105 protein-coding genes (2 of these 105 running past the window's edge) are annotated in these 115,343 nt (G+C 31.0%); 16 read left to right on the top strand and 89 right to left on the bottom strand.

Going from position 1 to position 115,343, the window contains the following annotated elements; genetic code table 11:
• The 7 genes from ACN0WB_RS00980 to ACN0WB_RS00950 form a co-directional block, all read right to left on the bottom strand.
• Positions 1-252: the beginning of a hypothetical protein gene (locus ACN0WB_RS00980; RefSeq protein WP_417427939.1), read on the bottom strand. It extends 915 nt beyond the left edge of the window; 252 of the gene's 1,167 nt are visible here — the first part of the coding sequence; it begins with the start codon at positions 250-252; the stop codon falls past the left edge of the window.
• Positions 253-361: 109 nt separating this feature from the next.
• Positions 362-1,693, bottom strand: coding sequence for a quinol:cytochrome C oxidoreductase (locus ACN0WB_RS00975; protein ID WP_417427937.1), 1,332 nt, complete (start codon positions 1,691-1,693; stop codon positions 362-364).
• An 11-nt stretch (positions 1,694-1,704) separates the two neighbouring features.
• Positions 1,705-2,406, bottom strand: coding sequence for a c-type cytochrome (locus ACN0WB_RS00970; RefSeq protein WP_417427935.1), 702 nt, complete (start codon positions 2,404-2,406; stop codon positions 1,705-1,707).
• Positions 2,407-2,457: 51 nt separating this feature from the next.
• A complete protein-coding gene (locus ACN0WB_RS00965; RefSeq protein WP_417427933.1) occupies positions 2,458-2,979 on the bottom strand; it encodes a DUF3341 domain-containing protein in 522 nt (173 codons plus the stop codon).
• On the bottom strand, positions 2,966-4,363 hold the full coding sequence (gene nrfD / locus ACN0WB_RS00960) for an NrfD/PsrC family molybdoenzyme membrane anchor subunit (RefSeq protein ID WP_417427932.1): 1,398 nt from the start codon (positions 4,361-4,363) through the stop codon (positions 2,966-2,968). Before nrfD ends, ACN0WB_RS00965 begins: the two co-directional genes overlap by 14 nt.
• A 19-nt stretch (positions 4,364-4,382) precedes the next feature.
• Positions 4,383-7,454: a TAT-variant-translocated molybdopterin oxidoreductase gene (locus ACN0WB_RS00955; protein WP_417427930.1), complete on the bottom strand. Its 3,072-nt coding sequence runs from the start codon at positions 7,452-7,454 to the stop codon at positions 4,383-4,385.
• 22 nt (positions 7,455-7,476) lie between these two features.
• Positions 7,477-8,853, bottom strand: a complete 1,377-nt coding sequence (locus ACN0WB_RS00950; RefSeq protein WP_417427928.1) for a c-type cytochrome — start codon at positions 8,851-8,853, stop codon at positions 7,477-7,479.
• Between the two features lie 187 nt (positions 8,854-9,040).
• On the opposite strand from ACN0WB_RS00950, the gene ACN0WB_RS00945 reads away from it, so the two are divergent.
• Positions 9,041-9,565 carry an SPOR domain-containing protein gene (locus ACN0WB_RS00945; RefSeq protein ID WP_417427926.1) on the top strand — a complete coding sequence of 175 codons (525 nt, stop codon included), beginning with the start codon at positions 9,041-9,043 and terminating at the stop codon, positions 9,563-9,565.
• 62 nt (positions 9,566-9,627) lie between these two features.
• Here ACN0WB_RS00945 and ACN0WB_RS00940 read toward each other — a convergent pair whose 3' ends face one another.
• The 24 genes from ACN0WB_RS00940 to mraZ form a co-directional block, all read right to left on the bottom strand.
• Entirely contained in the window at positions 9,628-10,317 is a 690-nt protein-coding gene (locus ACN0WB_RS00940; protein ID WP_417427924.1) for a response regulator transcription factor, read from the bottom strand.
• Between the two features lie 62 nt (positions 10,318-10,379).
• Complete coding sequence (locus ACN0WB_RS00935; RefSeq protein WP_417427922.1) at positions 10,380-11,924, bottom strand: sensor histidine kinase; 1,545 nt, start codon at positions 11,922-11,924, stop codon at positions 10,380-10,382.
• Positions 11,925-12,080: 156 nt separating this feature from the next.
• Positions 12,081-12,428: a hypothetical protein gene (locus ACN0WB_RS00930; RefSeq protein WP_417427920.1), complete on the bottom strand. Its 348-nt coding sequence runs from the start codon at positions 12,426-12,428 to the stop codon at positions 12,081-12,083.
• A 144-nt stretch (positions 12,429-12,572) separates the two neighbouring features.
• On the bottom strand, positions 12,573-14,633 hold the full coding sequence (locus ACN0WB_RS00925) for a S9 family peptidase (protein ID WP_417427919.1): 2,061 nt from the start codon (positions 14,631-14,633) through the stop codon (positions 12,573-12,575).
• Positions 14,634-14,710: 77 nt separating this feature from the next.
• A complete protein-coding gene (locus ACN0WB_RS00920) occupies positions 14,711-15,451 on the bottom strand; it encodes a uroporphyrinogen-III synthase (protein ID WP_417427917.1) in 741 nt (246 codons plus the stop codon).
• 20 nt (positions 15,452-15,471) lie between these two features.
• Positions 15,472-16,041, bottom strand: coding sequence for a DUF4271 domain-containing protein (locus ACN0WB_RS00915; RefSeq protein WP_417428740.1), 570 nt, complete (start codon positions 16,039-16,041; stop codon positions 15,472-15,474).
• Positions 16,042-16,229: 188 nt separating this feature from the next.
• Positions 16,230-16,640, bottom strand: a complete 411-nt coding sequence (locus tag ACN0WB_RS00910; RefSeq protein WP_417427915.1) for a BrxA/BrxB family bacilliredoxin — start codon at positions 16,638-16,640, stop codon at positions 16,230-16,232.
• Positions 16,641-16,739: 99 nt separating this feature from the next.
• A complete protein-coding gene (locus tag ACN0WB_RS00905) occupies positions 16,740-17,993 on the bottom strand; it encodes a cation:proton antiporter (protein ID WP_417427913.1) in 1,254 nt (417 codons plus the stop codon).
• Between the two features lie 94 nt (positions 17,994-18,087).
• The gene (locus ACN0WB_RS00900; RefSeq protein ID WP_417427911.1) at positions 18,088-20,253 is read right to left on the bottom strand and encodes a S9 family peptidase; all 2,166 of its coding nucleotides are present in this window, start codon (positions 20,251-20,253) and stop codon (positions 18,088-18,090) included.
• Positions 20,254-20,376: 123 nt separating this feature from the next.
• Positions 20,377-20,823: a GatB/YqeY domain-containing protein gene (locus tag ACN0WB_RS00895; protein ID WP_417427909.1), complete on the bottom strand. Its 447-nt coding sequence runs from the start codon at positions 20,821-20,823 to the stop codon at positions 20,377-20,379.
• A 65-nt stretch (positions 20,824-20,888) separates the two neighbouring features.
• Positions 20,889-22,715, bottom strand: coding sequence for a cell division protein FtsZ (gene ftsZ / locus ACN0WB_RS00890; protein ID WP_417427907.1), 1,827 nt, complete (start codon positions 22,713-22,715; stop codon positions 20,889-20,891).
• 92 nt (positions 22,716-22,807) lie between these two features.
• Positions 22,808-24,160 carry a cell division protein FtsA gene (gene ftsA / locus ACN0WB_RS00885; protein ID WP_417427905.1) on the bottom strand — a complete coding sequence of 451 codons (1,353 nt, stop codon included), beginning with the start codon at positions 24,158-24,160 and terminating at the stop codon, positions 22,808-22,810.
• Positions 24,161-24,177: 17 nt separating this feature from the next.
• On the bottom strand, positions 24,178-25,008 hold the full coding sequence (locus tag ACN0WB_RS00880; RefSeq protein WP_417427903.1) for a cell division protein FtsQ/DivIB: 831 nt from the start codon (positions 25,006-25,008) through the stop codon (positions 24,178-24,180).
• 118 nt (positions 25,009-25,126) lie between these two features.
• A complete protein-coding gene (gene murC, locus ACN0WB_RS00875; protein ID WP_417427902.1) occupies positions 25,127-26,485 on the bottom strand; it encodes a UDP-N-acetylmuramate--L-alanine ligase in 1,359 nt (452 codons plus the stop codon).
• A gap of 3 nt (positions 26,486-26,488) precedes the next feature.
• Complete coding sequence (locus ACN0WB_RS00870) at positions 26,489-26,965, bottom strand: hypothetical protein (protein ID WP_417427900.1); 477 nt, start codon at positions 26,963-26,965, stop codon at positions 26,489-26,491.
• A gap of 10 nt (positions 26,966-26,975) precedes the next feature.
• Positions 26,976-28,076: an undecaprenyldiphospho-muramoylpentapeptide beta-N-acetylglucosaminyltransferase gene (gene murG, locus ACN0WB_RS00865; protein WP_417427898.1), complete on the bottom strand. Its 1,101-nt coding sequence runs from the start codon at positions 28,074-28,076 to the stop codon at positions 26,976-26,978.
• 31 nt (positions 28,077-28,107) lie between these two features.
• On the bottom strand, positions 28,108-29,343 hold the full coding sequence (locus tag ACN0WB_RS00860) for an FtsW/RodA/SpoVE family cell cycle protein (protein WP_417427896.1): 1,236 nt from the start codon (positions 29,341-29,343) through the stop codon (positions 28,108-28,110).
• Positions 29,344-29,348: 5 nt separating this feature from the next.
• Entirely contained in the window at positions 29,349-30,683 is a 1,335-nt protein-coding gene (murD, locus tag ACN0WB_RS00855; protein ID WP_417427894.1) for a UDP-N-acetylmuramoyl-L-alanine--D-glutamate ligase, read from the bottom strand.
• 19 nt (positions 30,684-30,702) lie between these two features.
• The gene (gene mraY, locus ACN0WB_RS00850; protein WP_417427892.1) at positions 30,703-31,944 is read right to left on the bottom strand and encodes a phospho-N-acetylmuramoyl-pentapeptide-transferase; all 1,242 of its coding nucleotides are present in this window, start codon (positions 31,942-31,944) and stop codon (positions 30,703-30,705) included.
• Between the two features lie 15 nt (positions 31,945-31,959).
• Positions 31,960-33,420: a UDP-N-acetylmuramoyl-L-alanyl-D-glutamate--2,6-diaminopimelate ligase gene (locus ACN0WB_RS00845; protein ID WP_417427890.1), complete on the bottom strand. Its 1,461-nt coding sequence runs from the start codon at positions 33,418-33,420 to the stop codon at positions 31,960-31,962.
• Positions 33,421-33,424: 4 nt separating this feature from the next.
• Positions 33,425-35,404 carry a penicillin-binding transpeptidase domain-containing protein gene (locus ACN0WB_RS00840; protein ID WP_417427888.1) on the bottom strand — a complete coding sequence of 660 codons (1,980 nt, stop codon included), beginning with the start codon at positions 35,402-35,404 and terminating at the stop codon, positions 33,425-33,427.
• Positions 35,394-35,756 (bottom strand): FtsL-like putative cell division protein, encoded by a 363-nt coding sequence (locus tag ACN0WB_RS00835; protein WP_417427886.1) that lies wholly within the window; start codon positions 35,754-35,756, stop codon positions 35,394-35,396. Before ACN0WB_RS00835 ends, ACN0WB_RS00840 begins: the two co-directional genes overlap by 11 nt.
• 4 nt (positions 35,757-35,760) lie before the next feature.
• The gene (gene rsmH, locus ACN0WB_RS00830; RefSeq protein WP_417427884.1) at positions 35,761-36,654 is read right to left on the bottom strand and encodes a 16S rRNA (cytosine(1402)-N(4))-methyltransferase RsmH; all 894 of its coding nucleotides are present in this window, start codon (positions 36,652-36,654) and stop codon (positions 35,761-35,763) included.
• Positions 36,644-37,114, bottom strand: a complete 471-nt coding sequence (gene mraZ / locus ACN0WB_RS00825; protein WP_417427882.1) for a division/cell wall cluster transcriptional repressor MraZ — start codon at positions 37,112-37,114, stop codon at positions 36,644-36,646. The genes rsmH and mraZ overlap by 11 nt, the downstream gene beginning before the upstream one ends.
• Positions 37,115-37,372: 258 nt before the next feature.
• On the opposite strand from mraZ, the gene ACN0WB_RS00820 reads away from it, so the two are divergent.
• The 4 genes from ACN0WB_RS00820 to ACN0WB_RS00805 all read left to right on the top strand — a co-directional run bounded on the left by ACN0WB_RS00820 (position 37,373) and on the right by ACN0WB_RS00805 (position 41,493).
• Positions 37,373-38,131 (top strand): alpha/beta fold hydrolase, encoded by a 759-nt coding sequence (locus ACN0WB_RS00820; protein ID WP_417427880.1) that lies wholly within the window; start codon positions 37,373-37,375, stop codon positions 38,129-38,131.
• A 35-nt stretch (positions 38,132-38,166) separates the two neighbouring features.
• A complete protein-coding gene (gene yihA, locus ACN0WB_RS00815) occupies positions 38,167-38,787 on the top strand; it encodes a ribosome biogenesis GTP-binding protein YihA/YsxC (protein WP_417428739.1) in 621 nt (206 codons plus the stop codon).
• On the top strand, positions 38,784-39,236 hold the full coding sequence (locus ACN0WB_RS00810; protein ID WP_417427878.1) for a GNAT family N-acetyltransferase: 453 nt from the start codon (positions 38,784-38,786) through the stop codon (positions 39,234-39,236). Before yihA ends, ACN0WB_RS00810 begins: the two co-directional genes overlap by 4 nt.
• A 124-nt stretch (positions 39,237-39,360) precedes the next feature.
• Positions 39,361-41,493 (top strand): S46 family peptidase, encoded by a 2,133-nt coding sequence (locus ACN0WB_RS00805; protein ID WP_417427876.1) that lies wholly within the window; start codon positions 39,361-39,363, stop codon positions 41,491-41,493.
• 57 nt (positions 41,494-41,550) lie between these two features.
• Here the strand turns inward: ACN0WB_RS00805 and ACN0WB_RS00800 are convergent, their stop codons facing one another.
• From ACN0WB_RS00800 to ACN0WB_RS00770, 7 genes are all read right to left on the bottom strand, one after another.
• Entirely contained in the window at positions 41,551-44,205 is a 2,655-nt protein-coding gene (locus ACN0WB_RS00800; RefSeq protein WP_417427874.1) for a hypothetical protein, read from the bottom strand.
• A 111-nt stretch (positions 44,206-44,316) separates the two neighbouring features.
• Positions 44,317-44,829: a hypothetical protein gene (locus tag ACN0WB_RS00795; RefSeq protein WP_417427872.1), complete on the bottom strand. Its 513-nt coding sequence runs from the start codon at positions 44,827-44,829 to the stop codon at positions 44,317-44,319.
• 49 nt (positions 44,830-44,878) lie between these two features.
• Entirely contained in the window at positions 44,879-45,400 is a 522-nt protein-coding gene (locus tag ACN0WB_RS00790) for a hypothetical protein (protein ID WP_417427870.1), read from the bottom strand.
• 69 nt (positions 45,401-45,469) lie between these two features.
• Positions 45,470-46,237, bottom strand: coding sequence for an enoyl-CoA hydratase/isomerase family protein (locus ACN0WB_RS00785; protein WP_417427868.1), 768 nt, complete (start codon positions 46,235-46,237; stop codon positions 45,470-45,472).
• A gap of 64 nt (positions 46,238-46,301) precedes the next feature.
• Complete coding sequence (locus ACN0WB_RS00780; RefSeq protein ID WP_417427866.1) at positions 46,302-46,997, bottom strand: SMUG2 DNA glycosylase family protein; 696 nt, start codon at positions 46,995-46,997, stop codon at positions 46,302-46,304.
• Between the two features lie 219 nt (positions 46,998-47,216).
• Positions 47,217-49,706 carry a phenylacetic acid degradation bifunctional protein PaaZ gene (gene paaZ, locus ACN0WB_RS00775; protein WP_417427864.1) on the bottom strand — a complete coding sequence of 830 codons (2,490 nt, stop codon included), beginning with the start codon at positions 49,704-49,706 and terminating at the stop codon, positions 47,217-47,219.
• A gap of 157 nt (positions 49,707-49,863) precedes the next feature.
• A complete protein-coding gene (locus ACN0WB_RS00770; RefSeq protein WP_417427862.1) occupies positions 49,864-50,688 on the bottom strand; it encodes an alpha/beta fold hydrolase in 825 nt (274 codons plus the stop codon).
• A gap of 142 nt (positions 50,689-50,830) precedes the next feature.
• On the opposite strand from ACN0WB_RS00770, the gene ACN0WB_RS00765 reads away from it, so the two are divergent.
• Both ACN0WB_RS00765 and coaE read left to right on the top strand, forming a co-directional pair.
• Positions 50,831-51,697: an MBL fold metallo-hydrolase gene (locus tag ACN0WB_RS00765; RefSeq protein ID WP_417427861.1), complete on the top strand. Its 867-nt coding sequence runs from the start codon at positions 50,831-50,833 to the stop codon at positions 51,695-51,697.
• 4 nt (positions 51,698-51,701) lie between these two features.
• Positions 51,702-52,316 carry a dephospho-CoA kinase gene (gene coaE / locus ACN0WB_RS00760; RefSeq protein WP_417427859.1) on the top strand — a complete coding sequence of 205 codons (615 nt, stop codon included), beginning with the start codon at positions 51,702-51,704 and terminating at the stop codon, positions 52,314-52,316.
• Positions 52,317-52,323: 7 nt separating this feature from the next.
• On the opposite strand, the gene ACN0WB_RS00755 is transcribed toward coaE, so the two are convergent.
• From ACN0WB_RS00755 to lpxB, 10 genes are all read right to left on the bottom strand, one after another.
• Positions 52,324-52,983 (bottom strand): DUF6048 family protein, encoded by a 660-nt coding sequence (locus ACN0WB_RS00755; RefSeq protein WP_417427857.1) that lies wholly within the window; start codon positions 52,981-52,983, stop codon positions 52,324-52,326.
• Positions 52,949-53,425 carry a DUF6452 family protein gene (locus tag ACN0WB_RS00750; protein WP_417427855.1) on the bottom strand — a complete coding sequence of 159 codons (477 nt, stop codon included), beginning with the start codon at positions 53,423-53,425 and terminating at the stop codon, positions 52,949-52,951. The genes ACN0WB_RS00755 and ACN0WB_RS00750 overlap by 35 nt, the downstream gene beginning before the upstream one ends.
• Before the next feature lie 16 nt (positions 53,426-53,441).
• Positions 53,442-55,916, bottom strand: coding sequence for a zinc-dependent metalloprotease (locus tag ACN0WB_RS00745; RefSeq protein WP_417427853.1), 2,475 nt, complete (start codon positions 55,914-55,916; stop codon positions 53,442-53,444).
• 34 nt (positions 55,917-55,950) lie between these two features.
• Positions 55,951-57,357, bottom strand: coding sequence for a 23S rRNA (uracil(1939)-C(5))-methyltransferase RlmD (gene rlmD, locus ACN0WB_RS00740; protein WP_417427851.1), 1,407 nt, complete (start codon positions 57,355-57,357; stop codon positions 55,951-55,953).
• 191 nt (positions 57,358-57,548) lie between these two features.
• Positions 57,549-59,036 carry a TlpA family protein disulfide reductase gene (locus ACN0WB_RS00735; protein ID WP_417427849.1) on the bottom strand — a complete coding sequence of 496 codons (1,488 nt, stop codon included), beginning with the start codon at positions 59,034-59,036 and terminating at the stop codon, positions 57,549-57,551.
• 217 nt (positions 59,037-59,253) lie between these two features.
• Positions 59,254-60,015 (bottom strand): succinate dehydrogenase/fumarate reductase iron-sulfur subunit, encoded by a 762-nt coding sequence (locus ACN0WB_RS00730; RefSeq protein WP_417427847.1) that lies wholly within the window; start codon positions 60,013-60,015, stop codon positions 59,254-59,256.
• 23 nt (positions 60,016-60,038) lie between these two features.
• Positions 60,039-62,051 carry a fumarate reductase/succinate dehydrogenase flavoprotein subunit gene (locus ACN0WB_RS00725; protein ID WP_417427845.1) on the bottom strand — a complete coding sequence of 671 codons (2,013 nt, stop codon included), beginning with the start codon at positions 62,049-62,051 and terminating at the stop codon, positions 60,039-60,041.
• Positions 62,052-62,064: 13 nt separating this feature from the next.
• Entirely contained in the window at positions 62,065-62,727 is a 663-nt protein-coding gene (locus ACN0WB_RS00720; RefSeq protein WP_417427843.1) for a succinate dehydrogenase cytochrome b subunit, read from the bottom strand.
• 98 nt (positions 62,728-62,825) lie between these two features.
• A complete protein-coding gene (locus ACN0WB_RS00715; protein WP_417428738.1) occupies positions 62,826-64,553 on the bottom strand; it encodes a ComEC/Rec2 family competence protein in 1,728 nt (575 codons plus the stop codon).
• A 45-nt stretch (positions 64,554-64,598) separates the two neighbouring features.
• The gene (lpxB, locus tag ACN0WB_RS00710; RefSeq protein ID WP_417427841.1) at positions 64,599-65,711 is read right to left on the bottom strand and encodes a lipid-A-disaccharide synthase; all 1,113 of its coding nucleotides are present in this window, start codon (positions 65,709-65,711) and stop codon (positions 64,599-64,601) included.
• 81 nt (positions 65,712-65,792) lie between these two features.
• Here lpxB and ACN0WB_RS00705 point away from each other — a divergent pair, with 81 nt between their 5' ends.
• Positions 65,793-66,302 carry a DUF2480 family protein gene (locus tag ACN0WB_RS00705; protein ID WP_417427839.1) on the top strand — a complete coding sequence of 170 codons (510 nt, stop codon included), beginning with the start codon at positions 65,793-65,795 and terminating at the stop codon, positions 66,300-66,302.
• 44 nt (positions 66,303-66,346) lie between these two features.
• Entirely contained in the window at positions 66,347-66,622 is a 276-nt protein-coding gene (locus tag ACN0WB_RS00700) for a 30S ribosomal protein THX (protein ID WP_417427837.1), read from the top strand.
• 29 nt (positions 66,623-66,651) lie between these two features.
• Here ACN0WB_RS00700 and ACN0WB_RS00695 read toward each other — a convergent pair whose 3' ends face one another.
• A complete protein-coding gene (locus ACN0WB_RS00695) occupies positions 66,652-67,320 on the bottom strand; it encodes a DUF937 domain-containing protein (protein ID WP_417427835.1) in 669 nt (222 codons plus the stop codon).
• Between the two features lie 230 nt (positions 67,321-67,550).
• On the opposite strand from ACN0WB_RS00695, the gene aspS reads away from it, so the two are divergent.
• Together aspS and ACN0WB_RS00685 are read left to right on the top strand one after the other, a co-directional pair.
• Complete coding sequence (gene aspS / locus ACN0WB_RS00690) at positions 67,551-69,299, top strand: aspartate--tRNA ligase (RefSeq protein WP_417427833.1); 1,749 nt, start codon at positions 67,551-67,553, stop codon at positions 69,297-69,299.
• A gap of 62 nt (positions 69,300-69,361) precedes the next feature.
• Complete coding sequence (locus ACN0WB_RS00685; protein WP_417427831.1) at positions 69,362-70,300, top strand: dihydroorotate oxidase; 939 nt, start codon at positions 69,362-69,364, stop codon at positions 70,298-70,300.
• Positions 70,301-70,306: 6 nt separating this feature from the next.
• On the opposite strand, the gene ACN0WB_RS00680 is transcribed toward ACN0WB_RS00685, so the two are convergent.
• The 5 genes from ACN0WB_RS00680 to rsfS all read right to left on the bottom strand — a co-directional run bounded on the left by ACN0WB_RS00680 (position 70,307) and on the right by rsfS (position 74,943).
• Positions 70,307-70,960 carry a phosphatidylserine decarboxylase family protein gene (locus ACN0WB_RS00680; RefSeq protein ID WP_417427829.1) on the bottom strand — a complete coding sequence of 218 codons (654 nt, stop codon included), beginning with the start codon at positions 70,958-70,960 and terminating at the stop codon, positions 70,307-70,309.
• Between the two features lie 23 nt (positions 70,961-70,983).
• Positions 70,984-71,859, bottom strand: coding sequence for a phosphatidate cytidylyltransferase (locus ACN0WB_RS00675; RefSeq protein ID WP_417427827.1), 876 nt, complete (start codon positions 71,857-71,859; stop codon positions 70,984-70,986).
• 32 nt (positions 71,860-71,891) lie between these two features.
• Positions 71,892-72,473: an LUD domain-containing protein gene (locus ACN0WB_RS00670; protein ID WP_417427825.1), complete on the bottom strand. Its 582-nt coding sequence runs from the start codon at positions 72,471-72,473 to the stop codon at positions 71,892-71,894.
• 86 nt (positions 72,474-72,559) lie between these two features.
• Positions 72,560-74,536, bottom strand: a complete 1,977-nt coding sequence (ftsH, locus tag ACN0WB_RS00665; protein WP_417427823.1) for an ATP-dependent zinc metalloprotease FtsH — start codon at positions 74,534-74,536, stop codon at positions 72,560-72,562.
• A gap of 44 nt (positions 74,537-74,580) precedes the next feature.
• Positions 74,581-74,943, bottom strand: coding sequence for a ribosome silencing factor (gene rsfS / locus ACN0WB_RS00660; protein WP_417427821.1), 363 nt, complete (start codon positions 74,941-74,943; stop codon positions 74,581-74,583).
• A gap of 87 nt (positions 74,944-75,030) precedes the next feature.
• On the opposite strand from rsfS, the gene ACN0WB_RS00655 reads away from it, so the two are divergent.
• Complete coding sequence (locus ACN0WB_RS00655) at positions 75,031-75,735, top strand: biotin--[acetyl-CoA-carboxylase] ligase (RefSeq protein WP_417427819.1); 705 nt, start codon at positions 75,031-75,033, stop codon at positions 75,733-75,735.
• On the opposite strand, the gene ACN0WB_RS00650 is transcribed toward ACN0WB_RS00655, so the two are convergent.
• From ACN0WB_RS00650 to ACN0WB_RS00635, 4 genes are read right to left on the bottom strand one after another with little or no spacing between them, the layout of a single operon-like run.
• On the bottom strand, positions 75,729-76,823 hold the full coding sequence (locus ACN0WB_RS00650; protein ID WP_417427817.1) for an LptF/LptG family permease: 1,095 nt from the start codon (positions 76,821-76,823) through the stop codon (positions 75,729-75,731). The two genes, ACN0WB_RS00655 and ACN0WB_RS00650, sit on opposite strands and share 7 nt — an antisense overlap.
• A gap of 15 nt (positions 76,824-76,838) precedes the next feature.
• Positions 76,839-77,972 carry a tRNA guanosine(34) transglycosylase Tgt gene (gene tgt, locus ACN0WB_RS00645; protein WP_417427815.1) on the bottom strand — a complete coding sequence of 378 codons (1,134 nt, stop codon included), beginning with the start codon at positions 77,970-77,972 and terminating at the stop codon, positions 76,839-76,841.
• 7 nt (positions 77,973-77,979) lie between these two features.
• Positions 77,980-78,345, bottom strand: coding sequence for a DUF4296 domain-containing protein (locus tag ACN0WB_RS00640; RefSeq protein ID WP_417427813.1), 366 nt, complete (start codon positions 78,343-78,345; stop codon positions 77,980-77,982).
• Positions 78,342-79,055, bottom strand: a complete 714-nt coding sequence (locus tag ACN0WB_RS00635) for a polyprenol monophosphomannose synthase (protein WP_417427811.1) — start codon at positions 79,053-79,055, stop codon at positions 78,342-78,344. The genes ACN0WB_RS00640 and ACN0WB_RS00635 overlap by 4 nt, the downstream gene beginning before the upstream one ends.
• A gap of 115 nt (positions 79,056-79,170) precedes the next feature.
• On the opposite strand from ACN0WB_RS00635, the gene ACN0WB_RS00630 reads away from it, so the two are divergent.
• Entirely contained in the window at positions 79,171-80,691 is a 1,521-nt protein-coding gene (locus ACN0WB_RS00630) for a GH3 auxin-responsive promoter family protein (protein WP_417427809.1), read from the top strand.
• A gap of 192 nt (positions 80,692-80,883) precedes the next feature.
• Here ACN0WB_RS00630 and ACN0WB_RS00625 read toward each other — a convergent pair whose 3' ends face one another.
• From ACN0WB_RS00625 to ACN0WB_RS00600, 6 genes are all read right to left on the bottom strand, one after another.
• Complete coding sequence (locus ACN0WB_RS00625; RefSeq protein WP_417427807.1) at positions 80,884-81,867, bottom strand: endonuclease/exonuclease/phosphatase family protein; 984 nt, start codon at positions 81,865-81,867, stop codon at positions 80,884-80,886.
• Between the two features lie 9 nt (positions 81,868-81,876).
• Entirely contained in the window at positions 81,877-82,632 is a 756-nt protein-coding gene (locus ACN0WB_RS00620; protein ID WP_417427805.1) for a rhomboid family intramembrane serine protease, read from the bottom strand.
• Between the two features lie 6 nt (positions 82,633-82,638).
• Complete coding sequence (gene mutL / locus ACN0WB_RS00615; protein ID WP_417427803.1) at positions 82,639-84,399, bottom strand: DNA mismatch repair endonuclease MutL; 1,761 nt, start codon at positions 84,397-84,399, stop codon at positions 82,639-82,641.
• A 95-nt stretch (positions 84,400-84,494) separates the two neighbouring features.
• Positions 84,495-85,502: an SDR family NAD(P)-dependent oxidoreductase gene (locus ACN0WB_RS00610; RefSeq protein WP_417427801.1), complete on the bottom strand. Its 1,008-nt coding sequence runs from the start codon at positions 85,500-85,502 to the stop codon at positions 84,495-84,497.
• 94 nt (positions 85,503-85,596) lie between these two features.
• Entirely contained in the window at positions 85,597-87,102 is a 1,506-nt protein-coding gene (locus tag ACN0WB_RS00605; RefSeq protein WP_417427799.1) for a GH3 auxin-responsive promoter family protein, read from the bottom strand.
• A gap of 104 nt (positions 87,103-87,206) precedes the next feature.
• Positions 87,207-87,446 (bottom strand): hypothetical protein, encoded by a 240-nt coding sequence (locus ACN0WB_RS00600; RefSeq protein ID WP_417427797.1) that lies wholly within the window; start codon positions 87,444-87,446, stop codon positions 87,207-87,209.
• A gap of 202 nt (positions 87,447-87,648) precedes the next feature.
• Between ACN0WB_RS00600 and mfd the strand changes: the two genes are divergently transcribed.
• Positions 87,649-91,023 carry a transcription-repair coupling factor gene (mfd, locus tag ACN0WB_RS00595; protein ID WP_417427795.1) on the top strand — a complete coding sequence of 1,125 codons (3,375 nt, stop codon included), beginning with the start codon at positions 87,649-87,651 and terminating at the stop codon, positions 91,021-91,023.
• Between the two features lie 14 nt (positions 91,024-91,037).
• Positions 91,038-91,601 carry an aminoacyl-tRNA hydrolase gene (gene pth / locus ACN0WB_RS00590; protein WP_417427793.1) on the top strand — a complete coding sequence of 188 codons (564 nt, stop codon included), beginning with the start codon at positions 91,038-91,040 and terminating at the stop codon, positions 91,599-91,601.
• A 3-nt stretch (positions 91,602-91,604) separates the two neighbouring features.
• Here the strand turns inward: pth and ACN0WB_RS00585 are convergent, their stop codons facing one another.
• The 9 genes from ACN0WB_RS00585 to ACN0WB_RS00545 all read right to left on the bottom strand — a co-directional run bounded on the left by ACN0WB_RS00585 (position 91,605) and on the right by ACN0WB_RS00545 (position 99,633).
• Positions 91,605-92,273: a carbonic anhydrase gene (locus ACN0WB_RS00585; RefSeq protein ID WP_417427791.1), complete on the bottom strand. Its 669-nt coding sequence runs from the start codon at positions 92,271-92,273 to the stop codon at positions 91,605-91,607.
• Positions 92,274-92,378: 105 nt separating this feature from the next.
• Positions 92,379-92,933, bottom strand: a complete 555-nt coding sequence (locus tag ACN0WB_RS00580) for a serine acetyltransferase (RefSeq protein ID WP_417427789.1) — start codon at positions 92,931-92,933, stop codon at positions 92,379-92,381.
• Between the two features lie 105 nt (positions 92,934-93,038).
• Entirely contained in the window at positions 93,039-94,220 is a 1,182-nt protein-coding gene (locus ACN0WB_RS00575) for a glycosyltransferase (RefSeq protein WP_417427788.1), read from the bottom strand.
• Complete coding sequence (locus ACN0WB_RS00570; RefSeq protein WP_417427786.1) at positions 94,220-94,783, bottom strand: acyltransferase; 564 nt, start codon at positions 94,781-94,783, stop codon at positions 94,220-94,222. The genes ACN0WB_RS00575 and ACN0WB_RS00570 overlap by 1 nt, the downstream gene beginning before the upstream one ends.
• Positions 94,780-95,940 (bottom strand): glycosyltransferase, encoded by a 1,161-nt coding sequence (locus tag ACN0WB_RS00565; RefSeq protein WP_417427784.1) that lies wholly within the window; start codon positions 95,938-95,940, stop codon positions 94,780-94,782. Before ACN0WB_RS00565 ends, ACN0WB_RS00570 begins: the two co-directional genes overlap by 4 nt.
• A complete protein-coding gene (locus ACN0WB_RS00560) occupies positions 95,930-96,949 on the bottom strand; it encodes a glycosyltransferase family 2 protein (protein ID WP_417427782.1) in 1,020 nt (339 codons plus the stop codon). The genes ACN0WB_RS00565 and ACN0WB_RS00560 overlap by 11 nt, the downstream gene beginning before the upstream one ends.
• Positions 96,942-97,811 carry a glycosyltransferase family 2 protein gene (locus ACN0WB_RS00555; protein ID WP_417427781.1) on the bottom strand — a complete coding sequence of 290 codons (870 nt, stop codon included), beginning with the start codon at positions 97,809-97,811 and terminating at the stop codon, positions 96,942-96,944. Before ACN0WB_RS00555 ends, ACN0WB_RS00560 begins: the two co-directional genes overlap by 8 nt.
• Positions 97,811-98,932, bottom strand: a complete 1,122-nt coding sequence (glf, locus tag ACN0WB_RS00550) for a UDP-galactopyranose mutase (protein ID WP_417427779.1) — start codon at positions 98,930-98,932, stop codon at positions 97,811-97,813. Before glf ends, ACN0WB_RS00555 begins: the two co-directional genes overlap by 1 nt.
• 131 nt (positions 98,933-99,063) lie before the next feature.
• The gene (locus tag ACN0WB_RS00545; RefSeq protein WP_417427777.1) at positions 99,064-99,633 is read right to left on the bottom strand and encodes an acyltransferase; all 570 of its coding nucleotides are present in this window, start codon (positions 99,631-99,633) and stop codon (positions 99,064-99,066) included.
• Positions 99,634-99,716: 83 nt separating this feature from the next.
• On the opposite strand from ACN0WB_RS00545, the gene ACN0WB_RS00540 reads away from it, so the two are divergent.
• Complete coding sequence (locus tag ACN0WB_RS00540; protein WP_417427775.1) at positions 99,717-100,715, top strand: glycosyltransferase; 999 nt, start codon at positions 99,717-99,719, stop codon at positions 100,713-100,715.
• Here the strand turns inward: ACN0WB_RS00540 and ACN0WB_RS00535 are convergent, their stop codons facing one another.
• From ACN0WB_RS00535 to ACN0WB_RS00460, 16 genes are all read right to left on the bottom strand, one after another.
• Complete coding sequence (locus ACN0WB_RS00535) at positions 100,716-101,396, bottom strand: NAD-dependent epimerase/dehydratase family protein (protein ID WP_417427773.1); 681 nt, start codon at positions 101,394-101,396, stop codon at positions 100,716-100,718. It lies immediately after the preceding gene.
• Positions 101,397-101,767: 371 nt separating this feature from the next.
• The gene (locus ACN0WB_RS00530) at positions 101,768-102,580 is read right to left on the bottom strand and encodes a glycosyltransferase family 32 protein (RefSeq protein WP_417427771.1); all 813 of its coding nucleotides are present in this window, start codon (positions 102,578-102,580) and stop codon (positions 101,768-101,770) included.
• Between the two features lie 5 nt (positions 102,581-102,585).
• Positions 102,586-103,458, bottom strand: coding sequence for a hypothetical protein (locus ACN0WB_RS00525; RefSeq protein ID WP_417427769.1), 873 nt, complete (start codon positions 103,456-103,458; stop codon positions 102,586-102,588).
• Complete coding sequence (locus ACN0WB_RS00520) at positions 103,424-104,323, bottom strand: glycosyltransferase family 2 protein (RefSeq protein WP_417427767.1); 900 nt, start codon at positions 104,321-104,323, stop codon at positions 103,424-103,426. Before ACN0WB_RS00520 ends, ACN0WB_RS00525 begins: the two co-directional genes overlap by 35 nt.
• 131 nt (positions 104,324-104,454) lie before the next feature.
• Positions 104,455-105,408: a glycosyltransferase family 2 protein gene (locus ACN0WB_RS00515; RefSeq protein WP_417427765.1), complete on the bottom strand. Its 954-nt coding sequence runs from the start codon at positions 105,406-105,408 to the stop codon at positions 104,455-104,457.
• On the bottom strand, positions 105,398-106,234 hold the full coding sequence (locus tag ACN0WB_RS00510; protein ID WP_417427763.1) for a glycosyltransferase family 2 protein: 837 nt from the start codon (positions 106,232-106,234) through the stop codon (positions 105,398-105,400). The genes ACN0WB_RS00515 and ACN0WB_RS00510 overlap by 11 nt, the downstream gene beginning before the upstream one ends.
• Positions 106,235-106,239: 5 nt before the next feature.
• Positions 106,240-107,313: a GDP-mannose 4,6-dehydratase gene (gene gmd / locus ACN0WB_RS00505; protein WP_417427761.1), complete on the bottom strand. Its 1,074-nt coding sequence runs from the start codon at positions 107,311-107,313 to the stop codon at positions 106,240-106,242.
• A gap of 10 nt (positions 107,314-107,323) precedes the next feature.
• Positions 107,324-108,346 (bottom strand): glycosyltransferase family 2 protein, encoded by a 1,023-nt coding sequence (locus ACN0WB_RS00500; protein ID WP_417427759.1) that lies wholly within the window; start codon positions 108,344-108,346, stop codon positions 107,324-107,326.
• On the bottom strand, positions 108,331-109,188 hold the full coding sequence (locus ACN0WB_RS00495; protein ID WP_417427757.1) for an alpha-1,2-fucosyltransferase: 858 nt from the start codon (positions 109,186-109,188) through the stop codon (positions 108,331-108,333). Before ACN0WB_RS00495 ends, ACN0WB_RS00500 begins: the two co-directional genes overlap by 16 nt.
• Positions 109,189-109,195: 7 nt before the next feature.
• Complete coding sequence (locus ACN0WB_RS00490; protein ID WP_417427755.1) at positions 109,196-110,371, bottom strand: DegT/DnrJ/EryC1/StrS family aminotransferase; 1,176 nt, start codon at positions 110,369-110,371, stop codon at positions 109,196-109,198.
• Positions 110,349-111,296 (bottom strand): GDP-L-fucose synthase family protein, encoded by a 948-nt coding sequence (locus ACN0WB_RS00485; RefSeq protein WP_417427753.1) that lies wholly within the window; start codon positions 111,294-111,296, stop codon positions 110,349-110,351. The genes ACN0WB_RS00490 and ACN0WB_RS00485 overlap by 23 nt, the downstream gene beginning before the upstream one ends.
• 4 nt (positions 111,297-111,300) lie before the next feature.
• Positions 111,301-112,077 (bottom strand): glycosyltransferase, encoded by a 777-nt coding sequence (locus tag ACN0WB_RS00480; RefSeq protein ID WP_417427751.1) that lies wholly within the window; start codon positions 112,075-112,077, stop codon positions 111,301-111,303.
• Position 112,078: 1 nt separating this feature from the next.
• Positions 112,079-113,362: a polysaccharide ABC transporter ATP-binding protein gene (locus tag ACN0WB_RS00475; RefSeq protein WP_417427749.1), complete on the bottom strand. Its 1,284-nt coding sequence runs from the start codon at positions 113,360-113,362 to the stop codon at positions 112,079-112,081.
• 35 nt (positions 113,363-113,397) lie between these two features.
• On the bottom strand, positions 113,398-114,249 hold the full coding sequence (locus ACN0WB_RS00470) for an ABC transporter permease (protein ID WP_417427747.1): 852 nt from the start codon (positions 114,247-114,249) through the stop codon (positions 113,398-113,400).
• 135 nt (positions 114,250-114,384) lie between these two features.
• Positions 114,385-115,242, bottom strand: coding sequence for a glucose-1-phosphate thymidylyltransferase RfbA (gene rfbA, locus ACN0WB_RS00465; RefSeq protein ID WP_417427745.1), 858 nt, complete (start codon positions 115,240-115,242; stop codon positions 114,385-114,387).
• 57 nt (positions 115,243-115,299) lie between these two features.
• Positions 115,300-115,343 carry the final stretch of a four helix bundle protein gene (locus tag ACN0WB_RS00460; RefSeq protein WP_417427743.1) on the bottom strand. The gene runs 346 nt beyond the window's last position, so the window shows 44 of its 390 coding nt (coding positions 347-390); its start codon lies beyond the right edge, outside the window — the gene reads right to left on this strand; it ends in the stop codon at positions 115,300-115,302.

Here is a 115,343-nt window from a genome sequence, read left to right as displayed (position 1 = left end):
TACTTTTTTACCTTCCAAAAGTTTTGAAAGCGCTTTTAATTTTGAAATATCATCATTTCCTTCTACACCAAATGTTTTTAAGATGTATAAAGCTTCATTAAATTTAATCTGGCGAATTGTAGTTAAACTAGATTCTAAATCATTTATACTGCTCTGAAAAGTTTTAAGATTTGTAGAATCAACTGCCGTTTTTTTACAAGAAGTAAACATCAGAAAAATAATCGCGGAGAATAGAAAAAAATATTTTTTCATAAAGCAATGGTTTATACAAATTTAGTAAAATATACATAGTATTGTTAGAATATTTTCCAAAAAAAATCCCAGCGAAATTGCTGGGATTTATAATAATTAAATTTTTTCTTTAAAAAGGATATTCATAAATTTCAGATTCATGTAGAAAAGGGTTTCCCGTGGGGATAAGTTTCTCTTTTGAAAGTCTTGTCATAACTACATAAATGAATAAACCTAAGACAAAAAACATAGCACCAAAACAAAGTAAGAATACTTCTGGAGTTTTCCAATAAGGACCAACCGTTCCAGGCATTACCATATTGAAGAAATCCATCCAATGTCCTGCAAGAACTATAATTGCTGAAATAACCATTACTTTATAATTTCTTTTTATACTACTACTTACTAATATTAAAAGCGGAAGTAAGAAATTTAAAATAAGCATTGGTAAAAATGTGGCTCCATAATATTCAAATCTACCAAAGAAATAGTTTACTTCTTCGGGAATATTCGCATACCAATAAAGCATAAATTGTGCAAACCAAGTATAAGTCCAAAGCATACTTAAAGCGAATAAGAACACGCCTAAATCATGCAAGTGATTATCATTAAATTGTGGCAAAGCTCCTTTTTTCTTTAAATAAACACAAATTAATATAATTGCTGCAATTGCACTTACCCATGCGCTAACCATTGCATACCAAATATACATTGTAGAATACCAATGCGGATCTATTGACATTAACCAATCCCAAGCCCAAGCTGCAGAGGCGAAACCAAAGAATACGATATATCCCACGTTCCATTTATAATAAGTTTGGTAATCTACTTTTGATTTTGTTTGATCAACTTTTTTAGACATTGCTTTTAATTTCCAAGCAAAGAATGAGGCTCCACCTACATAGATTAATGTTCTAACCGCATACCAAGGAATATTTAAGAATTTTTTCTTTTCATAGAGAATTGAATCAAAGTTTGGTGATTTTGGATCTGTTAACGAACCATCCATCCAATGAAAAATATGACCATGACCAGTAATATTTATTCCTACAATAATAAGTATAATTAAACCGCCATACGGAATATAAGTAGCAATAGCTTCCATTACACGCAGAATAATTATTGGCCAACCTGCATGTGCAGCGGTTTGCATAGAATAGAAGAAAAGAGCACAACAACTTAATGCAAATAAAAAGATTGCAACTAAGTGAATCGCTGCTAAAGGTTGATTATGAACTTGTAAAGTTGCATGTTCAAGATGAGCTGCATGATCTTGTGGACCAACCATTTCGCTTGAATTACTTGGCGCATTATGACCACCTGCATGCACCGTCTCCATCATGTGCTCAATACGTACAGAATCTATATTGTGGTTCATAAAATATCCAACTCCGAAAAGTACTAATCCTAAAACGATCAATATAATTGAATATAATCTTAATTTTGGTGAAAAACTATACATTTTTAATTCTTTTATTTTTTAGTAGTTGGTGTCATTTCTGTTGCAGGAGTTGCTGTAGTTTCAGTAGAAGCTGATGAAACAGTAGTTGTTGGTGAGGATTTAAAAGCATCCATCACATACATTGCTACTCTCCATCGATCTCCTTGGTTTAATAAACCAGCGTAAGAACCCATTGCATTTCTACCATGTGTTAAAACATAATGAACTGAACCAACTGTAATTTCTCTATCTGCATATTTTGGAACACCGGAGTAAGCACCACTTTCAACTATTGGTCCTTGTCCGTCTCCTTTGATACCATGGCAAGCTGCGCAAGTTTCCTCAAATAGTTTTTTTCCTCTTGCAAGATCTTTTGCTTTATTAGTTGGATTTAATGGTGAAACCGTTAATGTTTTAGATACATCATATCCACCATTATATTGATCGGGCGTTAAAGGTAAATCATTATTTGCCTCAACAATATTATCCGTATTCTGAGAAACTGTTCCTGTAACTGGACCTAAACCAGTTGCTCCGTCATTTGCAACAAATAATGGAATTTCAGTTTCGTGATCTGAATATGCGATATCTGCTTTTTCTAAAGGATCATAGGCAACAGGGAAGTACATATCTGGGAAATATACCAATGGAGGTTGATCTTTTGGTCCGCAAGAAGTCAATAAAATACTTCCAATGCTTAATGTGCTTATTATTTTTAAAAATTTCTTTTTCATTTGAAATTTAATTTTTTTATTACTTAAAGAAGTGTTTACAGAAACTTTCATTTAAGCATCTTTAATGGTAATTTCTTCTACGCCAGTTTCTACAAGCAGCTGTTTAATTGATTCTACATCTTCAGATAGAAACTCTATCATAAATTTATCATCTGTAGTTCTAGGATCTGGATTCTGTGGTGGGCAAAATGGATACATTTTATTTCTTATTAAAAATGTAATTGACATCATATGCGCAGAACAGAATACCATTAATTCGAACATTGGAACTACAAAAGCAGGCATATTCCGAGACCATTGAAAGGCAGGTTTTCCACCAATATTTTGTGGCCAATCATAATTCATGGTGTACCAAGTTACCAAAGTCCCAATTAATAAACCGTAAACAGCGTAAATATATGCTGCATCAGAAATTCTTGTTTTCTTTAAACCTAAAGCTACATCTAAACCATGAACGGGAAATGGTGTGTAAACTTCAGCTATTTCGATGCCTTTTGCATTGAATGCTTTCACGCCATTCATCAAATCGTCATCGTCGCCATAAAGGCCAAATATTTTTTTAATGCTGCTCATCTTCTTCTTTTGCTTTATAAGTTTTACCAGATATTTTCAAAATAGTTTTAAGCTCTGCTTGTGCAATTACAGGGAATGTTCTTGCATATAGAAGGAATAAAGTACCGAAAAATCCAATTGTTCCTAAGAATACACCTACATCGATTATAGTTGGTTTAAACATCGTCCAAGAAGATGGTAAATAATCTCTGGACAAATTAATTACGATAATATCAAATCTTTCAAACCACATTCCAATATTAATTATTAAAGCAATTATAAATGTTGCTGTAATATTTGTTCTCACTTTTTTAAACCAAAAAGAAGCAGGGATAATTAAATTACATGTTATCAATGCCCAAAATGCCCACCAATAAGGACCAGTTGCTGCACCGGGAGATAAGTAGGTAAAGTCTTCAAATCGAGAACCAGAATACCATCCGATAAAATATTCTGTAGCATAAGCCACAGTAACCATTCCGCCTGTTAGTACGATTACAATATTCATAATTTCAATATGGTAAATTGTAATGTATTCTTCTAAATGACATACTTTTCTTGCCACTAATAATAATGTTTGCACCATCGCAAATCCTGAGAAAATTGCTCCAGCCACGAAATAGGGGGGATAAATGGTGGAATGCCATCCTTTGATAACCGAAGTAGCAAAGTCAAATGATACAGTAGTGTGAACTGAGAAAACAAGTGGTGTTGCTAAACCTGCTAGAACTAAAGATAATTCTTCAAATCTCTGCCAATGTTTTGCTTTTCCACCCCAACCGAAAGAAAGGAATGTATAAATTTTCTTCGTCCAAGGCGTTTTTGCTCTATCTCTAATCATGGCAAAATCCGGAATTAATCCCATAAACCAGAAAACCGTAGAAACTGAGAAATAAGTAGAGATTGCAAATACATCCCAAAGTAATGGTGAGTTAAAATTCGGCCATAATGAGCTAAACTGATTTGGTAAAGGAAAAACCCAATATCCTACCCAAACTCTACCCATGTGAATTACTGGGAAAATTGCTGCTTGAACAACTGCGAATATTGTCATTGCTTCCGCAGAACGGTTTACAGACATTCTCCATCTCTGTCTAAATAATAATAGTACGGCAGAAATTAAAGTTCCTGCGTGACCAATACCTACCCACCAAACGAAATTGGTAATATCCCAACCCCAGTTTATAGTTCTGTTTAATCCCCACGCACCAATTCCTGTACCTATTGTATATGCGATACAACCAAATCCGTAGATGAAAAGGGCAAGTGCAGCGTAGATGGATGCCCACCAAAGTTTACCGGCTCTTTCTTCTATAGGTCGGGCGATATCATTAGAAATATCGTGATAAGTTTTGTGACCAATAATTAAAGGTTCTCTTATCGGAGCTTCGTAGTGTCCTGACATTTTTTACCTATTTATTTTTTTAAACGTTGTTTTCTTTTCTGTTTCTGATTTTGGTATGATAAAAAACATTTGGTTTAGTACCAATTTCTTCCAAAAGTATATATTTTCTGTCATCATTGAAAAGCGATCTTACTTTCGAAGATTTATCATTCATATCACCAAATGTAAATGCACCAGTTGGACATGCGCTTTCACAAGCTGTATGAAATTCACCGTCTGCTACAATTCTATTTGCTTTTTTAGCTTCAAGAATTACATTTTGAGTTTGTTGAATACACATAGAGCATTTTTCCATAACTCCTCTTGTTCTAACTACTACATCAGGATTCAACACCATTCTTCCCAAATCATTGTTCATATTATAATCGAATTTATCATTCAAATTATAAGTAAACCAGTTAAATCTTCTTACTTTATAAGGACAGTTATTTGCACAATATCTTGTACCAATACATCTGTTATAGGCCATCATATTTTGGCCTTGTTTACCGTGTGAAGTCGCCGCAACCGGACAAACTGTTTCGCAAGGAGCATGGTTACAATGTTGACACATCACAGGTTGAAAAATCACATCTGGGCTGTCATTTGGTTGAATTAAAATATCATATAAATTAGGTACATCTAAACCTCGATCTACAGCTTCTTTTGTTTCAATTTTTTCTTTTGCAGTATAATATCGATCAATTCTGATCCAATACATATCCCGAGACATTCTTATTTCGTCTTTACCAACAACGGGAATATTATTTTCTGCTTGACACGCAACAACACAAGCGCCACAACCTGTACAAGCGTTTAAATCTACTGAAAGATTGAAGTGAGGTCCGTCTGTATCATCAAAAGCATCCCAAAGATCAATTTTACCCGCAGGTAAAGCGCCATTTATTGTATGGTATTCTAAAGGAACATTCCATCCTTTGATAGAACCTTCAGAATCTTTAGTTGTATCATCAAATTTTACATTTAAAAATGTTTCTAATGGAATTTCTTTTGCAATTTCATAACGACCCATTAATGTATTCTGAAGTTGCATTCCTGCAAATTCGTAAGAATCGTTTTTCTTTGATATACTTACATTTGAAATGGCAAGATTAGAACCGTCAAATAAAGGATAAGCATTAATACCAGTTTCGGCAGCTTTCCCACAGAATTTTTTCCCATAACCTAAAGCTAATCCAACAGAACCATCTGCTTGTCCTGGCTGAATAAACACTGGAACATTTTCTAGTTTAACTCCATTTGCAGTTAAATCTACTACTGAACCGTCCAATTGCATTCTGCCATTAAGTTCATTTTCTAAACCTAAATCTTTTGCATCTTTTGGAGAAATCGTTAAATAATTATCCCAAGATAATCTCGAAATTCCATCAGGAAGTTCTTGTAACCAAGGATTATTTCCTTGTGCACCATCACCAATAGAAGCTTTTGTATATAAAACGAGTTCTAATTTCGAAGATTTGAAATTGCTAAGTTCAACAATTGCTTGTGCAGCATTTCCACCAGAATAGGATAAACCTGTTCCGCCTTCTACTTCATTAAACCCACCATATAAACCTTTATTAAATGAAACTGAACCAAGAAGTGTAGTTGCATTTGCTTTTAAATAATCGTAATAATTATTTAAAGGACTATTTTTCCCATTAATCCACACTAGAAGGGATTCTTCTAATTGTCGTGGTTTATAAACTTTTTGAATTGTTGGCTGCATTAATGAATAAGCGCCAGTTCTAGGCATAATGTCTCCCCAAGATTCTAACCAATGTGCAACAGGAATTACTGCCGTTGCTAATTGGTACATTTCATCTTTTTTCTCAGAAAATGAAATTACAAAAGGAGCTTTAGCAACTGCTGCTTTGAAAGCGTCACTTTGAGATTTTGATGAAGAATATATGGGATTTACATTATTGGTAATTAAAATTCCAACTTGCCCGTTGTTTAACCAACTTAAAAATTCTTGATATCTAGCTCCATCAAATTCTTTCAGCATATTTGCTTTTCCTGTGAAAGCAACTGAACCTAATTTCTGATTTATTAAATAAGATAAAACCACTGCTGCTTTAGAACCATCTGCAAAAACCACCGCTTTAGAACCTTTTGATTGTAATTCTTTTACAATTTCTGCGGCTTGTTTATTAGATGTTCCACCATTTAAACCATTATAAACTTCTACTAAAGTTTTATAAACGTCGCTTGGTTTTAATTTAATTCTTGTGTCAGAATTAGCACCAGTTAAAGATAAGTTAGACTCCACTTGTATGTGTCTAAGCATATTTGGACCTGGTTTTCTAGCTTTTGAATAAGTGCTTTGAAGATTAGCTGCTAAATATTCCTCTAAAAAATCTGCATTAAAGGAAACAACTAATTCTGTGTTGCTTAAATCATAAACCGGTAATGTACGTTGCCCGAAAACTTCTTCTGAAGCATCTAATGCAGCTGCATTTGGTAAAGCATCGTAAATTACTAATTCTGCTGTTGGATATTTTGCTTTAAAATCTCCAAATAATTTTTTGAAAGTCGGACTAGGGAAAGAATGAGATAAAACAACTATTTTTTTTCCACCACCTGTCGCTTGGTTTAAACCTTTTAGCACGTAATTATCAACGCTATCAAAAGTGTCATCTTTACCGTCTAATTTTGGTTGTTTTATTTTATCATTATCATAAAGTGAAAGCACCGATGCTTGCGCTCTTGCCGAAGTTTTTCCTAAATCGCCGGCAATTGCATTTGGCTCAATTTTAATGGGACGCCCTTCTCTAGTTTTTACTAAAACACTGGCGAAATCTGAACCATTAAAATAAGTAGATGCAAAATAATTTGGAACACCTGGAATAATATTATGCGGTTTTACCACATAAGGAATACTTTTAATTACAGGAGCTTCGCACGCCGCAAGTGTAACTGCAGCGGTAGAGAAACCTAAAAGTTTTAAAAAATCTCTTCTGGAGGTTCCAGACTGATTCATTTTCTCAGCGTCTCCTAAAAATTCATCCACCGGAATTTCATTTTGAAACTCTTTTGCAGCCAGTTTCGCATTTAGCGTCTGGTCTTTTAGTTCGTGAATACTTCTGAATTGTATTTTATTTGAAGCCATTTATACTTCTAATTTTTCGTTATTAATAATGACATTTACCACACTCTAAACCTCCGATTGCATCTACGGTAATTTTAGCACCAGAACCAAACTGTTTTTTAAGTTTGTCGTGAAGATTTTTAAAATAAACTTTATTATAACCGTTCTTCATATCTATTTCAGTTGTTCTGTGACAATCGATACACCATCCCATGGTGAAGTCATTTGCCATTTGTACTACATTCATAGTATCTATTTTTCCGTGACAGGCTTTACAAACAACATCAATTTTATCGTTTGGATGTTTTTTGTTAAAAGATTCGATAATTGCATTTTCTCCTGCAACAACGTGTTGAGAGTGATTAAAGTAAACAAAATCTGGCATATTATGAATTCTTGTCCATTGGATAGGTTTCGTTTTACCAGTATAGCTTTGAGTATCAGAATTCCAACCAACATGCTCATAAAGTTTTTTTATTTGATCGTTGTAGAATTCTCTATCTTTTCCTGGTTCTATATATTTTCCTTTGTATTCAGGGATCATTCTATGACAGTTCATACAAACATTAAGAGAAGGAATTTCAGAAACTTTACCATATTTTGCGCTTGAGTGGCAAAGTTGGCAATCAATTTTATTTTCACCAGCGTGAATTCTGTGGGAGAAATAAATAGGTTGTTCTGGTTTATAACCTTTGTAAACACCAATCCACATCATCCAGTTCCATAATCCATAAGCTGCGAATATTGCTAAAATTGTTAATATTCCAGTACCTACGTATTTATATTTTTCATATAACTCTGCAAAAGATAAAGCTTTTGAAGATTCTTGCCCCACTAATTCCTGTGACTGCTGTATTTTTACAAGTTGTCTTAATTTTAAAAGTAACCAAAGTAATAAACCAGCAATGACCACTAAACTTGTAAGAATAATTTTTGATAATGCAGCACTACTTCTAGCCGCCTCTAGAGCCGCTACAGAATTAATATCAGTTCCTCCAGCTGTTTCTCCAGCTGCATCTGCAGCTTCTGGTGCTTTGGGAGGATTAGTAGTATAAGCCAAAATATCATCAATATCCTTGTCAGTAAGACTTGGAAATGCGAGCATTTCAGTTTTATTAAATTTTTCAAAGATTTCATTTGCATACTTATCGCCAGAAGCTCTAAGCGCTTTGTTATCTTTAATCCATTTGTGTAGCCAATCTGGACCTAAATTTTGCTCTGTTTTAACTTTTTCAACGATGCCTCCTAAAGCTGGACCAACAATTTGTTTGTCTAATGCGTGACACGCAGTACAATTCGCTTTAAAAAGTTTTTCACCATTCGCAGGATCTCCATCTTGAGCACGAACAGAAGCACTTGTTGATAACAATAATCCTACGGCTATCAATACAGTTTTGTAATGCTTTCTCCAACTAATCATTTAAATAATCTTGAGTTAGTAAATATAGTTAAGTATATATTCTATTGCGCAAAAATACTATTTTAACATAAAATTATGAGCAAATATGGAGGTTTAAATTTCCGAATGGCGTAATTTGTAATTATTCTAAATAGCAATGGTGTGTATAAATTCAAATTGTTTTAAATTTGCGGTAAATAAAATGTTAATGAAAAGTTTTACGCAGATTATCTTCTTTCTTGCTCTTTTTTGTTTTTCAGGAGTTTCCGCACAACTAGTTGTAAAAACGGATACCCTTGCAGGAAATACTGTTACAATCTCAATGGGTCAAAAAATTAATGATTTGCTAAATACTGTTGAAGATAAATGTAGTAGAATTGCTAAAAACAGTGATTCTTCTACTGAAGATTCTACTACTCCAAAAATTAATATTCCTGAACGGAATATGTCCAGAGCGGAAATCTGTAGAAAAAATCCACGAATAATGGGATTTAAAATTTTAATTGCTACCGTAAAAAGTAATGAAGAATCTAAAGAAGTAGGACTTTATTTTAGAAGAAGATTTCCAAGTATGAAAGTGGAAATAGACGCTTCACTTAGACCAAACTATAAAGTAATGGCGGGAAGCTATGTAAGTAAAGAATCTGCAAATGCAGATTTTAGAAATGTTAAAAAAACTTTTGAGGACGCAAGATTAATTCCCTACCGTGTTTTTTGTGTAGAAGCCAAATAAAAATAGATTTATTTGAATTATAAAAACAAAATCCGAAGAAATTTCTTCGGATTTTTTTATGCTTATTGATTTTTCACTAAAAGTCTAAAACCTTCGCCGTGAACATTAATGATTTCCATTCCATCGTCACCTTTCAGAAGTTTTCTAAGTTTTGCGATGTAAACATCCATACTTCTTGCGGTGAAATAATTTTCTTTTTTCCAGATTTTTCTCAAAGCTAAATCTCTCGGCATAAAATCATTTCTGTGTAAACAAAGTAATTTCAAAAGTTCATTTTCTTTTGGAGATAATTTATATTCTTCATCGCCCACTTTTAATTGTCGAAGCATAGAATCAAAATAAATATTACTGATTTTAAATTGTTCTTGCGTGTCATCTTCCAAAGTGGCACTTCTTTGCAAAATTGCTTTTATTTTATAAAGTAAAAGCTCTGTATCAAAAGGTTTTGTGATATAATCATCTGCCCCTAATTGATAACCTTTTAAAATATCTTCACGCATATTTCTTGCTGTAAGGAAAATAATTGGTGTGTTTTTATCAATTTTTTTAACGTCTTCCGCTAAAGAAAAACCGTCTTTTTTAGGCATCATTACATCAAAAATGCAAATGTCAAATTCATTTTCTGTAAATTCTTTTAAGCCCATTTCTCCATCAGTTGCAAGTGTAACTTCAAAATCATTGATGCTTAAATAATCTTTCAAAACTGCCCCAAAACTCTGGTCATCTTCTACTAATAATATTCTGTTACTCATAATTTTTTATTTTTAAATTTAATAATTTGGTTTTTTGTTTTACTGTTTTCAATTAAATTTGTTTATGCCATTGGAAGTTTAATGGTAAAAGTGCTTCCTTTATCTTTTGCGGATTCTACTAAAACTTGTCCTTTGTGCAATTCTATAATTTTTTTCACATAAGAAAGTCCTAAACCTTGTCCTTTTACATTATGTATATTTCCTGTTTCTTCACGGAAAAATTTCTCAAAAATCTTTAATTTATTGTGAGTTTCCATTCCCATTCCATGATCTTTAATTTCTATCACGTACCAATTTCCTTCGTTTTTAGTTTTAATATTTATTTCTGGAGGTTTTGGAGAATATTTATTGGCGTTGTCTAAAAGATTAACTAATGCATTAGAAATGTGAAATTCATCTATTTTAAATTGATGTTTTGGAGCGCTTAAATCCAAAGTGATTTCTCCGCCACGTTTATCAACAATTAATTTAAAAGAATCTGCCATTTTCTGAATCAATTCTCTCACATTGGTTTCCTTTAAAAACAATTGCATTTCATTTCGTTCTAATTTTGACATATTTAAAACGTTTTCCACTTGCTTTTTCATCCGCAGATTTTCTTGCTTAATGAGCGCCGAATAATATTTCACTTTATCCGGATTAAACGCAATTTTATCATTTGCCAAAGAATCTGTTGCCACAGAAATTGTTGCTAAAGGTGTTTTAAATTCATGCGACATATTATTAATAAAATCTGTTTTCACTTCTGCAATTTTTTTCTGTCGCATCATATAATTAATTGAAATAATATAAATGCCCAAAATTGTAAGTAGCGACATAAAAGTTCCCAAAAGCATAGGTAAATTATTTCGCGCCAAAGAATAATCTTTTCTAGGAAACATGACATCTAAAGTGTATAAAGTTTTGTAATCTGCATCCAAAAAAAGGGGATATTTATAGATGTCTTTGTCATCTTTTTTAAAAAGCGCATTTACAATATTTGTACATTTATCATTTTTATCATAAATCGCAAATCCCAATGGCGTATTTATACCTCTTAATTTTAATTCCTTTGTCACTACAGAATCTAAAACTTTACTTGTAACTCTTTTGTTTAAAGGTAAATTGGTTGCAGCAACTCTTACAAAATCACGAATTGTGTAATCACCATTTTCCAAAGAATGGCTTAAATCTGAAGTTAAAGGCTCTTGTTTATTGGGATCTTTTTTTATCCGAATCAGATTTTTATCACTATAAACCGTTGCGATTTTTAAACTGTCACCATTTTTTGAAATCGGAAAATCTTTTTTTTCTAAAATATTTCGGGAATAAGTAATTGATCTTCTGCTTGCAGAATCTTCTACTTGTGAAATCGTAGTGAGAGAAGGTTGATTTTTGCCCGCTTCTATTGTGTTTGCAAAGTTTTTAAAATCAACATTCATATATTTATTGACTTCCAATGCATTTATTTTTGTAGTGGAAGATTCTAAAGCGCTATAAACTTTATTAGAAAAATCTTGTTCTAATGCGCCATAATATCCTTTTAACCAATAAAATTGAAGCGCCGTAAATACGACCAAAGAAATGGTCATAAAAACAGAAATAATCGGAATGAATTTATTATTCACTTTTATAATTTAATTTTGAAGTGTTAAAATTACTTCTTTTAACATTATAAAAACAAAAAACAAGCAAAATTATTATATAAAATCTGTTAAAATTGATTTTTTTAACAAATTGTTGTGAAAATGCTTATTTAAAACATAATAAATTTTAAGAAAAAATTAGCTTGTTAATAATTCTTCATCTTTAAAATATTGAATAATTGCTTTTTTCATTAAAAGACTTTGTTCATTTGGTCTCAGTTCGGGGAGATTATCTATGGTTTCAAATTGAGGCCATCCTTCAGAATCATAATCTGTGAATTTGTAATATCCAAATGGTTCTAAAAGTCTACAAACAGCGATATGCAAAAGATTGAGTTTATCATCTTTAGAATATTTCTGTTTTCCGCTTCCCAATTCTTGCACGCCAATTAAAAACAACATCGTTTCAATCGTCGGATTTTTTTCTGTATCAAAATGTTCTACAAAAAATGCTTCTATTTTTTGCCAAATTTCTTTTTCTGTCATTGTTTTATTTTAAAAATATGCTTCTTTAAACCATTAAATTATTTTAACCGTTAAGATTTATTAAGGGATTGAGAAAATTAAATAAATACTGCGTTATTGAAATATTCTTCAAAGTTCTTAATAAACTTAATGTCTTAATAATTCTTAATGGCAAATTTCAATATTAATTTTCCTTTCCAATTTACAAAGAAACGCATATTCCAAAGCATCTTCTTTTAAACTTTCAAATCTTCCGCTTGCGCCGCCGTGACCAGAACTCATATCGGTTTTAAAAATTAATAAATTTCCGTCTGTTTTTAAATCCCGTAATTTTGCCACCCATTTTGCTGGTTCCCAATATTGAACTTGTCCGTCGTGCAAACCTGTTGTCACCAAAATATTTGGATAATTTTTGACTTTCACATTATCGTATGGCGAATAAGATTTCATATAATGATAAAATTCTTCTTCGTTTGGATTTCCCCATTCGTCGTATTCTCCAGTTGTTAAAGGAATTTCTTCGTCCAACATTGTCGTTATAACATCAACAAATGGAACTTGCGCAATAATTCCGTTAAATAATTCTGGATTAAAATTCATTACAGCACCAACTAAAAGTCCACCTGCGCTTCCGCCCATGGCGTACAAATGTTTTTCTGAAGTATAATTTTCTTCAATTAAATATTTTGCGGCATCAATAAAATCAAAAAATGTATTTTTCTTATGAAGCATTTTCCCGTCTTCATACCAATCTCTTCCTAAATATTCTCCACCTCGAATATGCGCAATCGCGAAAATAAATCCGCGGTCTAAAATGGATAATCTTACATTTGAAAAACTCGCATCAACTGTGTGTCCGTAACTTCCATAACCGTACAAAAGCAAAGGTGTCGCCGCAGATTTTTTGGTATTTTTATGATAAACCAAAGAAACCGGAACTTTTTTGCCGTCTCTCGCATTTGCCCAAATTCTTTCTGAAATATAATTTTCTTGTAAAAAATTTCCACCTAAAACTTCTTGTTGTTTTAAAATTAAGGACGTTTTCATTGCCATATCAAACTCAATAGTGGTACTTGGTTGAGTGAGAGAAGTATAAATATAACGTAGTTTATCCGTATCAAATTCTATATTTAAACCTATAAAGGCGGAGTAAGTCGGATCTTTAAATTCTAAATAATAATCTTCGTTAGATAAATAATTAAAAATTCTGATTTGCAATAAACCTTCTTTTCTTTCCTCTAAAACTAAGAAATTTTTAAAAATTTCAAAACCTTCGAGTAAAACTTCTTTGCGATGTGAAATTAAATCTACCCAATTTTCTTTTCCTGGATTTTCTACGGGAACGGTTATTAATTTAAAATTTGTGGCATCATCTGCATTGGTAATTATGTAAAATAAATCTTTGTAATGTTCCACCGCATATTCTAAATTTTCAGTTCGGGGCTGAATTATTTTCCATTCTGCAAAAATATTGTTTGACGGAATAAATAAATGCTCGTCAGAAGTTGAACTTGATGAAGTAATAAAAATGTATTCTAAAGATTTGGTTTTGAAAATATTAACATCAAATGTGTCGTCTTTTTCATGGAAAACTAAAACATCATCCTTTTCTGAAGTTCCCAATTTGTGTCGAAAAACTTTGTATGCACGTAAACTTTTATCTTTTCTAATGTAGAATAAATGTTTGTTATCACCTGCCCAAACTACTTTTCCTGTTGTATTTGAAATAGTGTCTTTCAAAATTTCACCAGAAATTAAATTTTTAATTTTTATTGTATAAATTCTTCTGCCTTGTTCGTCTGTAGAAAATGCACCCAAATTATTGTTCGGACTAACTGAAGCGCTTCCAACTTCAAAAAACTTTTTACCTTCCGCTAAAATATTTACGTCTAGAATTATTTCTTCTGGATTTTCTAAAGTGAAATGTTTTCTACAGAAAATAGGGTGTTCTTTACCATCTTCATAGCGCACGATGTACCAATATTCATTAAAAAAATAAGGAAGAGATTCATCATCTTTATTATATCTTGCTTTCATTTCTTCAAACAAAATATTCTGAAAATCTTCGGTATCTTTCATTTTAAAATCACAATATTTATTTTCTTCCTCTAAATATTTTATGACTTCTGGGTTTTCTTTATCGTTCAACCAGAAAAAAGAATCAGTTCTTTTATCTTGATGAATTTCTAAAGTTTTATTTATTTTTTTTGCTTTCGGAGCTTGCATTTTTACATCAATTATTTAAAATAAAAACCATCTTATTCCACAAAGGAAAAGATGGTTTTAAAATATTTTCTTAAAAATTATTTATATGAATTTCTAATATATCTTTCAATAGCCATTGTCATAGACGGCGTTTCTTTATTGGGTGCCATTACATCAATCGTTAAACCAATTTGTTCTGCAGCCGCTTGAGTTGTTGCTCCAAAAACCGCTACTTTCGTATCGTTTTGTTTATAATCTGGGAAATTTTCCGTCAAAGATTTAATTCCTTGTGGACTAAAAAACACAAGCATATCATAATCATTGATTGCAATATCCGTCAAATCACTACAAACTGTTCTGTACATTATAGCTCTTGTCCAATCTAAATTGGCTGCGTCTAAAGTTTTTTCAATATCTTCATTATTAATATCTGATGATGGTAAAAGATATTTCTCTGTGGGATATTTTTTAAATAAAGGTAAAAGATCGGCGAAATTTTTTTCTCCGAAACTGATTTTTCTTTTTCTGTAAATAATATGCTTTTGCAAATAATTAGCCACAGCTTCAGATTGACAAATATATCGCATAGAATCTGGAACAGAAAAGCGCATTTCTTCTGCGATTCTAAAATAATGATCTATAGCGTTTTTACTAGTAAAAATAATTCCAGTAAATTGAGATAAATCAATTTTTTGTGTTCTTAATTCTTTTGCATCTACGGGTGCAACATGAATAAATTGTCTGAAGTCTATTTTTATTTTTGCTTTCCGCGCAATCTCCGTATAAGGAGAAGATTCATTTGGTGCAGGTTGGGAAACCAAAATAGATTTTATTTTCATAAAATATTATAATCCTTTTGTTAATCAAATAAAAATTTCCAAAGTACCAAAAGTGGTATTATTTGGAGGGTGCAAATATACAAAAATTTATAATACCAGTTCTTTGGAAGTATCTTAGAATTGTGAAATAGATAAAAAAAATTTTTAAATATGAAAATTAAAACAAAAAGGAAACTATATGTTTGAAAAGTTTCTAATCTATTTTGAGGAAAATAATAAATTTGAATACAACCAACAAAAAGCAAAATTGCAATTAAAAAGTAGAATCTAGTGGCGATAAAATAAAATTTTTGCCATTTCTTTTGATTTCGAACTGCGTAAAAATAAAAATAAGTAAGTACTGATTTAAGCAAATAAAAAACAGAAACACTTAAGAAAGTAAACCCAAATTTATTGAGTTCAAAACCGAAGAATGAGCGATCTTGTATATAATTTGGAATAAACGGAATATATTGTGAGATTAAAACAGAAAGCAAAGTAACAAACACAATACTTGTAATTCCCCAAGTAAGAAAAATATTACTTGAGTTTTCAAAACTTTGCGAAAGAAAATCTTTAAGTGAAGCTTCTCTCTGCAACGAAATAAGCATTAAAGATAAAATGAGGATGCAACCTAAAAGAGTGAAAATGACCCAATCATGTTGTTCAGTAATTCTAACCAAGATTTTTTTTACAAAAATACATATTTGCTTTCTATCTTTTTTAAAATATTTAAGCAAAAAAAACCACATTTTCTAAAAAAATGTGGTTTAATTTTTATTTAATTAAAAACTAATTTTTAGCAATATTCATTATAAGCAGCTTGTAAATTAGCAGCAATTGCACCTGCAGGATTTCCTTCAATGTGATGTCTTTCAAGCATGTGAACCAATTCGCCGTCTTTAAAAAGCGCGACACAAGGAGAACTTGGTGGAAACGGCGCCAAAAGTTTTCTTGCTTCTGCAACTGCATCTACATCAAAACCTGCAAAAGCAGTTACCAAATGGTCTGGTTTTTTGTCGCCTGTTAAAGAGAAAACTACGCCGGGTCTTGCTGCTCCAGCTGCACAACCACAAACGGAATTGATTACTAAAAGTGTAGTTCCGTCTTGTTTTATGGCTGCGTCAACTTTTTCAGCAGTCGTTAAATCTTCAAAACCTTTATCTGTAAGTTCTGCCTTCATTGGCATTACTAAATCTTCTGGGTACATATTTTTATATTTTTTAAGTTAAAATCTTTAGTGCAAAATTAATTTTTTTAGACGAATTAATTTCCATTTGATAACTATTAAAATTATACCAATTATCTATTAAGACTTTTTGGCGGACTTTATTGTCAGTCTTTTCGCCAAATTGCCAATCGTTAAACCTTGAAAAATAATTGAAAATAATACAATAATATAAGTGATTGTTACAAACATATCGCCCGAACTGTGACGCGGTAAAGCTAAAGCCAAAGCAACGGAAATTCCTCCGCGAATTCCTCCCCAAACTAAAATCGGGAAAGAATTTTTCTCAAATTTCACTCGTTTTTTTAATATCAAAAAAGGAATTCCCACGGAAACAAATCTTGCAAATAATACTATGAAAATAGCGATGATTCCTATTAAAATATAAATATTTTCAAAATTGATTACCAATAATTCTAAACCAATTAAAAGAAATAAAACGGCATTTAAAATCTCATCGAGCATTTCCCAGAATTTATCAATATATTCTTCTGTAATATTGCTCATTCCTACAGCTCGCCCACGATTTCCAATAAAAATTCCGGCAACAACCATTGCAAGTGGACCAGAAATATGTAATAATGAAGCCATTAAATAACCGCCCATTACCATTGCTAAAGTCACCATAACTTCAACTGAATAATCATCAATTGTTTTTAAAACATAAGTTCCTAAACTACCTAAAACTGTTCCTAAAAGAATTCCGCCACCTGCTTCTTTTAAAAATAAAAGTGCAATATCTGAAAATCCCATATTTGCTAAACCAACCTGCGAAACTTCGTAAATAGACACGAAAATTACAACGGCGACACCATCATTAAATAAACTTTCACCAGAAATTTTTGTTTCTAAAGATTTCGGAATATTAGCGGTTTTTAAAATTCCCAAAACGGCAATTGGATCGGTTGGAGAAATTAAAGCGCCAAAAAGCAAACAATTTATAAAAGAAATATTTAAATTAAATGCTTGAAGTAAATAATACATTAATCCGCCCACAACTACAGTAGAAATTAAAACACCAATAGTAGAAAATGCAATAATGGGCGCTCTCTCAGTTTTGATATCTTTTAATTTGATGTGAATTGAGCCTGCAAAAAGTAAGAAACTCAACATTATTTTCATTAAAATAGTGTAGAAATCTACGGACAAAATCATTTTTTTTGTCTGCACAAATAAATCTGGAAAGTATGAAGCGTCCAAAACAATTCCCAAAGAGGTGAGAAGTGCAATTATCATTACACCAATTGTTCTGGGAAGTTTCAGAAATCTTTTGTTGAAATATCCGAAAGCTGCAGCGAGAATAATAATGATGGTGAAATAATTGTAAATCTGCATTTAGGAAATTTTCACAAATGTAGGAAAAAATAAAACCTCAAAACTTTTGAGTTTAGAGGTTTTATTTTAAAATTGTTTGAAAAATAAGTTTAAATTATTTCCCTCCCGGCGGACAATTTTCTTTCAAAAATTTAGTATAAGTTGAAGCCAAATGTGCGCCCGTTCCTTCTCCTTCAGAAATAGAGTGGGTTCTGTTTGGATAAATCATTAATTGAAAAGTTTTGTTGTATTTAATTAATTGATTAATCATTTGTTCCGCATTGTTGTAATGTACATTATCATCGCCTGTTCCGTGAATTAGAAGTAAATTTCCTTGTAAGTTTTTTGCGTGCGCCAAAGGAGAATTATCTACAAAATAATGTTTGTCTTCCGGCAATAATCCCATATAACGTTCTTGGTAAATATTATCATAATTTAATTGATTATCAACTGCCGCGATTGAAATTCCGGTTTTGTAGATTTCAGGATATTGCATCATTAAATTTAAAGTAGAAGAACCTCCGCCGCTCCAACCCCAAACCGCAATGCGATCTTTGTCTACAAAATTCCATTTCATAATTTCTTTTGTCGCCATTGCTTGATCTTTTATATTGATGTCGCCAATTCTGTGGTAAATAGATTTTCTCCATTCCCTTCCTTTTGGAGCAGGAGAACCACGTCCATCAACAGATATATAAATATAGCCATCTTCCGCCATACTTCCTTTGTATAATCTGTTAAAACCTGTTCCAAATCTGTCAACAACTGTTTGAGAAGCTGGTTCTCCATAAACATAAAACACAACTGGATATTTTTTTGCTGGATCAAAATTGTTTGGTTTTACCATCCATCCGTCCATTTCAACGCCATCTGAAGTGGTTACTTTAAAGAATTCCACTTTCGGCATTTTAAAACTTTTGGCTCTTGGATTTTCTTCGCCACCACTTAAAAGTTTGTGATTGGGTAAAGAAACTACATCACTTTTCGGAAACATATTCGCATTAGAATAATTGTGAAAAGCTAATTTCCCGTTTGGTGAAATATCATAATTGTGAGTTCCGCTTTCATTTGCAGAAGTTAAACGAGTTGCTTTTCCACCTTTTAAAGGAACCTCATATAAATAGCTTTGTGTTGCATTTTCTGGAGAAGCCATAAAATATATTTTTCCAGATTTTTCATCAATACTATTTAATTCAATTACATCGTAATTTCCCGGAGTTAATAAAGTTTCTTTTCCGTCTAAACCAAGTGCATAAATGTGTCTCCATCCATCTTTTTGACTGAGCCAAATGTATTTTTTACCACCATCAATCCAATTCCAACCAGTTGCTTCTGCTTTTGCATCAATCCAAGCTTTATCGGTTTCGCTGTAAATAGTTTTCGCGGAATTTTCTGCAACATTTACGAGCATAATTTTATTTTCGTTTTGTCTTCTATTTAATTGTTGAAGAATTAATTGGGAAGAATTATTTGCCCATTCCATTCTTGGAATATAATGTTGAACAGCGTCTCCTGGAACATTCATCCAAGTTGTTTTTGCAGTTGCTAAATCTACAACGCCAATTTTACAAGAACTTGGATCTTCGCCAACAACTGGATATTCCACGGGAACTGTGAACGGATACAATTTATCAGTCGTATTTAACATCAAATAATTTTTAATTTTTTGTGCGTCAATTTGCCAATAAGCAATTGATTTGCTATCAGGAGACCATCTGAAACCGTCTCTACAATCCAATTCTTCTTCATAAACCCAATCAAATGTTCCATTGATTAATCTTAAAGTTCCGTCTGTTGTTAAAGCTTTTGTTTCGCCACTTGCTAAATCTTCTACATAGATATTATGTTCACTAACATACGCTACTTTTTTTCCGTCTGGTGAAAATTTCGCAAACATTAACGAAGATTCTGGTTTGTCTTTCCCGATTTGTTTTAAAGTTTTTGCTTTAATATCATAAACCCAAGAATCGCCGCGCGTATCATAACGCCAAACTTTTTTAGTATTTGTCGCAATTAAAACTTTTTGATTGTCATCCGAAAATGCGAAACGCACCAAATTTAAAGGTGATTTTCCGGTCGGAGTTAACATTTCTTTGGAAATAATGACTGTAGATTTAGATTCGTCCATTGCATTTTTAGATACAATTTGACCATTTTCTACTTCCATTATATTGTTACCGTCTAAAGACCAATAAGTCCCAGTTCCCCATTGTGCAAAGAAAAACTGACTTATACAAAGTACAAATAAAATTAGAATGTTTTGCTTAAAAGTATTTTTCATAGTAAATAGTAATTCGCGGATTTTTATTTTGTGTGAATTTATTTCAAATATAAAAAAAAGACAACTATAATTGAATATAATTGTCTTCTATCTTTAATTATTTAAGAAAGTTCTTGTATCTTTTTAAGATAGTAATTGTTTTGCCATGGAAGAAATGCTTTTTCCATCGGATTTCCCTGCGAGAGTTTTGCTTGCAATTCCCATTACTTTTCCTAAATCTTTTGCGTTTTCTGCGCCAGTTTCAGAAATAATTTTTTTTATTTCTGCTTCTAATTCTTCGGGACTTAATTGTTTGGGCAAATATTTTTCTATTATTTTACTTTGCGCATCTTCCACTTCTGCTAAATCTGTGCGGTTTTGCGCCAAAAATTGTTCAGAAGAATCTTTTCTTTGTTTTATCATTCGCTGTAAAATGGAGATCACTTGTTCATCAGAAACTTCTGCACCTTTTGCTTCTGTTTTTAATAATAAAACTTGAGATTTTACTGCGCGTAATGCATCTAAAGCGACTTTATCTTTTGCTCGCATCGCGTCTTTTATGGCGTCGCTTATTGTTATTTCTAAACTCATTTTTTTGTTTTTTGTAAAGTTGAGAAGAATTAATTTTCAAATTAACACATTCTCAAATTTTCTAATTAATCTACATCTTTGTTCAAAAATCTGTTTTCACGCACTTGCATTCTTCCATTTTCATCTTTCATATAAGTTTGAATATTTTGCTCTGAAGGATTTTGTTGATTTAAAACAATATTTTTTCTTCGGAAAGCCGGAACGGTTTCAAACTGAAGTTCACTATCTACTGTTTGATAACGAGAATCAAATTCTTTTAACTTATTTCTACGCTCTGTTACTTTGTCTTTTTCCGAAGGTTTATCTACAAAAGTGAACATGCTTTCACCAAATGATGAAGATTGAGTTTCTTCTTCGGTTTCAGCCGAAATTTCTTCAGTTTTTTCTGGGATTACTTCTTCAATTTCAGGTAATTCAATTTCAACTTTATTTTCAGCAAATTTTTCTTCAGTAGAAAGAATTTCCACCAAAGGTTCTTCTTTTACAGGTTCATTTACCATAAAATTAAACTCAATAGCATCTGTTTTAATTTCAGATTTTATGGGTTTTTCCACTTCAAATGAAAGTGATTCTGCTTCTAAATCTTCTTCAAGATTGTCATCTTCAAATGAAAATAAGTTGTATTGATTTGCCAAATTTTCATCTTCTCTTTCCCAGATTTCCGTAGGTTTTTCTTCCACTTCGTTAAAAGTATTAGCTTTTACTGCTTCAATACTTTTTTTTTGAAATTTATTTTCAGGAGTTGGAGGTGTAAAATCTTCCTCATCATCTAAACTCACCAATTTTTTTTCTAAAGGAAAACCGCTTGAAAATTCATTCTCAAAATTTTCATTGCTTTGATTTTTTCTAGTAGATTTACCGTCTAGAGAATAATTTACTTTTTCAGTGATTCCAGAATGTTTTGCATATTCTTTCGCAAAACCAGTTGCAATAACCAAAACTGAAATTGCATCACCTAATTCTTCATCAGTTCCAACTCCGAAAATAATATCTGCAGTATCTCCCGCTTCTTTTTGGATGTAATCATTTATTATTCCGATTTCGTCCATGGTTGCTTCTTCGCTACCACTTCTTATTAATAAAAGTACGTTTCTTGCGCCCGTAATTTTGTTATCATTTAATAAAGGAGAATCCAAAGCTTTTTTCACGGCTTCTTCTGCTTTATTTTCTCCTGAAGCAACGCCAGTTGACATTAAAGCAGTTCCACTGTTTTGAAGAACAGATTTAGCATCACGGAAATCGATATTAACATCAAAATAACCAGTAATAACTTCTGCCATTCCTTTTGCAGCATTTGTTAAAACTTCATCGGCTTTAGAAAAACCTGATTTAAAACCAAGATTTCCGTATTGTTGACGAAGTTTATCATTATTAATTACGATTAATGAATCAACATTATTTCTTAATTTATCCAAACCAATATCTGCTTGATCTAATCTTCTTTTTCCTTCAAAACTAAATGGAACGGTTACAATTCCAATGGTTAAAATACCCATTTCTTTTGCGATTTTTGCAATAATTGGTGCAGCTCCAGTTCCTGTTCCACCGCCCATTCCAGCTGTAATAAAAACCATTTTTGTGCTTTGACCAAGCGCTGCTTTTATTTCATCGATACTTTCAATAGCTGCGTTTTCACCCACTTCTGGATCGGCTCCTGCTCCAAGACCTTCGGTAATCGCAAGTCCCAACTGCACTTTATTTGAAACTGGATTATTATCTAAAGTTTGAGAATCTGTATTGCAAATTACGAAATCTACGCCGTGGATTCCGCGTTCATACATGTGTTTCAATGCATTATTTCCGCCACCGCCGACTCCTATTACTTTTATAATTGATGAATTACCTTTTGGCAAATCAAAAGAAAATCCTGTGGTATTATTTATATTTTCCATTTTTTAAAATTGATGTTTGAAAGATATTATTTTTTAATGATGCTTGAAAATAGTTTTAATAAGATTTATCAACAATCACTAATTCAATTTAGTTATTCTACTTCTTCAAAGAATTTTTTTACTTTATTTAGAATACTTTCTCCAAATGTTAGTCGTGCTTTTTTCTGGATTTCGTGTTTTTCAATTATAGTTTGTGCGGTGGTTTCAATTTTAGTGTCATTTTCTACCGCAATAATCTGTTCCTCTTCAATTTTTTTAAGTTCAACTTCATAAGGTTTTTTATCACGAATTTTTAAACTTTCCATTAATAAACCAATTGAAGTTGCATATTCTGGACCTTTCAACTGTTGGTTTTTATCATTTGCTACATATTCATTTGCAAAACCAATTCGGCTGTCTAAACCGGTTGTATAATTTGCTAATTGTCTCAAATGTCTTAAATTAGAACCACCTCCAGTTAAAACGATTCCAGCAATTAATTTTTTCTTTTGCTCGAATGCGCCGTAAGCTTTTAATTCTGTATTTACCATTTCCAAAATTTCTTCTACTCTCGCATTTACAATTTGAGCCAAAGTTTTCAGAGAAATTTCCTTATCATTTCTTCCGTGCAAACCAGGAATTGTGACAAATGTTGAATCTTTTTCTAATTCTGGAACAGCTGAACCAAATTTTACTTTTAATTGTTCGGCGTGTTTTTCAATAATTGAACAACCTTCTTTAATATCGTCTGTAATAATTCCACCGCCATAAGGAATTACGCAAGTATGTCGAATAATATTATCCTTAAAAATCGCAATATCTGTTGTTCCACCTCCGATGTCGACAATTGCAACCCCGGCTTCTTTCTCTTCTTTTGTGAGAACTGCTTCGGAAGATGCAAGAGGTTCTAAAGTTAAAGCTTCCATTTCTAAGCCCGCTTCACGAACACAACGAGCAATGTTTCTGATAGAGCCCATTTGTCCCACAACAACGTGGAAATTAGCTTCTAATCTTTTTCCGTGCATTCCAACAGGTTCTTGTATTTCACCTTCAGAATCTACTTTATAATCTTGTGGTAAAACGTGAATAATTTCTTCTCCTGGAAGCATTACCAATTTTTTAACCTGATCTTTTAGTTTTTCAATATCATCTTCTGTGATATATTCTTCTGGATGATCACGCATAATGTAATCTGAATGTTGCAAAGAACGTATGTGTTTCCCCGCAATTCCGACTGTCACTTTATGGATTTTTACACCTGCGCTATTTTGAGCTTGTTCTACGGCGGATTTTATTGAACTGATGGTTTGCGAAATATTATTCACAATTCCTTTATGAACACCGAGACTTTTGGCTTTTCCAACCCCCAAAATTTCGATTTTTCCGTGTGCGTTTCTTCGTCCGACAATGGTCACGATTTTTGTAGTCCCAATGTCTAATCCTACTGAATATTCGTTATTTTCCATCTACTATTGATTTGATATTATTCTATTTTAATTTTTGTTGTCCCTTTTTTCTTTGAAATACTTGTCTTTTTCTTCTTTTTTGCAGGCATTGAGACTTTAGGTTTTTCGCGTGCTTTCTCTTTTATTTTTGGCTTTACTTCAACATTTTTAGTTGGCTTTTTTACCGTAGTTGTAACTTTTCTTACAACGACGGGGATTTTTTGAAATTCTTTATAATTTGCCGCTAAAATACTGTCGTTTCCTTCAAAGTGCGGATTTAAAGTGGTCACAATTTGGTTGTCATATTTTAAAGAAATTTGACTGTATTTTTCAGGATTTTCATTCACTAAAAATTTTGTTACAAATGCTTTAAATCCTTTAACTTTAAAATCTATTCTGTCCAAATCTCCAATTTCTACATCATAATATCCGTCACTGGTTAATAAACTGTAGCCTTTGTTATTTTTTGAAATGCCAATAAAGAATTTTTTAGTAAAATCATCTGCATTAATTTTTGATATTAATTCTCCTAATTTTTTATACTCTGATTTTTTAATATCACCAGTTACTAACATACACGGGTGCGAATAATTTCTTGAAAGTGGGAATTCTATTCCTTTCGCATCTACATAAAAATCCTTGTCACCATTATTAATTCTAAAAATTGGAACTCTTTGTTTGATGTCCAAATTCAGGTTTCCGTTTAAATTTAAATAAACATTTGCACTATCTACGGCGGGTAAATTATTTAATTTTTTTTCTAAATCTGGAATATTCAAATTTCCAATTGTAAAAGTTGGATTTTCTTTTTTTACTAAATCTTTTACATCCTTTTCATCAATAAAATAAACAGGTGTAGTCGCATTCATTTTTACTGAAATCTTTTCTAAAGGCGCTTTCTTGAAACGACTCAGAGAGAAACTCAGTAGAAACCCAAAGAGCACTACTGTGATAAAAATTTTCAATATTCTGAACTTGTTTTTCATTTTAATTTGTTGATAACCAATTAATTATTGGATCGCTTAAAGTATCAATATTTCCTGCGCCAACTGTGAGTAAAATATCGAAATCTTTCTGTTTTATTTTATCTAAAGCTTCGTTTAACGACGAAACTTCTTTTTTATTTAATTTAATTTTTTCTAATAACCAATTGGAATTTATTCCTTCAAAATTTTCCTGCAACTCACGAGCTGGATAAATATCCAAAAGAATTAATTCATCTGCTTCCGCTAAATTTTTAGCAAAATCATTCACAAAATCACGTGTTCTACTAAATAAATGTGGCTGAAAAACAACCAATAATTTTTGATGTGGATAGAATTTTTTAATACTTCCAATTACGGCGTTTAATTCAGTTGGATGATGCGCATAATCATCAATATAATGTTTTCCACTTTCAAAATTATGTTTTGTATATCTTCTTTTTATTCCTTTAAAACTTTGAATTCCTTTTTTAATAGTTTCAAAATCAACTCCTTTTTCATGCATAATTGCAATTGCAGCAGTTGCATTTTCTACATTGTGAATTCCTGGAATTTCCCAAACAAAGTCTGTGATTTTTTCTGTTCTTGTGTGGAAATCAAAATAAATTAAATCACCTTCGATTCTTAAATTATTGCTGTAGAAATCCGCTTCTTCATTCACGGCGTAAGTTTTTGCACCTCTTTTAATATCAATTCCTTTTCTAATAAAAAGTTGGTTATCTTTCGGAACCAAAGCTCCAAAATCCCGAAAACTTTTTTCGATAGTTTCTTTGTCGCCGAAAATGTCTAAATGATCTGCGTCCATCGATGTTATTACCGCCCAATCTGGTTTCAAATTCATAAAAGAACGATCATATTCATCGGCTTCTACCACAGAAATTTCATTTCCATTAAAAATAAAATTGGATTTAAAATTTTCTGCAATTCCACCTAAAAATCCGGAAAATGGAAGATTTGCCACTTTTGAAAGATGCGCAACCAAAGATGAAGTCGTTGTTTTACCGTGTGTTCCAGCAATTGCGATGCATTCTGTGTGATCTGTAATCATCCCTAAAACGCGGGCTCTTTTATAAATCGTGAAATTTAATTCTGTGAAAAAATCTAAAATTTCCAGTTTTTTAATTGCAGGCGTGTAAATTACAAGCGTATTTTCTTTTTTTAAATTTAAAATTTCATCACTTATTTCATCTTCAAAAGTTATTTTAATTCCTTCAGATTTTAAAGCATTCGTCAATTTGGTCTCGGTTTTATCATAGCCCAAAACGTTTCCACCAATAGAGTGGAAATATCTTGCAAGAGCAGACATCCCGATTCCGCCAATTCCGACGAAATAAAAATTTTGATATGTATTTAAATTATTCATTTTTTATTCATATTCGAAAATTTTATCTTTATCCAATCCATAAGAATCTCCTTGATAAAGACCAAATTCAACCAGCGCATCTTTCAGCGTTTCTTTAGTAAATCCGCCATCAATCCAGAAATAATACTTGAAGAAAACGGTATTATCTGCAGGTAAATATTTAGCTTTTATCATATCCAAATCATTGATTTTGGTGAGAAGACTTTCAATTTGAGAGATTTTTGCGTCTTTTTTCAGTAAAATTTTAACGTTAAAAAGCAGAAACTTTTTATCTTTTGCTAAATCAATAAAAATGGAACTGTTTTGATCGTCCGTAATTTTTAAATAATCATTTGTTTGCGTATTTATTACAAAATTTTGGGTTTTAAGATAAGACGCAATGTCTTTCATATTAAAATCTGCAGGTTTCACGAGTGTTTGTGCGCTGATAAAACTGGTGATAAAGCCAATCAAAATCAAAGTAAAAATTTTTGTTTTCATAGCAAAGGTTTTATTGTTTTAAAATTTCATTTACAATTTCTTCGGTTGCGTTTGGTTTAGCAAAATCTTTTAAATTTTTGCTCATTGTTTTACGAAGGTTTTCATTTTCGCAAATTTCCATCAAAGTGGACCAAAATTTTTCTTTCATTTCCATATCTTTTACCATTTTCGTAGCATTTTTTTCAACTAAAGTTAATGCGTTTTTGGTTTGATGATCTTCCGCAGCAAATGGAAAAGGAACTAAAAGCAAGGCTTTTCCTGCAATCGCTAATTCTGAAATTGCAATCGCTCCTGCTCTTGAAACAATTACATCAGCTGCAGAATAATGCAAAGCCATGTCTGAAATAAATTCCTTTAATTGGATTTGAGATTTGAGATTTGAGATTTGAGATTTTTCATCCAATTCTTTGAAATCAGTTTTCCCGGTCTGCCAAATTAATTGATAACCAGATTTTTCTAAATTTTCTAAATTATCTTTCCAGCCATTATTGATAGTTCGTGACCCTAAAGAACCGCCAACCGAGAGAATCATTAAAACTTCTGGATTTAAACCTAATTTTTCTTTGGCTAATTTTGTCTCAATTAAATCATTAACAATCGTTTCACGAACCGGATTCCCAAGAAAAAAAGTTTGACTTTTTGGGAAGTAATTTTCCATTTTTGGATAGGCTGTGAAAACCGCTTTTGCTTTTCTAGCTAAAAACTGATTTGTTTTTCCAGGCAGAGAATTCTGCTCTTGAACAAAAGTTTTTACTCCTAAATTTGATGCAATATATAAAGCGGGACCACTCGCAAATCCGCCAGTTCCTATTGCGAAATCTGGTTTAAAATTATTAATGATTGTAAAAACTTTCAATAAACTTAAAATCAGTTTATAGGGCAAAGAAATATTTTTTAATAAATTTCCTCTATCAAATCCTGCAATATTTAATCCTTCAATTTTAAACCCAGCTTGCGGAACTTTTTGCATTTCCATTTTATTTTGTGCGCCAATAAATAAAAACTCTGCTTCAGGAAATCTTTTTTGGATTTCTTGCGCAATAGCAATCGCCGGAAAGATATGTCCTCCGGTTCCGCCGCCACTCATTAGAATTTTTAAATTTTTAGCCACTATTTTAGAAATGTTTTTTTAAATAATTATATTATGCGATATCGTTTATTTCTTCAATATTTTGTTTTTTGCCCATTCCTTCTTCATCATAAATTTGTATTCTGGAACTTACATTTAATATAATTCCCAATTGGAAATAAGTAACCAACATTGAAGTTCCACCATAACTTATCAAAGCCAAAGGTTGTCCTGTGACGGGAATTAAATTTATAGCAACTGCAATGTTTACAGCAACTTGTACGAAAATCATTATTCCAATTGCAAGAACGAGCAACGAACCAAAAAAAGCAGGCATTTTACTGGCTATTATTACGATTCGGATTATCATAATTAAATAAAGTGCAATGAGAAATATTGCGCCGATTAAACCATATTCTTCCACCACGATTGCAAAAATAAAATCAGAAACAGATTGTGGTAAAGTTTGTTTTAAAGCACTTTTTCCAGGACCCATTCCTGTAATTCCACCATGAACTATGGCTGCTTTTGCTTGCATCATTTGATAATTTTTAGCCTTCATAACTTCATCATCAACATCCGCAGATTTTTTGGAATTAGTGAAAGTTTCGACACGACTCATCCAAGTATGAACTCTGTTTCCGCCAATTAAATTTGTATTTAAAGCAATGGTAATAAATAAAACTACAGCAATTAAGGCTGTTGAAATAAAACCTGCAACATAGCGCCAATTTAATTGACCGATGATTAAAACAGCAATTGAAACTATTAAAATCATTAATGCAGTAGAACCATTATCTTTTGCAACGAGAATAAATACGAGTAAAATTGGTCCAAAAATGTATAAAATATTTTCAATGGGAACGCGTTCTCGTTTAATTTTTTTTGTTAAATATCTACATAAATAAATAATCAAAGTTAAATATGCAAATGATGAGGGTTGAAAAGAAATGGGAGTTCCGGGTATTTTTAACCAACGAGAAGCCGATGCGCCATCAATTGTTTGTCCGGTAAATAAAGTAAGAATTAATAAAAAAATTGTAAATCCCAAAAACAAACTGCTTAATTTACCGATATATTCATATTTTATAAAACCAACGCCACGCATTATTATTAATCCAACAATCACAAAAGCCATGTGTTTTAGAACGTGACCCGTTGTAGTACCATTGTTTACAATGTATTGCAAATTAGAACTTGCTGAATAAACCGGAAAAATTGAGAAAACAGAAATCACAATAATGACCATCCAAAGGACTTTGTCGCCTTTTAGATATTCAAATTTATTTTCTGTAGTTTGGTTTTCCATTGATGTTATAAGTGGTTTTTTAAAACTTGTTTTTTAAATTGATTTCCGCGGTCTTCATAATTTTTAAATAAATCAAAACTTGCACAACACGGCGAAAGTAATACAGTGTCTCCGTTTTCGGCAATAGATTTTGAGATTTTTACCGCTTCTTCCATACTTGAAGTGCTGTAAATTTGTTCTTTTTTATCTTTAAAAAAATCAATAATTTTCTGATTATCAACGCCCAAACAAACGATTGCTTTCACTTTTCTTTTTACTAAATCTTCTACTTCGGTATAATCATTTCCTTTGTCGGTTCCGCCCACAATCCAAATCGTAGGTTTTGTCATACTCTCTAAAGCGTAATATGCAGCATTTACGTTAGTTGCTTTGCTGTCATTAATGAAATTCACACCATTTATTTCTGCCACTTTTTCCAAACGATGTTCTACTGTTTGAAAAGTCATCAAAGAATTTCTGATATTTTCATTGCTTATTTCTAAAATTTTACCAGCGATGGAAGCCGCCAAACTATTTGCGATATTGTGATTTCCAACTAAAGCTAAATCTTCAATTTTCATTGAAAAAGTATCGGTAAAATTCACTACTACATTTCCGTTTTCTATAAAACCGCCTTCAGCAAATTTCTCTTGCATTGAAAAAGGAATTTTTTTCACTTTTAAATCCAATTCTTTCAACAATTTTTGGCTCATCACATCATCTTTATTGTAGATGAAATAATTATCATTTTCTTGGTTTTCAGCAATTTTAAATTTAGCTAAAGCGTATTCTTCGTAATTGTAATTGTATTGATCTAAATGATCTGGACTTAAATTTAAAAGTAGAGAAATATAAGGACGAAAATTCTGAACATCATCTAATTGAAAACTGCTTACTTCAACAACATAATAATCAAAATTTTCTTCTGCAACTTGCTTTGCGAAGCTGGTTCCAATGTTTCCACCAAGACCGACATTTAGTTTTCCCTTTTTTAATATATGATAAATTAAAGAAGTCGTCGTGGTTTTCCCATTGCTTCCTGTGATGGCGATTATTTTTGCATTTGTAAAAGCAGAAGCAAATTCTATCTCGGAAGACAAGCGAATATTTTTAGCTTTAATTTTTGAAATTATTTCTGCTTTTTTAGGAATTCCAGGACTTTTAATAATCCAATCTGCTGCTAAAATTCGATTTTCAGAATGTTTTCCTTCTTCAAATTCTATATTATTTTCTATTAAAAGTTGTCTATAGTTTTCACGTATTTCTCCTTTGTCTGAAAGAAAAACTTCCAAACCTTGAGATTTCGCGAGCAAAGCTGCACCAAAACCACTTTCGCCGCCGCCTAAAACTACTATTTTCAATTTTTTATTTTCCAAAATATTATCTAACTTTTAAAGTAATCAAACAAATAATTGCTAGCATAACACCAATAATTACCATTCGGTTCACAATTTTACTTTCGTGGTATCCTTCTTTTTGATAATGGTGATGAAGCGGCGACATTTTAAATAATCTGTTATTTTGTGCGTAATCTAAACCGTATTTTTTCTTTCTATATTTAAATACCAATACTTGCAACATAACAGATAAATTTTCCACTAAAAATATTCCGCATAAAACAGGAATTAATAATTCTTTCCTTAAAATAATTGCTAAAACCGCGATGACTCCACCAAGCATTAAACTTCCTGTATCACCCATGAATACTTGAGCAGGATAAGTATTGTACCAAAAAAATCCGATGACTGCTCCGACCAGAGCGAGTGCAAAAATGGTGGTTTCGCCCATATTTGGGAGGAACATTATATTGAGATAATCCGCGAAAATAATATTCCCAGAAATGTAGGCGAAAAACGCCAAAGTGAGCAGTATGACGACGCTTGTTCCTGCTGCAAGTCCGTCTATTCCATCGGTAATGTTTGCACCGTTTGAAACCGCCGTTACAATAAAAATCACAATTGGGATGAATACCAACCAAGACCATTCCGCCGCGTCTTCTGGTGACATCCAAAATAAAATTCCGCTGTAATCAAATTCATTATTTTTTGTGAAAGGAACCGTAGAAATTGTTGCTTTTTCAGCTTTTTGGAAGTTTTGCTCTACATTATTTCTATTAATTATTTTAGAATCTGCGTATTTTCTTTTAACCGTAATATCTGGATGAAAATACATTGTAATTCCAATAATTAAACCTAATCCGACTTGACCTATTATTTTAAATTTTCCACTTAAACCGTCTTTATTTTTCTTTACTTTTTTTAGATAATCATCAATAAAACCAATTATTCCCATCCAAACTACAGAAATAGTAAGAATTACGATATAAATGTTGAAAACTTTTGTGAATAAAAGTACAGGAATTAAAGTTGCAATAATGATAATTAAACCACCCATTGTTGGTGTTCCTTCTTTTTGTTTTTGTCCGTCAAGACCTAAATCTCGGACCATTTCACCCATTTGTTTCGTGCGCAACCAATTGATGATTTTTTTACCATAAACCATTGCGATGAGCAAAGACAAAAGCACTGAAAAACCTGCTCTGAAAGAAATATATCTTAAGAGATTTAAACCAGGAATATAAATTCCGTGGTTTGTTAAATATTCATATAAATAATATAACATCTGCTTTTATTTTAGTTATTTACCCATAGTTTGTAGTAGTTCTTCAATCACTTCTTTATCATCAAAATGGTGTTTTACGCCGTATATTTCTTGATAATTTTCGTGTCCTTTTCCCGCAACCAAAATAATATCTTTTGGTTCGGCAAATTTTATGGCAGATTTTATAGCATCTTTCCGATCTGGAATGCTTAAAAATTTATTATAATTTTCCGGTTTTACGCCGGCTTCAATTTCTTTAATAATTTGCTGCGGATTTTCTGTTCTAGGATTATCAGAAGTGATAATTGCTAAAGTTGATTTTGCCGCTGCAACTTCTCCCATTTCTGGTCGCTTTGTTTTATCTCTATCGCCACCACAACCAAAAACGCAGATTAATCTTTCATTTTTAGTTCGGATTTCATTAATACTGTCTAAAATATTTTCTAATGCATCTGGAGTGTGTGCGTAATCAACTACAAAGAAAATTCCGCTTGGAGATTTTATGGTTTCAAATCTGCCTTTTACACGTTTTAATTGGGAAATTGCAGTTAAAATTTTATTGTCTTCAAAACCACATTCTGATGCGATTGCAAAGACCAAAAGTAAATTGTAAACATTAAATTTTCCTACAATTGTTGTCCAAAATTCTTGGTTATTAAAATTTAAAAGCATCCCGTTAAAATCGCTTTCCAACAATTTTCCGTGAAAATCTGCGAAAGTTTTCATTGCGTAAGATTTTTTCTTAGCTAATGTATTTTGCAACATCACATTTCCGTTTTTGTCGTCCACATTTGTAATGGCAACCGCGGAAGAGGGAAGTTCATCAAAAAATCTTTTCTTGGTATTTAGATATTCTAAAAAAGTTTTATGATAATCTAAATGATCATGAGTAATATTGGTAAATCCAGCAATTTTAAAATGCAAACCTTCAATTCTATCTTGATGAATTCCGTGAGAAGAAACTTCCATGAATGCATATTCACAGCCTTTTTCCAGAGCTTTTGCTAAAATCTTATTAATGGTTAAAACATCAGGAGTTGTATGTGTTGAAGGAATAATTTCCTCTCCAATTCGATATTCAACCGTAGAAATTAATGCAGAAGTATGACCTAAAATTTTAAATACATCAAATAATAAAGTCGCAACTGAAGTTTTTCCGTTAGTTCCTGTAACGCCGATTAATGTTAAGTTTTCTGAGGGATTTCCATAAAAATTGGAAGCCAATCTTCCTAAAGTTTTTGAAGAATTTTTAACTTTAATATAAGTGCAATTTTCATGAATTTCATTTGGGAAATCTTCGCAAACAATAGCCGAACTTCCTTTTTTTATTGCAGAATTAATATACAAATGACCATCAGAAACTGTACCTTTTACAGCAACATACACAGAATCTTTCACAACTTTTCGGCTGTCAAAAACAATTTCAGAAATTTCACGATTGATTTTACCGCGAATGTCTAAAGTTGGAATTTTGTTTAAAAGTTTTTCTAACTGCATTTTTTTAATTCTGTAAAGTCAAATAAATTCTTTGGTTTTTCTTTAGTGGGACACCTTCTAACGGAAATTGTTCTTTGATTTTCCCCACGCCTTTAAAATCCACTCGATATCCTAAATTTTCCAATTGTGGAATGACATTTTTCCCAATTAATCCTTTAACATTTGGCATTGAATCGTATTTAACTGAAATTTTCACTGGATTATGAACCATTTTTTTGAAATCTACTTTTTTATCAGTCAACATTTCCTTTTCAATATTCAATGGTGTTTTAAGAAAAGTTTTCCCTGCGATTTCTTTAAAAACTGGAGCAGAAACGGATGCACCGTAAAAACCGATAGAAGTATCTGGTTGATTAATCATTACTAAACAGGTATATTTTGGATTATCTGATGGATAAAATCCCGCAAAAGATGCTTGATATTTGAAAGGACCTGGTTTCCAATATTCAAATCTCGCAGTTCCGGTTTTTCCTGCAATTTTCAAATTTGGTGTGTAAATACTTTTTGCAGTTCCTCTTTCTACAGCTTGTGTGAGCGCAGAAGTCATTTCTGCAATCGCTTTATCAGACGCCATTTTCTTCACCATTATTTCTGGTTTTGCAGTGAATAATTCTTGTCCGTCTTTCATTATTTTGTCTATGAAAAGTGGTTTCAACATCACGCCTTTATTTGCAATTCCATTGTAAAAAGTAGCGAGTTGAAGTAAACTAAATCGTGCAGAATACCCGTAAGCTAAAGAAGCTAAAGTGGCTTTGTTCCAACGTTTATTTTCTGGAGTTACAATAATTGGTTTTGTAATTCCTGGAAGTTCAATATCCATTTTATCAAATAATTTCCATTTGCGTAAATGATCTAAGAAAACTTGTGGTTTATCTTCATAAGCAGCTGTAATTAATTTGGCTGCACCCACGTTACTGGAATGCGCTAAAACATCACTTACATCATAATTTCCTGCACTATGATCTGTAATTCTTTGTCCTTGATAAGTCCAAGAAGTGGAAGTTTGTACTCGTGTATTTTCATCAATCAAACCATCATCCATTGCAGCTAAAAGAGAAACAGTTTTAAAGGTTGAACCAGGTTCTGTTGCATCTTTCAAAATATAGTTATAAGCATCTACATACATTCCGGGTTCTGTTCGGCGAAGATTTACCATCGCTTTTACTTTTCCGGTTTTTACTTCAATTACTACAACACAACCATGATCTGCATTAAATTTTATCAATTGTTTTTCTAAAGCAGAATGCGCAATATCTTGAATTCTTAAATCTAAAGTGGTATAAACATCTTCTCCATCAACTGGTTCTTGCACTTTCCAGAAGTCAATTGGTTTCCATTGACTGGAATTAATTCTCTGCTCCAATCTTTTACCATCAGTTCCTGTTAAATATTTTGAAAAAGCACCTTCTAAACCAGAGGAATATTTTCCTGTATCCATCCCGATTGTTCCTGCGCCAATTTCTGTAGTGGCAAGTTCTCTTTTGAAGTTTCTATCAACAATAAATCCACCTTTATTTTTACCTTTATTAAAAATAGGAAAGTTGCGAATTCTATCGTATTGGTCAAAATCTAAACCTTTTACCAGTTGATAATATTGATTTTTCGCCTTTTTCTGTTGGTCAAATCTAGCGCGGAAATAACTTTTAGGTTTATCAAATAAAACACTTAGAGAATCGGTAAGTGCTGAAATATTATTATTGTAAATGGTGTCTCGCATTGTTTTAAAATCCAAAAAAACATCGTATCGCATTACAGTTGTGGCGAGAATAGAACCATCTGCTGCGTAAAGATTTCCACGAGCAGCAGGAAGCGTTGCTTCACGATAATTTTTATTAATATAATCGTCTTGAATTTCTTCTACATTGGTGTTTTGTAAGACCACAATTCTTGCAACAAACACTACAAAAACGAGTAATGCAGTCAAAGCGAAAAGGTAACCCCATCGCAATGCTTTTTTGCGTTTTATGTCATATTCATTTTGCATCTTGTGTGTCTAATTTTATCAATAATTTATGTGGATGATTTTGTAGTGTTAATAAAGAATCTTCCACCATTTCTTTTCCTAATTCAGATTCTAATTTTACTTTAATTAATTTACTTTGTGCATATGCATTTCTAGATTTGTATTCTTCTCGCTGCTCTTTCAGTGCATTTACTTGTTCAATTTTTGTACTTACCAAATGATTTGTGTAAATCATAATCATCATTAAGACAAAAATTAACAGAAAATATTTGTAATGAATTTTTACTTCATCACGATTGAGGAAATTTCCTTTTAAAATATCAATAAAAGTGAGTTTCTTCTGTGGTTTATATGTCGCTGGTTTTTTAGCCAATTTTTCAATTTTTTATTCCAGTTCTTAATTTTGCACTTCTTGCCCGAGAATTTTCTTCAATTTCTTTTTCATCTGGAATAGTCGCTTTTGATTGAAGTAAAGAAAATACCTTATTAAAATTTCCATAAATATCTCTTTCTGGTTCTCCTTCAAACATTCCATTTCTTAAAAACCTTTTTACTAAACGATCTTCCAAAGAATGATAAGAAATCACAACCAATCTTCCTTCTGGTTTTAAGACCCGATAAGATTGCTGCAACATTTCTTTTAGAGCATCTAATTCTTGATTCACTTCTATCCGAATCGCCTGAAAAACCTGTGCAAAAAATTTATTGCGTTTTGGTGGCGGAACGTAATGAAAAATATCCTTTAATTCTTGTGTAGATTTTATTGGTTTGATGAGCCTTTGTTGCACTATTTGTCTTGCTATTTTTCTGGATTCCCGCAATTCTCCATATTGATATAAAATATTTGCGAGTTGCTCTTCTTCATATTGATTTACCACTTTTTTGGCATCCAAATGTTGTTTCACATTCATTCTCATATCCAAAGGAGCATCACTTCGAGTTGAAAATCCGCGCGTTGCTTCATCAAATTGATGCGATGAAACACCTAAATCTGCTAAAATTCCATCCACTTCAGAAATTCCAAAAGCTAAAAGTGAGTTTTCTAAAAATCGAAAATTTTGGTTGATTAAAGTAAATCGCTCATCATCAATTTTATTTTTTAAAGCATCCAAATCTTGGTCAAAACTAAAAAGCTTTCCTTTTGAAGATAAATTTTTTAAAATTTCACGCGAGTGACCACCGCCTCCAAAAGTCACGTCTATATAAATCCCATCTGGATTTGTAATCAAATCTTTTACGCTTTTGTGCAGCAAAACAGGATTATGATACATCTTCTTCGGAATTTATAGAGCCCATTACATCTTCTGCAAGTGAAGCAAAATCAATATCACTGCTATAAATAACCTTTTCATAAGATTCTTTATCCCAGATTTCAAACAATTCGCCTGCGCTTGTAATTACAATTTCTTTTTTCAGATTAGCAAATTGTATTAAATCTTTTGAAATCTGAATTCTTCCTGCATTGTCAAATTCCACCATTTTTACCCCAGCTGTAAAAAGACGAATGAAATCAGCGTTTTTCTTAATAAAACGGTTTAATTTATTAATTTTCGCAGTGACTTTTTCCCACGCACTGGGTGGATAAACCTCCAAACATTCCTGAAAGACAGAGCGCTTCACTACAAAAGTCTCATCAGTAAATGACGCCATTTGCTTCACTAAAGAAGACGGCACTTTTAGACGACCTTTATCGTCTATCTTACATTCGTATGTTCCGATGAATTGATTCATTTGGGACAAATTTATAAAATATTTCCATATTCTCCCACTTTTTCCCACTTTTATACTTAATGTGGATAAATAATTACGAAATTTGAAGAATAATATTTAAATATTTGATTTAAAACAGTTTAAGTTATTAAACTTTTTTTCTATGTTTTAGAAAAATTTAATATTTTTACTTTAATATTTCTAACACCATCTTATCTAAGAAAATAATTAAAATTTGGTGTTAAATTTGTACTTTTGCCACGCCCCAGAAAGACATTTATGAGATTTAAAATTAAAAAGCAGAAAAAATTTGACTTCATACAAGAAGGTGAAGGTCATCCTTTAGTCTTGTTGCACGGTTTAATGGGCGGACTCAGTAATTTTACCAGTATGGTAGAATTTTTTTCTAAAAAAGGTTTTCAAGTTTTTGTTCCAGTTCTTCCTATTTATGATCTTCCTGTTTTAAATACTAATTTAACAAGTATTGCAAAATTTGTTGCGAAATTTATAGATGAAGAAGTTGGATGTCCTGTCACAATTGTAGGAAATTCAATGGGCGGTCATGTGGGTTTAATTTTAACAACTATAAGACCAGATCTCGTAAAAAATTTAGTTTTGACCGGGAGCTCTGGTTTATATGAAAGAACTTTTGGTGATAGTTTTCCCAGAAAAGGTGATAAAGAATATATTAAGAAAAAAACGCAAGAAGTTTTTTATAATCCAGATATTGCAACAGATGAATTAGTAGATGAAGTTTTCAGTTTGGTGAATGACCGTATGAAAGGTATTAAAACCGTTATGCTTGCAAGAAGTGCAATTAAACATAACATGTTGAATGATTTACCAAATATTAAATGTCCAGTTTGCATTATTTGGGGAAAACAAGATAATGTAACGCCGCCAGAAGTTGCAGTTGATATGCATAAATTTATTCCTAATTCTGATTTATTTTGGATTGATGAATGTGGACATGCTGCAATGATGGAAAAACCAGAAGAATTTAATAAAATTCTTTACAGTTGGTTAGAAAATAAATAAAAACGATGGAGGAAATAGAAACCTCCATTTTTAGTATGATAATAAAAACAGCAGAATTTTTAAAAAGCAGCAGCAGGTGGCAAGATTGTCCAGAACCAACCTTGCCAGAATATGCTTTTATTGGGCGTTCAAATGTGGGTAAATCCTCACTCATTAATGCAATGATGAACCGCAAAGACTTAGCAAAAACTTCCCAAACTCCTGGAAAAACACAATTAATTAATCACTTTTTGGTTAATGAAAACTGGTATCTTACAGATCTTCCAGGTTTTGGATTTGCACGAGTTTCCAAATCTACCAGAAAAGATTTTGAAAAAATAATTACTAATTATATTTTAAACAGAACCAATTTGGTAAATCTTTTTGTTTTAATTGATATCCGACATGCGCCGCAAACAATAGATTTAGATTTTATGCAATGGTGTGGCGAAAGTGGTATTCCGTTTAGTATTGCATTTACTAAAGCAGATAAATTAAAACCTGGAGCTGCAGACAGAAACGTAGAGATTTATAGACAAGAACTTCTAAAAACTTGGGAAGATTTACCCGAAATTTTTGTGACTTCAGCTGAGAAAAAATATGGTGGAGAATATATTTTAGATTATATTTCTTCTACTAATGCAATGTTGGTGAAAAATAAAATAATATTTGAATGACCAATTTAGTTTGGAAAATAAAAAGTTTTTCAGAATTATCAACTGAAGAATTATACAAAGTCTTAAATATCCGGCAAGAAGTTTTTGTAGTAGAACAAAAATGTTTCTATTTAGATGCAGATAATTACGATCAAAAAGCCATTCATCTGTGGGCGGAAAAAAATGGCGAAATTGTGGCTTACTTAAGAATTTTTAAACAAGATATAAAATATCCCGAAGCAAGTATTGGTCGCGTTTTAACATCAATTTCTGTGCGTGGAAAAAATTTAGGAAAAACTATTGTAGATTTTAGTTTGCAGATAATTTTTAACCAATTTAGAAGTAAATCTGTGAGAATTTCTGCACAAGATTATTTAATTGAATTTTACTCTAGTTTTGGTTTTGTAGATACCGGAAAGAAATATTTGGAAGATGATATTCCGCATACAGAAATGATTCTGCAGATTTAATTTTGTAAATTATTTTCTCAGATAAAAGTTTAAATATAAAAGGTAGAATTATTTCTGTCTTTTTTGTTTTATTCCACTTTAATCAAAAGCATTTTATTAAATTAGCACCACTAAAATATATTAAATGAAAAAATTATTTTTATTATGCACCTTTCTCCTAAGTTTTCTGCAAATGCGTGCAGACGAAGGGATGTGGCTTATGATGCTCGTTAAAAGATTAAACGGCACAGATATGCAAAAAGAAGGTTTACATCTTTCTCCGGAAGAAATTTATTCTGTAAATAATTCCAGTTTAAAAGATGCCATTGTAAGTTTCGGGGGATTTTGTACAGGAGAAATAGTTTCCTCACAAGGTTTGGTTTTTACCAACCACCATTGTGGTTATGATGCAATTGCTGCAGCTTCAACTCCAGAAAAAGATTATTTAAAAAATGGTTATTGGGCAATGAAACGTGATCAAGAATTTAATGCAAAAAATCTTTATGTGAGATTTTTAGTAAGAATGGATGATGTTTCAAAACGAATCAATTCTAAATTAAATAATGATATGTCTTCCGAACAAAGACAGGCAGTTATTGATGCAGAATATAAAGCAATTAAAACAGAAAATTCTGAAAATGGGAAATATACCGTTGTTGTAAAAGATTTTTTTAATGGAAATGAATTTTACTATTTCGTTTATCAAGATTACAAAGACATCCGTTTGGTTGGAGCTCCTCCTGCTTCTTTAGGGAAATTTGGTGGCGATACAGACAATTGGGAATGGCCGCGTCATACTGCAGATTTCAGTATTTTTAGAGTTTATGCAGATGTAAATAATAATCCAGCGGAATATTCTATGAATAATGTTCCTTTGAAACCGAAACATTTTTTACCCGTTTCTTTAAAAGGCTACAAGCCAGGAGATTTTGCAATGATTATAGGTTATCCTGGAAGAACAAACCGTTATTTAACTTCTTTTGGAATAGAACAAATGGTAAATAAAGATTATCCAGCTTGGGTGGAAGCTTCAAAATTATCTATGGATATAATGAAAAAGTACATGGATAAAGATGATGCAACAAGACTAGATTATGCCTCTCAATACGCAAGTGTTGCCAATTATTGGAAAAACAGACAAGGAACAATTGATGCCGTTGAAAAAAATGGAACAATTGCAGAAAAACAAAAAGCTGAAGCCGATTACCAAAAATGGGCACTTTTACCAGAAAATGAAAAAGTTTATGGCGGTGTTTTAGCAGACATACAAGCTTATTACAAACAAATTTCAGATAGAAATGTAGAAAGAAATTATTCTTCTCAACTCCAGAGAAATGCAAAATATATTTCTGTCGCTTATTCTTTGGGAAGTCTATTTAAAACTTACGCGGATCAAGATGATGCAGGAAAAGCTGCGATGAAACCAAAATTAGAAGCCGCAATTGAAAAAGCTTACGACGGTTTCCACGCAGACTTAGAAGGCGAAATGTTGAATTCTCTTGTTAATCTTTACCAACAAAGAGTTGCAAAAGATGTTGCTTCACCTTCAATTTTAAAAGTGGATGCTTCTAATTTATCATTGGTTGCTTCGTCTTCCATTTTTGCTAATGAAGAATCTGCAAAATTATTTTTGAATAATCCAGATCGTTTGAAAATTGATGGAGATGCATTATTTCAATTTGCAAATGCTTATGTTTCAGATTATAGATTATCTGGAGAAAGATTTGTGAAAGTAGATGAAAATTTTGCGAAAAATAACCGCCTTTATTTAGCTGGTTTAATGATGGCAAGTCCGGATAAAAAATTCTATCCAGATGCAAATTCAACGATGAGATTAACTTACGGGCAAGTTGCAACTTTACCAGAAAGAGCCGATAGAAACTACAAAGGAATTAAAGAAAATTATTACACTAATATGGCGGGAATGATTGCAAAATATAAAAAAGGAGATGAAGAATTTGATTTGCCACAAAAAGTTTTAGACTTATATAAAAAGAAAGATTTCGGGATGTATAAGGACAAAAGAGGTTATATGCCGATAAATTTTTTAACAAATAATGATATTACAGGCGGAAATTCTGGTTCACCGGTAATTGATGGTTACGGAAGATTAATCGGTTTGGCTTTTGACGGAAATAGTGAAGCACTCTCTGGCGATATTGTTTTTGAACCAAAATTGCAAAAAACGATTAATGTAGATGTACGTTATGTTCTTTGGGTGATTGATAAATACGCTGGAGCAGGACACATTGTAAGTGAATTAACTTTGGTGAAATAACCAATTTTTTTTAAATTTATAAATCCGTTTCGTAAATAATTTGCGAAACGGATTTTTTTAGTTAAAAATTCTCTCAAAAAACCCTTTCTTTTTTTTAGCTTTTTCAGGTTTGGGTTTCAATTTTTCTACAGCTTTTTCTTTAACCGCTTTTACATCATCTTTTGCTTTAACAACCACAGTTTTCACATCTTTCACGGTTTCTTTTGCAGTAGTTACGGTTTTCTGTACCTTTTCCTCAGTTTTTTTATAATTTACGCCAAGTAAAGTTTTCTTCAAACCTTCTTCTAAACCTTTCCAAAAGAGATTAAAAAATGATTTTGTGTTGTCTCTTTTTACATGATCCACAGTTACAGATTCAGGGAATTTTCCAGAATCATTTTTAATAAAAAGATTTGCAATCCCACTTAGAAATTTATTTTTCTCTTTTGAATTTTTCTTTAAAATTGAAACCTTCAAATTATCGTGTTGCATTTTAAAATTTCCATTAATTTCAACAGGATTTCCTTTAAAATCAAACAATAATTGTTTAATATTTCCAGTCGCACTCAAGTGCAAATAAGGTTCTATAAAAGGATTTATTTTTGGAGCAGGAAGATTTTTTAAACTTCCAGAAATTGTAAAATGATCTCTTAAATCAGCAGTATTAAATCCCCAATTAACGTGAAGTGGAGAAGATTCCATAAAACCTGCATTAATAGTAATCGCAACTTGCGTTGGTTTTCCTTTCATTTTTGCAGAATTTATATTTTTAACATTCATATTAAACGGGTTAAAAGAAATTTTTCCTGGACCATCGCTTGTTGGAATGTCTTCTTCATAAACCAAAACAGAATTTTTCACATCTAAATTATCAACAAATAAAGGAATTTTTATAGATCGCAACATTTTAGAATAAAGTGATTTTACCGTTTCATCATCTTTTGGAATTTTACTCCGGAAAATATTTGCATCTACTTTATTTAAAGTAACTTGAGAGAGATTTACAAATTTATTTTGGTTTAATAAATCGTATTTTCCATTAAAGGAAATATTTTCTGCTTTCAAATTATATAAATCTTTTTCCGTCGGAATCATTTTTATAAACTGTGCGCGAGTAACCAAAGGCGTCATTGCAAAATTTGAAATTTGACCTTTATCTTGAGAAATAGAAATATTATTAGAAACAATTTTATAAAATTGGCTCGGTTGATAATTAAATCTTTTCGCACTAAATTGATAATTTTTGCTGTCTAATAAAAGTTGATTGTCTTTGTTTTGATTTAGTTCTAACTCATTGATATTTAAATTTAAACCGTTCAAAACCATTGGTTTCCCTTTAGAATCAATATTTAAATTAGAGTTTTTTAAATTTATTTTGTGAATTTTCAATGGAAAATCTATGAACGAAGATTTGTTTTTTTGCTTGAATTTCACATTTGCAGTAGCAATTTTTCCATTCATTTGATCAATTAAAATTTCATTTATTTCCAATTTTAATTTTGAATTTACCATTTTAAAATCTTGCATTTTTATCAAAATAGATTTTGTATTTAAATCAAAATTATTTTTTTTCGTAGAATTGGAGGTGGTTTTTAAGAAAGTAGAACTTAAGAAAATGCTTTTCGGATTGATTTTAGCCGAAGCAATTTTGATGTTTTCTGAGTTGGTAAAATAATCTAAATTTTTCCCATCAATTTTAAAATCTTCATATTGAAATGGAATATTTTCTATTTCAGTTTCTTTATTTATTGTAATTTTATTGATGTTTAAATTCAAATTTTCACCAATAAACAAAGGCGTTTGATTTGGTTTTTGAATATCAACTTTTGCATTATTTAAAATTAAATTCTCTAAAAAAATATTATATTTAAATTCTTTTTTCTCTTTTTCAGGTTTTACATTCGTAGTATAAATTTTTAAATTCGGCTCTTCTACACGAAAAGTTTTGATGTTAATTTTCTTATTCTTAAAACTCAAACCTTCCAAAACAGCTTCAGAAGATTTTAAATTATATAGATTTTTTCTGGTAGGAAAATACTTTATAAATTGAGAATAGCTTAAAAGTGGGACGAAAGAAAATTTTCTAATATTTAAATACCCATTTTCAGTTTTAATGTGTTCCGCTAAAAATAAATAAACAGAATCTGGACGAAAAAAGATATTTTTTGCTTCAAAAGAATAAGCATCAAACTCGAAAGGCAAATTATTGGTATCGGTTTCAGGAGATAATTCTAAACCTTTAATTTTAAGATTTAAAGAATTGAGGCGCAATAATTTATTTTTGTTTGGTTTAAAAACTTGAATATTTCCTTCTTTAATTTCAATATTTTTTATTTCTATTGGATTTTGCTCTTTGTTTTTAGATTTTATTGGTAAAGTAATATTTAAAAGTGGTTTAACTAAAACCAAGTTTTTTGTATTAATTCTTTTATTGAAAACAGCATCATAAATTCCTAATCTGCTTATTTGCAAAGAATCTACAGTTCCTTGTAAACCTAAAATTTTATTCTGTGTTGGATTTGCATTATTAATGGAAATTCCCTGCGCTGAAATTGTACCAGAAAGCAATTCTACATCTAAGTTTTGATATGTGATTTTATAACTTGTATTATTTTTTAAATAATCTGGTAAATTATGTTTCAGCCAAAAATTAATTCCAAAATTAGCCAGAATTAAAATGAGCAATAAACTCCCAAAACTAATACTGAAAATGCGGAAGTATTTATTTTTCATTTGTTTTTTCTTTTAATTCTATTCAAAAATAACGAATAATATTATTGATGCAATGAGATAAAAAAACCGCTAAATATTAATTTAACGGTCTTATTTAATTTCTTTTAGAATTTAATTTGCCGGAACACTATTGAAATTCAGTGATACACGTAAATTCATATCAGAACTGGTGCTGTTTTTTAATTCATAAACAGTTCTTACTTTTAGATTTGTGCTTTTTACAACATTATCTAAATATCCAGAATCATTAATGTCTAAATTTAAACTATTGCTAGAATTATTGAAATCTGATCTTGAAGCGACTAATTTTTCTGCAGAACCATCAGAAGAAATGTACACTTTAAAAGATTTAAAATCAGAAAGTGAACCGTTTGATGGAGAAATAACTGTCACTTTTGCATCAGAAATTCTCACATCTTTTATTTGTGCATTATTATTTCCACCAAACCAACTTTGAACGTTAGAAGCAGTTGTAGAAGAAGAAACTTCTTTGTTTGCAGGAACGCCAGTTGATACTAAAACATTTGCAGTATAAGGAAATGTGTTTTGAACTAAGGATTGAACCGTGCCACAACTCACCAAAGTTGCAGAGGCAAAAATGCCGGTTAAAATTAAATTTTTCATAATATTTTTTGTTATTTTAAATACCATTCAGAAATTGTACCAAAAAAAATTATTCTACTTCTAAACTAAAATGACCTTTGGAATTTCCATCTGCCATTAAACTTTTGCCAATTATTATCCAATATTCTCCTTTTTGAGGCGTATCTAATTTTAAGGTTTGACCAAAGGGACCATCGAAACTACCATCGGGATATTTTATTTGATTTACTCTAATGTTCATCGGATTTTTTGTTTCTATTGAAATCTTAAGATGAGGTTTAGAAACATTTTTTATTTTCAAAATTAATTTTTGATTGTCTTCCGTAAATTGATCACCAATTTTAAAAGGCAACATACTTCCAACTGCCGTTCTAATAATTTCATTTTTATCCGTACTTCGGTTAACGCCTTCATCCAAAACTTTTTCTACAGCGGGAGAATTTGCAATTAAAGAATCTTGATTGATTTTTTCATCACTTGTTTTTTGATTTGAAACAAGCACAGAATCAGGATTTGTAGTAGTTGAAATTACAGTTGTATCTTTTTTACAAGCGATTAATAAAAAGGGCAGAAGGAAAATAAGTTTTTTCATAATTTTATTTTTAGGCTTTTTTAATCAAATCTTGAACCAAAATAATTTTAATTAATAAGTGAATTGATGTTATTTGTTTCTCAATCGTTCTTTTATTTTTTCAATATTTGCTTTCGCAGAATCTTCTAAAATTAATCTCGCGCTCATTTCAATTCTTTCAGGCATTAATTTTTCAAAATGTGCAGAGTTTTCCCAAGACACTTTTTTAATTAAAGCCAAAGCTTCCGAAGTTCTACTGCTCAATTTATTTAAAAATTCTTCTAATTTTAAATCCATTTCTTCAATTGAATTTGAAATAGAATTATAAATATTATGATTTAAACACCATTCCGCGCTTCTGAATTCTGCGTCTAAAGCCATCGCTGAAAATGCTGCAATTCCAATTTTTCTTTCTACAAAAGGTCCGATGACGAAAGGTCCGATTCCTAAATTAAGTTCCGTTAAAGCCAAAGCAGAATTTTCTGTTCCGAAGCAATAATCTGCCGCACAAGCAATTCCAACACCGCCGCCGGTTGTTTTTCCTTGAACACGAACAACTACAATTTTTCTGCAAGTTCGCATTGCGTTCAAAACTTTTGCAAAACCGCCGAAGAATTTTTTTGAAGTTTCAAGTTCTTCAATTTCCAATAATTCATCGAAACTTGCGCCGCCGCAAAAAGATTTTTCGCCCGCAGATTTTAATAAAATAGCTTTCACTTCTTTTTTGGAACCTTCGTCTAAAATAGTTTGCGCTAATTTTTCTAATATTTTTCCGGGTAAAGCATTGCTTTTCGGCGTTTCAAAAGTGATGATGGAAATTTGATTTTTTATTTCTGAAGTTACGAATTCGTCTGTCATTTTGTTGTTTTTTTAATTTTCACTTTGTCAAAGTTTTTGAAGTGTGATTATACTTTGACAAAGTTTATATTTTAATTTTATTCAATGCAATCAAATATTTATCGATGTACATTTCTTTCTCTTTGCTTTTGTATTGTTGAATATAACGCGGATGTTCCAAAACTGTCAATTTTCCAAATAATTTTTCTTCTTTGTTTATTTTATCAATGAAAACCGCATTCTTTTTTCCTAAAATAAAAATTTCTTCGGTATCTAAACCAATTGAAATGTGGTCTTTTAAACTTTTTATCATAAACGGTTTTACGGCTTCGAAAAGATTTTTGTCATCATAATAATTCGCGTTCAACCAACTTCCCTTTTTATTTTGAATTATCGCAAGTGGAAAAGGTGAATTAATATAGAATTCTTTGTAAAATTTTTCTGCACCACCAAAAGCCTCTATCACAGAATACAAATAAACTGAAGAAATTTCATGCGTATGCGCAGATTTCATTTCAATTCCATTATGACTTTTCAATCGTTTCGTGTCTGTGAAAGGAACCCCTGTAACTCCAGCTCCGTGGCGACTTGGATTTATTCCAACAATAAATTTCCTTTGATTATTATCATTATAAAATTTCTGATAAAACTTCGTCATCACTTCCAAAGTTTCTGGATTATCAAAAAACGGATTTAAAACAGCGAAACCATCCGGCAAATCTCCAGAATATTTAAGTTTTTTATTAAAAGCGATTACTTTTTCGCCGATTGTTTTTTTCATTAATGATGAAACTGTTTTTTTAAAATTATTTGAATTAATACATTAAATATTTTTTCTCCTTTTTTCACCCAACCTGCTTGACTTTCATATTTCACAAAGAATATTTTTACATCCGTTTGACTTCCATATTGTGCGGAGAAGACTTTTTATGCAGAAATTTTAACTGAAAACCAGAAAGTAAACAGAAATATTAATAATATTTTCACTAATATATTTTTATCAAACCAACCCAAATTGCTCAAAATGATGCGTCACGTGCTTTTGATGAAATAATTCCATCATTTCTTTATTTAGTTTTCCGAAAATAAAATGCAAATGTTCCGCCTCTGGATTTTCTCTGTAATAAATCTGATAATTCTTAACGGATTCAATGAAATGTGTTTTTGCTTCATCTAAATTTTTATATTTTAAATCTGGTAATTTTCCATCTTCCAAAAATGGTGCAGGGAAATCTTTCGGCATTTTTCTAAAGTTATAAAGTGAATCCTGAAAGGCTTCAATTTGATCTTCAGGTGTTTTGCAGGAATCGGTTTCCAATTCTCCTGTGCTATATTTCATTGTGGTTTCCAGATGTTCGAGCATTTCTTGCGCTTTCATTCGTCCCCATTTTGGTAAAGTTTCACTTTTTAAATTTTTTAATCTTTTCTCAAAATCTTTAAAATTAATTTTAACAAAAGGAGATTTTTTCGCCACTAAAGTTAGAATTGTTGCGACACAAACCACTTCTTCTCTTTGGTTTACAACTTCAACTAACCATTTCACAACACCGCTTGGAATATTTCTACCTTTTACGCCTTTGTTCACTTTTTCTTTTGCAGTTAAATAAACCGTAATTGTATCTCCTGCATAAACGGGTTTGAAAAAACTACAATTTTCTAATCCATAATTCGCAATAACTGGTCCTTTTTTGCCTGAAACAAATAATCCCGCCGCCGCAGAAAGTATGAAATAGCCGTGAGCAACGGTTTTATCAAAAATAGTTCCCGTTAAACTCGTCGCATCGGTGTGTGCATAAAAATGATCCCAAGAAACATTGCCAAAATTCACAATATCTGCGTCTGTAACTGTTCTTCCTGCGGTTTCTAACGCGTCGCCAATTTCCACTTCTTCAAAATATTTCTGAAAAGGATGCAAATCTGCATATTTTTTTTCTGCTCCAATTTGATAAATTTTTGTAATCGCTGTCAAAACATCCGGTGAACCTTGAATTGCTGTTTTTTGTAAGAAAAAATGAAGTCCGTTTAATCCGCCCATTTCTTCGCCGCCGCCTGCTCTTCCAGGTCCGCCGTGCATTAAAGTTGGTAAAGGTGAACCGTGACCGGTGCTTTCTTTCGCATTATCTCGGTTTAAAACAAAAATTCTTCCATGCGTTGTTGCCATTTTCCAAGAAGTTTCTGCGATAAAATCGTTATCGTGAGAAATAATAGAACCCACCAAACTTCCTTTTCCGCGTTTTGCCAAAGCCGCTGCTTCTTCCGAATCTTTGTACGGCATCAAAGTTGAAACCGGACCAAATGCTTCCACATTATGTGAAATATCTTTGGTGAAAGGTGAGTCGTTTAAAAATAATTTAGGCGACATAAACGCGCCTTTTTCATAATCGGCATCAATTAATTCTTGTTTGCCGTCATAGATTAACTCTGTATCAGTTTTTAATAAATTAATTTTTTCTAAAACTTCATTGTATTGGTCTTTTCCCGCCAAAGAACCCATTCGGGTTTCACGGTTTAAAGGATTTCCAATTTTTATTTGTTCTAAAGATTTAATTAATGCATTTTGAACGTCATCGATTAAATTTTCTGGCACAATAATTCTTCTTATCGCAGTACATTTTTGTCCCGCTTTTGTCGTCATTTCGTTGCGCACTTCCTTTATAAATAAATCAAATTCTGGCGTTCCCGGTTTTGAATCTAAACCTAAAATTGAGCAATTTAAAGAATCTGCTTCCATATTAAAACGCACCGCATTTTGAGAAATGGAAGGCATAGATTTTAATTTTTTTCCAGTAGAAGCAGAACCTGTGAATAAAACTGAATCGCCGTCTTGCATATTTTCCAGTAAATTTCCTGCGCTTCCGCAAATTAATTGAATTGCGCCTTCTGGTAAAATTCCACTTTCAATCATATCTTGAAAAACAGCATGCGTGAGATAACTCGTTGGCGTTGCGGGTTTTACCAAACTTGGAACGCCCGCTAAAAGTGAGGTGGATAGTTTTTCCAACATTCCCCAAACTGGGAAATTATAGGCGTTTATTTGTACAGAAATTCCTTCACTTGGCGTTAAAATATGCGTTCCAAGCAAAGTGCCATTTGCGGAAAGTTTTTGTGTATCTCCATCTACCCAAAAAGGCGTGTTTGGCAACATTCTTTTTGCTAAGCCAGAATAAGTGAAAAATGTACCGTAACCACCTTCAATATCTACCCAAGAATCGGCGTGAGTTGCACCAGTTTTATAGGAGATTTCATAATATTTTTTTTTGCGTTCTAATAAATAGAGAGCAAGATTTTTTAGCATTTGTCCGCGGTCATAGAATGTCATTTTAGACAGATTTTTATAACCCAAATCTCTACCGTAATTTAAAGCATCTTTTAAATTTAATCCTGCTGTATCAGCTATTGCAACTTGTTCGCCAGTTACAGAATTATATAATTTTATTCCTTCGGAATTTCCTTCAATCCACTCGCCGTGGATGTAGTTTTTTAGTTTCATATAAAGTTTTGAGCGTTAAAAATCTTGTTAAAATTTCTCGCAGTTAAGATACGAAAATTATAGTTTTTGAATTTAAAATTGAAGAGATAAAGTCTTTCTAAAAAAAATGTCAAAGTTCAAAACCTTGACAAGAATAATTATTTTACAAATTAAATTTTTATTTTTTCTGTTCTTTCATAAAATCTACAATTTCTGCACTTCTTTCATTCCAAGGAAATGCATATTGCAAAATCATTGGAATATGAGATTTATTAATAAATATTGGTTTTACATCGGGTTGAAATTCGTGCAGTTTTTTGAGAAAATGTTTATTTGCGGTTTTTATGGATTGATAGGTTTTCTTACCAATGTAAATCATAAAAGGTGGTGAGTTTTTATCTAAAAAATAAATGGGCGACGCTTGGTACCAATTTTCTGGATTTTTAGACCACGTTGCGATATAATTATCTTTTGTAGTTGGTGGATTTTTTTCTAAATAATCTTTCATGTCAATTCCGGCGGCATCGTTTAAAATAATTCCAGAAATTGAGTTTTTATCAATCCCGAAATTTGGATTTAAAACTGCAGAAGTTACCAATTGACCGCCTGCAGAATGCCCAGTTACAAAAATTTGATTTGCATCACCATTGTAATTTTTAATGTTTTTTTGAACCCACTTTATTGCTGTTGCAATTTCAGTTGTCATTTGCTCAACATTTGCGTTTGGACTTAATGTGTAATTTGGAATTACGGTTACGATATCTTTTCTGGCAAAATTTCGTCCGAAAAAACCGTATTGATTTTTGTTTCCGCTGTTCCAATTTCCACCATGAACGAAAATTAAAACCGTTAATCTTTTATTTTCAGAATTTTTAGGAACGAAAATATTTAGTTTTAAATCTTCCTTATTTGCTGATTTCCCGTAAACTACGTCTTTATATTTTGCAGAACTACAACTCACACAGAGTAAAAAACCAAAACTAAAAAAGATGAATTTTCCCATATTTAAAATTACGAATTTGTTTTCTTTAAAGTTTTATTGAGAACAATTGATTTAATTTAATTTCGTAATTTTAAAAATATTAAAATCATAAAATATTTTAACTTTACAAGTGATTTAAAAAAAAATATTTAAAGCAAAATATATGAAACTTTACCCGATACAATGTGGAAAATTTAAGTTAGATGGCGGTGCAATGTTTGGTGTTGTTCCAAAAACTTTATGGCAAAAGACAAATCCGGCAGATGAAAATAATTTGATAGAACTTGGAACACGTTCACTTTTGATAGAAGATGGAAAGAAATTAGTTTTAGTGGATTGTGGTTTAGGAAACAAACAAAATGAAAAATTTTTCGGACATTATTCACTTTGGGGCGATGATAATTTAGAAAAAAATCTGGCGAAATTTGGTTTTATAAAAGATGATATTACAGATGTTTTTTTAACGCATCTTCATTTTGATCATTGTGGAGGAGCAATTGAATGGAATAAAGACAAAACTGGTTATGAAACGACCTTTAAAAATGCCAATTATTGGAGTAATGAAAATCATTGGAAATGGGCGACAAATCCAAATCCAAGAGAAAAAGCAAGTTTTTTACCAGAAAATATTTTACCAATCAAAGAAAGCGGACAACTGAATTTTTTAGATTTACCACAAACCGGAAATTATAAATTTGGAACAGAACTGAAAATGGACGTAATCTTTGTGGATGGACATACCGAAAAGCAAATGCTTCCCGTAATAAAGTACCAAGATAAAACAGTGGTTTTTGCAGCAGATTTAATTCCAACTGCAGGACATATTCCACAAGTTTATGTAATGGGATATGACACAAGACCGCTTTTAACAATGGAAGAAAAAGGAAAATTTTTGCAGCAGTGCATTGATAATGAATATATTTTGTTTTTTGAACACGACGCTCATAATGAATTAGCAACTTTAAAAATGACAGATCGTGGTATAAAATTGGATAAAACATTTACTTTTAACGAAGTTTTTGGGTATTAAAATTATGGAAGAACAATCTGAAAGGCCAAAATTAATTGGTTTAACGGGCGGAATTGGCTCGGGAAAATCTACAGTTGCAAGATTTATTGAAGAAAATGGCTTTTCGGTCTATTATTCTGATATTCGTGCAAAAGAATTGGTAAATGAAAATGAATTTTTACGCAATGAAATAAAAAGCTTTTTGGGAGATAAAGCCTACGACGGAAATGGAATTTATGATACTAAATATGTTTCGGGAAAAGTTTTTTCCGATGCAGAATTATTAGAGAAATTAAATAAAACAATTCATCCAGCGGTGAAACAAGATTTTGAGAATTGGATTTTAAATCAAAATCAGAAAATTATTTTTAAAGAAACAGCACTTCTTTTTGAGTTGGGAATTGACACACAATGTGACAAAACTTTATTAGTAACCGCCGAAGATAATACGAGAATAAAACGTGTAATGGACAGAGATGGAAAAACTTACCGCGAAGTTGAAACCATTTTAGAAAAACAAATGCCCGAAAAAGATAAAATTAAAAAAGCGGATTTTATTATTTATAATAATACAACTTTGGAAGATTTAAAATCAGAAACGGAGGAAATATTAAAAGAAATTTTGGAAGATTTAAACTAAGCTTTTCTCAGAATTTATACGCCAAATTCCAAGCAAAACCGATATTAAATTTCGCACTGCTTTTACCAAAACCAGGAACAATTACTGGAATTATTTCATCTTGTTTTGTAGTATAAACTAAATATTTTGGTTGAATATTTAAATCAATATAAAATTTAGAAGAAAAAAGTTGAACGCGACCGCCAATTGTTCCTTCCAACCAATAAGACGATTGCGTTGATGCAGGAAATGCTACAGAAACATCACCTCCTTGAAAACCACGAACGGGAACTGCAAAATATTCTTGATTATAATAACTTCCTGCCAATTTTCCTCCAGCGTAAAATCCATTTTCTATATTTTCTCGATCCGTTGCTAACATATAAAAAGCACCGATTTTTGCAAATGGTCCGCTTACTTCTGCGTCATAACCATTTTTTTTATAAGTGTTTTTTTCAAAACCTGCTTCTATAATTAGATGCAATCTTTTTTGGTAAGTTGTAGATATAAATCCTTGAAATAATTTTCGTTCAGAAAAAGCAGAAACTCCTGCATTTACCACATCAAAACCTACCATAAAATTGGCTTTATATTTTGGTTTTATTTTTAGGCTATCGATTTTTTTTTGCCCAAAAACATTTAAAAAAATAAAGCTAAAAAAGAAGATAGAGAGAAGTTTTTGCTTCATTTGTGATTTGAGTTTGAGTTTGTTGTATTTGCAAAACAGGATTTGTTTTTTCTAATATAGAATTTAAATCTTCGTAAGTTTTTTTAATTCCACAAGCTGGAGAAACGTACTGTGATTTTGTAGTATAATTAATTCTAATTTTTGAAGAATCTAAAGATTTGGAAGCTAATTTCACATAAATATCTGTAAAAGGTGCTTCATCTACACGAAGAGGAAGCACCACAGAATCTGTTGGAAATTTTTGTGAAATTACATTCTTTGCGCCTTTTCCAAAATCTACGCTTACAAAAATACTGTCGAGTGTAATTTCTTTATTAGTTGCTAAATTTTTAAATTTAATTTTTATTCGCGGCGTAGCTTCTCCACTTGTGCAAATATCATCGTCTGAATTACAAGAAAACAAGAAAAATAGTACAAAAGTGATCGCAACTAATCTTTTCAAAGTTAAAATATTGGTTTTATTTATCAGGATTTAATGCTTTATCAATTCTATATTGCAAATCTTGATTGTGATATTGAAGCACTTTATCCGATGGATTTTTTGCTTTTAAATCTGTTTTAATGTCATTTAAAGTTCCTTTTACAATAGGAGAAATATCAGATTGATCCATTATTGGTTCTTGAGATGAAACTAATTTAATTAAGGAATCTACAAAATTTCTTTGCAAATTTCTTTGATATAAATCTGGAGAATTATTTTCGAAAATAGAAGATTTCAAATCTGTTAAATAATCTACTAAAGAATAAGCGTTAGAATCTACAGATTGAGATTGGTACATTTTCTTTAAAACTGCAGAACTCAAAATTCTAGAAAATACACGGTTTTGCAATCCTTCAATTATTTCAATTGGAGAATCACCAGTTTTCTCATAAACTTCTTTTTTAAGGAGCCAAGTTGGAGTTTCAAAAATATTTTTATTTAAAAAATCTAAAGCACTTTTTTGGTCTTGTTTTGAGACTATTTCATAAACAGAACCGCTTTGTTCCATTGTTTTCGGAGTTTCCATTTCACCACCAATATATTTTGAAACATGTCCTAAATATCTGGAAAATTGTCCCGTTACTTGTTTGTAAATTTCAGAAAGTCCTTTATAATCTTCATTTGGTTTTGCCGTCCAAGAATCTAAATTATTAAGAATTACTTTTAAATTTTTTATTCCATAATCACTTGCAATCATTGCGTTATCTCCAACTTGCTCACTTTGTGAACGTGGATCAAATGGATTACTTTCTGTTCCAAACCACAATCTTTGGTTTTTTAAATTTTTAATTGTCCATTGGTTTAGAAAAGCTTTTTCTTTATCGGGACTATTATATTGATAAAATCTTCTGTAACCCCAATCAATTGCCCATTTATCATAATCACCAATTCTCGGCATTAAATTTTCTGGAGAAATGTGATCTTCTGGTTGCGCAACATAATTAAAACGTGCGTAATCCATAATTGAAGGTGTATGACCATTTTTAGTTAGCCAATTATTATCTCTTAATTTTTCAACAGGAACCGTAGAACTCGAACCAAAATTATGTCGCAAACCGAGTGTGTGTCCAACTTCGTGTGAAGAAACAAAACGAATTAATTCACCCATTAATGCATCATCAAAAGCCATTTTTCTTGCTCGTGGATCATTTGGAGAAGCTTGTACAAAATACCAATCACGAACCAAGCTCATTACATTATGATACCAATTGATGTGGCTTTCCAAAATTTCTCCTGTTCTTGGATCTGAAATTGAAGGTCCGGAAGCATTTGGAACATCAGAAGGTTTGTAAACAATTCCTGAAAATCTTGCATCTTCTAAACTCCATTCTGGATCATCTTTTGCGTTTGGAACTTTTGCAATAATTGCATTTTTAAATCCGGCTTTTTCAAAAGCTTTTTGCCAATCATTTACGCCCGCAATTAAATATGGAACCCATTTTTTTGGAGTTGCAGGATCAATGTAGAAAATAATTTGTTTTGCAGGTTCCACTAATTCACCTCTTTTATATTTTTCTAAATCTGCTGATTTTGGCTCTAATCTCCATCTTTTTATAAGACGAAGTTTTTTTACACCTTGCGGGTCTTCATCAAAATCTGTGTAACCCACTGCAAAATATCCTACTCGCGGATCAAAATATCTTGCTTGCATTTTATTTTCGGGAAGCAAAACCAAAGAGGAATTAATTTCCACAGTATAATTTCCGCTAATTTCTGGTTTTTCTCTTCCAGGAGGAAATTTAATATTTCCAAATGTTCTTGCAAAAGTTTTAGTGGTATTAATTTCAATATTATTGGGATAAGATTTTATGAAATTAATGTAAGATTTCTCTTTATCAAATTTACCTACTTTAAAACTTTTCTTAGTATTTGCTTCAAAAGAAACCAAATCATTGTCTGAGTTTACAAGATCTGTAACATCTATTACGGAAGATTTTTTGTCTTTTCCAAAAGCTTTAATGTCAAAAGCAGCTACAATTGATTGTACATTATTTCGCATCACAGAATTGTACATTTGGGAAGTAGAATCTTTCGCGTAATCTTGGAAAGAAATAGAACGGATAAAGATTTTATCATTTGGTCCTTTCTCGAAAGAGATTACATTTTGCCCAATTTGATCTCCTGCATAACCCGTGAAGCCAGAGCGCATTTCTGCTGCAGCTTTTGTCAATCTTGTTACTAAAAGAAAATCTTTTTTTAAAGCTTGATTAGGGATTTCAAAATAATATTTATCTTCTACTTTATGTACTTTAAAAATTCCATCATCAGTAATTGCTTTTGCTGTAATTACTTCAGAATAAGGTTTTATTTTTTCCTTTTTCTTGTCTTTACTTGCGTCCGTTTTTGTTTTTACGGTGTCAGTTTTTGCTTTGGTTGTTTCTTTCTCTTGAGCAGAAAAAGTTGTAAAGCCAACTAAAAATAGGGGAATTAAAAAAAATCGAAAATGGTTCATAAATTTTATTTTGGTTAAAGATAAAAAAAAACTTCTATTTTCTAATTAAAAGCGCAATGTTTTCCACGTGATGCGTTTGTGGAAACATATCGACTGGTAAAATTTTTATCAAAATGTAATTGTCTTTTAATAAAGCCATATCTCTCGCTTGTGTTGCAGAATTACAACTCACATAAACAATCTTTTCTGGTGCTAAATTTAGAATTTGTTCTACCACTTTTGCGTGCATTCCGTCTCTTGGTGGATCTGTAATTAAAACGTCTGCTTTTGGATGATTTTCTAAAAATTCTTTGGTGAAAATATCTTTCATATCACCACAGAAAAATTCACAATTTTCTAAACCATTGAGTTTTGCGTGTTCTTTTGCAGCAGCAATTGCTTCCGGAACAGATTCAATTCCGATCACATGTTTTGCTTTTTTCGCCACATATTGTGCAATAGTTCCTGTTCCAGTGTATAAATCATAAACTACGTCATTCTCTGTAATCTCTGCAAATTCTAAGGTTTTCCGATAAAGATTTAAAGCTTGTTGATAATTGGTTTGAAAGAAAGATTTCGGTCCAATTTTAAATTTTAAACCATCCATTTCTTCCATTAAAAATCCATCACCATGATAAATTTCTATATCTAAATCATAAATAGAATCATTTAGTTTGGGATTAATCGCATAAACCAAAGTTTTAATTTCAACAAAATTCTCTAATAAATAATTAAATAATTTCTCTTGATTTTCTTTTTCCTCACGATACAATTGAAATAAAACCATCCATTCTCCCATAGAATTCTGGCGCAACATTAAAGTTCTTAAAAATCCACTTTGATTTTTTACATCAAAATATTCCAAACCATTTTCATCTGCGAATTTTTTTACAGCAAGACGGATTTGGTTTGAAGGCGCTTCTTGCAACCAACATTCTTTTAAATCTAAAATTTTACTCCACATTCCAGGAATGTGAAATCCGAGAGCATTTTTATTATCAATGTTTTCACCAGAATTTATTTCGTCTAAAGTCAGCCATTTTGCATCTGAAAATGAAAATTCCATTTTATTTCTGTAGAAATATTGCTCTTTTGCTCCTAAAATTGGAACACATTCAAAATTTTCAAAACCGCCAATTCTTTTGATATTATTATAAACTTCATCATTTTTAATATCTAATTGTTTTTCATAAGACAAGTTTTGCCATTTGCAACCACCACAAACACCGAAGTGAATGCATTTTGGATCAACACGAAATTCAGAAGGCGTAATTAAATTTAAAACGTCACCTTCAAAATATTTGCTTTTAGATTTTCTAACTTTCACATCCACAACATCTCCGGGAACTGCACCTTTTACCAAAACTGTTTTTCCTTCAATGGTTTTTCCGATCGCAACTCCTTTTGCACCAGCTCCGTAAATATTGATGTTATCGAGAATTAAGTTGGTTTTTCTTTTCATCTATTTTAAGATATTAATTAAAAAAACAGGCGAAAGAGCCTGTTTTTCTATAGTTCTTTTCGGTTGTAAATTTCCGAAATTATTTTTAGAAATAAATTTAACCGAAGTATTATTTAAAATTACTTTGCTTCTTTTGGTTTTTCTTCTGAATGTGGAAGTAATTCTGCTCCAGGTAACATACTTGGCGGAAGTTATGGCGCAGCTTCGGGCGCTTTTAAGCCAGTAAGTTTATCCAAAATCGTAACGATTTCTGGGTCACCTAAATTTACAAAATAATGTCCTTCAATTTTTCCATCTTTATTCAAGACTAAAAATCCAGGAAGTTTAAACCCGTAAATTCCAAAATCTTTTGCAAATTTTGAGTTAATTCCGCCTTCTGCATAAGCGTTTGTTCCGGGTAAACCTTTTAACATTGCGCCACTTGTTTTGATGAATTGTTCTTTGCTATCATCTAAATTCACATAAGCGAAATTCATTTTAGATTTATAAAATTCTACAACTTCTTTTAAAACTGGGGTAGATTGTGAAATATTCCGATTCCAAGATGCGTAAAACATTACTAAACTTGGTTTTCCTTTTAGATCAGAAAGACTGAATTTAGAACCATCTGCTTTTATTAAATTACTTTCAGGAAGTGTGTCTCCTTGTTTAAATCCAGCTAAAACAAATTCTATCTTTTTTAAATCTTTTTTTACAGTTTCATTTTTAATTTCAGAATCTATAATTTTATTCACTTTTGCTTCGGACTCTTTTGTAGCGCCCATATTTAAATCTGTTTGAGCAATTACATAAGCTAAAATATAATCTTTAGTAGTTTGTGAAAAATCCTTTTTAGTTTTTAATAATTCACTTAAAATCTGCGAAGTAGAAAGGTCGCCTTTTTTATTATGAGCGGCAGAATATTTTTGAAATTCATCACTTAAAGTACTTAAAATGTAACTTCTGTATTGTGGATGATTTTCTACTAATCTATCATTGTTTTCTTTTAAAGTATTTTCATAATCTGTGAAGTTTTTCGAAACTTTAAATGATGGATTTTGTATGGCTTGTCCGTGATTAACTTTATATTGACTTAAAAGTCCCAACAAATTTGTTGATAGTTCATCTTTTTTCCATTGAACTGCATCTTTATCTGCGCTAAATTTTTTCGCATTTTCATCAATACTCTTATTAATATCTTCTTCTATTTTTTTAGATTCTTTTAAAAATGCTGGTTCATCTTTTTTAATTAATTCTCCCATATTTATTGAAGAAGAATAGTTTTGTAAAAATAATTCTACATTTTTTAGAAAATCATTATTGTTTTTTGCGCTTCCAGTTACAGCATATTCTGTAGGGAATAGTGTGGCGTCTCCAGTTATTTCTGCTTTTTCCCCACCTTTAAGATAAATCATACCTTGTTTTCCACCATAAGTGATGACGTACATTCCATTTTTAGGAGCTTCAAAGCTACCTTCAAAATTTCCGTTTTTATCAACACCTAAATTTATCAAAGGTAAAGTTGCAACGCCAGAAGATTCTATAAATTCTATACGTTCTAACGGATTTGCATTGGTAAGTTTACCTTTTATTTCTACTTTTTTGGAGCAAGAAGTCATCATAATGGCGAGGAAAAGCATTGCAACAACTTTAAAAGCGTTAGAAAAATTAATTTTCTTTTTTAAATCTTTAAGTATCATTTTCTTAGAGTAATTATAATTTTGGCAAAAGTAAGTAATTAGTTTATAATGAAACAGATTAAAATTGATTTTATGTAAAATTTAGCGTTTAAAATGAATTCTATTTTTCTTAATCATCTTAAAAGAAAAAATACTTATTTTTTTTTAATTATAGAGAAATATAAAGAAAAAACCTTTCAAAAAATTGAAAGGTTTTAAGAATATTAAAAAAAGTTTTTTAATCTAATTTTGCTGAGAAGTACTCACGATTCATTTTTGCAATAACGCTTAAAGTAATTCCTTTTGGGCATTCTACTTCGCAAGCGCCCGTGTTGGAACAGTTTCCAAAACCTTCTTCATCCATCGCAGAAACCATATTTAAAACACGGCGTTTTGCTTCAATTTTTCCTTGTGGTAGAAGTGCAAGTTGAGTTACTTTTGCACCAACAAATAACATTGCAGAACCATTTTTACAAGTGGCGACACATGCGCCGCAACCGATGCAAGCTGCAGCATCCATTGCATTATCAGAATTTTCTTTTGGAACTAAAATACTATTTGCATCTGTTGTATTTCCGGAAGTATTTACAGAAATAAATCCACCAGCTGCCATAATTCTGTCAAAGGAACTTCTATCTACAACTAAATCTTTTATAACAGGAAAAGCGGCACTTCTCCACGGTTCGATATGAATAGTTTCTCCATCTTTAAAATGGCGCATGTGCAATTGACAAGTTGTTATTCCTGTGTCTGGACCGTGCGGTCTTCCATTAATATATAAAGAACACATTCCGCAAATTCCCTCTCTACAATCGTGGTCAAAAGCGATAGTTTCTTTTCCGTTTTCTATTAATTGTTCATTGAGCATATCCAACATTTCTAAGAATGAAGAATCTGTGGAAACATCTGAAATTTTGTAGGTTTCAAATTGCCCTTTTGATTTATTATTTTTCTGTCTCCAAATTTTTAGAGTCAGGTTTAAGCCTTTTTTTGTACTCATTTTCTTATTAAATTATTTGGAGATTATTTATAACTTCTTGTTTTAACTTCAACGTTTTCATAAATTAAATCTTCTTTGTGCAAGACTTCTTTATTAATATCTGGTCCATTATATTCCCAACAAGACACAAATTTAAAATCTTCATCATTTCTTTTTGCTTCTCCTTCTGGTGTTGAATATTCTATTCTATAATGACCCCCGCAACTTTCATTTCGGTTTAAAGCATCTTTTGCGATTAATTGACCTAATTCTAAGAAATCTGCAACTCTTCCTGCTTTTTCTAATTCTGCATTCATTTCATTTGCACTTCCAGGAACACGAACATTTTGCCAAAAATCTTGTCGAACTTCTTCTATTTCTTTAATCGCTTCTTGTAAACCTTCTGCATTTCTCGCCATCCCAACTTTGTTCCACATAATATGACCCAATTTTTTATGAAAGTGATCTACAGAATGGGATCCTTTGTTATTAATAAAAAATTGAATTCTATCTTTTACTTCTTTTTCTACAGAATTAAATTCTTCTGTATCTGTAGGAATTTTCCCCGTGGAAATATCTGCGGCTAAATAATCAGCAATGGTATAAGGTAATACAAAATAACCATCCGCTAAACCTTGCATTAATGCAGATGCGCCTAATCTATTTGCACCGTGATCAGAAAAATTAGCTTCTCCAATTACAAAACAACCCGGAATTGTAGATTCTAAATTATAATCCACCCAAATTCCGCCCATTGTATAATGAACTGCAGGGTAAATTTTCATTGGTGTTTCATAAGGATTTTCAGCTGTGATTTTTTCATACATGACAAATAAATTACCATATTTTTCTTCAATCCAAGCTTTTCCAAGTTCGTAAACTTGTTGTTCTGTTGCATTATGAATGTTTTTTTCTAAAACTGCTTCACGACCTTTTTTCAATATTTCTGTATGGAAATCTAAAAAAACACCTTCTTGTGTGTCATTATTTTCAATTCCGAAACCCGCATCGCATCTTTCTTTTGCAGCTCTAGAAGCAACATCTCTCGGAACTAAATTTCCAAAAGCTGGATATCTTCTTTCTAAGTAATAATCTCTATTTTCAGCTGGAATGTCTTTTGCTTTTAATCTCCCTTCTCTTATTGCTGCTGCATCTTCAATGTTTTTTGGCACCCAAATTCTTCCAGAATTTCTAAGTGATTCTGACATTAAAGTTAATTTTGATTGTGCAGTTCCATGTACAGGAATGCAAGTTGGATGAATTTGCACGTAACAAGGGTTTGCATAATAAGCTCCTTTTTTATGAATTTTCCATGCTGCAGAACAGTTGGAACCCATCGCGTTTGTGGAAAGAAAATAAACATTTCCATACCCTCCAGAAGCAATAACTACTGCGTGTGCAGAATGTCTTTCTATTTCACCCGTTACTAAATTTCTTGCAATTATTCCGCGCGCTTTTCCATCTATTAAAACCAAATCCATCATTTCATGACGGTTATACATTTTAACTCTTCCTTTTCCAATTTGCCGACTTAATGCAGAATAAGCGCCTAATAAAAGTTGTTGACCAGTTTGTCCTTTTGCATAAAAAGTTCTTTTCACTTGAACACCACCAAAAGAGCGGTTGTCTAATTGTCCACCGTAATCTCTACCGAAAGGAACACCTTGAGAAACACATTGGTCAATTATATTTGCAGAAACTTCAGCTAATCTGTAAGTGTTTGCTTCTCGAGATCTATAATCACCACTTTTTATGGTGTCATAAAATAATCTGTAGATAGAATCACCATCACCTTGATAATTTTTAGCGGCATTTACACCACCTTGCGCAGCAATAGAGTGTGCTCTTCTTGGAGAATCTTGGAAGCAAAATGCTTTTACATTATAGCCTTGTTCTGCAAGAGTTGCAGCAGCGGATCCACCGGCTAAACCTGTCCCAATAACAATTATATCTATTTTGTCTCGGTTATTGGGAGACACCAAATTCATGTGATCTTTATGATTTTCCCATTTATCTTTTAACGGGCCTGCTGGAATTTTTGAATCTAATTTACTCATAATTTGTTGAGGATTATTGATTTACAAAATGAAAAATAGCGATTACAATAAAAGCTAAAGGAACTAAAATAGAAAACCAAGTTCCAAAACCTTTGATAAAAGGCGTATATTTTGGATGTCTTGCTCCAATTGATTGAAAACTAGATTGAAAACCATGTGACAAATGCAATCCTAAAAGAACAAACGCAACTACATATATTATAACTCGCCAAACGTCAGCAAATTTCTCATGAAGTTCTATCCAATATCTACTTGGATTTTCTGGCAAAATTTCTATATATTTATAATTCATTTCATGCATCCAAAAATCATAAAAATGTAATCCTAAAAAAGCCAAAATAACAAATCCAGTAATTAACATATTTCTAGACATCCATGTAGAATTTTTAGAACGCGTATTCATGCCATACTTTATCGGTCGTGCATTATTATTTTTAATTTCTAAAATTAATCCCATTACAAAGTGAAAAACCACACCAATCATTAATATTGGTTGAAAGAAATATTGTATAAAAGGATTATAGCCCATAAATTGCGACGCCTCATTAAATGAATCTTTGCTAAAAATAGAAATCATATTTAGCGAAACGTGCACTACTAAAAAAGAAAGCAAAAGCAGTGCTGAAATTGCCATTGCATATTTCCTGCCGATTGAGGATGTGGATAAACCAGCCATAGTTGTGAAATTTGAATTTCCACAAAGTTAAAGAATGTTAAAGGAACTGAAAGTGAGAATTATCAGAATTTTTTAGTTTGTAATCTTTCTAAATAAGATTAATTCAAAGGATATGCTTTTTTATTAATTAATATTAAATTGGTATTTTTAGGAAAATATTTAATTTTATATTTTTGAGTTCTTCTCACCGTTAAATAAGGATTTATAATATATTTTTCTAATTTTTCTGTATCCGAGTTTTCTGGTAGTAAAAACAAAACTTCATCTCCTTTTTTTATAGAAAGCAAGTTTTGTTTAAAATAAGTATGCGTTATAACTTCACTTTTTTGGTATTGCTGAAAATTAAATATAATTCTCACAAAAATAAATAACAAGAATGTGAAAGCAAAATTAAAAGTATTTTTCCAAGAAATTTTTCTTACTAAAATTCCGAATGAATAAATTGAAATAAAAAGAAAAGTAATTTCTAATAAATTCAAATCAATATTTCTAGTCATTGCAAAATCTAAACTTGCAAACCAATGGATTAATTTTAATAATTTCAAAATCATAAAATCATAGATAGAATTTAACCAAATAATATTAAAATTTAAACCTAAAATAATTGCAAGAAATAAAGAAAAAGTGATGATAATTTCCGCTAATGGAATCACCACTAAATTGGCAATGATAGAGATAAATGAAAATTGATGAAAATAAAAAATCACCAAAGGCAAAGTTGATAATTGTGCTGCAATTGTAATAACAAAGATACTTTTCAGAAAGTTTAAAGCTGAATATTTTGAATGAGGAAGTAATTCTACAAGTGGTTTATTGAGCCAATAAATTCCTAAGACGGCGCAAAAGCTTAGTTGAAAACCCACCTCAAAGAATTGTTGTGGACTGCTTATTAAAATAATTAATCCGGCCAAAGATAATGCGTGTAATAAATCTGGTTTTCGTTTTAAAAGCAAATAAATCATATAAGTGGAAATCATAATGCAGGAGCGGACTACAGAATTTCCAAGTCCAATAAAAACCGCAAAACTCCAAATGAAAATTAAACTTAAAATTATAGCATAATTCCGAAATTTTACAGGAAATATTTTAAGAAAGATAAAATAAATTACGGCAAAAATAATTCCGATATGTGTTCCAGAAATCGCCAAAAGATGAATTAATCCACTGTTTTGAAAATCTGAAACCGTTTCTGTATCAAGTTCCGTGCGATCGGCAAGAATAATTCCTTTCAAAAAAGAAGCACTTTTTACACTTAAACTACTCGTAGAAATTCTAGTTAAAATCTTGAGTCTTTCGTTTTTTATTTTTTCAGATACTGAAAGTGATTTTTTTGTACTCTGTTTTATATTTCCAGGTAAATAAGCCAGATAAAATATATTTTTTCGAGCTAAATATTTTTGATAATTAAAAATAAAATCCGCGTAAGGCTTTTCTGTTTTTTGAAGACTAACTTCGGCTTCATAAAAATGTGAAAAGTTTAATTCTGATTGGTCTTTTGGAACTGTAATAACTGCATTGAATTCAGAATTATTTTTATAGAAAACTACTTCGTAACGTCGGTTTTTTGATGTGCTATTTAGTTTTTTATTTAGACTAAAATAGAGGTTTTCTTTTTTGTTTAGAGCAATATTTGGCGCTTCATATTGCTGCATTTTGAAAACAAAAATACCAAGACAAAACATTGAAAATAGGAGAATTATATTCTTAAATTTTTGAATATAATATGATTTTAAGAAAACAAAAAGCAAACTTATAAATCCTATAAATAATAAAATATAAATAGTTTTAAGAGAAAAATTGAAATAATCTTGAGAAATAATTCCCAAAATGAGTAAAATGAGCAGAACTAAAAATGGCTGCTTTTTCAAATTTTACATTTTTAAAGTTTTTATAATTATTTCTGCTGCATTTTCACTTGCTCCTTTTCCGCCTAATTTTTGACGTAATTCTGCAAAATCTTTTAACATTTTTTCTCGTTTTTTGCCTTTTAAGATTTCTTTTAAATTAGACACTAAATTCTGAGTATTTAATTGATTTTGAATTAATTCTGTTACAATTTCTTTATCCATAATTAAATTAACCAAAGAAATATATTTTAAATTTTTCACCACGCGTTTTCCTATTTCATATGAAACACTACTCGTTTTATAACACACAATTTCGGGAACATTTAGAAGTGCAGTTTCCAAAGTTGCAGTCCCAGAAGTGACGAGTGCAGCGGAAGAACAACGCAATAAATTATAAGTTTTATTCGAAACAAAATGTACATCATCATCCACAAAATTTTGATAAAATTCTTTTGTTAAACTTGGCGCACCTGCAATTACAAATTGAAAATCTTTAAAATGTGGACGCACAGAAAGCATTATTTCTAACATTTTTTTCACTTCTTGCTCTCGAGAACCTGGAAGCAGGGCAATAATTTCTTTTTTGTTTAAACTATTTTCTTGCTTAAATTGCTCACAATCAATTTGTTTTATGTCAGAAATGGCATCTAAAAGAGGATGTCCTACAAAGTGCGTGTGAACGGAATGTTTTTGATAAAATTCTTTTTCAAAAGGCAAAATAACAAGCATTTCATCCACATATTTTTTTATTTTTTCTACTCTTCCTTCCTTCCACGCCCAAAGTTGTGGTGAAATATAATAAATAACTTTTATGCCTTGTTTTTTTGCATATTCTGCAATTCTTAAATTAAAACCCGGATAATCAACTAAAATTAAAACATCCGGTTTATAATTTAGAATATCTTTTTTACAAAATGTAATATTTTTTAAAATGGTTGAAATATTTTTTGCTACTTCAAGAAAGCCCATAAAAGCTAAGTCTTTGTAATGTTTCACCAAAGTTCCTCCCATTTTTTGCATCAAATCTCCACCCCAAAATCTAAATTCTGGGTGGGAATCTTTTTGCATTAAAGCTTTCATAAGATTGCTTCCGTGCAAATCTCCAGAAGCTTCGCCTGAGATGATGTAGTATTTCAAATTATTATTGCTTAAATTTTAAAAAGTTAGTCTTTATCAAAGTTAAATTAATTAAATTAAATTTGCTAAAAGTTATTCAAAATGTCAGAAGAATTTGAAATTAAAAATAAAATAGCAGAAAGTGGTCTTATTAATTTTGATATTTCTACGCTTTCACCAAAAGGAAAAAGAATTGGTATAGATTTAAAAGAATTTCTATTTCAAGGTTTGGTTCTAAAAGAAAAAGACTTTAGGAAAGATGTGGAGAATTTAGATCTAACTTTTTATAAAGACGCTTTCGTTTATATTTATTGTTCCGCAGATGCCATAATTCCTTTATGGGCTTACTTTTTAATTACAGCAAAAATTACTAATGTTTCAAAAAAAGTGGTTTTTGGAAACTTAGAAGATTTAGAAGTTTTGTTAATGCATAACGCCATTCAAACTTATGATTTTTCTGAACTTGAAGGTAAAAGGGTTTTAGTAAAAGGTTGTTCAGAAGAAAAGATTCCCGAAAATGCTTACATAGAATTAGTGGAACAACTAAAACCTATGGTAAAATCTTTAATGTTTGGTGAAGCTTGTTCTAATGTTCCGATTTTTAAGAATTAATTTAATTTTTTTTACTAACTTCGTGAAAACTAAATCAAAACATTATGGGAAAAGGCGATAAAAAAACAAAACGTGGGAAAATAATAGCAGGAAGCTATGGAAAATCGAGAATGAAGAAAGAATCTGTTCCACTTTATACAGCATCAACAGAGCAAAAAGCAAAAGTTGAAAAAGCGCCAAAAGATGAAGTAAAAAAAGAAGTGAAACCAAAAGCGAAAGTAGCCACTAAAAAAGCGGTAGAAAAAGAGACAAAAGTAGAAAAGAAAGAGCCCAAAACGGCAAAACCAAAAGCAGAAAAAACAAAAAAAGCTGAAGATTAATCTTCAGCTTTTTCTTTAAAAAAAGTTAATCATTTTTCGCCAAACAAACCTCCTAAAAGCCCACCTAAAATTCCGTCATTTTGTGATGCTTGTTTATTTTTTTCGCCGAGAACACCTCCTAAAATATTACTTAAAGGATTTCCAGAATCTGCGCTTGAATTTCCACCACCCAAAACACTTCCTAAAATATCGTTTATTGGATTTGTGGATTCATTTTCCGCTTGTTGCGAAGCATTTCCTAAAATCCCACTTAATAAATCGCTTATTCCACCACCAGAAATCACACCATTTGACTGTTTTTCTTTACCGATAAAACCCATAATTATCGGAGCCAACATCGCTAAAATTGGTCCGATTTTATCCATTGAAATTCCTGTTTTTGCAGATAATTGATTTTCAATTTGAGGTTTTTCGTTACCAAAAATATGACTTAAAATAGAATTACCTTCATCTTGTCTCTCCGCCGCTTGTTCAGGATTATTTAAAATACTTCCATCATGATCTTTATCTAAAGCCGTATTTAATTTATTTGCTTCTTCCGGATTGTCGTGAGATTTTTTCCTTAGATAAGAAATAACTAATGGAGCGGCTACAGCAAGAAGCGCAATTATTTGTGATTTATCAATACCAAATTTATTTCCTGCTTTTTCTGCAACTTGGTTTCCCGTATTTCCTGTAATTAAATCAATTAAACTCATATTACGTGTTTTAAATTTTTAATAGTTAATAAAATTAGATATTATTTTATTTTCAAAATTATTTTTATTCATAAACTTTAGTTAAATATTTAATTAAGTTTCATTTTTAAAGCTTTATTTTTCAATCATTTTCACAATCACAGTCAAAAGTTTATCTTTGCAAGTAGATTTTTTTAAATAAATTTTAGAGAATTAATTAACAAATTAAGATCTAATTAAAAACAATTTTAATGTTCAGAAGCAATACAAACGGAGAATTATCAAGCAAACAAATTGGTCAGAAAGTGATACTTTCCGGCTGGGTTCAAACTATCAGAAACAAAGGTTTTATGATTTGGATTGATTTGCGAGACCGTTATGGAATTACACAATTGGTTTTTGATGAAGAAAGAAGCAGTAAAGATTTATTAGAGTCTGCAAAAAAATTAGGAAGAGAATTTGTGATTCAAGTGGAAGGTGAAGTAATAGAAAGATTAAGTAAAAATCCAAATATTTCAACTGGCGAAATTGAAATTTTAGTTGAAAAATTAACGATTTTAAATGAATCTTTAGTTCCGCCTTTTACAATTGAAGATGAAACCGACGGTGGCGAAGAACTTCGCATGAAATATAGATATTTAGATATCAGAAGAAATACGGTTCGTGAAAAACTGATTTTTCGTCATAAAATAGCGCAAAAAGTTAGAAATTATTTATCCGACCAAAATTTTATAGAAGTTGAGACGCCAGTTTTAATTAAATCTACACCCGAAGGAGCGAGAGATTTCGTGGTTCCAAGTCGGATGAATCCAGGACAATTTTATGCTTTGCCACAATCGCCGCAGACTTTCAAACAATTATTAATGATTGGCGGAATGGACCGCTATTTTCAAATTGTAAAATGTTTCCGTGATGAAGATTTGCGTGCAGACAGACAACCAGAATTCACCCAAATCGATTGTGAAATGGCTTTCGTAGAACAAGAAGACGTTTTGGAAATTTTCGAAGGAATGACTCAATCTTTATTAAAAGATATTACGGGAAAAGATTTTGGGAAATTCCCAAGAATGACTTTTGATGATGCGATGAAAACTTACGGAAATGACAAACCAGATATTCGTTTTGATATGAAATTTGTCGAAGTTAATGATTTGGTTAAAGGCAAAGATTTCAAAATATTTGATGATGCAGAATTGGTTGTCGGAATTAATGTGGAAAATTGTGCAGAATATACCAGAAAACAAATTGATGCTTTAGGAGATTTTGTAAAACGTCCACAAATTGGCGCTTCAGGATTGATTTGGATTAAATTTCAACAAGATGGAATTGTAACTTCTTCTGTAAATAAATTTTTTAATGAAGAAGATTTAAAGAAAATTATTGAAAAATTCGGCGCTAAAAAAGGGGATTTAATTCTCTTAATGAGCGGAAATGAAAATAAAGTGAGAACTCAACTTTCTGCTTTAAGAATGGAATTGGGAAATCAATTAAATTTGAGAAATCCGAAAGAATTTGCGCCACTTTGGGTAGTCGATTTTCCACTTTTGGAATGGGACGAAGAAACCGAAAGATTTCACGCAATGCATCATCCTTTCACTGCGCCAAAACCTGAAGACGAACATTTATTAGAAAATAATCCGGGAAAAGCCAGAGCAAATGCGTACGATTTAATTATAAATGGAAACGAAATTGGCGGCGGTTCTGTACGGATTTTTAATAAAGATTTACAGTCAAAAATGTTTGATTTACTCGGTTTTACGAAAGAAGAAGCAGAAGCGCAATTTGGTTTTCTAATGAACGCATTCAAATATGGCGCTCCGCCGCACGCAGGTTTGGCTTTTGGCTTTGACCGATTAGTCGCAATTTTAGACGGAAATGAAGTCATCAGAGATTACATTGCTTTTCCAAAGAATAATTCTGGAAGAGATGTGATGATAGATGCGCCTTCAAAAATTGTGGATTTGCAGTTGGAGGAGTTGGCTTTGAAAATTAAGAATTAAAATATAAGCGGGCTTTGTTCCCGCTTTTTTTATAGATTTAAATTAAATTATTTTAGAAAAATATGATAAACTTAAAATCAAAAATCGGGCAATTTGAATTTGGGAATCCTCTAATGAATGCTTCTGGTGTTTGGTGTGAAAACGCTGAAAAATTAGATGAAATGAAAAATTCTTCGGCAGGAAGTTTCGTTACAAAAAGTGCAACGCCGCATTTGCGAGAAGGAAATCCTTCGCCGAGATATGTGGAAGTTCCGCTTGGAAGCATTAATTCTATGGGTTTGCCGAATTTGGGTTTTGATTTTTATTTAAACTATTCATTAAAATTTCAACAAGAAAATCCAGGAGAAATAAATTTCCTTTCAATTGCAGGAATGAAACCAGAAGATAATTTGGAAATGCTTCATAAAATTAATGAAAGTGATTTCAAAGGTTTTACAGAACTAAATTTATCTTGTCCAAATGTTCCCGGAAAACCACAAATTGGGTATGATTTTGAAGCAACCGAAAATATTTTAAATAAAGTTTTTGAATTTTTTAAAAAACCAATTGGAGTAAAATTACCGCCTTATTTTGATATTGTTCATTTTGATGAATTGGCAGAAATTTTAAATAAATTTCCTTTGTCTTACGTGAATTGCATTAATTCCATTGGAAACGGTTTGTACATTGATACGGAAAATGAAAGTGTGGTTATAAAACCAAAAGATGGTTTCGGCGGAATTGGCGGAGCTTATGTAAAACCAACCGCTCTTGCCAATGTTCGTGCTTTTTATACGAGATTAAATAAAAAAATTAAAATTATTGGCTGCGGCGGTGTGGAAAGTGGCAAAGATGTTTTTGAACATTTACTTTGCGGTGCAGAAATGGTACAAATTGGTTCTCATTTAGCAAAAAATAATACTAATGTTTTTGATAAAATTTTAGCAGAATTAGAAGAAATTATGGAACAGAAAGGCTACAAAAAAATTGATGAATTCAGAGGAAAATTGAAGAGTTTGTAGAAAGATTTAATCTAATAACTTCGCAATTACGTCAATTCCACCTTTGGTTTTGTCACCAATTTTGCAAGTAATTTCTGTATTTAAAGGAAGAAAAACATCCATTCTTGAACCGAATTTTATAAATCCAAATTCATGTCCGGCTTTTGCGATATCTCCTTCATTGCAATTCATCACAATTCTTCGTGCAACATAACCAGCAATTTGGCGGAAAACAACGGTATGATGTAAAAAACTTTCTACAGCAATTGTCGTTCTTTCGTTATCTGTAGAAGATTTTTCGTGCCACGCAACTAAATATTTTCCTGGATGGTATTTTTTATAAACCACATTTCCGGAAACAGGATATCTGCAAATGTGAACATTTAACGGTGACATAAAAATAGAAATCTGGACACATTTTCCTTTTATAAATTCATCTTCTACAACTTCTTTTATCATCACCACTTTTCCATCAACGGGCGCAATTACATTTTCTTTGTGATCGGAAATATGTCGATTTGGAACACGGAAAAACCAAATGACTAATCCGAAAATAATTAAAAGCGGAATAATTACTAAAAGCGACCATATTTCTAAATAATAAATGGAGAGAAATCCTAAAACAGCAATCGCTATAATTGTAACAGTAATGGTTCCTTTAGATTCTTTATGAAGTTTCATTATAATAATAAATGATAAATTTTTTAAACTAATTTTTCTAACACAAAATACAAATATACAACTGGAACACAGATAATAAAACTATCTAATCTGTCCAAAATACCGCCGTGACCTGGAATTAAATTACCACTATCTTTTACACCAAAACTTCTTTTTAATTGGCTTTCTACCAAATCACCTAATGGCGCAAAGATAGAAACTAAAAAGCCAACAATCATCCAATTTCCACGCAATTCTGGATAATATTTTTCAATAAAAAATCCTAAAATTAGAGTTAAAACAACACCGCCCGCAAAACCTTCCCAAGTTTTTTTTGGGCTAATTTTTGGGGCCATTTTATGTTTTCCAAATAATCTTCCTGTAAAATACGCGAAAGAATCACTACTCCAAATTAAAACAAAAAGAAAAAATACTTCAAGTGTGAAAACTTTATCAGGATTAAAATCTGAATATGAAGGTAAAGCTAAAGCAAAACTGAATGGTAATGCGAGGTAAATAACAGAAAATATTAGTTTTCCGTTATCAAAATAAAGTTCTTTTGTAAATCTAAATAGAGTAGTTACGGCAATTACAATTAGGAATAAACCTAAAATTTCCGATAAATTAAATTGAAAGAAAAAGCTTTGATCAAAAAATTTTACGGAAAATCTGTAGTAAACAATTAATGCAATAGGAATTACAGCAAATTTTTCCCAAGATTTTTCAAACTTCATTATCTTTATACATTCCCAAAGTCCTGCGAGAAGAAAGAAAGTAATTAATGCATAAAAAAGATAATATTCTTTGATGAAAGGGAAGATTTTGGCCAGCCAAATTTCACCTAATGGAGTTGTGCAAAGTACGATGACTAAACCATAAACTGCGCCAGAAATTAATCTTTGTACTAAATTTTTATCCAAAGTTTTTATTTAAAAGTAATTTTAGAATTGCTCTAATCTTCCAGCAAAAGTAAGAAAAGTTTAGTATTGTCTTTATTCTCAGTATCTAATTTGGAATTATTTCCACTTATTGAGGTAAGGTTTTTTAAAGTTCCACGGCGTTTTACTTTCATCATTGCGTCTGTAAGATTGGTGACAATTTGCGAAACATTTGCCATAAGAATAATTTTATCTGGCAATCTTGAAGAATGATAATGTAAAATATTGTTGTGAGAAAGCATAATCCTGCCGTCAAAAGCAATTAAATATTCACAAGTAATAAAAGCGGCATCATTTAGAAGGTCTAATTCTGTAGTGTAAGGCGTATTTATGACATCTAAAAAGTTTTTTAAATCTTCGTCCCAACAAAAAACATTTTTAATCTCTTCAATTTTTACAATTTGGTTGAGTGTTTGTAAAGCTTCCGCTTCATCAGAACAATAATTAAAAAACCCTCCCGAATGAGTAAATAATTGCGCAAATTTATAGTCAAGATCTGCGTATTTCAGCTGGTCACCTAATTTTACCACATTCGCAGAATCATCAGATTCTTGCTGGTTTAATATTTTATTTACAAATTTTTTAAATATGCTCAAAGCTTATTCTTTTTTCCACTATTACATACAAAAATAGGAAATATTTACTATTTCCTATATTTTTTTGACGATAATATTTTTTAAAATTAATTAACTACATTTTCCTCATTCGAAACAATATTTGTATCTGAAGGATTTTCTAAATTAGAAACAGGAGTTTCTGTTAATTCAGGATCCCATGCTCTTTTACCGAAAATCTCTTCCAAATCTTCTCTAAAGATAACTTCTTTTTCTAAAAGTTTACTTGCTAAAGCGTCTAGTTTATCTTTATTTTCGGTTAAAATTTGTACTGCTCTTTGATATTGAAATTCTATAATTTTTGAAATTTCTTCATCAATCATTTTTGCAGTGCTTTCAGAATAAGGTTTTCCAAAACTATATTCTGATTGTCCAGAACTATCATAATAAGAAATATTTCCTACTTTTTCATTTAATCCGTAAATTGTAACCATAGCTTGCGCTTGTTTTGTTACTCGCTCCAAATCAGATAATGCTCCTGTAGAAATATTGCCAAAAATAACTTGTTCTGAAGCTCTTCCACCTAAAGTGGCGCAAAGCTCATCAAACATTTGCTCTGTAGTTGTTAATTGTCTTTCTTCCGGTAAATACCAAGCGGCGCCTAATGAACGACCTCTCGGAACAATTGTTACTTTTAATAATGGAGCGGCGTGTTCTACCAACCAACTAATTGTGGCGTGACCTGCTTCGTGGTATGCAACTCTTCTTTTTTCGGAAGGTTTTATCGCTTTATTTTTCTTTTCTAAACCACCAATAATTCTATCAACTGCATCTAAAAAATCTTGTTTATTTACTGCTTCGTGGTTATTTCTTGCTGCAATTAATGCCGCTTCATTACAAACATTTGCAATATCTGCTCCACTAAAACCAGGCGTTTGTTTTGCTAGAAACTCACGATCAACAGTATCGTCCATTTTTATTTTCTTCAAATGAACATCAAAAATTTCTTTTCTTTCGTGAAGTTCTGGTAAATCAACAAAAATTGTTCTATCAAATCTCCCAGCTCTTAGCAAAGCTTTATCTAAAATATCTGCACGATTAGTTGCTGCAATTAAAATAACATTAGTGTCGGTTCCGAAACCATCCATTTCTGTTAATAATTGGTTTAAAGTATTTTCTCGTTCATCATTTCCGCCGGTAAACTGACCTTTTCCACGCGCTCGTCCAATGGCATCAATTTCGTCAATGAAAATAATTGCTGGAGATTTAGCTTTTGCTTGAGCAAACAAATCTCTAACTCTAGACGCTCCAACTCCTACAAACATTTCAACAAAATCGGACCCAGAAAGTGAAAAAAATGGAACTTTTGCTTCACCTGCAACGGCTTTTGCTAATAAAGTTTTACCTGTTCCTGGAGGGCCAACTAATAAAACACCTTTCGGAATTTTACCGCCAAGTTTTGTATATTTTTCTGAATTTTTTAGAAAATCTACTACTTCTTGTACTTCTTCTTTTGCACCTTCTAAACCTGCAACGTCATTAAATGTTATATTAACTTTATCTTTTTCATCAAATAATTTAGCTTTTGATTTTCCAATGCTGAAAATTTGACCGCCCGGTCCGCCGCCGCTTCCCATTTTTCTGAATAAAACGTAGTAGAATAAAACCATGATTCCTATCCAAAATAAAGCGGTAAAAAGTAAACTTGTTAAAGGATTTTCAGCAACACCAAAATCCATTTTAGTTGTAATTTTAGGGTTTTCATTTTTTATTTTGTTAAATCTTTCTTGAAAATAGCGCAAATCACCATAAGTTAGAGTGTAGTCTGGTTGCGGTTTCAGATTTAATAAAGAAAGTGGATTTTCGGTTGGATTATTTTTTTTAACCATTTCATCTTTCCCCGCTTGTGTGAGAAAAACATCTGCTTTAAAATTATCTCGGTAAACCATTACATCTTGAATTTTACCTTGTTCTACAAGACTATAAAATTCTTGTTCATCAATTGGTTTTGTGCTTTCGTTTCCAAAGAAATTTGAACCGAAAATAAGTAACATCACAACAATTGCGATGGGAAAGAACCAATTAAAACCTTTATTATTATTCATATTTTTAGTATAGAAAACCGGTAAATCCGGTATTATTATATATTTTAATTCTCGATATGTGTAATTTTTGCATCACCCCAAAGTTCTTCTATATCATAATATTCTCTGGTTTCTTGCTGAAAAATGTGGACAACTACAGATACATAATCTACTAAAATCCACATGGCGTTTTCTGTTCCTTCAACATGCCATGGTCGTTCATGCAAATCATTTCTTACTTTTTTTTCTATATTTCCTGCTATGGCAGAAACTTGTGTGTTGCTGTTTCCACTACAAATAATGAAAGTTTCCGCTACGGAATTTTCTATTTTTGACAAATCAAAAATCATCAATTTTTCACCTTTAGTATCTTGTATTGCTTCAACAATTGTATTTATTAGAAGTTGTTTTTGTATCGTTTTATCCATTAAATTTTTTGTATAGTCTGCAAATTTACCGCTTTTTCTTTATTTTAGCCTTATGAAAAAGTTCTTTAAATCTTAAAGTTTTCTTAAATGAGCTCCTTAATTTATTTGAAAATCAGCACTTCTACGAATATTGACATTCAAAACTTTAAGCTTTATGAAAGTTCTTTTTTGGCTTTATACACTTTTAATCAAACAAAAGGAAGAGGACAATTTAATAATTCTTGGGAAATGATTCCAGAAGAAAATTTGGCTTTTTCTTTAATGTTAAAATCTGAATGTATAAAAATTTCTGAGAATCTCTTCAATTTCCATACCGCCACAATTGTTAGAAATTTTATAGCCAATTTGACCAAAGAAAATGTTGAAATAAAGTGGCCAAATGATATTATTTTAAATAAGAAAAAAATTGCAGGAATTTTAATTGAAAAGAAAAAAATTGATAATGAAGAGGTTTTTATAATAGGAGTTGGAATAAATATTTTACAAACAGATTTTACGAACTTCCCAAAAGCAGGCTCTTTATTCACACAAACGAAGCGGAAGTTTGATTTAAAAGATGTTGCAAAAGAATTATTTAATTATTTTCAAACCCAAATTACAAAGTCAGAAAATATACTTGAAAAGTTTAATGAACATCTTTTTTTAAAAGAGAAAATTGGAGTATTTAATTTAAAAAATATTAGACAAAATGGCATAATAAAAAACGCCGATGAAAATGGTTTTCTGTGGATCGATTTAGAAAATGATGGTTTGAAAAAATTTTTTCACAAAGAAATAGAACTGCTTTATTGATTGGCTCTTTTTAAATATAGAATTAAAGCTAAAGGAGCAAAAACAATGTTTGGAAGCCACATTGCTAAAAATGGAGGTAAAGTTTTATTTTCTGAAACTACTTTTAAAGCTTCAAATGAAAACACGAAAATAAAAGCCAAAGTAATTCCAATTGCTAAATTTGCGCCCAAACCGCCCCGTTTTTTTTGTGAAGACAAAGAAAGAGCTAAAAATGTTAAAATTATAATCGAAAATGGCATTGAAGTTCTTTGATAAAGTTCGTTTAAATAGGTATTTAAATTACCATTTCCTTTTTCTTTTTCTCGTTTTATAAATTGTATAAGTTCGGGTGTAGTTTTATTTTGTCCTAATAATTGATCGGGGAATAATTCTTCTGGCGGATGCCCAAAACTAATGGTTTTAGAACTCCCATTTTTTAAAATTTCAGTATCATTTTTTAATACGGTTTTTTCTAGAAAACTATTGAGTTCAAAGTTTTTTTTGTCTTTTTTCCAAGTGACATCACTTGCGGATAGTTGATAAATTAATTTTTTATTTTTATCATATTTCTGATAGCTGAAACCTGTGCCGCGTTTTTCTTTTTTATTATAACTGTTGATGAAAATATATTCATTAGGCGAAAGTTGCGTTGTGATAGAAGCATTTCCTAACAATTTTTCACGGTTCACTTCATTATAAGTATAAGCTTCTAATTCATTTTTTTGAATATTCGCCCACGGTAAAACGAAATGATTCACCCCTAAAGTAACAATGGCAATTATTGTAGAAGCAATTAAATAAGGTTTTGCAAAACGATGAAAACTTGCTCCACTACTTATAAAAGCAACAATTTCAGTATTATTTGCCAATCTCGAAGTGAAGAAAATAACAGAAATAAAAACTAAAATTGAGATAAAAGTGACGAGTAAATAAATAATCCAAAAAGGGTAATAATGGATTAAAAAATAGGAAACCTTGTAGCCATTTCCTTCAATTCGAGGAACTTTTTGCTGCACATCAATTACCAACACAATTATAGACAACAAAGCCATCATAAACCCGAAAGTTCCCAGGAATTTTTTGATGATGTATTTGTCTAAAATTTTCATTTTTAATAATTAGGCTTAAAGTCTATTTTTTAAATTAGGAATTATGGCGTCTTTCCATTCATAAAAATCTCCTTTTATAATATGTTCACGAGCGACTTTTACCAAATCTAAATAGAATGCTAAATTATGGATGGATGCAATTTGCTTAGATAAATATTCTTTTGCAACAAATAAATGTCGAACATAGGCTTTAGAATAATCTCGATCTACATAACTTGTTCCGAATTCATCTAAGGGAGAAAAATCACTTTCCCATTTTTTATTTTTCATGTTCATCACGCCGTTCCACGTAAAAAGCATTGCATTTCGTGCATTTCTTGTAGGCATTACACAATCCATCATATCAATTCCCAAACCAATACTTTCCAAAATATTCCATGGCGTACCAACTCCCATTAAATATCGCGGTTTTTCTATGGGCAAAATATCGGTAACTTCATCCGTAATTCTGTACATTTCTTCTTCAGGTTCACCTACAGAAAGTCCTCCAATTGCATTTCCAACTTGATCACTTTCTGAAATTTTTTCCGCGGAAATTTTTCTTAAATCAGAATAGGTAGAACCTTGCACAATTGGAAAAAAATGCTGTTTGTGTCCGTAAATTTCTTTATTAGTTTCGTTAAAATCAATGCAACGTTTTAACCAACGATGCGTCATTTCCATTGATTTTTTTGCTAAGTTATAGTCGCAAGGATAAGGCGTACATTCATCAAAAGCCATGAAAATATCCGCTCCAATTTCTCTTTGAATTTTCATAGAAATTTCCGGAGAAATAAAATGCGTGCTTCCGTCAATGTGAGATTTAAATTTTACACCTTCTTCATTTAATTTTCTGGATTTCGACAATGAGAAAACTTGATAACCTCCAGAATCAGTGAGTATGGGCAAATCCCAATTCATGAATTTATGCAATCCGCCCGCTTTTTGCATAATTTCCATTTTCGGACGAAGATTTAAATGATAGGTATTTCCTAAAATTATTTGAGCTTTTATATCGTCTTTTAATTCTCTTTGATGAACGGTTTTTACGGAAGCTACAGTTCCGACGGGCATAAATATTGGCGTTTCTATTTTTCCGTGATCCGTTGTGATAATTCCTGCTCTTGCTTTTCGTTCGGAGCTTTTTTCTATTTCAAAAAATTTCTGCATTTTATATTTATCTTGCCATCGGCGGTAAAAGCTGGGTTTCTTTCAATTTTTTATCAATGAAATCTTTTGCTTTTGGGTCTTTTTCTAAAATTATTTTCTGTGCATTATCAAAGATTTTATTCAATTCGTTTGTTCCTGTGTAAAAAGTATAACTATCACGAAAATCTTTGGCTTTTATTTTGTGTTTTTTTAAAATAAAACGGGTTTGAGTTTCCATATTTAAAGTAGGAGAAGCAAAACTCATTTGATCTGAAAGTGCAAATTCTGCTACTAAACTGCTCATTTCTTCTTGTGAAATTAAGTTTCTTGGTTTGTCTAAAACTTGCCCACAAGAATTTAAAGTTAAGATTATTAAAATTAAAAAAACTCTCATAACTTACCAATTAAAGATTTAAACTTTAAATTTAAAACGCCAAAAACCGCTTCTTTTATTATTCCACCATTCATTTTACTTTCACCTTGTGTTCTATCTGTGAAAATAATAGGGACTTCTACTATTTTAAAATTTTTCTTAAAAGCACGGAATTTCATTTCAACTTGAAAACCATAACCTTTCAATTTTACTTTTTCTAAACCAATTTCTTCCAATACTTTTCTTGAAAAACAAACAAATCCTGCGGTTGTGTCTGCAATTGGAATTCTCAAAATAAAACGAACATATTTAGACGCGAAATAAGAAAGTAAAACTCTAGACATGGGCCAATTCACTACATTTACACCTTTTGAATATCTGGAACCAATTGCCATATCTGCATTTTTACAAGCTTCAAATAATTTTGGTAAATCTTCTGGATTGTGGGAGAAATCGGCATCCATCTCAAAAATATAATCGTAATCTTTTTCTAATGCCCATCGAAATCCGTGCAGATAAGCTTTTCCTAAGCCATCTTTTATTTTTCTTTCTGTGAGAAATAATGGGGATTCAGTTTCTTGTAAATTTTTTACAATTTTTGCTGTTCCGTCTGGTGAAGAATCATCTACAATTAAAATGTCAAAATTCTCGTTTAAATTTAAAACAGCAGAAATTATTGCAGCAATATTTTCTTTTTCGTTAAAAGTGGGAATGATGACGAGCTTTTTCATTTTAATATAAGTGAACAAAGATAGATATTCTGATTTGAAACTTTTAATTTTCAGAATTTTAGAGGCGTTAAAATTATCTTAAAATAGCAAAAAAAAATTTATTACTTTTGTAAGTATGGCAACAAAAGCGCTTTTTAATTCTGTGGTAAATTGGTATATTCGACAAAGAATAGACCAAATTCAAAATTTTAAAAAGCATCCTTTAGAAACACAAAAAGGAGTTTTATTTTCACAGTTATTTTTTGCAGAAGAAACAGAATATGGCAAGAAATATGGTTTTAAAGATATTTCTACATATCAAGATTTTAAAAATCAAATCCCAATCGTTACTTATGAAGATTTTGAACCTTGGATAGAAAAAGCCAGACAAGGGCAAAAAGATATTTTTTGGCCCGGTCAAATTAAAAGATTTGCTAAATCTTCTGGAACTACAAATGCGAAAAGTAAGTTTATTCCAATTTCAAATGAAAGTTTAGAAAATTGTCATTTAAAAGCAGGAAAAGATATGGTTGCAATTTATGCGAACAACCATCCAGAAAATGAATTATTTACGCACAAAAATTTAAGACTCGGCGGAAGTGCAGAAATGTATCAAGATTTTGATACAAAATTTGGAGATTTATCTGCGATAATAATTGAAAATTTACCATTTTGGGTAGAAATTACAACCACACCAAGTAAGAAAATTTCTTTAATGTCTGAATGGGAAAGTAAATTGAAAGCCATTGTAAATGAAGTAACAAAAGTGCAAGTGGGAAGTTTTACGGGCGTTCCGAGTTGGATGATGGTTTTACTTCAAAGAATTTTAAAAGAAACCGGACATCAAAACATTTCAGAATTGTGGCCACATTTGGAAGTTTTTTTCCATGGAGGAATTAGTTTTAAACCTTATAGAGAAGAATATAAAAAACTCATTGGAAAAGACATTCGCTACTACGAAATTTATAATGCTTCGGAAGGATTTTTTGCAATTCAAGATATATATAAAAGTGAAGAAATGCTTTTGATGTTGGATTACGGCATCTTTTATGAATTTATTCCGATGGATGAATTTCATAAAGAAAATCCCAAAACAATTCATTTGGAAGACGTAGAATTAGATAAAAATTACGCCCTTTTAATCACCACAAATGGAGGATTGTGGCGTTATTTAATTGGTGATACGGTAAAATTTACTTGTTTAGATCCTTTTAGAATAAAAATCTCTGGGCGAACAAAACATTATATTAATGCATTTGGGGAAGAATTAATGATTGATAATGTTGAAACTGCACTTACAATTTCCTGTGAAGCAACTGAAGCAAGAATTTTAGATTTTACAGGCGCACCAATTTTTATGAAAAATGGAAAATCTGGAGCGCACGAATATATTATTGAGTTTATAGAAGCGCCAAAAGATTTGCGAAAATTTATTACGGTCTTTGACACAGAATTAAAACGTATGAATTCCGATTACGAAGCAAAACGCTATAATAATATGACACTTTCCGAGCCCATTATTCATCTTGCAAAACCAAAACTTTTCTATAATTGGATGGCGGAAAGAGGTAAACTTGGAGGGCAAAATAAAGTCCCGCGATTGAGTAATGACAGAGAATATTTAGGGCCTTTATTGCAGAAAAACTTGGAGTTATGAATCTCTTTATTAAACGCAAAGACGCAAAATTTTCTACAATTGTTCTTATTTAAGACGCAAAATAAATATTACGCTTTAAAATCTGATACAAAATATTTTATTTAAGAATGTCCAAATGGCGAAGCTAACTTGCGACTTAAATATAACTTTAAAAATAAATATTACGCCTTTGCGTTAAACCAAATCCAAAGATTATTTAATTTTAAAAGTCGCAATCACCGGAAAATGATCCGATAATTTTTCACTTCTATCTACTTCATAGCTAATCGGTGTAATTTCCTTAGATGTAAAAATATAATCAATTCTTATAGGAAATTTATAGTCGTGAAAACTTGTAGAACTCCCATTTCCACAAACCTCAAAAGCATCTTTCAGATTTTTTCCTAAATGGTAATATTCATAAGAATTGGGCACAGAATTAAAATCTCCCGCCATTATAATTGGATATGGAGAATTTTCAATTGCATCTCTCGCTAATGAAATCTGTGTTTGATGAATTTTAAAATTTAACGCCATTTTTTTTATTAAACTTTTATATTTAATCTCGTTTCTTTCAGTATTTTCACTAGGTTTAACCATAGATTTATTCAGATAAAATGGTTCTAAATAAACATTTATAAAGCGATAAATTTTTCCTCTAATTTCCACATCATTAGAATTTATGTGTGCTTGTTCTTTAATAATCCATTCTTTAGAATTTAGAATTTTAAATTTTGAATAAAAAAATACAATATTTGAAATTTGATAATATTCTAGATTGTTAAGTTTATAATCTAATTTTGGCGAGCCAGCTTCTTGTAAAAATACGATATCTGGGTTTTCTTTAATTATAAAATCTTCAATTTTGTCTCTTCCAAATTTACCATTATGTGCGTTAAATGTGATAATTTTTAAATTGGAAACGTCTTTCTTCGTCGGGCTATAATTTATAATTCTACTTGTAGGTTTTATAAAAAAAAGACTTATTATAATAAAGAAAAAAGCACGTTTTTTCCACAGCAAAACCCATATTATAATCAAAATTAAATTTAATACCATTAAAACTGGAAAAGCTAATGAAAGAAAATTTAAATAAGGGAATGCTTTCGGCGGAACTACAATGTTCAAAAAGTTCAGCAATAAAAGTGAAATTACTCCAAGGTGAATTAAGAATAAAATAAATCTTACAATTTTCATTCTCTATTTTTAATTAATTCTATATTGGTTTTTTACAAAATTTCTTGCCATTATATATCCAACAATTGCTCCACCAATATGCGCAAAATGTGCAATTCCTAAAGTTTTCCCTGTAATTTGTAAGAAGAAAGAAATTATCACAAAACCAATCACCAAATATTTTGCTTTTATACCAATCGGAATAAACATCATATACAATTTGGCATCAGGAAATAAAGTGGCGAAACCTGCAACAACGCCCATTATTGCAGCAGAAGCACCTAACATTGGACTTACTAATTCATTATATAATTGTTGAGATTGTTCAACTGCAAGTGGTGTTTTCGCAGAAATACTCATACTTCCAGAATAATGAATATTAGCTTTTTGAAAAATTTCTGCTACATTAATTCCTTCAGAAGTTAAAGATTGAATAAGTTGATGAATTTCGTAATAGTTCCATAAATTAAATAAAACAAAACCGCCCAATCCACTTAAAAAATACAGAATAATATATTTTTTTTCACCAATAATTTGTTCTAAAACGGGACCAAAACTCCATAAAGTCATCATATTAAATAAAATATGCATTATTCCGTAGCCTTCTCCGAGTGGCGCATGCATAAACATATGTGTGATAATTTGCCAAGATTTAAAGTTAGGTGAAAGAGGAAAATAAGCTTGTAAAAGAGGATATAAATTGGGGTAAATAAAATTCGCAATCACATAAATAATGACATTGAGAATAATAATATTTTTGGTAACAGGCGTTAGTTTTGGGAACATAATTTTTTAAAATTTATTTTCTAAATCTTCTAATGAGATTTCGTAGAAACAACGTTTTCCGGAAGGTAAAAATTCTGGAAAACCCAATTGTTGATATTGTTTGATAAGGATTTCTGCATCTGTTTTGTAAAGAAAATCAAAGCGAGATTTAGCTTGCATTTTATTCCATTGGTGTTCATAAAAATGCATAAATTCTTCTTCTGTTTTGTAATCTAAAATCTCAAATATTTTTTCTAAAAAAGGAATGACTTGCTTTTCTTTCAAACCTTCCGGAATGCTATTAATTCTCAACACATTTTCGTGTGCAATTTCCATTTCAAAACCTAAACTTGGCAAATATTTTTTAATAGAACGGAATTTATTTTTCTCAATTTCATTCATAAAATATTCCACTGAAAAGAGCAAAGATTGACTTACACCGCTTATTTTTTTAAATTTATTTTGGCTTAAAACTACCAATCGATGCATTCTGCCTAAATCGAGCATCAAGGTTTTTCCGCTTTTATTTAATAACCAATATCCATTGGGAAGTCGCATTAAATCTTCCTCAAAATCTTCTTCTTCAAATAAATTTATTTTTGAAGGTGCTGTTGAAATATTGTTTTTGTAAAATTCCGTGAGTTCAACTTTTTCCGCGGTTGAAGGATTTCTTTCAGTTAAAAAAGGGTTGTAATCTCTATCAACACTAATCTCTGGATTTTTTATAGATGCATTATTTCTCGATGGGGAAAGTTGCATTGCATTGGTATCTTTTTCAAAATCTAAACTTGGAGCAACATTATAAATCCCAAGTGAACGTTTAATTGTAGAACGAAAAAGCGCAAAAATTAAATTTTCATCTTCAAACTTCACTTCTATTTTCTGCGGATGAATATTAACATCTATTTTACTTGGATCTGTTTCTAAATAAAGAAAAAATGAAGGAATATAGCCCGGCAAAAGTAAACCTTCAAAAGCATCTTGCACAGCTTTATTTAAATATGGACTGCGGAAATATCGACCATTAATAAATAAAAATTGTTCTCCACGCGTTTTTTTTGCGCCTTCTGGTTTTGCTACAAATCCTTCTAATTTCACCCAACCTAAATCTTCTTTTATCGGAATTAATAAACTATGAATTTTCCTTCCAAAAATATCCACAATTCTTTGCATCTGATTGCCTTTTCTTAATCTAAAAATTGGTTCATCATTGTGAAACATCTCAAATTCTACATTTTCATGCGCTAAAGCAACACGCTGAAATTCATCAATAATATGACGAAATTCTATGGTGTTTGATTTTAAAAATTTCCGTCTCGCGGGAACATTATAAAATAAATTTTTAACGGAAAAACTTGAACCATCGGATGTTTGAATGGGTTCTTGAAACTGAAATCCGCCACCTTCAATGTAAATATTAGTACCAGTTTTTGAATCTTCTTTTTTAGTACGAAGTTCTACTTGCGAAACTGCTGCAATTGAAGCCAAAGCTTCGCCACGAAAACCTTTGGTAATAATTTTAAAAATATCTTCTGTGGTTTTTATTTTAGAAGTGGCGTGTCTTTCAAATGCCATTCTTGCATCGGTTTCAGACATTCCGAGACCATTATCTACAACTTGAATTAAATTTTTCCCAGAATCTCGGATGATGAGTTCAATTTTTGTAGCTTGTGCATCAATCGCGTTTTCCATTAATTCTTTCACCACAGAAGCTGGTCTTTGCACAACTTCTCCTGCTGCGATTTGGTTCGCAACGTGATCGGGTAAAAGTTGAATAATGTCTTGCATAAATAAAAACTTCCACAAAAGTAATGATAAGGAAGTTGGTAAAAAAATTAATTAAAAAATAGAAGAAAATAGATGCCTTTTAATCCATTTCCATATTACTTTTTAAATTTTTTATTTGGACTTTTTTTCACCATGTTAAATAAAATTAAACCTAAACCAACACCAATTGCACCAATCATTGCGTTTTGTGTATTTCTTGAAGGAGTTGGAATTGCCATTTCTCCATAAATTCTGTGCGGTTCATTAGAAGCGTGACGAATATTTCCATCTGTATTTGTGTCCGCATTTTTTTTCATTGCCAATCTCAAAATTGACGATGCGGTATTAATAATGGTATGTGGGAAAATTCCGTATAAAACTTTCATTACTGCAGCGTAACCATCGGTGATGATTTCTTTTTTTGGATTTTTTGCCGCTTTTACCATTTGCGCCGCTAATTCCCTTGGATCCACAGAAAATGGTGGAATTTTAAAATCCAAACCTGAATATTTTGCCGAATGCATATTACCTGTTGAACGTTGAATTCCGGGATATAAACCAACGATATGAATATTTTTTTTATTTGAAAGTTCCCCTTGGAGACCTTCTACCATTCCTCTTATTCCGAATTTCGTACTAGAATAAGCGGTAGAAAACGGAGCGGGCATATAACCGCCAATTGATACATTATTTATTAAAATACCTTCTTTTTGTTTTTTAAATATTGGAATTACCGCATGAGCTCCATGTAAATAACCTAATAGATTGGTTTTCACTAATTGATCCATAGATTTCACTGGAATTTCTTCAAATTTCCCGCTCGCCATTACACCTGCATTATTTACCCAAATATCAATTCTCCCGTTAAATTGTAAAGCTAAATTCGCGAGATTTTCTACTTCTTCAAAATTTGAAACATCGGTCGGAACTCCCAAAGCAACAACACCTAAATCGTGACAAAGGCTTACGGTTTCGTCTAAACCTTCTTTTCCACGCGCTGCGACAACAACGTTGCAACCTTCCAATGCAAAAGCTTCTGCAGCTGCGCGACCAACGCCACTGGTTCCGCCTGTAATTACAACTGTTTTTCCGTGAAGATCTCCTAAATTATTTAAATTTTCCATAATAGTTTAATGATTTTCAATTTATATATCAACTATTATGCAAAGTTTATTTTAGAGTAATTTATTTTGAAGAAGAAACAAAATAAAATAACGATTAAATAGAAAATTTTTCTAAAAACTCCGCTATTTTTCTGTCATTCGCCAACCTTGGAATTTTATTTTGTCCGCCTAATTTGCCTTCAGATTTTGCATAATCTTGGAAAGCGTTTTTCTTTAGATTAATAATTTTTAAAGGCTGCAAAATATTCCCTGAAATTAAATCGTCATAATAAGAATTTCTTTGTCTCATTTCTAAATCTAAAGTTTTACGAAATTTCTCTAAATTTTCTGGTTTTTTTTCAAATTCTATAAACCATTGGTGGAAGGGAAGTTCATCATTTTTTGGTGTTACTTGCGGCGCGAGATGAAATTCTGTGATTTGCGCCGGATTTTTTAAAACTGTCGCCTTCATGGCTTCTTCCACTTCAAAAGCAATCACGTGTTCGCCGAAAGCGGAAGTATAATGTTTTGTTCTTCCACTCACCAAAATACGGTGTGGATTTTTTGAAATAAAACGTACAACATCGCCAATTGAGTAAGCCCAAAGTCCAGAATTTGTCGTTAAAATTAAGGCGTAATCTTTGTTGAGTTCAATATCTTTTAGAGTAAATCTTGTTGCATTTTCTTTACCAAATTCTTCCAACGGAATAAATTCATAAAAAATCCCGTGATTGGTTTGGAGTAATAATCCTTCTTTTTCAAAATCATCTTGAAAGGCAAAAAATCCTTCACTTGCAGGAAATGTTTGCAAAATATCTACTTTTCCACCGAGAAGATTCTCCATTTTTTCTCTGTACGGTTCGTAATTTACGCCTCCTGTAATAATCAATTGTAAATTCGGGAAAAGCTGTGTGATTTTTTTATTATTTCTTTCAATTAATTTTTCAAAATACATAATCAGCCAAGGCGGAATTCCCGAAATAAGCGTCATATTTTCTTTCTCCGTTTCTTTTACAATTTCATCAACTTTGCTTTCCCAGTCTTCAATTTCATTGGTTTTATAACTTGGCAAACGGTTTTTTTGTAAGTAATTTGGAATGTGATGTGCGACAATTCCAGAAAGTCGGCCTGTTTTTATACCGAATTGCTCTTCTAATTTTGGACTTCCTTGTAAGAAAATCATTTTCCCATTTACGAAATCGGCATTGTTTTTTTGAGCAATGTAATGAAAAAGCATACTTTTCGCTGCACCAGTTTGGAAAGGCATTCCTTCTTTTGAGATGGGAATATATTTACTTCCCGAAGTTGTCCCCGAAGTTTTGGCAAAATATTCAGGATTTCCTGTCCAAAGAATATTGGCTTGTCCTTTTTTTACTCGTTCAATGTAAGATTTTAAATCTTCGTAATCTGCGATTGGAACTTGCTTTTGGAAATCTTTAATACTTTGTATTTTTTCAAATTGATGTTCTCTTCCAAATAAAGTTTTCTCTGCAGTTTTAATTAAACCTAAAATTAAATCTTCTTGATTTTTTACAGCATTAGTTTTAAAATCTTCTGATTTTTTTATATGGTTCTTCGCCCAAATCTTTGCTAAAAAAATTTTTATAATTTGACCTATCATTTTACAAAAATACGGTCTTTTGAGTAATAATTAATTTCATATTTAAAATATAAAGTATAAAAAAAACCTTACGTTTTTAGCGTAAGGTTCAGCAAGTTTAAATATTATTTTTTATATCTTTTGTCTATTGTTCCATCTTTTTTTAGATGTTTTGCATTTTTATATCGTTTGTCGGGCGTTCCGTCTTTTTTCAATTTTACTCCAGTCGGAGCAGATTTTGCAGCCGTCACAACTTTCATCGTTGATTTTGATTTTACAGTTTGCGTTTTTAAAGGGTTCTTTTGTTGTGCATTTGCAAATCCTACACATAAAGCCACAGAAAGTACAGTTAATAACGTTTTCATATATAAAAAATTTTAGTGGTTAATTTTATAGTAAAATTAGAATAAAAAGCAATACAAAAAATTGGTTTTCAAACTTTAACAAATTTTAGTACTGAAATTTAATTTTCGTAAATTTGCAATTCACAAACGGTCTCGGGGAAATCCTGAAATCGTTTTTTGCCGTTTTCGGTTTTAATGAAAACGGTTTTTTACAAAATAACAAATGCAGTTAAAGTCCATTCAGGAAACACTTCTTCCCCATTTATTGAAAAATAATTTTGCGGCGGATATTTTTAAAAATTTAGATCAAAAGAAACTTTCAGTAAAAGGTTTTGCGGGTTCGGCGCATTCACTTTTCATTGCAGAATTGTTTTTAACCCAGAAAAAAGACATCTTCTTTTTGGTTGATGATAAAGAAGAAGCACTTTATATTACGACGGAATTGGAAGAACTTTTAGGCAAAGAAAATGTACTTTATTTCCCTGCAACACATCTTGAACCGTATCAAATTGAGAAAACACAAAACGCCAATTTGGTTTTAAGAACCGAAGTTTTAAATAGAATTTTAACTGAAAAATCACCAAAGGTTATTATTTCGCCGATTATTGCAATTGCGGAAAAAGTCATTAAAAAGGAAGATTTTTCCGCCATTTCGCACACTTTAAAAGTAGGTGATAAACTGGATTTTGATTTTGTAGATGAACTTTTAAATCATTATCAATTTTTACCCGCAGATTTCGTTTCAGAACCGGGTGAATTTTCCGTGAGAGGGGGAATTGTGGACGTTTTTTCTTATTCAAATGAACAGCCTTATAGAATTACTTTTTTCGGAAATGAAATTGAAAGCATCAAAAAATTTGATATTGAAACGCAACTTTCAAAGGAAAAAGTAGAAGGTTTTCAGTTGGTTTCAAATATGAGCGCATCAACTTCTACAACCAAGGTTTCGGTTTTAAATTTATTGCCGAATAATTCATTTATTTTATCTAAAAATTTGGAATTTTGTGCTTTAAAAATCAAAGAATTTTATAAAAAAGCAGAAGAGAAATTTGAGAATTTAAATAAAGACCTTAAGCACCAAAAACCTTCAGAATTATTTATTTCAAAGGAAGAATTTAATCAAACTTTACAAGCATTTTCACAAATTGATTTTGTTTCTATCGCAAATTCAACTTTCACGAAAGACTTTTTCAGCATTGAGTTTCAGCAAACTTCACAACCATCTTTCAATAAAAATTTTGAATTATTAACCGAAAATTTAGAGGAAAAATTAGCGGAAAAATATGATATTTGGATTTCTTTTTCCGGTGAAAAGCAGAAAGACAGATTGGAAAGTATTTTCAAATCTTTGGAGAAAAACGTGCCTTTTAAAAGTTTTAAATCTGAACTGCATGAAGGTTTTGTAGATGCGGAACACAAAATTTTGGTTTACACAGATCACCAAATTTTCGACCGTTACCAAAGATTTCAGACTAAAAATAATTTTGCAAAAAGTGAACAATTGACTTTGAAGGATTTGATGTCTTTAAAAGTCGGAGATTACATTGCACACATCGATCACGGCGTGGGAAAATTTATGGGTTTGGTGAAAGTGAACAATAATGGAAAAGTTCAAGAATGTTTTAAATTAACCTACAAAAACAACGATTTATTATACGTTTCTATTCATTCTTTGCATAAAATTTCAAAATATAACGGATCCGACGGTAGAGAAATTGTGCTTTCAAAACTCGGTTCGCCTGCGTGGAAATCTTTAAAACAAAAAACAAAAGCAAAGGTAAAACAGATCGCTTTTGATTTAATTAAACTTTACGCACAACGAAAATCGGCGAAAGGATTTGCTTATGCGCCAGATACTTATTTGCAAAATGAGCTGGAAGCAAGTTTTCTCTATGAAGATACGCCAGATCAGGAAAAAGCCACTTTTGACGTAAAAACCGATATGGAAAAAGAAACCATTATGGATCGTTTGATTTGTGGTGACGTTGGTTTTGGTAAAACAGAAATTGCAATTCGAGCGGCTTTTAAAGCGGCAACTGATGGAAAACAAGTCGCAATTTTAGTTCCGACGACAATTTTGGCTTTTCAACATTATAGAAGTTTTACGGAAAGATTAAAAGATTTTCCTGTGACAATTTCTTATATGAACCGTTTTCGTTCAGCAAAACAAAAAGCAGAAACTTTAGCCGGATTAAAAGATGGAAAAATTGATATTGTCATTGGAACGCACCAATTGGCTGGAAATGCGGTGAAATTTAAAGATTTAGGACTTTTAATTATTGACGAAGAGCATAAGTTTGGTGTTGCGGTAAAAGACAAATTGAAAAATTTAAAATCTTCAATTGATACTTTAACTTTGACTGCAACGCCAATTCCGCGGACTTTGCAGTTTTCTTTAATGGCTGCGCGAGATTTGTCTGTAATTAAAACACCACCGCCAAACAGACAACCAGTAGAAACGCAAACAATAGGATTTTCGGAAGAAGTGATTCGGGATGCGATTTCTTATGAAATTCAGCGGGACGGACAGGTTTATTTTATCAATAACAGAATTGAAAATCTAAAAGATATTGCAGGGTTAATTCAGCGCTTAGTTCCTGATGCTAAAGTAATTACAGGTCACGGACAAATGGAAGGAAAGCAATTGGAACGCAATGTTTTGGACTTTATGGAGGGAAAATATGACGTTTTGGTTTCCACCACAATTATAGAATCTGGCGTTGATGTTCCAAATGCGAATACAATTTTCATTAATGATGCGCAACGTTTTGGAATGGCAGATTTGCACCAAATGCGGGGAAGAGTTGGGCGAAGTAACAGAAAAGCGTTTTGTTATTTAATAACGCCGCCATTTGATATGATTTCTTCAGATGCGCGGAAACGTTTGGAAGCAATTGAGCAATTTTCAGATTTGGGAAGTGGGTTTCAAATTGCAATGAAAGATCTGGAAATTCGTGGTGCAGGAGATTTATTAGGCGGAGAACAAAGTGGTTTCATTAATGAAATGGGTTTTGAAACCTATCAAAAAATTATGCAAGAAGCGCTTGAAGAATTGCAAAATGATGAAGATTTTGAGGATTTATTCGAAAATGAAGAAGAGAGAAAAAAATTATTTAAATCTAATAAAGACGTAAATATCGACACCGATTTAGAATTAATGCTTCCAGATTATTACGTAAGTTCCGTGGAAGAGCGTTTGGCTTTATACCAACAATTAGCAGAAATTCCAAATCAATCGGAAATGCAATTGTTCGAGAAAAATTTAATTGATCGGTTTGGAAAATTACCTTCGGAAGCAGTGAATTTATTAAAATCCGTGGAATTAAAATGGATTGCAGAGGAAATTGGTTTTGATAAAATTGTGGTGAAAAATGGTATTTTCCTCGGATATTTTCCATCAAATCCACAAGATAAATTTTACCAAAGTGAGAAATTTAGAAATATTATTTCTTATTTAAATAAAAATCCGAAAGATGCAAAATTAAAAGAAAAGCATTCTTCTGACGGCAATCAACTGATGATACGTAAAGAAAATGTGGAAAATATTGATGAAGTAAATACTTTACTTGTAAGAATTCTTAATCCAACGTTGAGTTAATTTAAAATGAAAATATGAAATATTTAATTGTCGGTCTTGGAAACAAAGGAGAAGAATATTCAGAAACCCGCCACAATATTGGTTTTAAAGTAGCCGATAAAATTGCCGAGACTTTAGAAGCACCTTTTAAATCTTCGAACTTTGGACTTTTAGCGGAAGGAAAATACAAAGGTAGAAAAGTATTTATTTTAAAACCAGACACTTATATGAATTTGTCTGGAAACGCCGTGAAATTTTGGCTTCAAAAAGAAAATATTCCAGTAGAAAATTTAATGATTATTTCCGATGATTTAGCGCTTCCATTCGGAACTTTAAGAATGAAAAGTAAAGGTTCTGATGCAGGGCATAATGGTTTAAAAAGTATTCAAGAACAATTACAAACGCGAGATTATCCCCGTTTAAGATTTGGTATTTCTGCGGAATTTTCTGAAGGAAAACAAGTAGATTATGTTCTCGGAAAATGGGAAGGTGAAGAAAAAGAAAAACTTCCCGAAAGAATCGAGAAGTTTTCTAAAGCTTGTTTGTCATTTGTTTTCGCAGGAATTCAAAATACAATGACGGCTTTTAATGGGAAATAAATTTTAATTTTTTTTTCTGCTCATCACCCAATTTGAATTGGTAAGATTGTAGATTTTTTGAATGTCTTTTAAGATTTTTTCAAAATTAATGTCTAAATCTATCAGTTTCCCAGTTCGCATATCGAAAACCCAACCGTGAACAATCGGATATTCGTCTAATAAATATTGTTCTTGCACAACTGCCATTTTTATTACATTAATACATTGTTCTTGCACATTTAGTTCAACTAATCTGTCGTAGCGTTTGTGTTCGTCGGAAATTGCGTCCAACTCAGTTTGGTGAAGTCTGTAAACATCACGAATTGTTCGCAACCAAGGATTTAATAAACCCAAATCTTCTGCAGACATCGCTGCTTTTACACCACCGCAACCGTAATGTCCGCAAACAACAATGTGTTTTACTTTTAAATGTTCCACTGCATATTGAATAACCGCTGTAGAACTCATATCCAAAGTATTCACCACATTTGCAATATTTCTGTGTACGAACAATTCTCCCGGTTCCATTCCCATCATTTCTTCCGCAGAAACGCGACTGTCGGAACAACCAATATACAGAAATTCCGGCGTTTGAGACGCGGCTAAAGTTTTAAAAAAATCTTTGTTTTCAGTTAATTTAGATTCAAGCCATTTTTTATTATTTTCAAAAATAGCTTCGTATGATTTTTTCATTGAATAAAATTTGAGTTTAAAGTTTCCGTAATAATTTTGAATATTACAAAAATAAGGGCTAAAATTTAGAAATAAAAGAATTAGTGCAAAAAGTTTCTTTTAAATTTAATCAATTTTATTGTTAATGTAATCTAAAGTTGCATTTTCATTTATTGTAAAAGTAGCTGGATTTCCCATTGCGATTGAGTTTGAGGGAATGTCTGAATTTACATAAGAATTAGGTGCAATCAAAACATTATTGCCAATTTTTACATTTCCCACAATTACTGCATTTGGACCAATCCAAACTTCATTTCCAATTTCTGGAACGCCTTCATTTTTGCCACGATTGGCTTGTGCAATTGTAACACCTTGTGCAATATTACAATTTTTACCAATTTTAGCTTTCGGATTAATCACTAAACTTCCCCAATGTCCGAGATAAAAACCTTCGCCAATTTGTGTTTCTGGATAAATTTGAAAGCCGTATTTAATTTGAAAATGACGTAAAATTATTCGCCAAAATTTACCTAAAAAAGAATTTTTTGGATATTTTTGAGCCTTTCTTAAAAGATAAATAAAATGTAGATTTGGACTGAAACATTTTTTCCAAATTTGAAATTTAGAAAGCCATTTTCCGCTTTCGCGGTAGAAATCTTTTTGGATAATAGAATGGTTCATTGCTTTACAAAAATAGTGTTTTTGTTTTTCAGAACGAAACAAAGTGAAGTGAAGAATCTTTTAGTAGAGATTCCTGGTTCTTCGGAATGAAAAATTTGATAAAAGTTACAAGTCATCAATAATTTTAATAATAGAATTCACGGAATTTTCTAAATTAAAAGGCATTTTATAATCTTTTAAATTTTCTGAAAAAACATCAAAACTTTCCGGATTCTGCAAAGCCCTTTTCATTCCTTTATAAATTCCTTCTTCAGAATTTTCTACAATTAAACCGAGATTTCCATTTTCTAGCATTTCATTTACACCCGAAACATCGGTTGCAATAATTTTCTTTTTTAAAGTAATCGCTTCAAATAAAACCGTAGGAAAACCTTCATACCGTGAACTTAAAATATAAAAATCTGCTACTTTAAAATGCGGGTATGGATTTTCTGTAAATCCTAAAAAAGTTGAAGTTTCGGAAACATCTAAATTTTTTTGTAATTTTTTTAAATTTTCTAAATCATAACCGTCGCCAAGAATTTCTATTTTGTGCGCAAAACCTTCATCTAATAATTTTCTATGAACTTTCAATAATCTATCAAAACCTTTTTGTGGAAAAACCGTTCCTACAGAAACAAAAACGGGTTGTGAGTCTAGGATTTCATCTTCCATCCTCTGGCTTCCATCTTCACATCTTCTTCCATCTTCGGACTTTTTCAAAATTTCCTCAGTATCTAAAGGATTATAAATCCGAATTATTTTATTCTTTTCTAATTCATTTTGAGCTAAATTTTCAAAATCCTGTTGAATTTTTTCTGAAATCACCATTATTTTATCATATCCAAAGAACTTTCTAATTTCTGAATCGGTATAATTATGAAATTCTGTTTTCTTTAAATCATTGTGAATCCAAATTATTTTTTTTGAAGATTTCTGCGGTGAATTCAAAATCTCATCTCGAAAGCCATGAATTGCTGCAAATTCTACATCGTATTTTTTACCTTTTAAAATCAATTGATAAAGAAGAAATGGAAATGTTTTTAAAAGTTTTTGATAAATAACGCGAAACGCTTTTCTTGGGATATCTTGCAAACGATTAGTAGTAATCATTTCACCTTTATTCAAATACAAAATATTTACAAAATCTGGCACTTCCGCTAAATATTTCCCAGAATAAAGATTTAAAAGCAAATCAATTTCATATTTATCGCGTGGTAAATTTTTAAGAAAAGTCACCAAAACTTTTTCTGCGCCGCCATGACGCAAAGATCCGATTCTGATAAGGATTTTCTTTTTTGGTGGCATTAATTTTTCACGGGTTTGTAAACATTTGGTAAATTTTCCTTAATAAATTTATCTAAATCAGCACGATTTTTCTCTAATTCTCGAGGATACATTACATTTTTAGATAACGCTTTATCGCCGTATTCTTCAATACTGCAAATGAATTTTGCTGGAACTCCTGCATAAACTGAATTTGGAAGAGTAGAAGAATTTAAAACAGAACCAGCTCCCAAAATACAATTATCTCCCATTTCTACACCGGGTAAAAAAGTGCAATTATTACCAATAAAACAATTTTTACCAATTTTTATTCGTCCAAAATTCCGAGCATCTAAATATTTTTCCATCGAACGAATAACGTACATTGCACCGTCATGATTAATAAATGTACAACCCGCCGTGATTTTCGTTCGGTCGCCAATTTCTATTAAATAAGGTTCAGAACCAAAAGCAGGCGCTTCTATAAAAACCACATTTTCGCCTACTTTCATACCGCGACTTTTGCAAATCTCTATGTAAGCTTTGTCCACTAAATTTTGACAAAGAGTGTGAATTTTTAAGATTATTCTGTAAATGAAATTCATTTTTTGTTTTTTGCTAAATTAATAATGATTTCTTCAACAGCAGAAAATATTTTTTTACTATCAAATAGTTCCTCAGAATGTTTTAAATTTTCTTTAATATTATTAATAATTTCCGGTTTTGTAAGGAAATCTCGCATCGCATTTTGCATTGCATTCACTTCGTAATCTATAAGAATTCCATTTTTTTGATTAGTTATCATTTCCGGAATTCCGCCGACTTTGGTTGCGATAATTGGTTTTTGTAAAATTAAAGTTTCTGCAATAATCAAAGGCCAACCTTCAGATTCTGACGACAAAATAAAAAAATCTGCATTTTTAACGTAAGGATATGGATTGAGTAAAGTTCCAAGAAATTTAAAACTTTCAGTTACGCCTAAATCTTCGGCTTGTTTTTCTAAATTTTCTCTTTCTTCACCGTCACCAATAGCTATAATTTCATGTTCAAAACCTTCTTTTAAAAGATTGGCGTGTGCTTCTATTAATTTGTGAAAACCTTTTCTAGTATGCAATCTTCCTACAGAAACAAAAGTTTTTTTTGCAAAACTTAAAGGAAATTCTGCGGCTTTTAATTTTAATTCTTCAATTGGAATTGCATTAAGAATTACCTTATTTTCTGGTAATTTTATGTTTGGATAAGTTTCTACAAAAATATCTTTCGCTTGTTGAGAACCCCAAATAAAATAATCAAATTGTGGAATTTGTTTCAAAATTTCAGTAACAACAGGTTGTAATTTTGGAAACGTAATATCCGAATGAAGCCAACCAATTTTTTTTGATTTTTTATTGGAAGAATTTAGAACATCAGAAAACATAGTATAACCTGTCGCAATTTCTACATCTGCATTATTTTTCAAAATAAAAGAATCCGCAATCCAAGGAAATTTTCGGTAAGATAAAAGTTTGATTCCTCTTATGATAAAAGCCAATTTATTGAGTAAAGGATTTTTAGGGAAATCTTCTTTTCCTTTAGCTAAATATTTAAAGTTAATAAAAGAGGGAATTTGATTTCTTAATTCACCTTGAAAAAGATTTAAAGCCAAAGATAAATCAAATTTTTCTCTATCTAAATTATTAAGCATACTTAATAAAACCTTTTCCACACCGCCCATTTCCATTGAGCGGTGACGAAAAAGCACTTTTATTTTTTTATTCGACATTCGCGCCAAGATTTTTATACTGATTTTTAAAATGAGAAACCCATTTTCGAAATTCTTTTACATCTATTTTTTCTTTTACAAATTGCTCAAAATAATCTAAAGAAAAATCATTTGGAAAATTTTGGAAAACATCAAAATCACCATTTGACCAAGTTTCATTGATGAGATGATTAAATATATTTACATCAAAATTATAACCGTATTCGTGATAAGAATTGGTTGCAGAAGATTGAAATGTAGTTTTCATTGCTTCGTTTTTTAATCGCGCAATAAAATTTGGATTGTTCTGGTGTTTCTTGTAAAAAACGGAAGCATTTATTAATTGTCGTTTTTCATCAACTTTTCCGTCCATTCCTTTCCAGATTTCCAGCCAATATTCTTTTTTGTAGAAACCCATTAAAATTGAATTTAGCACCCAATATCTTTGACGTGTTTCATTATTCACAATACCGAATTTGTATAAGATAGTAAAAAGCTTAAAACGATTATAGAAAAACATTTTCATGAAAAATTCCCCTTTTAAAATTAATTTTTCTGGAATGCATCTGTTTAATTCACTGTTAATAGATTCAATTTTTTGGAATCGATCATCGGAAAAGCAGCCTAACCAACCAATTTTAAGAAGATAGATATTGTTTTCATAACAAGTTTCTCTTAATTGTGAAATTTGAACAGGTTTCGTAAACCAACAATCATCTTCGGTTATTATAAAATAATCTGTGGCCTTTTTTACAGCATCAATCCAAAGGTTTGTTGGAATTTGAAAACCGTTAATTTTTTTTTCACTTTTTAAATTTTCAATAATAATAGCACATTTCGAATGGTAATTTTCTGAAAATAGAATTTGAACATCGGGATATTTTTCTTGAATTTTTTCTAAATATTTCTTTGGAGTTCCATCATCCAAAACTTTTATAGTAAAATCACCTTTCACAAACTTGTAAATGGACGCGATGCTACGATCCAAATAAAATGGGCGGTTGAAAGACTTAATGAAAATATCAATCATAAATTTTTGATATTATTTGATGATATTTTGATTTGTATAAAGACAATAAAGCTTGAGGATTTTTTTCGCTTTTTTCAAAGCGGTATTTTGTATAAAACAATAAAGCTTTTATTTTAGATATTATTTTTATCTTTTTTCTGCCAGTAATACCTCTTCTATTGATGGCATTTTTTGCGATTTCTAAATGATCTTTAGTAGTAAAATATCTTTTTTTTATTCCCTGCGAAATACCAGTTGGAGAAACTCTATAGTAGTATAAAGGACAATTTACAAATTCAACTTTCCCAATTTCCTCTATTTTGTAATACCAATCTTGATCTAATGCATTTCTATATCGAGTGTCAATATTACCGTGCATTATAAATTTTTCTCTATCAAAAACAAAAAAGTGAGTCATGGCCATTCTACCATGTTCCAAATAAGTTGAATTACTTGGTACTTTTTTAGTAAATTCAAATATTTTCTCAATTTTTAAATCTTTATCGCAATAATACATTTGCGAGTAAGCTCCTACCAATTCATTATCTTTTTTAAAAACATCATGCATTAATTGTAGTGCTTGTGGAGTAAGTGCATCATCTGGATCTAATATAGCTCCATATTTTCCAGTGGCTAATTCGATATTTTTTGCAAGTGATTTACCATATCCAGAATTTTCACTATTCAAAAAAACTTTTATTCTACTATCAATAGATTCATATTCTTTGATAATTTCCATTGAATTGTCAGTTGAGCAATCATCTACTATGGAAAGCTCCCAATTCTCAAAACTTTGTTTAAGAACACTGTCTATAGCTTGACTAATATAATTAGCATTGTTATAGTTACACATTAGAATTGAGAAAATTACCTGATTTTGCATTATGAGAAATTTTGTATAATATCTTTAGTTAATTTTAGAGCAGAGGCAATCACCTGATGCATGTCATAATAACGATATTCTGCTAATCGACCACCAAAATAAGTATTCTTCTCAAGCTCTGCAAGTTTTCTATATTTTAGATATTTTTCTGCGTTTATTGCATTATTAATAGGGTAATAAGGTTCGTCTCCTAATTCCCATTCTTTAGGAAATTCTTTTGAAATTACAGTCTTGTTTTGTGTGCCAAATTCAAAATGTTTATGTTCAATTATTCTGGTGTAAGGTACTTCAATATCAGTGTAATTAATGACCGCATTACCTTGAAAATTTTGTTGATTGAGCAAAATCTCTTCAAAGTATAAAGATCGATATTCCAATTCTCCATAATAATTATCAAAAAATAGATTTAATGGACCGGTATATATAACTTTTTTTGCTGAATTATTCCAATTAGATCGATTTGCGAAATAGTCTGTCTCTAAAATAACTTCAATTCCTTCTAACAAATTTTCAAAAAGTGATGTATATCCTCCAATCGGAATTCCTTGGTATAAGTCGTTAAAATAATTATTATCATAAGTAAACCGAACGGGAAGTCTTTTAATTATAAATGATGGGAGATCTGTGGCTTTTCTGCCCCATTGTTTTTCTGTATATCCCTTAATCAGTTTTTCATATATGTCTGTTCCTACTAAACTTATGGCTTGCTCTTCTAAATTTTGTGGATTTTTAATACCGCTTTCTATAATCTGATCCTCTATTTTCATTTTGGCTTCTTCTGGAGTTTTTGTCTCCCAAAGTTGATAGAAAGTGTTCATATTAAAAGGTAAATTGTAGAGCTTATCCTTATAAATTGCAACAGGTGAATTGGTGTAACGGTTGAAAGTTGCAAATTTATTAACGTAATCCCAAATAGGACGATGATTTGTATGGAAAATATGAGCGCCATATCTATGAACATTTATTCCTTCAATATTTTCTGTAAATGCGTTTCCTCCAATGTGCTTTCGTTTTTCGATTACACAACATTTGAATCCTGCATCAGTTAATTCGCGTGCGCAAACCGCTCCAAAAAAACCTGATCCTACAATAAGAAAATCGAATTTGTTTACTTTATCCATATTTAATTTGAATAATAAATAATATTTAATTATTTAAAGTTCTGTTTTTTATCCCGATTAATGACTTTAAAATTTTGGAGGTTATTATATTGACTAAATAATTGTATTTTAATGATTATAAAAAAATTATGTTATAATATTTGTTTAAGATTTTGCTCTTGTTTCAATGTTACAATGTTATTACTTGGTACATCTTTAAAGATTAAAGTATTTGCTCCCAAAATTACATTATCGCCAATTGTTACATTTTTTAAAATCGTCACATTCGCGCCAGTCCAAACATTATTTCCCATTTTTATTTTCCCAGTTGTAAATTCTGTTTTTGAAACGGAAAAAGGATTTGCTGTATGTTTGTGATTATGATCAAACAATTTCATTCCTTCCCCTAAAATACAGTTTTCGCCGATTTCAATTTCGTTTAAACAAGAAATTGTAGCTCTTGTGATATAAGTGTTTTTACCTATTTTTAATTTGGCGTTTTGCTTTACGGTGATAAAATTATTTTGATTGATTGTTACATTTTCATCAAAGTCAAAAATGGCTTCTGGTGAAATATCTAAGACATTATTAATGCCTAATTTAAAACTTGGGTGAATGGAGCTTTTGGAATTTTTAAAAAATAAATTCCGTTGATGCCGACTGATAAATTTATTAAAAGTTCCTTTACAATTAAAAGCTATTTTTGCGAGTAGATTTATCATTTGTGTTTCTAAATAATTACTAACTTAAACAAAGATAAAGCTTTCCGCATAATTTAAGTATTTTTGATAAAATTTTACACTTAATGCAGCCTTTAGTAACTATTTCAATTCCAGTTTTTAAATGTGAAGATTTTCTGGTACGTTGTCTCGAATCTGTTCGTGCACAAACTTATCAGAATTTAGAAGTCACTTTAATTAATGATCAAACACCAGATAATAGCGTTGAAATTGCAGAAAAATATATTGAAAAATACCAACTTCAAAATTGGAAAATCTATCATTTAGAAGAAAACCTTGGATTGTCGGTTGTAAGAAATAAAGGAATTGAAACTGCGCAAGGAAAATATATTTTCTTTTTGGATAGCGATGATGAAATTTCTGACGATTGTATTTCAAACTTATTGATTATAGCGGAGAAAACTTCGGCACAAATGACAGTTTCTCAAATTGAATGTGAACATCAAGAAACACAGAAGAAATTTTTCTGTCTGGGAAAACTTAGTTCAGTTGATAAAATTGAGGGTAATGATTTAGTTTTAAAGGCATTCTCTGAAGAGAAAATTCCAAGTTCTGCAGTTAACAAACTGTTCTTAACAGAATATTTAAAACAAAACCAACTTTATTTTGTTCCTGACTTATTTGCTCAAGATGAATTATGGACTTTTCATCTTTGCCTAAAAATGACCAAAGTGACTTTTTTTCTAGAAAAACCAACTTATACCTATTATCTGCACGATCAATCTGTAATTCACAACAGAGATAAACGAAATTTCGACAATTGGTTTACGATTGGTGAACAAATTAATGCTTCTTTAAAAGAAGAAAAAAATCTATTTCGTAGAAATTTAATTTTAAAATATTTTACAAAATATAAAAACATGACGCTTCTGATGAACTGGAAAGCGCAGAAAAATGAAACTTTGTGGAAAGAAAGTTATACTAATTATAAAAATTTATCCGCCTTAAGTTTTGCAGATTATTTCTCAAATAATTTCGATTCTAAAACAAAAAAAGCCGATTTATTTAATAGACTTCCCACTAATTTGGGTTTTAAATTCTTTAAATGGAGATACGAACGATAATTAAGCGTAGTATTTATTTAAAATAGACAATAAATAATTTTCTTTAGAAGTTAAATTATTATCTCGAAAATAGTGTTCCGTTTCGGGGATGTTTATTTCGTAACTTGACCCGCTTTTCACTAAATTTAAATCTAATTTTTTTTGATAAAATCGCTCAATAATTTCTAAAATTTCTACAACAGAATAATTTTGTGGATATGCAATATTTACAATTTTATTTAAGCTTTCACTCATTAAAATTTCTTCTATAATTTTCTTAATGTCTTCTGCATCAATTAGGTTTCGCGTGGCTTTTGTATGGACATTTATAGTATTTCCTTCTTTGGCAGAACGCATTAAATAATTAATTAAAAGATTGGGGTTTCCGCCTTTTCCAACTGCATTACTTACTCTTAAAATTAAATATTGTGGCGCATTATTTTTGATGATTTGCTCCATTTTTAACTTGTGTAAAACATAATCACTTCCAACTTTAGAAGAATCATAAATACTACAAGTAGAAAAATAGACGAAGATTTTATCGGTGTTTTCCTCTAAAGTTTCACGAATTAAATTTTCTTCACGTTCAAATTGGGCTAAGTCTTTTTCTAAAGAATTTGAAACACCCGAAGCAAAAAACACCACATCATTGCGGTAGTTTTCTTTAAAAAGTGAAGCAATTAAACCGTTGCCAATTACCATTGTTGTTTTAGTTTTGGTAAAAATAATAAAAAAGAACAGACTTTATTAATATTTTCCACAATAAAAAAATCTGACATTTTAGGCCGGATTTTAAAATTATAAATGAGATTTTAAGATCCCAAATTTGCGTAAGAATTTTCTATAAAACTCGTCAAATCTTCTCCTTTTAAAAGGTTTTGAGATAATTCAGACAAATTAAAAGCTTGATTAATCAATATTTTTTTGAATTTGAATTTTCAGTATTAAAAATTTTTTCTGCTAAATTACTGTTAGAATTTATGACCAAATTATACATTTTCGGCATATTTCCAATTCCAAACATTTTGCTACCTTCACGTGTATGCATATCTTTCTTTACTATAATTTAAAGTTTAGTTTTTACCAAAAAGAGAAAATACTTTTATAAAAATTGTTTTTCGCAAATAATTAAATATATATCTTGTTGGGATTTGATCCAGAATTTTATTGATATCTATAAAATTATGATCATAAGTCAAAGTTTTAATTTTTTGTTTTGCAAATTTTTCTTGTTCTAGTTGGTGCAAAATCCCATACATATTTACCATTTCTTTATAGGTGTTTCTTTCTTCGGACCAGCTGTCGTGCCATGATCCAGAGAAATGATGTGTAACATAATTTTTTGGTAAATCTAAAGAAAAATAAGATGACGGATAAAGACAGATACCTTCTTTCAATTCTTGATAGGAATCATTTTGAGCATCTGCTCCAAAAACGTTAATCAATAAACGAGAGAAAATAGCGGTATTCGGTTCTTCTGCATATTTATTTTCTTCGTAATGCTCAATAATTTTTTTACCTAAAATATGTCCTTTTTCAATTCCCCAAAAAGCAGAATAGGGAATTCCTTTTATTTCAAAACCACAGACGGCAGAATGATTTAAAAAATCATTTAAAGAGTTTTTTATTTCCATATCTGTATCCAAATAAAAACCGCCATTTTCATACAAAGCTTTAGCTCTCGCAAAATCTGAAACAAACGCCCACTTTTTATTTTCGTATGCTGTTTTCACAAAATCGTTTTGTGAAACATCAAAATTATCTTCATTCCACTCAATAATTTCGTAATCAAAAAGATATTTCTTCCAAGTAGAAATACAGTATTCTACTAATTTAGGTTTTGGATTCCGACCAAACCAACAATAATGTATTTTTTTAGGAATCATAAAAATTAAACGTTATAATATTCTGCTACTTTTGGATGACCGATATGCAAAATCACTTCGTCACCACAACCAACGTCACCTTCACAAACGCAAAATTGTTTTGGAAGAACATAAGGATATAAACCGGTTTCCCATGCAGCTTTCCACATTACTAATGAACCGCGAGAAGGATCTTTTTGCATAATTTCCATTGCTTTTTTATAATAGTTAACTCCTCTTTCGTTTTGTTTCCATAAAGTCATCGGACTTTGGTTATAAGATTGTCCAAATCCCAAACTATTATCTTTTATTTCTTGGACATCTAATGACATTTTCATGTCTTGGCGAAGCAATTGTCTAGTATTAAAAGCAACACAAAAGCCGAATTTTTGAGTTAAATATAATAAAGATATAATATTAGTATTTAAAAAATACATATCTGTGTCTAAAGCGCAACAAAAATCTGCGGTAGATTCGGAAAGAGCTTTAAATTTAAAATAATTACCCGTTCTGTAACCAAATCTTGGATGATCTGGATCATTCACTGGAGAATTAACTTTTTTAAAATCTACATTTTCTATTGGATTCCAATCAAAATCGGTATAAACTGTAATCTTTGCATTCGGAAAAAATTTTAGAATTCCTTGCAAAGACGGTTCGAGTCTATCGTTTTGGCTAAGTTTTGACCCGCCCGCATTTATTCTTTCTTCACCAAACTCGGTAAAAATAAATTCTATTGAAGTTTCATTTATAAAATTTATTTCTTCAGTTGTAAAAGAACGATCTTCTTTAGTTTCAGTTTTGAAAGATGCTTTATTTTTTGAAGCAGCAATTTGTTCTGTACCTAATAATACGCTTAAAGCTTTATTTATTCTGCTGTAAATTCTTTTTAAAATCATGAATTAATTTTTTTTGGGCTTTTTGAAATAAAACGAAAAGCGATAATGTTTTGGAAACGCCTTTAAAGCCTTTAATTAAATTTCTGTTCTCTTTTTGGTTTAAATAAAAAAACCAATATTGTGACAATGCGTTTAATCTGTGTTTCAGTGGTATTTTGTAAGTGGAAAGTAATTTGTAAAAAAGCATAGAAGACTTTGGGTTATTAAGCACTAATTTCCAATAATTTGCGCTCAATCCGTCTTCTCTGTATTCTGCTTTGTAGATTACTTCCGGTATAAAAAGCATCTTGTATTTTTGCGCTATTTTTTTGTAAACTAAAGATTCTTTACAGAATTTCTCACCGTCAAATTGTGGATAAGGAAATTGTTTAAGTACTTCTAATTTATAGACAAATGCAAATTCACCAGCTATTTTATGTTCATAATTAATTTTGGAAGTAAAGCAGATGACATCATTTTTAATATCATCAGTAAACTTTTCGTCATTATTAATGTGTCCTTTACTACTTGCAATCCCTGCAACATCTTTTTCATTAATTATTTTTTTATACTTTAAAGCAATGATTTCTGTGGCATCTTCTAATAAAAAATCATCACTATCTACAATAAAAAACAGTTCAGATTGTGCTTCTTTTACAGCCGTATTAATCGCAATATGTTTTCCTTGATTTTCTTGGAAAATATATTTTATCTTAAAAGGTGCATTTTTTATCCAACTATTGACTAAATCACGCGTATTGTCTGTTGAACCATCATCTACAATAAGCCATTCAAAATTATAAAGCTTCTGCGCAATCAAACTCTCATAAAGTGTAGGCAATATGTAAGAGCGGTTATAAGTGGGTGTGAAAATGGTAAGAAGCATTTGTTTATATATATATAGTGCCCTCTTTATTCCTTTTTGTAATTATTAAAAAATAAATACTTAAAAAAGAAATAAGATTGTCCAAAGTAAAACCACCAGTGAAAATAGCTTTATTTAAGAGGTTATATTTTTTAGCCATTATTATCTTGCAAAAATGAGAAAAGCTCTTTTACTGAAATATTTAGATTATTATCTATCTCTTGCTTATTACTTTTAAGAAATTTTAAAAGTTTTTGTATCTGTCTTGGTTTTTTTAAATTTAATTTTAAAAAAGATTTAAGTAAAAGTATCTGTAAATGTTTAATTGCGCCGGCAGTTGTAATATTTGAATGTGGATTTGATATATTAAGAAGATATTGATTTCGTTCAATATAATGCCTATTCTCAAATTTATCATTTATAGGACGGTTCTCGCGATCATGGTAAATTTTACAAGTTGGTAAAACTCCGATTTTAAAACCGTGAAAATGCAATCTGTGCACATAATTATCATCTTCTCCATAATGATAGAATGTGGGATTAAATCCACCCACTTTTTTTAAACATTCTCTTGAGATAAGCCAAGCCGCTGCACAAATGAAATCTGCTTCGTAAATTTTATCCTGAACTTTTTCTAAGTAGAAATCAGAATAGAGATCTGGGCAGTATTGTGGGGCTATAGATCTAGAAAAACTTAAATCTAAAGCTGAGCCATTTCCATTTAAATGCATTGGGCTCAGAATACCAAAATCAGGACTTTGACTTAGTTTCAAAACGAGATTTTGAATCGTATCTGAATCAACCCAGGCGTCCTGGTTCAAAAGAAAAACAAAATCGGCGTTATTTTTTATAGCATATTTTATTCCTATATTATTTGCTTTTCCAAAACCAAGGTTTTCGCTAGATGCAATTAAATGAACTTTGGGGAAATTTTCTTTGATAAAAGCACAACTTTTATCACTTGAATTATTATCAATTGCAATAATTGTGTTTGTTAAACTAGAATCTTGGAGAGAAGAGAAACATTTTTGAATCCAATTATTAGTCATTCCATTGTAAAGAACAACAATTGCAAATAGAGAAGGTGATTTTTTTTTAATTTCCATACCTTTTTAATTTCCCATAATAAAATTTTAAAAATTTATCTATTAGTCTATGCAATTTAGATTTGTGATAATAGGATAATTGTCTTTCTAAATTGTCATTAATTTTTAATATCTGAATATAATTTCCAAATGTTTCAATAAACAAATTATTGTGTTTGCTAGAAATATAGTCGATCATCAATTTTGATTTTCTTCCATTTAAAGATAACAACATCGAATTCTCCTTTATTCGGTAAAAAAAACAGGTCTTCATGATTTTAAAAACTTCATTTTTAATATCATCTTTTAAAATAGCAATCCAAAATTCCCAGTCTTCATAGCCATATATCATTTTTTCATCATATCCTCCAACTTTAACCCAGTTTTTTTTCCTAAAAAAAGCAGTGCAAAATATCATGTTTTTAAGTAATATTTTATTAAAATCATAATTTCCGAGAGGGATTTTTCCGCTTTTTTCTCCAAAATACTCAGCTTCACAATAAATTATAGTATAGTTTTTGGAAAACTCACGAGAAGCAATTTCTAAATAATCGTTAGAAATTTTATCATCACAATCTAAAGGTAAAATCCATTCTCCTTTTGCACTTTCAATTCCTGCATTTCTGGCAGAAGATAAACCACCGTTTTCTTTATAAAGGTATTTAAAACGGCTATCTTTTTCCGACCATTTCTGCGCAATTTCTTCAGTATTATCTGGTGAACCGTCGTTTACAATAATACATTCCCAATCTGTAAAAGTTTGGTCTAAAACCGATTGCAAACATTCATCCAAATATTGCGCTTGATTGTAGCAGGGAACGACAACGGAAATGAGTGGCGATTGCATTTTAATTACTTTTTTTCATTCTTAAAAAGTTCTATATCACTTTCTATCATTTCTTTGCATAATGCTTTTACATCATATTTCGGAATCCATCCTAATTTTGTATTAGATTTTGTAGGATTTCCTATTAATAATTCGACTTCAGTTGGTCGATAATAAGTGGTATCAATTTTTATTATTTCTTTCCCAATTGGTATTTGATATTCTGAATTAGAGCAGGATTTTACTTTGCCAATTTCATTATCACCTTTACCAACAAATTCTATCTCTATTCCTAATTCAGAAAAAGTCATTCTCACAAAATCTCTGATAGAAGTAGTTTTGCCAGTCGCAATTACATAATCTTCTGGAGTGTCTTGCTGTAAAATCAACCACATTGCTTCAATATAATCTTTTGCGTGTCCCCAATCTCGCTGCGCATTTAGATTTCCTAAATATAAATCATCTTGCAAACCTAAAGCAATTTTTGCTGCTGCCATTGTAATTTTTCTTGTTACAAATGTTTCACCTCTTCTCGGAGATTCGTGGTTAAATAAAATACCATTACAAGCAAACATTCCATAAGCTTCGCGATAGTTTACTGTAATCCAATAAGCGTAAATTTTCGCAACTCCGTAAGGTGAGCGTGGATAGAAAGGGGTGGTTTCAGATTGCGGAACTTCCTGGACTTTCCCATACAATTCTGAAGTTGAAGCCTGGTAAATTCTTGTTTTTTTTGTTAAACCTAAAATACGAATGGCTTCTAAAATTCTCAATGTTCCTATTCCATCTGTATTTGCTACATATTCTGGTGTTTCAAAACTGACTTTTACATGACTCATTGCACCAAGATTGTAAATTTCATCTGGTTGCACTTCTTGTATTATTCTGATTAGATTGGTAGAATCTGTAAGATCACCATAATGTAGTTTAAATCTAACATTTTTTTCGTGCAAATCTCTGAATATGTGGTCTATTCTTTGTGTGTTGAAAGATGAAGCTCTTCTTTTTATACCGTGAACTTCATATCCTTTTTTTAATAGGAATTCTGCTAAATAAGAACCATCTTGTCCTGTTACACCAGTAATTAATGCTACTTTCATTATTGTGTTTTTATTTTTTTAAAATTATTTTCGCAATTAATTTTATATTTGATTTTAAACTTCTAGTAGTTAAAAGTTCACTTCTATTTTTGATTAAAAAAGGAATTAATCTCCAATTGTCTTTCTTAGATTTATTAAATAAAATTGAAAGTTTTTTACTGATGAAGTCTTCTAATTTTTTTTGGTTATAAAACTCTTTGTATCTGTTCTTTTCTACTATTTCTTTAGCAAAGATAATAACCTTCATTAAATCAATTGTACTTAGATTAAATAATTGGTTTGAAAAAAGAATTTTACACAAACGTATGATGTTTTCATCAACTTCAAAACCCAAATAATACAGTTGATTTCCGATTATTTTTTTAGAATTTAATAATTGTAATTCATTATCTAATAAAGATATATTTGTTTGGTGGAATCTGTAATTTAATAAAGATTCTGGGATATTATAAAAGTCTGTAATTCTCGATAATCTGGTCCAATATTCAAAATCTTCTGCAGCTTTATATCCATTGTCATATCTTAAATTTCCTATTATTTCTCTCCTAAACATAACCGTTGGATGACCAATAACGCAGTATCCCAATAAACTTATTTTTATATCTTCAGAAGATTCGGGATGATTTATAATTCTTTTTTCTCTATTATCTCCAAAAAGTGTAAACCAAGTTCCGCAAACACCTATTTTTGGATTGTTTTCAAAAACTTTGATTTGTTTTTCAAATCTTGTCGGATTGGAAATATCATCTTGATCCATTCTTGCAATAAATTCTCCATGACTTAAATCCAAACCTTTATTTAAAGTTTTAATTAGGCCTAAATTCTGCTCATTTTTTATATAAATAATTCGCGAGTCTTTGTAAAAGAGAATAATATCTTCTGTTTTGTCTGTTGATCCATCATTAATTAAAAGCAATTCAAAATCTCTGAAAGTTTGATTAAGAATGCTTTCAATTGCTTCTGCAAGAAATTTTTCGCCGTTGTAAACAGGCATCACCACAGAAATCGCAGGAATTTTTAAATCTTCAACCATGATTCTGGGATTATATCTGTTGCATTATGATAATCTACATTAAACCATTTGTTTGGAGCGATAACGATTTTATTTTTATTATTATTTAGCCAAGCTCCCCACCAACTAAAACTACTATTTGCAATGATGTTGTGTTTACAACTACTCATTAATTTTAAATCTTCATAATTAGTTGAGGCATCATTAAAATCTACAAAATAAATTTTGTCTTCAATTTTTAAATTTTCTTTTGCCCAATTAATATCATCAGAGAAAATAAAAAACACAGGATTTTCTATTTTTTCTTTTATAATTGTAATTGCTTTGTAGTAATAATTTAGGTCACAAGTTCCATGAACTAAATTTGCGACTGGATTATTAACATAATCACCTCTTCTAATGTGTAATGAAATTGAATTTTGCGTGTTAATGATTTTTAAAATCTCTGTAGTTTCTTTTTTTAATAGAGAAATAATTTTAAAATCTTCCCGAATTTGCTCTTCGTATTTTATAAAGTATTTTTCCGATTGAAAATATCCTTTTAAATAAATGTTTTTTTGTGGTAGAGTAAATAAATTTTTATTAAAAATCAATTCTTTTTCTTCGTAAATACTAAATATTTTCTTTTTTAATAAAAAAGCTTTTACTTTCTCAATAAAATTGATGGGCTCAAATGAAATGTTTTCTTCTAATAAAGGTGTTTTTATATTAAAATGATGTAGAGAGTAATTGTGTAATTCATAATTATCAAAAAAATGCTTATCGAGTAAGAATTTTTCATTACGATGCAATGCTAAAGCACGAGCTGAAGCAAATTGAAACATTTGATTTCCTAAACCGCCCATGATTTCTACTGCAATCATTTATTTTTTATTTACGGAGTAAATTTTCAAAAACCACTAAATCTTCTTCCAAAAGTTCCGGATAATTACCACAATAAAACCCATTATTATGCATCATATCTGCTCCCGGCATTTCGTAAACTTCTTTTACGTATTTTTTGTAAAATGGTTGTTTTTGCATGTTTCCCGCAATCATTGGACGGATTTCTACGCCTGCTTCTGTAAATTTTTGTAAATAAAGGGTTCTCAATTCCGGGGTTTTACAGACAAACGGAAACGCAAAGGTAGAAAGCAGATTGATGTGTCTGTGCTCTAACGGTAAAAAATCCGGATTTTCTAGCACTACTTTTTCAATTCTCAAATAATTTTTTTCTCTAGTAATGATGTTTTTTTCTAAAAACCGCATTTGATATTGTCCTAAGAACCCTGTTATTTCTGTAGGTCTAAAATTATAACCCAAATCGTAAAAAGTGTATTTTGCTTCAAATTCTGTTTCAATACCAAATTTTGTTCTCCATTTTTGTTGTTGTTCAAGATTTAAATTTCTATCCCAACCGTTCGCTCTTACAAGACGAAGCATTTCTGCAAAATCATCGTCGCTGGTGCAAACCATTCCACCTTCGATCGTACTCATGTGATGTGCTACAAAAAATGAAAAACTTGCTCCGATGCCAAAATTTCCAGTTCTACCTTCTGGTAATTCTGTTCCTAAAGATTCGCAATTGTCTTCAATAAGAATAATATTTCTGTCTTCACAAATTTGTCTTATAACATCAATATCTCCTGTAAATCCTAAAATATTCGTAATAAAAAGCGCTTGTAAATCTGTGGTTTCTAATCTTTCTAATAAATTTTGCGAGGTTGTATTGATAACTTCTGGAGTAACGTCAATTACAACAGGAATCATATTTAATTGAATTATGGGCATCGTGTTGGTTGACCAAGTGAGCGCAGAAAAACCAATTTTGTCGCCATCTTTTAGTTTTCCTAAATTTTTTAAGGCTTGCAACATTGCTAAATTGGCACTTCCGCCGCTATTGAAAAGTACCGCATGTTTGCATTGTTGAAATTCCGCGAATTTTTTTTCAAATTTTTCGCATTCTATATCCATGCTCAATCGATCTGCATTAAGTATAAAATCTGCTAAAGCTTTTTTTGTTTCTGCTTCATTTAAGAAAGCTTTACGCATCAATGGTATTTTCATCGCTTTTTTCTTTGTATATTTTTATTACTTCATCTATTCCCTTTTCCAAACTTACTTGCGGCAAAAAACCTGTGTGTTTCATTTTGCTCACATCCATACATTTTCGGAGCATTCCGTCAGGTTTTGTGTCATCCCAAATAAGTTCACCAGGATAATCTATCTTTTTTGCAATCATTTCTGCAAGTTCCCGAATTCCAATATCTTCTCCTGGTCCGATGTTGATCAATTCGTGAGCATTATAATTTTCAAACATAAATAATATTGCTTTTGCACAGTCACTTACGTGAAGAAATTCTCTTCTGGCAATTCCAGTTCCCCAAAGCGTAACGGATGGAGCATTTTGCTTTTTTGCATCTACAAATCTTCTAACGAGTGAAGACAAAACGTGAGCATGTGCCAAATCAAAACTATCATTTGGACCATACAGATTGCTTGGCATTAAGCTTATGCTTTTGAAACCGTACTGTTGATGATAAGCTTCTAATAATTTTATACCCGTTATTTTTCCGATAGCATAGCCTTCATTTGTGGGTTCTAATTTTCCCGTAAGAATATACTCTTCTTTCATCGGTTGTGGAGATTCTTTCGGATAAATGCAGGAACTTCCAAGAAATACAAATTTTTTCACTCCGTTGAGATAGGAAGAATTGATTACATTGGCTTGCATTATTAAATTATCATACAAGAAAATTGCAGGATGATCTATATTGGCTTTTATACCGCCTACTTTTGCGGCGATGTGAATTACATATTCTGGTTTTTCTTTTTGAAAAAAAAATTCCACTGCTTTTTGATCAGTCAAATCCAGTTCAGAATGTGTAGCGGTAATAATGTTGGTATAACCCGCTTCTTTAAAAATATTTAAAGTAGTACTTCCCAACATTCCGCGGTGACCTGTGATGAATATTTTGGAGGATTTATTCATTTGGTTATCTAAAAATTTTTTTGAGAGATGATATCAAAGATTTCTTTTCAGTATGAATTTTTGGAGTACCGAATAAATGCCCTTTATAAGAAGCTTTTTCTGCATAGAATTTTGCTACAGATTTTGCTTCTTTAAGTTGATTACCATTAAAATCTGATGAAATGTTTTCGTCGAATATATTTATAGTTGCAACCTTATCAGCATTTATAAATAAAAGGTTCTCATTTGAACAAATTCTTAAATAAAATTCATAATCCATTGAAGTTTTGTTTGTTTCATCAATTTTGTGTCGATGATAAACCTCTCTTTTAAAATAAATATTTTGCCAACCTACGATGGTTCCATAAGATAAAAGATTTTCTAATTTAAATTCTAAATCTGGACACTTTCTCAAAATACACTTTTTATCTTTTATATAAAATGTATAAGAATTAAAGTAAACAGCGTCAAAAAGAGACCAAGAATCTACGTAAATTATTTCCTCAAAAAGCTCTTTATAAATAATATCGTCCGATCCTAAATAACCTACAATATCTCCAGTTGTATATTTTAAGCCAATATTAAAGGCATTAGAAATTCCTTTGTCTTCTTCTTTTACCCAAATGATATGATCATTTTCTTCCGCATATTTTTCGATGATTTGGTGAGAATTATCAGTAGATTTCCCGTCAACAATAATGAGTTCTTTAAAACTATAGCTTTGGTCTAAAAAACTATTAATAGCTTGCTCTAAATATTTACTACCATTAAAATTTGGCAGAATAACACTAATTTTAGTCATTTTATTTACAATATTCGATTATTGGAGCTAAAATCCCAGTTCTTCTTTCTATCCATTTATCAGACTTACTCAATCCTCCTTGTATCTTCAGTTTAATTTTTGGTGCATTTACATTGGGTTCGCAAATCCAAAATTTATAGTGTCTACTCGCCATTAAATGTATAATATATTCGCCTTCGTTCAAAAGATGCTTCGGGAATTGTACAAAAATCTCATTTACGCCTAATTTTAAAGAAACTCTTTTATCCATTTCTACATCTGTGCTGAAAGACCAAAATAGAACTTGTTCATTTAAATCATAAACAGCAAATCCAAAATTAAAATCATCGTAGATTTCTTTCAAATCAAATTTAAATTTGAGAAGTATAGTACTGTCATTTCTAACGAAATTTTCTATTTTATTTTTATGACCATCTAAAAACCCAAATTCTAAAGGTTTGAAAATACTGTTATCTATTTTAAATTTATCAAAAGAATCTAAATAAGTAATAAACTCTACATCTGTAGAAAGATAATCAGTAGTTATTTGAGACATACTGCCTTGGGAATGTATTAAACCATTTTTTAAATAAATTCCTTTGTTGCATAAAGCACTTACCGCAGCGAGATTATGACTTACAAATAAAACTGTTCTACCTTCACCTTTGGTAACATCGCCCATTTTTCCGATACATTTTTTCTGGAAATCTGCATCTCCAACAGCGAGAACTTCATCTACAATCAATATTTCAGATTCGAGATGAGCAGCAACTGCAAAAGCCAAACGAACATACATTCCGGAAGAATAGCGTTTTACGGGCGTATCAATATATCTTTCTACGCCAGAGAAATCTACTATTTCATCAAATTTTCGGGTAATTTCTTTTCGCTTCATTCCGAGAATCGCACCGTTTAAATAAATATTTTCACGTCCCGTCATTTCTGGGTGAAAACCAGTTCCTACTTCAAGCAAAGAAGCAATTCTGCCTTTTGTATAAATTTTTCCAGTTGTGGGTTTGGTTACTTTACTTAATAATTTTAAAAGGGTAGATTTTCCCGCTCCGTTTCTACCAATAATTCCAACTGCATCGCCTTGCTCAATTTCAAAATTAATATCTTTTAAAGACCAAACGTATTCGCTTTCGCCTTTTGTGGCGCGATCGTTGGCTTCGCCAATTTTAAGATAGGGATTTTCTTTACCACGAATCTGATACCAAAAACGATTCAGATCATGACTTAGAGTTCCCGTTCCAACTTGTCCCAGCCGATATTGTTTAGATATATTTTCTGCTTTTAATGCGAGCATATTTTTTAATTATTTTATCTTTTTACTTTTACCTTTTAAACCGTATCCATAAAACCTTTTTCTACTTTATTAAAAATAACTGTACCAATTGCTAAAAGAATAAAAATAATAATAGAACTGGAAATCAACATTTCTGGGCGGAATCCATCTGTTCCCAACCAAGCGTGTTTAAAACATTCAAAAATTCCTGTTAATGGATTAAAATCTGCATACGGTTGAATTCTTTTTGGCAAAGCAGAAATAGGATAAACTACGGGAGTTGCATACATGAATAAACTAACTCCAAAACCTAAGAGCATTTGTAAATCACGATATTTTGTGGTGAGAGCAGAAAATATCATTCCGACACCCAATGCAAAAGCCGCCATTAATAAAATTAAAAATGGAGTTGCTAAAATCCACCAATTGGGTGTGACTTCACCTTTATTTAGATAATAGAAAAATGCAACTAAAAATAGACAGAATTGAACGCCAAATCTCATTAAATTTGAAACTACAATAGAAAGTGGCATTACCAAACGTGGAAAATAAACTTTTCCAAAAATACCCGCATTTCCTGTAAAAACACTAGAAGTTCCTGTAAGACAAGTAGAAAAATAATTCCATAAAGTAACGCCCGCTAAATAGAATAAAATTTTAGGTGCTCCATCGGTAGAAATATTGGCAATTTTGCCAAACACCAAAAGATACATTAATGTAGTAAAAATTGGATTTATGAAAAACCAAATGGGTCCTAAAATAGTTTGCTTAAAACTAGAAACAAAATCCCGTTTTACAAACATATAAACCAAATCTTTATATTCCCAAACTTCTTTTAAATTTAGTTTAAATAAAGGATGGGAAGATTCGATGGTTTCAGTCCAAGTTTGTTTCTTCTCATTCATCATAGATCATTGTGTTTTGCTTACAAAAATAATATATTTTTTCTAACTAAATTTTTATTTAAAATCAGAGTCAATATTTTATCAAAATACTTTATTATTTGTATATCTGTTAATATAAAGTGAGTATAATTATCAAATCTATAAAAGGTTTTTCAAATATTCACCATAGCCACTTTTACCATACTTTTCTGCAGATTTTAATAATTGTTCTTTGTTAATAAACCCTTTTAAATAAGCGATTTCTTCAATACAAGAAATTTTAAAACCTTGTCTTTTTTCTAAAACTTTTACAAATTCAGAAGCGTCGTGCAGAGAATCAAATGTCCCGGTGTCTAACCAAGCTGTCCCGCGAGACATTACACCAACTTCTAATTGTCCTTTTTCCAGATAAATTTTATTAACATCCGTAATTTCCAATTCACCACGTGGAGAAGGTTTCAAATTTTTTGCAATTTCTACCACAGAATTATCGTAAAAATATAAACCTGGAACTGCGAAATTTGATTTTGGATGTTCTGGTTTTTCTTCAATGGAAACTGCTTTTAGATTTTCATCAAATTCTACCACGCCATATCTTTCTGGATCTGTAACCGAATAGGCGAAAACGCAACCACCTTTCACTGTAGTTTTGCTTGATAAAAGTTTTGGTAAACCAGCACCATAAAAAATATTATCGCCCAAAACCAAAGCCACAGAATCATCACCAATAAATTCTTCGCCTAAAATAAAAGCTTGCGCCAAACCATCTGGACTTGGTTGAATTTTATACGAAATTTGGCAGCCGATAGAAGTTCCATCGCCCAATAATTTTTCAAATCCACCAATATCATGTGGTGTAGAAATTATTAAGATTTCTTTTATTCCTGCCAAAAGCAAAGTTGATAATGGATAATAAATCATCGGCTTATCGTAAACCGGCATTAATTGTTTGCTTACCGCGATTGTTAATGGATAAAGTCTGGTTCCGGATCCACCGGCGAGTATAATTCCCTTCATTTTGAGTGTTTGATTGTTTGAGGATTGAGTGATTAGATTTTGAGTAATTGGTTGAGATTATTTTAATTTTTTGTTTTCTGAAAATGTCCACTTTTCTGAAT

Source organism: Halpernia sp., from assembly GCF_048269545.1.
GTDB lineage: Bacteria > Bacteroidota > Bacteroidia > Flavobacteriales > Weeksellaceae > Halpernia.
This window is presented reverse-complemented; position numbering and strand designations above follow the sequence as displayed.

Bases quoted from the DNA above. Each gene is read 5' to 3' on its own strand.
- ACN0WB_RS00975 (WP_417427937.1), bottom strand. From the start codon at position 1,693: ATGTATAGTTTTTCACCAAAATTAAGATTATATTCAATTATATTGATC.
- ACN0WB_RS00970 (WP_417427935.1), bottom strand. From the start codon at position 2,406: ATGAAAAAGAAATTTTTAAAAATAATAAGCACATTAAGCATTGGAAGT.
- ACN0WB_RS00965 (WP_417427933.1), bottom strand. From the start codon at position 2,979: ATGAGCAGCATTAAAAAAATATTTGGCCTTTATGGCGACGATGACGAT.
- nrfD (WP_417427932.1), bottom strand. From the start codon at position 4,363: ATGTCAGGACACTACGAAGCTCCGATAAGAGAACCTTTAATTATTGGT.
- ACN0WB_RS00955 (WP_417427930.1), bottom strand. From the start codon at position 7,454: ATGGCTTCAAATAAAATACAATTCAGAAGTATTCACGAACTAAAAGAC.
- ACN0WB_RS00950 (WP_417427928.1), bottom strand. From the start codon at position 8,853: ATGATTAGTTGGAGAAAGCATTACAAAACTGTATTGATAGCCGTAGGA.
- ACN0WB_RS00945 (WP_417427926.1), top strand. From the start codon at position 9,041: ATGAAAAGTTTTACGCAGATTATCTTCTTTCTTGCTCTTTTTTGTTTT.
- ACN0WB_RS00940 (WP_417427924.1), bottom strand. From the start codon at position 10,317: ATGAGTAACAGAATATTATTAGTAGAAGATGACCAGAGTTTTGGGGCA.
- ACN0WB_RS00930 (WP_417427920.1), bottom strand. From the start codon at position 12,428: ATGACAGAAAAAGAAATTTGGCAAAAAATAGAAGCATTTTTTGTAGAA.
- ACN0WB_RS00925 (WP_417427919.1), bottom strand. From the start codon at position 14,633: ATGCAAGCTCCGAAAGCAAAAAAAATAAATAAAACTTTAGAAATTCAT.
- ACN0WB_RS00920 (WP_417427917.1), bottom strand. From the start codon at position 15,451: ATGAAAATAAAATCTATTTTGGTTTCCCAACCTGCACCAAATGAATCT.
- ACN0WB_RS00915 (WP_417428740.1), bottom strand. From the start codon at position 16,041: ATGCTTATTTCGTTGCAGAGAGAAGCTTCACTTAAAGATTTTCTTTCG.
- ACN0WB_RS00910 (WP_417427915.1), bottom strand. From the start codon at position 16,640: ATGTACCCAGAAGATTTAGTAATGCCAATGAAGGCAGAACTTACAGAT.
- ACN0WB_RS00905 (WP_417427913.1), bottom strand. From the start codon at position 17,993: ATGCAGATTTACAATTATTTCACCATCATTATTATTCTCGCTGCAGCT.
- ACN0WB_RS00900 (WP_417427911.1), bottom strand. From the start codon at position 20,253: ATGAAAAATACTTTTAAGCAAAACATTCTAATTTTATTTGTACTTTGT.
- ACN0WB_RS00895 (WP_417427909.1), bottom strand. From the start codon at position 20,823: ATGAGTTTAGAAATAACAATAAGCGACGCCATAAAAGACGCGATGCGA.
- ftsZ (WP_417427907.1), bottom strand. From the start codon at position 22,715: ATGGAAAATATAAATAATACCACAGGATTTTCTTTTGATTTGCCAAAA.
- ftsA (WP_417427905.1), bottom strand. From the start codon at position 24,160: ATGGAAAATAACGAATATTCAGTAGGATTAGACATTGGGACTACAAAA.
- ACN0WB_RS00880 (WP_417427903.1), bottom strand. From the start codon at position 25,008: ATGAATGCGACTACACCTGTTTATTTTATTGATGAAAAGGATGTAAAA.
- murC (WP_417427902.1), bottom strand. From the start codon at position 26,485: ATGAATAATTTAAATACATATCAAAATTTTTATTTCGTCGGAATTGGC.
- ACN0WB_RS00870 (WP_417427900.1), bottom strand. From the start codon at position 26,965: ATGAAAACAAAAATTTTTACTTTGATTTTGATTGGCTTTATCACCAGT.
- ACN0WB_RS00860 (WP_417427896.1), bottom strand. From the start codon at position 29,343: ATGGAAAACCAAACTACAGAAAATAAATTTGAATATCTAAAAGGCGAC.
- mraY (WP_417427892.1), bottom strand. From the start codon at position 31,944: ATGTTATATTATTTATATGAATATTTAACAAACCACGGAATTTATATT.
- ACN0WB_RS00845 (WP_417427890.1), bottom strand. From the start codon at position 33,420: ATGCAGTTAGAAAAACTTTTAAACAAAATTCCAACTTTAGACATTCGC.
- ACN0WB_RS00840 (WP_417427888.1), bottom strand. From the start codon at position 35,404: ATGCAAAATGAATATGACATAAAACGCAAAAAAGCATTGCGATGGGGT.
- rsmH (WP_417427884.1), bottom strand. From the start codon at position 36,654: ATGTATCATAATCCTGTTTTGCTGCACAAAAGCGTAAAAGATTTGATT.
- mraZ (WP_417427882.1), bottom strand. From the start codon at position 37,114: ATGAATCAATTCATCGGAACATACGAATGTAAGATAGACGATAAAGGT.
- ACN0WB_RS00820 (WP_417427880.1), top strand. From the start codon at position 37,373: ATGAGATTTAAAATTAAAAAGCAGAAAAAATTTGACTTCATACAAGAA.
- yihA (WP_417428739.1), top strand. From the start codon at position 38,167: ATGATAATAAAAACAGCAGAATTTTTAAAAAGCAGCAGCAGGTGGCAA.
- ACN0WB_RS00810 (WP_417427878.1), top strand. From the start codon at position 38,784: ATGACCAATTTAGTTTGGAAAATAAAAAGTTTTTCAGAATTATCAACT.
- ACN0WB_RS00805 (WP_417427876.1), top strand. From the start codon at position 39,361: ATGAAAAAATTATTTTTATTATGCACCTTTCTCCTAAGTTTTCTGCAA.
- ACN0WB_RS00800 (WP_417427874.1), bottom strand. From the start codon at position 44,205: ATGAAAAATAAATACTTCCGCATTTTCAGTATTAGTTTTGGGAGTTTA.
- ACN0WB_RS00795 (WP_417427872.1), bottom strand. From the start codon at position 44,829: ATGAAAAATTTAATTTTAACCGGCATTTTTGCCTCTGCAACTTTGGTG.
- ACN0WB_RS00790 (WP_417427870.1), bottom strand. From the start codon at position 45,400: ATGAAAAAACTTATTTTCCTTCTGCCCTTTTTATTAATCGCTTGTAAA.
- ACN0WB_RS00785 (WP_417427868.1), bottom strand. From the start codon at position 46,237: ATGACAGACGAATTCGTAACTTCAGAAATAAAAAATCAAATTTCCATC.
- ACN0WB_RS00780 (WP_417427866.1), bottom strand. From the start codon at position 46,997: ATGAAAAAAACAATCGGCGAAAAAGTAATCGCTTTTAATAAAAAACTT.
- paaZ (WP_417427864.1), bottom strand. From the start codon at position 49,706: ATGAAACTAAAAAACTACATCCACGGCGAGTGGATTGAAGGAAATTCC.
- ACN0WB_RS00770 (WP_417427862.1), bottom strand. From the start codon at position 50,688: ATGGGAAAATTCATCTTTTTTAGTTTTGGTTTTTTACTCTGTGTGAGT.
- ACN0WB_RS00765 (WP_417427861.1), top strand. From the start codon at position 50,831: ATGAAACTTTACCCGATACAATGTGGAAAATTTAAGTTAGATGGCGGT.
- coaE (WP_417427859.1), top strand. From the start codon at position 51,702: ATGGAAGAACAATCTGAAAGGCCAAAATTAATTGGTTTAACGGGCGGA.
- ACN0WB_RS00755 (WP_417427857.1), bottom strand. From the start codon at position 52,983: ATGAAGCAAAAACTTCTCTCTATCTTCTTTTTTAGCTTTATTTTTTTA.
- ACN0WB_RS00745 (WP_417427853.1), bottom strand. From the start codon at position 55,916: ATGAACCATTTTCGATTTTTTTTAATTCCCCTATTTTTAGTTGGCTTT.
- rlmD (WP_417427851.1), bottom strand. From the start codon at position 57,357: ATGAAAAGAAAAACCAACTTAATTCTCGATAACATCAATATTTACGGA.
- ACN0WB_RS00735 (WP_417427849.1), bottom strand. From the start codon at position 59,036: ATGATACTTAAAGATTTAAAAAAGAAAATTAATTTTTCTAACGCTTTT.
- ACN0WB_RS00730 (WP_417427847.1), bottom strand. From the start codon at position 60,015: ATGAGTACAAAAAAAGGCTTAAACCTGACTCTAAAAATTTGGAGACAG.
- ACN0WB_RS00725 (WP_417427845.1), bottom strand. From the start codon at position 62,051: ATGAGTAAATTAGATTCAAAAATTCCAGCAGGCCCGTTAAAAGATAAA.
- ACN0WB_RS00720 (WP_417427843.1), bottom strand. From the start codon at position 62,727: ATGGCTGGTTTATCCACATCCTCAATCGGCAGGAAATATGCAATGGCA.
- ACN0WB_RS00705 (WP_417427839.1), top strand. From the start codon at position 65,793: ATGTCAGAAGAATTTGAAATTAAAAATAAAATAGCAGAAAGTGGTCTT.
- ACN0WB_RS00700 (WP_417427837.1), top strand. From the start codon at position 66,347: ATGGGAAAAGGCGATAAAAAAACAAAACGTGGGAAAATAATAGCAGGA.
- ACN0WB_RS00695 (WP_417427835.1), bottom strand. From the start codon at position 67,320: ATGAGTTTAATTGATTTAATTACAGGAAATACGGGAAACCAAGTTGCA.
- aspS (WP_417427833.1), top strand. From the start codon at position 67,551: ATGTTCAGAAGCAATACAAACGGAGAATTATCAAGCAAACAAATTGGT.
- ACN0WB_RS00685 (WP_417427831.1), top strand. From the start codon at position 69,362: ATGATAAACTTAAAATCAAAAATCGGGCAATTTGAATTTGGGAATCCT.
- ACN0WB_RS00680 (WP_417427829.1), bottom strand. From the start codon at position 70,960: ATGAAACTTCATAAAGAATCTAAAGGAACCATTACTGTTACAATTATA.
- ftsH (WP_417427823.1), bottom strand. From the start codon at position 74,536: ATGAATAATAATAAAGGTTTTAATTGGTTCTTTCCCATCGCAATTGTT.
- rsfS (WP_417427821.1), bottom strand. From the start codon at position 74,943: ATGGATAAAACGATACAAAAACAACTTCTAATAAATACAATTGTTGAA.
- ACN0WB_RS00655 (WP_417427819.1), top strand. From the start codon at position 75,031: ATGAGCTCCTTAATTTATTTGAAAATCAGCACTTCTACGAATATTGAC.
- ACN0WB_RS00650 (WP_417427817.1), bottom strand. From the start codon at position 76,823: ATGAAAATTTTAGACAAATACATCATCAAAAAATTCCTGGGAACTTTC.
- tgt (WP_417427815.1), bottom strand. From the start codon at position 77,972: ATGCAGAAATTTTTTGAAATAGAAAAAAGCTCCGAACGAAAAGCAAGA.
- ACN0WB_RS00640 (WP_417427813.1), bottom strand. From the start codon at position 78,345: ATGAGAGTTTTTTTAATTTTAATAATCTTAACTTTAAATTCTTGTGGG.
- ACN0WB_RS00635 (WP_417427811.1), bottom strand. From the start codon at position 79,055: ATGAAAAAGCTCGTCATCATTCCCACTTTTAACGAAAAAGAAAATATT.
- ACN0WB_RS00630 (WP_417427809.1), top strand. From the start codon at position 79,171: ATGGCAACAAAAGCGCTTTTTAATTCTGTGGTAAATTGGTATATTCGA.
- ACN0WB_RS00625 (WP_417427807.1), bottom strand. From the start codon at position 81,867: ATGAAAATTGTAAGATTTATTTTATTCTTAATTCACCTTGGAGTAATT.
- ACN0WB_RS00620 (WP_417427805.1), bottom strand. From the start codon at position 82,632: ATGTTCCCAAAACTAACGCCTGTTACCAAAAATATTATTATTCTCAAT.
- mutL (WP_417427803.1), bottom strand. From the start codon at position 84,399: ATGCAAGACATTATTCAACTTTTACCCGATCACGTTGCGAACCAAATC.
- ACN0WB_RS00610 (WP_417427801.1), bottom strand. From the start codon at position 85,502: ATGGAAAATTTAAATAATTTAGGAGATCTTCACGGAAAAACAGTTGTA.
- ACN0WB_RS00605 (WP_417427799.1), bottom strand. From the start codon at position 87,102: ATGATAGGTCAAATTATAAAAATTTTTTTAGCAAAGATTTGGGCGAAG.
- ACN0WB_RS00600 (WP_417427797.1), bottom strand. From the start codon at position 87,446: ATGAAAACGTTATTAACTGTACTTTCTGTGGCTTTATGTGTAGGATTT.
- mfd (WP_417427795.1), top strand. From the start codon at position 87,649: ATGCAGTTAAAGTCCATTCAGGAAACACTTCTTCCCCATTTATTGAAA.
- pth (WP_417427793.1), top strand. From the start codon at position 91,038: ATGAAATATTTAATTGTCGGTCTTGGAAACAAAGGAGAAGAATATTCA.
- ACN0WB_RS00585 (WP_417427791.1), bottom strand. From the start codon at position 92,273: ATGAAAAAATCATACGAAGCTATTTTTGAAAATAATAAAAAATGGCTT.
- ACN0WB_RS00580 (WP_417427789.1), bottom strand. From the start codon at position 92,933: ATGAACCATTCTATTATCCAAAAAGATTTCTACCGCGAAAGCGGAAAA.
- ACN0WB_RS00575 (WP_417427788.1), bottom strand. From the start codon at position 94,220: ATGCCACCAAAAAAGAAAATCCTTATCAGAATCGGATCTTTGCGTCAT.
- ACN0WB_RS00570 (WP_417427786.1), bottom strand. From the start codon at position 94,783: ATGAATTTCATTTACAGAATAATCTTAAAAATTCACACTCTTTGTCAA.
- ACN0WB_RS00565 (WP_417427784.1), bottom strand. From the start codon at position 95,940: ATGTCGAATAAAAAAATAAAAGTGCTTTTTCGTCACCGCTCAATGGAA.
- ACN0WB_RS00560 (WP_417427782.1), bottom strand. From the start codon at position 96,949: ATGATTGATATTTTCATTAAGTCTTTCAACCGCCCATTTTATTTGGAT.
- ACN0WB_RS00555 (WP_417427781.1), bottom strand. From the start codon at position 97,811: ATGCAAAATCAGGTAATTTTCTCAATTCTAATGTGTAACTATAACAAT.
- glf (WP_417427779.1), bottom strand. From the start codon at position 98,932: ATGGATAAAGTAAACAAATTCGATTTTCTTATTGTAGGATCAGGTTTT.
- ACN0WB_RS00545 (WP_417427777.1), bottom strand. From the start codon at position 99,633: ATGATAAATCTACTCGCAAAAATAGCTTTTAATTGTAAAGGAACTTTT.
- ACN0WB_RS00540 (WP_417427775.1), top strand. From the start codon at position 99,717: ATGCAGCCTTTAGTAACTATTTCAATTCCAGTTTTTAAATGTGAAGAT.
- ACN0WB_RS00535 (WP_417427773.1), bottom strand. From the start codon at position 101,396: ATGGTAATTGGCAACGGTTTAATTGCTTCACTTTTTAAAGAAAACTAC.
- ACN0WB_RS00530 (WP_417427771.1), bottom strand. From the start codon at position 102,580: ATGATTCCTAAAAAAATACATTATTGTTGGTTTGGTCGGAATCCAAAA.
- ACN0WB_RS00525 (WP_417427769.1), bottom strand. From the start codon at position 103,458: ATGATTTTAAAAAGAATTTACAGCAGAATAAATAAAGCTTTAAGCGTA.
- ACN0WB_RS00520 (WP_417427767.1), bottom strand. From the start codon at position 104,323: ATGCTTCTTACCATTTTCACACCCACTTATAACCGCTCTTACATATTG.
- ACN0WB_RS00515 (WP_417427765.1), bottom strand. From the start codon at position 105,408: ATGGAAATTAAAAAAAAATCACCTTCTCTATTTGCAATTGTTGTTCTT.
- ACN0WB_RS00510 (WP_417427763.1), bottom strand. From the start codon at position 106,234: ATGCAATCGCCACTCATTTCCGTTGTCGTTCCCTGCTACAATCAAGCG.
- gmd (WP_417427761.1), bottom strand. From the start codon at position 107,313: ATGAAAGTAGCATTAATTACTGGTGTAACAGGACAAGATGGTTCTTAT.
- ACN0WB_RS00500 (WP_417427759.1), bottom strand. From the start codon at position 108,346: ATGGTTGAAGATTTAAAAATTCCTGCGATTTCTGTGGTGATGCCTGTT.
- ACN0WB_RS00495 (WP_417427757.1), bottom strand. From the start codon at position 109,188: ATGATTGCAGTAGAAATCATGGGCGGTTTAGGAAATCAAATGTTTCAA.
- ACN0WB_RS00490 (WP_417427755.1), bottom strand. From the start codon at position 110,371: ATGAAAATACCATTGATGCGTAAAGCTTTCTTAAATGAAGCAGAAACA.
- ACN0WB_RS00485 (WP_417427753.1), bottom strand. From the start codon at position 111,296: ATGAATAAATCCTCCAAAATATTCATCACAGGTCACCGCGGAATGTTG.
- ACN0WB_RS00480 (WP_417427751.1), bottom strand. From the start codon at position 112,077: ATGACTAAAATTAGTGTTATTCTGCCAAATTTTAATGGTAGTAAATAT.
- ACN0WB_RS00475 (WP_417427749.1), bottom strand. From the start codon at position 113,362: ATGCTCGCATTAAAAGCAGAAAATATATCTAAACAATATCGGCTGGGA.
- ACN0WB_RS00470 (WP_417427747.1), bottom strand. From the start codon at position 114,249: ATGATGAATGAGAAGAAACAAACTTGGACTGAAACCATCGAATCTTCC.
- rfbA (WP_417427745.1), bottom strand. From the start codon at position 115,242: ATGAAGGGAATTATACTCGCCGGTGGATCCGGAACCAGACTTTATCCA.